Annotated in this window: 88 protein-coding genes, 1 pseudogene and 1 riboswitch; of the genes and pseudogenes, 51 read left to right on the top strand and 38 right to left on the bottom strand. The window is 45.6% G+C overall.

Going from position 1 to position 93,328, the window contains the following annotated elements; all coding sequences use genetic code 11:
• Positions 1 to 57: 57 nt before the first annotated feature.
• The 5 genes from NE536_RS13890 to NE536_RS13870 all read right to left on the bottom strand — a co-directional run bounded on the left by NE536_RS13890 (position 58) and on the right by NE536_RS13870 (position 4,048).
• On the bottom strand, positions 58 to 333 hold the full coding sequence (locus NE536_RS13890; protein ID WP_483414584.1) for an HU family DNA-binding protein: 276 nt from the start codon (positions 331 to 333) through the stop codon (positions 58 to 60).
• Positions 334 to 614: 281 nt separating this feature from the next.
• A complete protein-coding gene (locus NE536_RS13885) occupies positions 615 to 1,526 on the bottom strand; it encodes an ABC transporter ATP-binding protein (RefSeq protein WP_220592707.1) in 912 nt (303 codons plus the stop codon).
• Positions 1,523 to 2,353 (bottom strand): ABC transporter permease subunit, encoded by an 831-nt coding sequence (locus tag NE536_RS13880; RefSeq protein ID WP_106650248.1) that lies wholly within the window; start codon positions 2,351 to 2,353, stop codon positions 1,523 to 1,525. The genes NE536_RS13885 and NE536_RS13880 overlap by 4 nt, the downstream gene beginning before the upstream one ends.
• A gap of 47 nt (positions 2,354 to 2,400) precedes the next feature.
• A complete protein-coding gene (locus NE536_RS13875) occupies positions 2,401 to 3,072 on the bottom strand; it encodes a YceH family protein (protein ID WP_261273048.1) in 672 nt (223 codons plus the stop codon).
• Between the two features lie 133 nt (positions 3,073 to 3,205).
• Entirely contained in the window at positions 3,206 to 4,048 is an 843-nt protein-coding gene (locus NE536_RS13870) for a CvfB family protein (RefSeq protein ID WP_006086322.1), read from the bottom strand.
• 691 nt (positions 4,049 to 4,739) lie between these two features.
• Here NE536_RS13870 and NE536_RS13865 point away from each other — a divergent pair.
• From NE536_RS13865 to NE536_RS13830, 8 genes are all read left to right on the top strand, one after another.
• The gene (locus NE536_RS13865; protein ID WP_011846564.1) at positions 4,740 to 4,892 is read left to right on the top strand and encodes a hypothetical protein; all 153 of its coding nucleotides are present in this window, start codon (positions 4,740 to 4,742) and stop codon (positions 4,890 to 4,892) included.
• A 488-nt stretch (positions 4,893 to 5,380) separates the two neighbouring features.
• On the top strand, positions 5,381 to 7,294 hold the full coding sequence (speA, locus tag NE536_RS13860; protein ID WP_261273047.1) for a biosynthetic arginine decarboxylase: 1,914 nt from the start codon (positions 5,381 to 5,383) through the stop codon (positions 7,292 to 7,294).
• 163 nt (positions 7,295 to 7,457) lie between these two features.
• Positions 7,458 to 8,399 (top strand): S-adenosylmethionine decarboxylase proenzyme, encoded by a 942-nt coding sequence (locus tag NE536_RS13855; protein ID WP_261273046.1) that lies wholly within the window; start codon positions 7,458 to 7,460, stop codon positions 8,397 to 8,399.
• A gap of 28 nt (positions 8,400 to 8,427) precedes the next feature.
• Positions 8,428 to 9,066 carry a pyridoxamine 5'-phosphate oxidase gene (gene pdxH, locus NE536_RS13850; protein ID WP_006081276.1) on the top strand — a complete coding sequence of 213 codons (639 nt, stop codon included), beginning with the start codon at positions 8,428 to 8,430 and terminating at the stop codon, positions 9,064 to 9,066.
• A 72-nt stretch (positions 9,067 to 9,138) separates the two neighbouring features.
• Positions 9,139 to 9,591 (top strand): YaiI/YqxD family protein, encoded by a 453-nt coding sequence (locus tag NE536_RS13845; RefSeq protein ID WP_261273045.1) that lies wholly within the window; start codon positions 9,139 to 9,141, stop codon positions 9,589 to 9,591.
• 155 nt (positions 9,592 to 9,746) lie between these two features.
• On the top strand, positions 9,747 to 10,322 hold the full coding sequence (locus NE536_RS13840; protein WP_261273044.1) for a YceI family protein: 576 nt from the start codon (positions 9,747 to 9,749) through the stop codon (positions 10,320 to 10,322).
• Positions 10,323 to 10,498: 176 nt separating this feature from the next.
• Entirely contained in the window at positions 10,499 to 10,855 is a 357-nt protein-coding gene (locus tag NE536_RS13835; RefSeq protein ID WP_220776284.1) for a DUF3802 family protein, read from the top strand.
• A gap of 503 nt (positions 10,856 to 11,358) precedes the next feature.
• Positions 11,359 to 11,721, top strand: a complete 363-nt coding sequence (locus tag NE536_RS13830; protein ID WP_063883572.1) for a SpoIIAA family protein — start codon at positions 11,359 to 11,361, stop codon at positions 11,719 to 11,721.
• A 10-nt stretch (positions 11,722 to 11,731) separates the two neighbouring features.
• Here NE536_RS13830 and NE536_RS13825 read toward each other — a convergent pair whose 3' ends face one another.
• The 3 genes from NE536_RS13825 to nhaB form a co-directional block, all read right to left on the bottom strand.
• On the bottom strand, positions 11,732 to 14,362 hold the full coding sequence (locus NE536_RS13825) for a PAS domain-containing protein (protein ID WP_261273043.1): 2,631 nt from the start codon (positions 14,360 to 14,362) through the stop codon (positions 11,732 to 11,734).
• Between the two features lie 182 nt (positions 14,363 to 14,544).
• The gene (dsbB, locus tag NE536_RS13820; protein WP_261273042.1) at positions 14,545 to 15,072 is read right to left on the bottom strand and encodes a disulfide bond formation protein DsbB; all 528 of its coding nucleotides are present in this window, start codon (positions 15,070 to 15,072) and stop codon (positions 14,545 to 14,547) included.
• Between the two features lie 89 nt (positions 15,073 to 15,161).
• Positions 15,162 to 16,763 carry a sodium/proton antiporter NhaB gene (nhaB, locus tag NE536_RS13815; protein WP_261273041.1) on the bottom strand — a complete coding sequence of 534 codons (1,602 nt, stop codon included), beginning with the start codon at positions 16,761 to 16,763 and terminating at the stop codon, positions 15,162 to 15,164.
• 301 nt (positions 16,764 to 17,064) lie between these two features.
• Here nhaB and fadR point away from each other — a divergent pair, with 301 nt between their 5' ends.
• Positions 17,065 to 17,781 (top strand): fatty acid metabolism transcriptional regulator FadR, encoded by a 717-nt coding sequence (gene fadR / locus NE536_RS13810; RefSeq protein WP_106650260.1) that lies wholly within the window; start codon positions 17,065 to 17,067, stop codon positions 17,779 to 17,781.
• A gap of 81 nt (positions 17,782 to 17,862) precedes the next feature.
• Here the strand turns inward: fadR and NE536_RS13805 are convergent, their stop codons facing one another.
• The 4 genes from NE536_RS13805 to sodB form a co-directional block, all read right to left on the bottom strand.
• Positions 17,863 to 19,389 carry a SpoVR family protein gene (locus NE536_RS13805; protein ID WP_261273040.1) on the bottom strand — a complete coding sequence of 509 codons (1,527 nt, stop codon included), beginning with the start codon at positions 19,387 to 19,389 and terminating at the stop codon, positions 17,863 to 17,865.
• A gap of 9 nt (positions 19,390 to 19,398) precedes the next feature.
• The gene (locus NE536_RS13800; protein WP_226059125.1) at positions 19,399 to 20,667 is read right to left on the bottom strand and encodes a YeaH/YhbH family protein; all 1,269 of its coding nucleotides are present in this window, start codon (positions 20,665 to 20,667) and stop codon (positions 19,399 to 19,401) included.
• A 66-nt stretch (positions 20,668 to 20,733) separates the two neighbouring features.
• The gene (locus NE536_RS13795) at positions 20,734 to 22,668 is read right to left on the bottom strand and encodes a PrkA family serine protein kinase (protein WP_006086332.1); all 1,935 of its coding nucleotides are present in this window, start codon (positions 22,666 to 22,668) and stop codon (positions 20,734 to 20,736) included.
• 284 nt (positions 22,669 to 22,952) lie between these two features.
• The gene (gene sodB, locus NE536_RS13790; RefSeq protein WP_006081288.1) at positions 22,953 to 23,537 is read right to left on the bottom strand and encodes a superoxide dismutase [Fe]; all 585 of its coding nucleotides are present in this window, start codon (positions 23,535 to 23,537) and stop codon (positions 22,953 to 22,955) included.
• A 224-nt stretch (positions 23,538 to 23,761) separates the two neighbouring features.
• Here sodB and grxD point away from each other — a divergent pair, with 224 nt between their 5' ends.
• Entirely contained in the window at positions 23,762 to 24,094 is a 333-nt protein-coding gene (gene grxD / locus NE536_RS13785; protein WP_011846572.1) for a Grx4 family monothiol glutaredoxin, read from the top strand.
• A 155-nt stretch (positions 24,095 to 24,249) separates the two neighbouring features.
• Here the strand turns inward: grxD and NE536_RS13780 are convergent, their stop codons facing one another.
• A complete protein-coding gene (locus NE536_RS13780) occupies positions 24,250 to 25,500 on the bottom strand; it encodes a uracil-xanthine permease family protein (protein WP_261273039.1) in 1,251 nt (416 codons plus the stop codon).
• Between the two features lie 216 nt (positions 25,501 to 25,716).
• Here NE536_RS13780 and NE536_RS13775 point away from each other — a divergent pair, with 216 nt between their 5' ends.
• A complete protein-coding gene (locus NE536_RS13775; RefSeq protein ID WP_261273038.1) occupies positions 25,717 to 26,808 on the top strand; it encodes a DUF2066 domain-containing protein in 1,092 nt (363 codons plus the stop codon).
• 67 nt (positions 26,809 to 26,875) lie between these two features.
• Positions 26,876 to 27,586, top strand: coding sequence for a DnaA inactivator Hda (gene hda / locus NE536_RS13770; protein ID WP_006081292.1), 711 nt, complete (start codon positions 26,876 to 26,878; stop codon positions 27,584 to 27,586).
• A gap of 160 nt (positions 27,587 to 27,746) precedes the next feature.
• On the opposite strand, the gene NE536_RS13765 is transcribed toward hda, so the two are convergent.
• The 4 genes from NE536_RS13765 to bepA form a co-directional block, all read right to left on the bottom strand.
• Complete coding sequence (locus tag NE536_RS13765) at positions 27,747 to 29,702, bottom strand: PKD domain-containing protein (protein ID WP_261273037.1); 1,956 nt, start codon at positions 29,700 to 29,702, stop codon at positions 27,747 to 27,749.
• Positions 29,703 to 29,999: 297 nt separating this feature from the next.
• Positions 30,000 to 30,374, bottom strand: a complete 375-nt coding sequence (locus NE536_RS13760) for a DUF2069 domain-containing protein (RefSeq protein WP_261273036.1) — start codon at positions 30,372 to 30,374, stop codon at positions 30,000 to 30,002.
• A gap of 47 nt (positions 30,375 to 30,421) precedes the next feature.
• Complete coding sequence (gene arsC, locus NE536_RS13755) at positions 30,422 to 30,772, bottom strand: arsenate reductase (glutaredoxin) (protein WP_106650269.1); 351 nt, start codon at positions 30,770 to 30,772, stop codon at positions 30,422 to 30,424.
• Between the two features lie 128 nt (positions 30,773 to 30,900).
• On the bottom strand, positions 30,901 to 32,370 hold the full coding sequence (gene bepA, locus NE536_RS13750) for a beta-barrel assembly-enhancing protease (protein ID WP_107947137.1): 1,470 nt from the start codon (positions 32,368 to 32,370) through the stop codon (positions 30,901 to 30,903).
• Between the two features lie 112 nt (positions 32,371 to 32,482).
• On the opposite strand from bepA, the gene NE536_RS13745 reads away from it, so the two are divergent.
• The 3 genes from NE536_RS13745 to cctA all read left to right on the top strand — a co-directional run bounded on the left by NE536_RS13745 (position 32,483) and on the right by cctA (position 34,918).
• Positions 32,483 to 32,716 carry a sulfurtransferase TusA family protein gene (locus NE536_RS13745; protein WP_259521421.1) on the top strand — a complete coding sequence of 78 codons (234 nt, stop codon included), beginning with the start codon at positions 32,483 to 32,485 and terminating at the stop codon, positions 32,714 to 32,716.
• 221 nt (positions 32,717 to 32,937) lie between these two features.
• Positions 32,938 to 34,023 (top strand): AI-2E family transporter, encoded by a 1,086-nt coding sequence (locus NE536_RS13740; RefSeq protein ID WP_261273035.1) that lies wholly within the window; start codon positions 32,938 to 32,940, stop codon positions 34,021 to 34,023.
• 544 nt (positions 34,024 to 34,567) lie between these two features.
• On the top strand, positions 34,568 to 34,918 hold the full coding sequence (gene cctA / locus NE536_RS13735; RefSeq protein WP_006081299.1) for a tetraheme c-type cytochrome CctA: 351 nt from the start codon (positions 34,568 to 34,570) through the stop codon (positions 34,916 to 34,918).
• Positions 34,919 to 35,011: 93 nt separating this feature from the next.
• Here the strand turns inward: cctA and NE536_RS13730 are convergent, their stop codons facing one another.
• Positions 35,012 to 35,758, bottom strand: coding sequence for a cytochrome b/b6 domain-containing protein (locus NE536_RS13730; protein WP_011846577.1), 747 nt, complete (start codon positions 35,756 to 35,758; stop codon positions 35,012 to 35,014).
• Between the two features lie 297 nt (positions 35,759 to 36,055).
• On the opposite strand from NE536_RS13730, the gene NE536_RS13725 reads away from it, so the two are divergent.
• Positions 36,056 to 36,691, top strand: a complete 636-nt coding sequence (locus NE536_RS13725) for a LuxR C-terminal-related transcriptional regulator (protein WP_006081301.1) — start codon at positions 36,056 to 36,058, stop codon at positions 36,689 to 36,691.
• Positions 36,692 to 36,861: 170 nt separating this feature from the next.
• Here the strand turns inward: NE536_RS13725 and NE536_RS13720 are convergent, their stop codons facing one another.
• Positions 36,862 to 38,628: a M61 family metallopeptidase gene (locus NE536_RS13720; RefSeq protein ID WP_261273034.1), complete on the bottom strand. Its 1,767-nt coding sequence runs from the start codon at positions 38,626 to 38,628 to the stop codon at positions 36,862 to 36,864.
• A gap of 456 nt (positions 38,629 to 39,084) precedes the next feature.
• Here NE536_RS13720 and hinT point away from each other — a divergent pair, with 456 nt between their 5' ends.
• The 6 genes from hinT to tsgA all read left to right on the top strand — a co-directional run bounded on the left by hinT (position 39,085) and on the right by tsgA (position 43,207).
• Positions 39,085 to 39,441 carry a purine nucleoside phosphoramidase gene (gene hinT, locus NE536_RS13715; RefSeq protein ID WP_006081303.1) on the top strand — a complete coding sequence of 119 codons (357 nt, stop codon included), beginning with the start codon at positions 39,085 to 39,087 and terminating at the stop codon, positions 39,439 to 39,441.
• The gene (locus NE536_RS13710; RefSeq protein ID WP_006081304.1) at positions 39,438 to 39,965 is read left to right on the top strand and encodes a PaaI family thioesterase; all 528 of its coding nucleotides are present in this window, start codon (positions 39,438 to 39,440) and stop codon (positions 39,963 to 39,965) included. Before hinT ends, NE536_RS13710 begins: the two co-directional genes overlap by 4 nt.
• Entirely contained in the window at positions 39,952 to 40,449 is a 498-nt protein-coding gene (locus tag NE536_RS13705) for a PaaI family thioesterase (RefSeq protein WP_261273033.1), read from the top strand. The genes NE536_RS13710 and NE536_RS13705 overlap by 14 nt, the downstream gene beginning before the upstream one ends.
• A gap of 141 nt (positions 40,450 to 40,590) precedes the next feature.
• Positions 40,591 to 40,986: a YcfL family putative periplasmic lipoprotein gene (locus tag NE536_RS13700; RefSeq protein ID WP_261273032.1), complete on the top strand. Its 396-nt coding sequence runs from the start codon at positions 40,591 to 40,593 to the stop codon at positions 40,984 to 40,986.
• Positions 40,987 to 41,276: 290 nt separating this feature from the next.
• Complete coding sequence (gene deoD / locus NE536_RS13695; RefSeq protein WP_012196924.1) at positions 41,277 to 41,981, top strand: purine-nucleoside phosphorylase; 705 nt, start codon at positions 41,277 to 41,279, stop codon at positions 41,979 to 41,981.
• A gap of 50 nt (positions 41,982 to 42,031) precedes the next feature.
• Entirely contained in the window at positions 42,032 to 43,207 is a 1,176-nt protein-coding gene (gene tsgA, locus NE536_RS13690; protein ID WP_261273031.1) for an MFS transporter TsgA, read from the top strand.
• Positions 43,208 to 43,274: 67 nt separating this feature from the next.
• On the opposite strand, the gene NE536_RS13685 is transcribed toward tsgA, so the two are convergent.
• Positions 43,275 to 43,955 (bottom strand): Crp/Fnr family transcriptional regulator, encoded by a 681-nt coding sequence (locus NE536_RS13685; protein WP_261273030.1) that lies wholly within the window; start codon positions 43,953 to 43,955, stop codon positions 43,275 to 43,277.
• A gap of 197 nt (positions 43,956 to 44,152) precedes the next feature.
• Positions 44,153 to 44,278: riboswitch (TPP riboswitch) on the top strand.
• A gap of 54 nt (positions 44,279 to 44,332) precedes the next feature.
• Here NE536_RS13685 and NE536_RS13680 point away from each other — a divergent pair.
• The 13 genes from NE536_RS13680 to NE536_RS13620 all read left to right on the top strand — a co-directional run bounded on the left by NE536_RS13680 (position 44,333) and on the right by NE536_RS13620 (position 55,151).
• Positions 44,333 to 46,528 carry a TonB-dependent receptor gene (locus NE536_RS13680; RefSeq protein WP_261273029.1) on the top strand — a complete coding sequence of 732 codons (2,196 nt, stop codon included), beginning with the start codon at positions 44,333 to 44,335 and terminating at the stop codon, positions 46,526 to 46,528.
• Positions 46,529 to 46,634: 106 nt separating this feature from the next.
• Positions 46,635 to 46,895: a hypothetical protein gene (locus tag NE536_RS13675; RefSeq protein WP_028760297.1), complete on the top strand. Its 261-nt coding sequence runs from the start codon at positions 46,635 to 46,637 to the stop codon at positions 46,893 to 46,895.
• Positions 46,896 to 46,941: 46 nt separating this feature from the next.
• A complete protein-coding gene (pnuC, locus tag NE536_RS13670) occupies positions 46,942 to 47,595 on the top strand; it encodes a nicotinamide riboside transporter PnuC (RefSeq protein WP_261273028.1) in 654 nt (217 codons plus the stop codon).
• Complete coding sequence (locus NE536_RS13665) at positions 47,595 to 48,803, top strand: aminoglycoside phosphotransferase family protein (RefSeq protein WP_261273027.1); 1,209 nt, start codon at positions 47,595 to 47,597, stop codon at positions 48,801 to 48,803. Before pnuC ends, NE536_RS13665 begins: the two co-directional genes overlap by 1 nt.
• Positions 48,804 to 48,950: 147 nt before the next feature.
• Positions 48,951 to 49,823 carry a DUF6279 family lipoprotein gene (locus tag NE536_RS13660; protein ID WP_106650281.1) on the top strand — a complete coding sequence of 291 codons (873 nt, stop codon included), beginning with the start codon at positions 48,951 to 48,953 and terminating at the stop codon, positions 49,821 to 49,823.
• 70 nt (positions 49,824 to 49,893) lie between these two features.
• Positions 49,894 to 50,487, top strand: a complete 594-nt coding sequence (locus NE536_RS13655) for an HvfX family Cu-binding RiPP maturation protein (protein ID WP_261273026.1) — start codon at positions 49,894 to 49,896, stop codon at positions 50,485 to 50,487.
• Between the two features lie 136 nt (positions 50,488 to 50,623).
• Positions 50,624 to 51,172: an NAD(P)H nitroreductase gene (locus NE536_RS13650; RefSeq protein WP_011846586.1), complete on the top strand. Its 549-nt coding sequence runs from the start codon at positions 50,624 to 50,626 to the stop codon at positions 51,170 to 51,172.
• Positions 51,173 to 51,227: 55 nt separating this feature from the next.
• The gene (locus tag NE536_RS13645; RefSeq protein ID WP_261273025.1) at positions 51,228 to 51,725 is read left to right on the top strand and encodes a GNAT family N-acetyltransferase; all 498 of its coding nucleotides are present in this window, start codon (positions 51,228 to 51,230) and stop codon (positions 51,723 to 51,725) included.
• 194 nt (positions 51,726 to 51,919) lie between these two features.
• Positions 51,920 to 52,549 (top strand): 2OG-Fe(II) oxygenase, encoded by a 630-nt coding sequence (locus NE536_RS13640; RefSeq protein WP_261273024.1) that lies wholly within the window; start codon positions 51,920 to 51,922, stop codon positions 52,547 to 52,549.
• 365 nt (positions 52,550 to 52,914) lie between these two features.
• Positions 52,915 to 53,520, top strand: coding sequence for a GNAT family N-acetyltransferase (locus NE536_RS13635; RefSeq protein ID WP_220592729.1), 606 nt, complete (start codon positions 52,915 to 52,917; stop codon positions 53,518 to 53,520).
• Positions 53,521 to 53,539: 19 nt separating this feature from the next.
• On the top strand, positions 53,540 to 54,004 hold the full coding sequence (locus NE536_RS13630; RefSeq protein WP_259521409.1) for a GNAT family N-acetyltransferase: 465 nt from the start codon (positions 53,540 to 53,542) through the stop codon (positions 54,002 to 54,004).
• A gap of 31 nt (positions 54,005 to 54,035) precedes the next feature.
• Positions 54,036 to 54,440, top strand: a complete 405-nt coding sequence (locus NE536_RS13625; RefSeq protein WP_006081318.1) for a hypothetical protein — start codon at positions 54,036 to 54,038, stop codon at positions 54,438 to 54,440.
• A 315-nt stretch (positions 54,441 to 54,755) separates the two neighbouring features.
• Positions 54,756 to 55,151, top strand: a complete 396-nt coding sequence (locus tag NE536_RS13620; protein ID WP_006081319.1) for a hypothetical protein — start codon at positions 54,756 to 54,758, stop codon at positions 55,149 to 55,151.
• A 67-nt stretch (positions 55,152 to 55,218) separates the two neighbouring features.
• Here the strand turns inward: NE536_RS13620 and NE536_RS13615 are convergent, their stop codons facing one another.
• A complete protein-coding gene (locus NE536_RS13615) occupies positions 55,219 to 56,064 on the bottom strand; it encodes a substrate-binding periplasmic protein (protein ID WP_261273023.1) in 846 nt (281 codons plus the stop codon).
• A gap of 137 nt (positions 56,065 to 56,201) precedes the next feature.
• On the opposite strand from NE536_RS13615, the gene NE536_RS13610 reads away from it, so the two are divergent.
• The 4 genes from NE536_RS13610 (at position 56,202) to NE536_RS13595 (ending at position 62,211) form a co-directional block, all read left to right on the top strand.
• Entirely contained in the window at positions 56,202 to 57,365 is a 1,164-nt protein-coding gene (locus NE536_RS13610; protein ID WP_261273022.1) for a DUF2157 domain-containing protein, read from the top strand.
• Positions 57,352 to 58,551 (top strand): DUF4401 domain-containing protein, encoded by a 1,200-nt coding sequence (locus tag NE536_RS13605; protein WP_261273021.1) that lies wholly within the window; start codon positions 57,352 to 57,354, stop codon positions 58,549 to 58,551. Before NE536_RS13610 ends, NE536_RS13605 begins: the two co-directional genes overlap by 14 nt.
• Positions 58,551 to 59,066, top strand: coding sequence for a GDYXXLXY domain-containing protein (locus tag NE536_RS13600; protein ID WP_006081323.1), 516 nt, complete (start codon positions 58,551 to 58,553; stop codon positions 59,064 to 59,066). The genes NE536_RS13605 and NE536_RS13600 overlap by 1 nt, the downstream gene beginning before the upstream one ends.
• Positions 59,067 to 59,376: 310 nt before the next feature.
• Entirely contained in the window at positions 59,377 to 62,211 is a 2,835-nt protein-coding gene (locus NE536_RS13595) for an ExeM/NucH family extracellular endonuclease (protein WP_261273020.1), read from the top strand.
• A 259-nt stretch (positions 62,212 to 62,470) separates the two neighbouring features.
• Here NE536_RS13595 and NE536_RS13590 read toward each other — a convergent pair whose 3' ends face one another.
• Entirely contained in the window at positions 62,471 to 62,626 is a 156-nt protein-coding gene (locus NE536_RS13590) for a hypothetical protein (RefSeq protein WP_220592735.1), read from the bottom strand.
• A gap of 173 nt (positions 62,627 to 62,799) precedes the next feature.
• Between NE536_RS13590 and NE536_RS13585 the strand changes: the two genes are divergently transcribed.
• The 3 genes from NE536_RS13585 (at position 62,800) to NE536_RS13575 (ending at position 66,181) form a co-directional block, all read left to right on the top strand.
• On the top strand, positions 62,800 to 63,777 hold the full coding sequence (locus NE536_RS13585) for a transposase (RefSeq protein ID WP_261273019.1): 978 nt from the start codon (positions 62,800 to 62,802) through the stop codon (positions 63,775 to 63,777).
• Between the two features lie 319 nt (positions 63,778 to 64,096).
• On the top strand, positions 64,097 to 65,446 hold the full coding sequence (locus NE536_RS13580) for a serine hydrolase domain-containing protein (protein WP_107947160.1): 1,350 nt from the start codon (positions 64,097 to 64,099) through the stop codon (positions 65,444 to 65,446).
• A 342-nt stretch (positions 65,447 to 65,788) separates the two neighbouring features.
• Complete coding sequence (locus NE536_RS13575) at positions 65,789 to 66,181, top strand: DUF6678 family protein (protein ID WP_261273018.1); 393 nt, start codon at positions 65,789 to 65,791, stop codon at positions 66,179 to 66,181.
• A 197-nt stretch (positions 66,182 to 66,378) separates the two neighbouring features.
• Here NE536_RS13575 and atcC read toward each other — a convergent pair whose 3' ends face one another.
• Genes atcC through atcJ form a run of 4 tightly spaced genes read right to left on the bottom strand, consistent with a single transcriptional unit; the run spans position 66,379 to position 68,880 of the window.
• The gene (gene atcC / locus NE536_RS13570) at positions 66,379 to 67,275 is read right to left on the bottom strand and encodes a cold adaptation protein AtcC (RefSeq protein ID WP_006081327.1); all 897 of its coding nucleotides are present in this window, start codon (positions 67,273 to 67,275) and stop codon (positions 66,379 to 66,381) included.
• Positions 67,276 to 67,286: 11 nt separating this feature from the next.
• Complete coding sequence (gene atcB / locus NE536_RS13565; protein ID WP_248069720.1) at positions 67,287 to 68,045, bottom strand: cold adaptation protein AtcB; 759 nt, start codon at positions 68,043 to 68,045, stop codon at positions 67,287 to 67,289.
• The gene (atcA, locus tag NE536_RS13560) at positions 68,045 to 68,572 is read right to left on the bottom strand and encodes a cold adaptation protein AtcA (protein ID WP_006081329.1); all 528 of its coding nucleotides are present in this window, start codon (positions 68,570 to 68,572) and stop codon (positions 68,045 to 68,047) included. The genes atcB and atcA overlap by 1 nt, the downstream gene beginning before the upstream one ends.
• A 23-nt stretch (positions 68,573 to 68,595) precedes the next feature.
• Positions 68,596 to 68,880 (bottom strand): cold adaptation protein ActJcold adaptation protein ActJ, encoded by a 285-nt coding sequence (atcJ, locus tag NE536_RS13555; protein WP_006081330.1) that lies wholly within the window; start codon positions 68,878 to 68,880, stop codon positions 68,596 to 68,598.
• Positions 68,881 to 69,095: 215 nt separating this feature from the next.
• Between atcJ and NE536_RS13550 the strand changes: the two genes are divergently transcribed.
• Positions 69,096 to 69,263 (top strand): hypothetical protein, encoded by a 168-nt coding sequence (locus tag NE536_RS13550; RefSeq protein ID WP_261273017.1) that lies wholly within the window; start codon positions 69,096 to 69,098, stop codon positions 69,261 to 69,263.
• Between the two features lie 11 nt (positions 69,264 to 69,274).
• Here NE536_RS13550 and ppx read toward each other — a convergent pair whose 3' ends face one another.
• Entirely contained in the window at positions 69,275 to 70,837 is a 1,563-nt protein-coding gene (ppx, locus tag NE536_RS13545; protein ID WP_012196942.1) for an exopolyphosphatase, read from the bottom strand.
• A 41-nt stretch (positions 70,838 to 70,878) separates the two neighbouring features.
• Positions 70,879 to 73,050: a polyphosphate kinase 1 gene (ppk1, locus tag NE536_RS13540; protein ID WP_261273016.1), complete on the bottom strand. Its 2,172-nt coding sequence runs from the start codon at positions 73,048 to 73,050 to the stop codon at positions 70,879 to 70,881.
• Positions 73,051 to 73,425: 375 nt separating this feature from the next.
• Here ppk1 and yegD point away from each other — a divergent pair, with 375 nt between their 5' ends.
• Positions 73,426 to 74,898 carry a molecular chaperone gene (gene yegD / locus NE536_RS13535; RefSeq protein ID WP_261273015.1) on the top strand — a complete coding sequence of 491 codons (1,473 nt, stop codon included), beginning with the start codon at positions 73,426 to 73,428 and terminating at the stop codon, positions 74,896 to 74,898.
• A gap of 71 nt (positions 74,899 to 74,969) precedes the next feature.
• Positions 74,970 to 75,458, top strand: a complete 489-nt coding sequence (locus NE536_RS13530; RefSeq protein ID WP_259510073.1) for a CreA family protein — start codon at positions 74,970 to 74,972, stop codon at positions 75,456 to 75,458.
• A 226-nt stretch (positions 75,459 to 75,684) separates the two neighbouring features.
• On the opposite strand, the gene NE536_RS13525 is transcribed toward NE536_RS13530, so the two are convergent.
• The 3 genes from NE536_RS13525 to pdsR all read right to left on the bottom strand — a co-directional run bounded on the left by NE536_RS13525 (position 75,685) and on the right by pdsR (position 80,074).
• On the bottom strand, positions 75,685 to 76,890 hold the full coding sequence (locus NE536_RS13525; protein ID WP_261273014.1) for a cystathionine beta-lyase: 1,206 nt from the start codon (positions 76,888 to 76,890) through the stop codon (positions 75,685 to 75,687).
• A gap of 257 nt (positions 76,891 to 77,147) precedes the next feature.
• Positions 77,148 to 79,307 carry a proteobacterial dedicated sortase system histidine kinase gene (pdsS, locus tag NE536_RS13520; RefSeq protein ID WP_261273013.1) on the bottom strand — a complete coding sequence of 720 codons (2,160 nt, stop codon included), beginning with the start codon at positions 79,305 to 79,307 and terminating at the stop codon, positions 77,148 to 77,150.
• Positions 79,308 to 79,381: 74 nt separating this feature from the next.
• On the bottom strand, positions 79,382 to 80,074 hold the full coding sequence (gene pdsR / locus NE536_RS13515; RefSeq protein WP_006081337.1) for a proteobacterial dedicated sortase system response regulator: 693 nt from the start codon (positions 80,072 to 80,074) through the stop codon (positions 79,382 to 79,384).
• A gap of 258 nt (positions 80,075 to 80,332) precedes the next feature.
• Here pdsR and pdsO point away from each other — a divergent pair, with 258 nt between their 5' ends.
• From pdsO to NE536_RS13500, 3 genes are all read left to right on the top strand, one after another.
• A complete protein-coding gene (gene pdsO / locus NE536_RS13510) occupies positions 80,333 to 81,163 on the top strand; it encodes a sortase-associated OmpA-like protein PdsO (RefSeq protein ID WP_342455083.1) in 831 nt (276 codons plus the stop codon).
• Between the two features lie 105 nt (positions 81,164 to 81,268).
• Positions 81,269 to 83,578, top strand: coding sequence for a marine proteobacterial sortase target protein (locus tag NE536_RS13505; RefSeq protein WP_261273011.1), 2,310 nt, complete (start codon positions 81,269 to 81,271; stop codon positions 83,576 to 83,578).
• Between the two features lie 32 nt (positions 83,579 to 83,610).
• Positions 83,611 to 84,315: a class GN sortase gene (locus NE536_RS13500; RefSeq protein WP_261273010.1), complete on the top strand. Its 705-nt coding sequence runs from the start codon at positions 83,611 to 83,613 to the stop codon at positions 84,313 to 84,315.
• A gap of 179 nt (positions 84,316 to 84,494) precedes the next feature.
• Here NE536_RS13500 and NE536_RS13495 read toward each other — a convergent pair whose 3' ends face one another.
• On the bottom strand, positions 84,495 to 85,520 hold the full coding sequence (locus NE536_RS13495) for a GGDEF domain-containing protein (protein WP_106650309.1): 1,026 nt from the start codon (positions 85,518 to 85,520) through the stop codon (positions 84,495 to 84,497).
• Between the two features lie 209 nt (positions 85,521 to 85,729).
• Between NE536_RS13495 and NE536_RS13490 the strand changes: the two genes are divergently transcribed.
• A complete protein-coding gene (locus NE536_RS13490) occupies positions 85,730 to 87,352 on the top strand; it encodes a M28 family metallopeptidase (RefSeq protein ID WP_261273009.1) in 1,623 nt (540 codons plus the stop codon).
• A gap of 134 nt (positions 87,353 to 87,486) precedes the next feature.
• On the opposite strand, the gene NE536_RS13485 is transcribed toward NE536_RS13490, so the two are convergent.
• From NE536_RS13485 to NE536_RS13475, 3 genes are all read right to left on the bottom strand, one after another.
• A complete protein-coding gene (locus NE536_RS13485; protein ID WP_261273049.1) occupies positions 87,487 to 88,350 on the bottom strand; it encodes a DUF481 domain-containing protein in 864 nt (287 codons plus the stop codon).
• Between the two features lie 396 nt (positions 88,351 to 88,746).
• Positions 88,747 to 89,733 (bottom strand): ATP-grasp domain-containing protein, encoded by a 987-nt coding sequence (locus NE536_RS13480; protein WP_011846616.1) that lies wholly within the window; start codon positions 89,731 to 89,733, stop codon positions 88,747 to 88,749.
• Positions 89,734 to 89,753: 20 nt separating this feature from the next.
• On the bottom strand, positions 89,754 to 90,203 hold the full coding sequence (locus NE536_RS13475; protein WP_006081345.1) for a MaoP family protein: 450 nt from the start codon (positions 90,201 to 90,203) through the stop codon (positions 89,754 to 89,756).
• A 108-nt stretch (positions 90,204 to 90,311) separates the two neighbouring features.
• Here NE536_RS13475 and hdfR point away from each other — a divergent pair, with 108 nt between their 5' ends.
• Entirely contained in the window at positions 90,312 to 91,181 is an 870-nt protein-coding gene (gene hdfR, locus NE536_RS13470; RefSeq protein ID WP_261273008.1) for an HTH-type transcriptional regulator HdfR, read from the top strand.
• 10 nt (positions 91,182 to 91,191) lie between these two features.
• On the opposite strand, the gene NE536_RS13465 is transcribed toward hdfR, so the two are convergent.
• Positions 91,192 to 91,563, bottom strand: a complete 372-nt coding sequence (locus NE536_RS13465) for a diacylglycerol kinase (protein ID WP_006086380.1) — start codon at positions 91,561 to 91,563, stop codon at positions 91,192 to 91,194.
• 279 nt (positions 91,564 to 91,842) lie between these two features.
• On the opposite strand from NE536_RS13465, the gene NE536_RS13460 reads away from it, so the two are divergent.
• Positions 91,843 to 92,790 (top strand): DNA ligase, encoded by a 948-nt coding sequence (locus NE536_RS13460; protein WP_261273007.1) that lies wholly within the window; start codon positions 91,843 to 91,845, stop codon positions 92,788 to 92,790.
• 45 nt (positions 92,791 to 92,835) lie between these two features.
• Here NE536_RS13460 and NE536_RS13455 read toward each other — a convergent pair whose 3' ends face one another.
• Together NE536_RS13455 and NE536_RS13450 are read right to left on the bottom strand one after the other, a co-directional pair.
• Positions 92,836 to 93,141 carry a hypothetical protein gene (locus NE536_RS13455; RefSeq protein WP_261273006.1) on the bottom strand — a complete coding sequence of 102 codons (306 nt, stop codon included), beginning with the start codon at positions 93,139 to 93,141 and terminating at the stop codon, positions 92,836 to 92,838.
• A pseudogene (locus NE536_RS13450) lies at positions 93,107 to 93,328 on the bottom strand (restriction endonuclease); the annotation flags it as partial. The pseudogene NE536_RS13450 and the gene NE536_RS13455, both read right to left, overlap by 35 nt.

Below are 93,328 nucleotides of genomic sequence, written 5' to 3'. Positions count from 1 at the left end.
AGGCTGCCGATTAATGTTCGCAAATGAGTGACTGCACATTAACGCTAAGCGTCGCTATTAGCGATTGATCTGTTGCTTCAATGCCGTTGAGGCTTTAAAGCTGGGCTGATTGTAGCCGTCGATTTCGATGGTTTCGCCCGTTTGTGGATTACGGCCCGTTTTAGCGACATGGTATCTCAATTCAAAGGTGCCAAATTGTGGCAGGTAGATTTTTTCGCCTTCGCTTAAGGCGATGTGGATCTGTTGCAAAATCTGCTCAACCACAGGTTTAGTGCTCGCTTCCGATGCATTGAGCTCGGCGGCAATACGTTGGATAAGTTGTGCTTTGTTCATAGAAACCTCTGAAGTCAGCTTAGGTTCAATCGAAGGGGAGTTATAACAAGCTCGCCTTAAGATTGAAAGCCATAGCCAGCTTAGCGCGGTCGAGTGGTGTTTTATTGACTGGCTTGTAACTTTATTGAAAACAGAGTGTTGGTATATTGAGCAGTAATCTTGTCGGTTTTGAGTGCCTGTCAGTTTTGAGTCGAAAACTTAAGCGCAACTGGGTTGCGCTTAAGTCATGAGCTGCATTATTCAACGGCTGGCTTATGTGAAGCCAACTTTTTAAAGTTCGCCTATGAAAAGAGCGTTTCTTCCAGAGTGCGGCCTTTCAGCAGCATCTTATATTGCCACTGATGTTGGTTGAATAGTGTAAATAGGCGCATTTCAATATCACTGTTCTGTGCTTTTTCTGCATCCGTGGCAAGCTGGATAATAAACACTTTGCTCTGTTTTGAGCTGACGTTCACCACGCCCGCCAGTTTCGCCACTTCCGCTTGCAGCACCTCACTGTCACAAGTTTGCATGGTTAACGTTAGGTAATCACTGTCGGTCGATGCATGCATAGACACGGCTTGGCTCAGTTGGCCCTTGTCTAAATACAACACTTGATCGCACAGCTTTTCGAGCTCATCGAGATTATGCGAGCTGATCATAAAGGTCGTGGTGGGCGATAGGGCTTTGACCAGCTCGCGGACTTTTTTCGCATTGGCAGGATCGAGCCCCGCCGTCGGCTCATCCAATAACACTAATTCTGGCGAGCCAATGAGCGCCTGCGCAATCGATACGCGTTTACTCATACCGTGGCTAAGACTGGGTGGTTTTTGCTCGGCGACGTCAGCCAAATCGACTAAGGTCAATACGCGAATGGCCTCTTGTCTGGCTTGTTCAACGCCCATGCCCTGCAAACGCGCGAAAAAGCTTAATTGGCTAACAATGGTCAAATTGGGATCGAGCACCGCATCCTGGGGTAAAGCGGCAATTTTACCTAAAAGTTTAGGGCTATTAGGCGCTTCACCTAGCAGGGTTATTGTCCCGGCACTTGGCGACATATAGCCGCATAACAGGCTAAAAAGCGTGGTTTTACCCGCACCATTGGGACCAACAAGGGCGATGGGGGCACCCGCTTCTAGGCTGAAGTTAACATCATTCAGCGCCTTTTTGCTGCCGTAAAGCTTTGACAGTCCTTGGCATTGGATCAGACTCATAGCGAGCTCCTTTGCATATACATTCTGCCGAGTAAGAGGGCCGCAGCGGTTTGGATCAGTGGAATAGGGGCATAAACTAAACTATTGAGTCCATTGGTATTGAGCATGTCCGACAACTGAGCACCGGGTAATATCCATTGCAGCTGAGCCAATACGTTAGATTGGCTGCCTAACACCATGATGGCGATGGAAATCACAGTCCATAAAATGGTCGCAAACACCATAGCTTGGCGTGCCGTGCGCGCATACAGGGACAATAAGGTCATCACTGCCGTGTAGGGCAAGATCACTATGATGAGGTTAAGGCCAACTAAGGCGCCAGAGGTTAACGCCGGTAAAAAAAGCTGGCTGTCACGGCTGAGCGCGAGGGCGACAGTGGCGATAATCGTCAATAGGATCAGCAAGCCTTGGATCAGAATTTGGCCGAGAAAACGCCCGAACAATAAGCTGTCACGGCTAGTGCGCAGGGTTAAAAAGCGCAGTGTGCCACGGGTTTTATCGGAAGAGAATTGATCGGCGGCGATCAAAATACTGAACAGTGGGAATAAATACAGCGCAAAGCACCAAAACACCGCCATTTCGGCTACAGGCCACTCAAAGAGCACGTTGAGGGTATTGGCCCCAAATAAGCTGTCGATGACATCTTTTACATTGGGCTGCAATAACATCGCCGATGCGCTTTGAATGGGATAAAGCAGGAGTACGCCCCACACTAAACCAAAGGCGACCAAGGCGATGATCCCTCGGGTATTAAATAAAAATTTACGCAGTTCAAACATGGCGATAATAAGCATGTTGTTGAAACTGCTGGGTGGATTATTGGTCATTTGCTGTCTCTATTATTCTTGACGCTATGATTAGCTTTAAAAGACGATTAACTCAACGAGGCGATTAACTCATCGAGCTTTTGCGTCAGTTCAGCCACTTGTTGCTCAAGCTCGGTCACTCTTTTAGTCAATTCAAGCGGCTTAGCATCCAAAGACACAGCGACATGGGCGACGGTATGGCTCGCACTTTCGGGCTGCGCAGTTTCGAGTTGCGATGAGGCGGCGGAGAATAATTCCACATAACGGGATTCACGGCGACCGGCTTCTCTGGGCAACTGTTTTAAGAAAGGTTTTTCGCGGCTCATCAATTGGCGGATGCAATCTTCCACTTCGATCACGTCTTTAAACTCGTGTAGGCGATTACTGCGGGTGCGCAGTTCTCCCGGCGTTTGTGGGCCACGTAATAGCAACAAACAGACGATGGCGAGTGCGGCGGGGGACAGTTGCAGTTCGCTGAATTCGGTATTGCAGAATCTGTGCTTGTATTTAACGACGCGGCTGCCAAATCCCGACTGTTCGCTGATCAAACGTTTCCGATTAAGGGAATCAACGGCGATTTGCACTTGGGTTTCGCTAAGTTCGAGTACCGGCTCGCGGCTGGTTTTTTGATTGCAGGCTAAGGTCAAAGAGTTTAGCGAGAGTGGATATTGCTCAGGGGTGGTGATTTCTTTCTCAAGCAGGCATCCGATGACTCTGGCTTCGTGTAACGTGAGTTCCATATAAGCTCCAAAGAAAAAAGCATGGCTTTGTTTATAACAGAGCCATGCTTAATATCCTAGGAGTTGTCAGTCAAACTCTGCCTTAGTGGCGGCAAACTGTACAACTTTAACGCTAAGTCCTGAATAGAGTTGATTATTCTGCGGTTTCAGTTAAACGCAGACCATCATTATCTATGCTCAGTTGCCCATTCTTAAATAAACCACCTATGGCTTTTTTGAAGGCCTTTTTGCTCATACCAAGCTGATCGTAAATGATTTCAGCATCGGTTTTATCGGTTAGGGCTAAGAAGCCGCCAGCCTGTTTGAGTTTGATCAGGATAATGTGGGCGTGCTTATCTAACTCTTGTTTACTGCCTTGTTGCAGCACAAGATCGATTTTGCCATCGCGGCGCACTTGTTTGATGAAACCTTTGAGTCTTTGGCCGAAACGCAGTTTTTGGAACACTTCGTTTTCGTAAATCACGCCCCAATGGGCATGATTAATAATGGCTTTGTAGCCTAAATCTGTGGTGCCGCCGATATATAAATCGACCTGCTCACCCACTGTGTACTCTGGCTCTGTCTTATCGAGGAACTTATCGATTTTTGAAGAGGCCATGATGCGTTCATCGGCGCGGTTAGCGTGTACATAAACCAGATAAGAGCGACCTTCTTCGATAGGCTTATGTTGCTCACCGAAGGGCAGTAATAAGTCTTTATCTAAGCCCCAGTCTAAAAAGGCGCCATAAGGACCGGTTGCAACGGCTTTTAAATAGGCAAATTCGCCTACCTGTGCCAATGGACGGCGCGTGGTGGCAATCACGATATCTTCAGAATCTAGATACAGAAACACGTCAAGTAGATCACCGACTTGGCAGTCTTTGGGGGTGACTTTGTTTGGCAGCAGTACTTGCCCTAATTCGTGGGCGTTTAAATACACGCCAAAGCTGACTTGTTTTACAACCTCAAGTTTGCAGGTTTTACCTATCTGTACCATGGATCTCTCTGTGCATAATGGAATGTGATTCGGCTGAGATTATACACTTCGGGGCTGAAACTGCAGCATTATTGTCTTTGGGTTTTATCTTAGTGGCGAGTCAGCCATTAATCATCGCCGCTTTTACTTCGGATTATGGCTAGGATTGTGACTAGAAATGTGGGCAGTACTGAACCCATGTTGGTATATAGGATTGTATCTAGTATTGGGTCTAAGTTTAAGGCGGCATTTGCGCCTCGGTTTATGGCTTATTGATGCTGAATTTTGCACTGTGGTATTGAGCGCTCGGCTTTAGTCAATGGCAGCACATGGGCGGGGCGCAAGTGACACACAAAATTCAGGGGTATTTATAGGGATAAATGTCAAAAAAGTTACAAAGGCTATTAAAAAATATTGAACAGACGAGTATGGCGGTCATGCGCTAACTGGCTAATATTATTCAGCTTAACCCTAATACAAGGTGAGTGATTGTTAAGCGAGTGTTTATTATATTTTAATGCAAAATATTAAATGAGATTCTTGCTTGCATTCTGTGACATTGCGCGGTTTAATTGCGCCGTTCAACGACTTCGCTCGTTAGAGACATTACAAATATTACGTGAGTAGTAAAGGTTTATGGTTCACTGGTCATTAACCGTGTAACAAACAATCTATAGCTGTTACATGGGGTTAAGAGGGTTTTTATTAGCTAATGCACAAGCATCCATTTTTTGCACTTTGCCTAAAAGTGTCACAATGCCAACGCTCGATTGTCGTGCCATACGATGATACTGGCCTTAAGCATCTCACGTTGATCCGCATCAATTCTGGCCGCGAAGAAGCCAATAGTCCCCTGTTAAAATAATCTTGCCTAGAGATAAGCCGGTTTGGCGTTTTCGCTAGTTCGGTGTTATCGGTTTTCGTTTTCTACTTGTGTTATCGGTTTCTGAAGGTCTTAACTTCTTTCGAACGTCTTTAAGCTGCTTATTAGCTTGATGTTTTAAGGATGCGACTCAGGACTTCATTCGGCTTTTTGGCGGTATTAACGCCCTTTTAGCCTCAAGATAGATACAAGTGGGGCAAGTAAAGATAGCTTTACTGGGGTTAGGTAATCAGCTTTCCCGTCAATATGATAGGATGTAGTGCGCTAAGATGAGTTGCCTCTTGCGCTATTAATGAAAATCGCGGCAATGTCACTTACACTAGCGTGACGTTGCAGCATTAAGTAGAAGGTGAAATCCACCTTCGTGTATGTCAGGTAAGGTGTCCCTTTGCCTGGGTTTGTCGAACGGGCGGTTGTGCTATTAAGCCATAACCGTTTAACCCATTTTTTAATAGACGGGCTAAATAATAATGAATGATTGGTCTATTGATGATGCTCGTGCTGGGTACAATGTTACTCACTGGAGCCAAGGTTTTTATGGGATCAGCGATCACGGTGAGGTGACAGTGTCACCGGATCCAAAAAATCCTGATTACAAGATTGGCTTAAATGAGCTAGCCAAAGACATGGTTAAAGCGGGCGTCGCTTTACCTGTACTAGTTCGTTTTCCGCAGATCCTGCACCACAGAGTGAACAGTTTGTGCCAAGCATTCGACCAAGCGATACAGAAGTACGAGTATCAGGCGGACTATTTGCTGGTTTACCCCATTAAAGTAAACCAACAGCAAACTGTGGTGGAAGAGATTCTGGCGAGTCAGGCATCAAAAGAAGTACCACAACTGGGTTTAGAAGCGGGCAGTAAGCCCGAGCTGATGGCTGTGTTAGCCATGGCGCAAAAAGCCAGTTCAGTCATTGTATGTAATGGTTATAAAGATAATGAATATATCCGTTTAGCATTGATTGGTGAAAAGTTAGGCCACAAGGTTTACATCGTTTTAGAAAAACTGTCTGAACTGAAAATGGTGTTAGCGGAATCTAAGCGTCTTGGTGTGACACCGCGTTTAGGTTTGCGTGCGCGTTTAGCATTCCAAGGCAAAGGCAAATGGCAGGCTAGCGGTGGCGAGAAGTCTAAGTTCGGTCTATCAGCAGCACAAATTTTGCTGGTGGTTGAACAACTTAAGCAACACGACATGCTGGATTCGCTGCAGTTACTGCATTTCCACTTAGGTTCGCAAATCGCTAACATCCGTGATATTCGCCAAGGTGTGAGTGAAGCGGGTCGTTTCTATTGTGAATTACGTGCATTAGGCGCAAGCGTTAACTGCTTCGACGTCGGTGGTGGTTTAGCGGTGGATTACGATGGCACACGTAGCCAAAGTAATAACTCGATGAACTATGGCCTGACCGAATACGCCAACAATATCGTTAACGTATTGACCGACATCTGTAATGAATACGAGCAGCCTATGCCACGTATTATTTCAGAGTCTGGCCGTTACTTAACCGCGCATCACGCTGTGCTGATCACCGATGTTATCGGTACTGAAGCCTATCAGCCTGAAGATATTCAACCGCCAGCGGAAGAGTCACCACAGTTATTGCATAACATGTGGCATTCATGGTCTGAGATCAGCGGCCGCGCCGATCAACGTGCTTTGATAGAGATTTATCACGATAGCCAAAGTGACTTACAAGAAGCGCATTCGCTATTTGCTCTTGGTCAATTGAGCTTGGCAGAACGTGCTTGGGCTGAACAAGCTAACCTGCGTGTGTGCCATGAAGTGCAAGGGCTATTGAGTGCGAAGAACCGTTATCACAGACCGATTATTGATGAACTCAATGAAAAGTTAGCCGATAAGTTCTTTGTTAACTTCTCATTATTCCAGTCATTACCCGATGCTTGGGGTATTGATCAAGTGTTCCCAGTATTGCCGTTATCGGGTTTAGATAAAGCCCCTGAGCGCCGTGCTGTGATGCTCGATATCACCTGTGACTCCGACGGTATTGTTGATCAATACGTTGATGGTCAAGGGATTGAAACTACATTGCCAGTACCAGCCTGGAGTGCGGATAGCCCGTACCTGATTGGTTTCTTCCTTGTGGGCGCATACCAAGAAATCTTGGGTGATATGCATAACCTGTTTGGTGATACTAACTCTGCGGTTGTTCGCATCGAAGATAACGGTGTGACTAACATTGAATCGGTATTGGCGGGTGATACTGTCGCTGACGTATTGCGTTACGTTAACTTAGATGCAGTGGCCTTTATGCGCACTTACGAAGAGTTAGTGAATCTGCATATTGCCGAAGATGAACGCGCACAAATTTTAGAAGAACTGCAAGTTGGCCTGAAAGGCTACACTTACTTGGAAGATTTTTCTTAAGATATTTTTCTTAAGATTTAGTGTGTTAAAATAAATCAGCCTAAGGTCACTTAGGCTGATTTTTGCTTTCTGGACGATATTTATTTATCGTTCGTGGGAGCCAAATTGGTATAAAGGATGTCGACAGCAAGGGCGCATAGCGTTTAATGGGGTTAAGGATTTGATGTTTTTTGAAGGCTCAGAAAAGAAACTTGAGATCATCGTGGCGGCGTCTGCGCTGAATTTACGCGAACTCGATGTGAGCTTTTGGTCAGCCTTAGTCAATTGTGCCCATGCCGAGATTTTGTCGCAGTTAAGTAATGCTGATTGCGATGCCTACCTGTTGAGCGAATCCAGCTTATTCGTATGGCACGACAGATTTGTCATGCTCACCTGCGGCAATAGCACTTTAGTGGATGCCGCTTGTTATTTTATCGATGCGCTTGGCGTATCTGCGATGGCGCTGGTGAGTTATCAGCGTAAAAACGAATACCAAGCCCACCTACAAGCCAGCAGTTTTGCCGATGATGTTGGCAAGTTGCGTCAGCGTATCGCGGGTAAGGCAATGAGAGTGGGGCATTTAGACAGTCACCATCATTATTTTTTCTGCTCTGACAGCGATTATCGAGCACCAAAGGATGATCAAACCTGTGAGCTGCTGATGTACCACATTCGTGGTGAATTGGCCGTCTATCTTAATGGTGGCTCGCAAAGCAAAGATGAAATTTGCGCCGCACTCGAACTTAACGATTTACTCCCCGAATTTGAGATTGACGCCCATTTATTTGACCCCTCAGGTTTTTCGATGAATGGCCTCTGGGGCAAATATTATGTCACCTTGCATATCACGCCCCAAAGCGAGAATGCCTGCGCCAGTTCCTATGTGAGCTTTGAAACGAATCTTGATTTAGCCCAGTATCCGCAAGATCTCTTGGGGCGACTATTAGCGCTGTTTTCTCCCGTCAGTTGGGACACCATCCGCTTTAATACTGACGACTTAACGCAGGGATTTCCTGCCCATTTATGCTTAGGGCGTGGCTCATTAACGACCGAGCAAGGTTATGACATTAGTTTTAGTCACTATCAGCAGCTTGAGGCTGAAGTGCTGATCCCTGAATTCATGTAATTTTTTGGCATTTGTTTAAGGAAACCCCATGACAGATCTGAGTGATATCCGCCGCGAGTATGCTAAAGGCGGCTTAAGACGTGCCGACTTACCGCAAAACCCGATGGACTTGTTTGAATTGTGGATGACGCAGGCGAGGGATGCGGAACTTAGCGATCCAACCGCCATGTGTGTGGCGACGGTGGATGAACACGGCCAACCTTTTCAACGGATAGTGTTACTTAAGCGTTTTGATGACACTGGCTTCGTGTTTTTTACCAACTTAGGCAGCCGCAAAGCCCAGCAAATTGCCGCCAATAATAAAGTCAGTTTGCATTTCCCTTGGCATCCTTTAGAGCGCCAAGTGTCTGTGCTCGGAGAAGCGCAGGCGCTGTCTACCGCCGAAGTGCTTAAATACTTTATGACCCGTCCTAAGGACAGTCAAATTGCCGCTTGGGTGTCGCAGCAGTCGAGTAAACTCAGCGCGAGACAAGTACTTGAAGGTAAATTCTTCGAAATGAAGGCTAAGTTCGCCAAGGGTGATGTGCCTTTACCCAGTTTTTGGGGCGGTTACTTAGTCAGACCTTCGAGTATCGAATTTTGGCAGGGTGGAGAACACAGGCTGCATGATCGTTTTATTTATACTCGCCATGATGCTGAGTGGGAAATCGATCGTTTAGCGCCATAATACGCGCATAGTTCTGCATAGTATTGCTTAAAACTAAGCCTGTGAACCTAACACCAACAGAGTTAAAAGACATTGAGTGATTATAAAATTTGGGTTGATGCGGACGCATCCCCTAATCCCATTAAAGAAATCCTGTTCCGTGCGGCGGAGCGTAAAGCTTTGCCGCTGGTGCTGGTGGCTAATCAAATGATCCGCGTACCGCCATCGCCCTATATCAGCCAAATTCGCGTTGGAGCGGGTTTTGATGTGGCGGATCAATACATTGTCGACCATGTTGAGCCAACGCATTTAGTGATCACCGCGGACATTCCCTTAGCGGCTTTAGTCATCGAAAAGGGCGCCTTGGCACTCAATCCCCGCGGCGAGCTTTATACCGTCGATAACATAAAACAAAAGCTGACGATGCGTGACTTTATGGAAGACTTACGGGGCTCAGGCGTGCATACCGGCGGACCGGATTCGTTTTCCCAAGCGGATAAACAGGCGTTTGCCAATAGCTTAGATAAATGGCTAGTTAGAGTATGAAGTATAGTTTACTGGTCGCTAATGGATAAAAAGAGTATCTTTAGCTGAAGTTATGCGATGTGGATCACGGTTAACTGGGCATTATTTTCGCCTGCTGCAGATGTCGATTTGCTTTACTGCATGGCTTTTAAACTCACTTTTTGAGGACGGATACGATGAAAAAATGGATGGGAATTGTTGCCTTATCGGCGATCGCCAGTTTTAGCTGCGTCGCGCAATGGCAAGTAATGGATCAAGATTCGCGAGTCAGTTTTATTTCGGTAAAGAAAGGTGACATTGGTGAAGTCCATCACTTTAAACAGCTCAAAGGTACGCTAAAAGAGGATGGTCAATTCGAATTAACCATTCCGTTAATGGGCGTCGCCACTGGTATTGATGTCCGCGATGAGCGGATGCAGAATTTATTGTTCGAAGTGTCTTTATATCCTGAGCTTAAACTGTCGTCTCAAGTTGACACTAAAATGCTAAAAGATCTCGGCGTTGGTGAGACTAAAGTCGTTGATATTGATGGTAAAATTGCATTGCATGGTAAATCGCAAACTAAAACTTTTTCGGTAATTATCACTAAAGTTTCTGATAAAAAGCTGTTAGTGAACAGTTTTCAGCCGATAATTGTGAATGCCAATGAGTTTGATCTTGTTGCAGGCATTGATAAATTACGTGAAATTGCGGGTTTATCGAGCATTAGCCAAGCTGTTCCTGTGTCATTTGTACTAACCTTAACTCAGTAACTTCAATAAGATTGGTGTAGATCAATACGTCAGTTATCGAAGATAGGCTAGAGTTAAATAAGTGGCGTATGCTGGATCTCGATGAGAAGCCGAATTTTCGGCTTCTTTGATATTTCCGATTGTGGTATTAATAGCACCACACTAGATATTAAGTTAATGAGTTTAAAGGGTAAAAAATGGTCACAGATAAAGATGGTTACATGCATTTGGTCCAGTATTTAACTGAACATCTTGGCTTATTTGAAACACCAAGTTCTGAGGTGATTTCAGACGATACTGTGATGGAATTGTTTGAAGAGCAATTGTCGGCGCAGATCATTATGGTGTGTGGTCAAAATCCGTCATTGTCTTTCGCGCAGCGCAACATGATTATCCGCGAAGTGGATGCGATTGTTTATGATTTAGAAGAGATTTTAGCTTCAGTTGCCAATCATAAAGCTACACCTGCTCAGACGTTATTTATTACCGAATTTTCCGGTTTAATTAAGAATTTGTTCGATCAAGAAATCGCTAAACAGCAAGTCAGCGCCTAGTCTGAAGGGCGCTCTAATCTTGAGTGGCAAGCGTGCAGGCATTAAAATTAGGGCGTAATTTCAGCTCGTTGTAACAGTTAGTGTTAACGGCCTATTTTAACCGTGATGTTTTTGCCGCTTGATTGCCACGCTTGAGTGCCATGTGTTTCCTCACCTTGAATCTAGTCTTAAGTCGCTGCGCGAGTTAGCGTTTAGCTTAAAACCTTTAGTGTGAGGCTATATATATCTGCTATCCGTTTCCCTTCGAGTTATTCTACTTTTCATCACTTTTCATCACTTTTCATCACTTTTCATCACTTTTCAGTCTTGTATTGCCATTTCGCTTTGTGACTTTTTCTGCTGGCTGACACTTAGCTCGAGTGATTTTAAAACTTGAGTGGTGAGGACTAAATCGGCTGAGCGTAAAATAAACTACTCTCTTTTCCAGCATTTATGCCATTGTCTGTGTATCTTTAGTGAGTGAGCTTTAACTATTTTCTTCATGTATTGATAAGGAGTGTTCAATGCTAACGATCTCTTCGGGCCATGCCCATGACATATTGGCAGTCGTCGCATCCGGTCGTGTTAACCATGAGGATGTTGAAGGTTATCTGGTTCCCGCCATTGAAGCTAAGCTGCAAGATCACGCCAGTATTCGCCTCTGGTACGAGTTTGCCCCTGAATTTGAAGGCATATCCGTCGCTGCCCTGTGGGACGATGCAGTACTTGGTTTATTTCATTTAAGTGATTTCTCAAGAGTGGTGATGATTGCTAACCAAGCTCAAACAAGCGCTATGGTCAATGCGCTTGCCTGCATGCTGCCGTGCCCTGTAAAGGTTTTTGCTGCCGATGAACAAACCCAAGCTAAGGCATGGCTTGATCAGTAAGCCGTCTTCTTTATTGTGACGCTAAGCTTGTACTAAGCGGCCAATGACATTGTATGTGTGTGCCTTGGTTTAACTGGCTGCTGATGGTTAAGCTGCCATTGAGATCGTTTTTGAGCCACAGATTGATGCAGGTTAAGGTTCCGAGGCAGAGTTCTTGCTCCAGTTCCTGTCGCAATTGCGTGAGCTGCGCCTCCGTCATACCAATTCCATTATCGATAATACTGATCTGCAGCACGTCGTTCGATTTGTCGATGGCGATGGTGATTTCACGCTGTTCGTTGTGAGTCTTAAAAGCATGATTCAAAGTGTTAGTAATTAAGCGATAGAAGAGTTGCAGATATTGCCAAGCAGGGCCATCGATGATGATGTTTTCCTCGCAATCGAGCACTATCTCGACGTTTGCTTTCGCTAATTGCACTTTTAACAAACCTAAGAGATGGCGCATAAATTGCGCCAGATGTAATGGACGAATATCGTTTTGGTGATTGGTTAGCAGCTGGGCAATATGCCGCAATTTCTCTGCCTGAGTTACCATGATTTCGGTGATCTGAGTTCTGTAATTTGCCTCGTCCGTTTGCTGCAGTTGGCAAACTTTGGCGAGTAGCTGATCTTGCTCATGCATGATCTGCGTCATCATTTCAGCTAAGAAGTTTTGCATTAGCTGTTGGCTTTGTTCACGGCTGAGATTGAGTTGATGATGCTTCTCAAGCATTTTAGTTAATGCTTCTTGCTCTTGGTAAAGCTCATTATTATGTTGATTGATAAGGCGAACTTGCTCTTGCAGATGATTGAGCGTCTCGACTTGCCCTAAGAGTAATTTATCCTGTTCTTGCTCTTTAATCTTTTTCAACGTGATATCAAAGGCGATAGCGCCGACCGCAATCACAGTATCGTCATCATCTTTTATCTTAAATTTGGTCACGATATAAATAAGATTCCCCAGTGGCGAGGGGATGGCCTCTTCAAAATTAATGGCTTCGTTATTGTGCAGTACGCGCCGATCATTTTGTTGATACTCGTGGGCAAATTGGCTGGGGAATACCTCAAAATCCGAGGCGCCAATAATTCGTCTGCGTTCTATGCCTAAAATTTCACAATACTTGTCATTCACCAGAATATATTTGCCGTGCAGATCTTTGACATAGATAAGGTTTTGGGAAAATTTCAGCAAAGCCCTTAGTTGTTCCTTATGGCGCTTTAATTCAAGTTGGAATAGGTTCTGACTCTGCAATTGTTGCTCTAGGGCAAGATTACTGGCATCTAAACTCGCCATCGCCACTTCAAGTTGTTGAGTGCGCGACAGAAATGTTTTGGCTAATAAGCCAATTTCGTCGTGACTGTCTTTGGCTTTAAGTTCAATTGATGCGGAATCATTACGCTTTAAGGCTTGGACGATTTCAATAATCGGGGTAATAAACAGCCGGTGTTGGAGCAAGAATAACAGGATCAAGCCTAAAAGCTGGATGCACACTAAATAAATACCAACCTTTTCAACTAAGTGTTTGGCGGTATCTTGCAGTGGCGAAATCGGGGTGAAAACTAACACTTTCCAATAAGTATTGGGCATCAAAAATACCGAAACCAGGGACGCCGTTTTCAAAATGGGATCATGGGCTAAGGTCACTGAGGTCAGTAATTTTGGTGTGGTGAAATGGTTTAAGGCATTGTTATTGACGATGGCGGCTAACATGTCGCGCTCATCTTGATGACTTAGTCGGGTCAAATGCTGCATCTGTTCTTGGGTAAATACGCGCTCGGCCACGGCTTCTTCGATAAAGGCTTTATCCGCATTGTGTAATGCCGCTTCGATGGGGCTGAAGTCTGGCTGCTGGTCAACGAGATGATTAAAAGTGACAAAGGTGTGGCTGGTATTGGCTTGATGCTGAAGATTATTATTGCCATGGGGATAGGCGAGCACTTGGTTTTGATGATCTAAGGCAATGACATAACCCCTGACATCGACCATAGCATTGCGTAATAGGGCATTGAGCTTTTCTAAGCTGATGTCCACAGTGGCGGCACCAATAAACTGATGGTCCATCCACATAGCACCAGAGGCCGTGATCATGGACTCATGGGTGGTGGGATCGAAATAAGATTTAGACCAGAAAATTTTGCCCGCGGGGAAATAGCGCGTCGGGCGATACCATTCTTCGGTGTGATAGCTAGGAAACGTATCCTTGTTATAGCTATCAATCGCGACTAACTCGTCGTTTACATTATGGGCCCAGAATAGGCTATCTCGGAATTTTTGCTGATTAAACGCGCCGGGTTCCGGCCAGACGCCACCGCCAGAGATAATGCGCTGTTGGTTATCGAGCGTCAGCAAGCTGGGGATGGTTTTCACCAGTTGTTCATGATCATAGCGATAAAGTTTTGCAATACTGGAAATGGAGCCGACAACGGTTTCGACCTGTGAAGTCATTTCCTGCAGTTTGGCTATGATTAACTGGCCATAGTTCTGGTTTAACACGGCTTGTTGATCAAGCACTTGTTGACGCTGAATGCTCAGAATGACCCAAGCTGTGCTGCAAATCAAAATAGCGGCAATGACGAGTTGGATAAGGCTAAATTTGAACGGCAAACTGTTTTGCCATTGGGTTAAGGCTGTGTGTGGCTCAGATGTCGAACTTTTTCCCATAATCACCAGGTTCCAAATCACCACTTTTCATTGAGCCAGTGTAGCGCGTTCTCGCTGTTTTGCTATTGGCATATGTCTAAGTTGCGGGTATTGAATGGGATTAGCGGCGGGGATAGGTCGTAAACTGTGAATAAAATCGCTAATAAAAAGGCAGGGTTGATCCCTGCCTTATCTCAAAGTCGTTATTTATAAAGAGAAGGTTTATTTGAACCACTCAGGATAGGCACAATAAAGAGTAACCAAGCCACTAGGAAGCCACTGAAAGCTACTACCATCCATTCGGCCATCGTCACACCCATAAAGACCCAAGGCACATCAGTACACATGCCCGTAGGCATCATAATGGAAGGGAACCATTCGTGTAATGGCATCCAAGCGGGGAATTCAGGTAAGAATGAACACGTTGAGAAAGGCGATGGGTTGGTTTGCATGTCTACCAGCGATAGCGCTAGCTTTAATCCCCAAGTTGCACTGATGGCCCAAATAATAGCCGCGAGAATCCTCACTATGCGATATTTTGGCGCTGTCATGCCGATAAGGCCCGCTGCTAATATACCAAATACAGCAAGTCTTTGATAAATACACATAACACAGGGATCGAGTTTCATTATATGTTGAAAATACAGTGCGCTTAACTCTAAGCTGAGGGCTGTGCTTGCGAGAATAAACCAAGACGAACGGGAATGGGCAAAGCGAGTAATGACAGTCAAAGTGAGCTCCATATCAACAAAAAACGCCCTCAGACATGGGGCGTTTTTTTGACTCTACTTATTAAATAAAGTTCAGTCAATAGAGAAGTTTAATGTCCAGACACTGTGCCTAATACTTCTTTTGCACTGTGATGGATGATTGTATGGGAATCATAGAAATATTGAGTAGCTTGCTCTAAGAATCCCGTTTCAATCGCCATAACGCCCACAATGGATAGCACGATAGTGTAGGGCAATGCCATCCAAACCATTCTGCCATAGGACAAGCGGATAAGCGGCGCTAAGGCTGATGTTAGTAAGAACAAGAACGCGGCTTGACCATTAGGTGTCGCCACCGAAGGCAAGTTAGTCCCAGTATTAATTGCAACGGCCAGTAAGTCGAATTGATCACGGGTGATTTGGCCGTTAATCAATGCAGCCTTCACTTCGTTGATATACACAGTGCCGACGAACACGTTGTCACTCACCATAGACAGTAATCCGTTGGCGATGTAGAAAATCACTAACTGGGTATTGCCTTCATAACTCAGTGCCCATTGGATAACGGGGGCGAATAAGTGTTGATCGATAATCACGCCAACTACCGCAAAGAACACTGCTAATAACGCGGTAAAAGGCAGTGCTTCTTCGAAGGCTTTACCAAGGGCATGTTCATCGGTGACGCCGTTAAAGGCTGTGGTCAAAATAATTACAGAAAGACCAATTAAGCCCACAGAAGCTAAGTGTAAGGCAAGCCCCGCTATTAACCAGACACCCACTATCGCTTGGACGATTAACTTCATGTTGTCTTTGTTGGTTCGACGGGCATCTTCATGGGCGGCATATTCACATAAGATCCGATGCACGGCCGTTGGTAATTTAGCGCCATAACCAAAAATGCCAAATTTTTCAACTAAGTAGCAGGTTAAGACACCTGAAATCAATACCGGAACAGTAACCGGTGACATACGTACGGCGAATTCACCGAACTGCCAATTGGCCTGTGCGGCAATGATAAGGTTCTGTGGCTCACCTACCATAGTGCATACGCCGCCGAGTGCAGTACCCACACCCGCATGCATCAACAAATTACGAAGGAAACCACGGAATGCACCGAGTTCTTCTTCGTTCAATATATCTTCACCCGCAGCGTTTTTCTCTTCGGAGGTATGATCGTGATCGGCGCCGAAATCTTTTCCAGAAGCGACCTTGTGGTAAATAGAATAGAAACCCACAGCGACTGCGATAATCACGGCAATAACTGTTAATGCATCTAAGAAGGCCGATAAAAACGCTGATGCCAAACAAAACATTAACGACACTAAAATTTTAGAGCGGACTTTGGTGATAATTTTCGTGAAGCCAAATAACAGCAACTGCTTCATGAAATAAATACCAGCGACCATAAATACCAAGAGTAATAATACTTCGAGGTTGGCTTCTATTTCATGCAAGACTTGGCTTGCCGATGTCATGCCAATTGCGACTGCTTCAATCGCTAATAATCCGCCAGGCTGTAATGGATAACATTTTAATGCCATTGCTAAGGTAAAAATAAATTCAAGCACCAATACCCAGCCGGCCACAAAGGGGTCGACATAGAAAAAGAGTAGTGGATTGATAATTAAAAATGACAGTATTGCGGTTTTGTACCACTTAGGAGAATTTCCTAAGAAGTTCCCAATAAACGCCTGACTCATTGTCGCCGGCATGGCAGCCTCTCTTCTAATTATGTTAAAAATTGCACGTGTTTAATATCAATACCTGCGTTTGTTAAATCAGTCTAGCCTAAAGAGAAAGCTAATGTAATGAGATACTGATACCCACATTTCAAAAAGCGGAGCTAATCGGCAAAATTGGCGTTTGTTGCCTTGATCTTGGTCGTTTTTTTGAGCGATTGTGTGACATTTACACGGCGATAACACAGTGAATTTAAGTCAATGGTTTCCATTTTTTACCGCTCTGGTATGATCAGTGACCATTACGACGCACAACAACTGGATAAGTGGGCTGATGATTATCAATGCCAAAGGACCTGCAAGTTTTGCAGAGAAGTATATTGTGAGATCCATTTGGGATAATAAATTTCCTCCAGGGTCCATTTTACCGGCTGAACGTGAGCTTTCGGAATTGATCGGTGTGACTCGCACCACTCTGCGTGAAGTGCTACAGCGCTTAGCCCGTGACGGATGGTTGAAAATCCAACACGGTAAACCAACGCGAGTGAACAATTTCTGGGAAACCTCGGGCTTAAACATTCTTGAGACGATTGCCGATCTTAATCCTGAAGGATTTCCGGTATTGGTTGACCAACTCTTGTCGGCCCGTACTAACGTCAGTGCTATCTATTTCCGCGGTGCCCTGCGTTATAACCCAGACACGGCTGTGAATGTGCTCGCCAAAATTCATCAGCTTGAAGATACGGCTGAATCCTATGCCGAATTCGACTATTTATTGCATCATACCTTAGCTTTCTCTTCCGGCAATCCACTTTACGTATTGATATTAAATGGATTTAAGGGATTGTATAGCCGAGTCGGTCGCTATTATTTCACCAGTTCTGATGCGCGATTATTGGCTTTGAATTTTTACAAAGAGTTAGAGTTACTGGCTCAAGCGAAAAATTATCTCGACGTCCCAGCGCTGATGCGCACCTATGGCATGAACAGCGGTAAGATGTGGTTACAATTACGTGATGATATGCCCGCGTCTATCGCACAGGACAATTAATTGCGGCTATCGATGTCGCATTAAAATAGCGATAAATACACAAAAGCCGTTTCCAATGGAAACGGCTTTTTTATTAGCTTATTATTCTGCTTTAGCCACTTCAGGGCAGGATGCTAATACGGTAATACTCGCATCCGCATTCTTTTGCTCTAAGGTGACAGTAAAACCCCATAATCTATGTAAATGCTTTAATACTTCTTTATGGCTGCTGGCTAAGGGAATATCGTTATTTGGCACATAGCGTAAGGTTAAGGAACGGTCACCGTTGATCTCCACATTATGCACTTGGATATTCGGCTCAATATTCGACAAGTTATATTGCTGCGATAATAACTGGCGAATATCTTGATAACCTTGTTCATCGTGAATCGCCGATACCGACAGATAATTGCGTTTCTCATCATCATGGATACCAAACAACTTAAATTGGCGGATGACTTTAGGTGAAAGATATTGGCTAATAAAACTTTCGTCTTTAAAGTTCTGCATTGCAAAGTGTAAGGTTTCAATCCAATTGCTGCCGGCAATGTCGGGAAACCAGGCTTTATCTTCATCGGTCGGATTTTCACAAATTCGACGAATGTCAGTAAACATCGCAAAGCCTAAAGCATAGGGATTGATGCCACTGTAATAGCGGCTGTTGTAGTCGGGTTGGGCAACCACGCCCGTATGGCTTTGCAAAAACTCGATCATGAAGCGGTCAGTGACCACGCCATCATCATACAAGTGATTCAAAATAGTGTAGTGCCAGAAGGTGGCCCAGCCTTCATTCATTACTTGAGTTTGTTTTTGCGGGTAAAAATATTGCGCCATTTTACGTACAATGCGGATAATTTCCCTTTGCCATGGTTCCAGTAAAGGGGCATTTTTCTCGATGAAATATAAGATGTTTTCCTGCGGTTCTGCGGGGAAACGACGTTTCTTCGATTGTGACTGTTCATGTTGCTGGGTAGGAATCGTGCGCCATAAATCATTCACTTGGCTTTGAAGGTACGCCTCGCGATCTTTTTGTCTTGCTTGTTCTTCTCGGAATGAAATTTCTGAGGGGCGTTTATAGCGATCGACACCATAGTTCATTAGCGCATGGCAGGAGTCGATGACGCTTTCGACCTGTGCCACGCCATGTTTTTGCTCGCAATCACTGATGTAGTTTTTGGCAAAAACAAGGTAGTCAATAATCGAGCTGGCATCTGTCCATGTCTTAAATAAGTAGTTGTTTTTAAAAAAGCTATTATGTCCGAAACAGGCGTGGGCGATCACCAGAGCCTGCATTGTGATGGTGTTTTCCTCCATAAGGTAGGCAATACAGGGGTTAGAATTAATCACAATTTCGTAGGCAAGCCCCATTTGGCCGCGCTTGTAACCTTGCTCGGTTTCGATAAAACGTTTGCCAAAGGACCAATGGGTGTAACCAATGGGCATACCTATGCCCGCATAAGCATCCATCATCTGCTCAGCTGTGATGACTTCAATTTGATTTGGGTAAGTGCTGAGCTTATACAGTGCTGCTACCCGTTCAATTTCCTTGAGGTAGTCCTGCAGTAGCTCGAAGCTCCAGTCAGGACCATCGCTCAGTGGTGTCCAAGGTGTTGATTTAGTTATCCCCATAGTGCCCCCTTAAACCGCTTGTTTCTTGAATAGCTCCCTAAAGACAGGGTAAATATCTTCGGCTTGACGTATGTGCTGCACGGCGATGTTGTCGTAATGCTGTTGCAGGGATTCATATTCACGCCACAGGGTTTGATGGGCGCGATTGGTGATTTCGATGTAGCTGTAGTAGCGCACCAGTGGCAAGATTTTTTGTTCTAACAATTGCCTACAGGTTGGTGAATCGTCGGCCCAGTTATCACCATCGGATGCTTGGGCTGCGTAGATATTCCATTCATCGGCTGGGTAGCGGGCTTGTTGAATTTCATGCATTAATTTCAATGCACTGGACACTATGGTGCCGCCCGTTTCTTGGGAGTAAAAGAACTCGTGCTCATCGACTTCTTTAGCTTGGGTATGGTGGCGAATGTAGACCACTTCTAAATTTTTATAGGTACGGGTGAGGAACAGATACAGCAAGATATAGAAGCGTTTTGCCATATCTTTGGTTGCCTGATCCATAGAGCCAGACACATCCATCAAGCAGAACATCACGGCTTGGCTAGAAGGGATTTCCCTTTTGGAATAGTTATTAAAGCGTAGATCGAAGGTATCGATAAACGGCACTCTGGCAATCTTTTGTTTTAACTCCTCAATTTGGGCTTTTAAATCCAAAATCAACTCGGCCTTAGTACCTGGAATATTTTCCAGTTCGGCAAGTTCTTGTTCTAACTCTTTTAACAATTTCTTTTTACTGGCTGACATCGCAATACGACGTGCTAGTGATGAACGTAATGAACGGACAATATTGATGTTAGCGGGGACGCCATCATTGGTGAATCCCGCACGGTAGATTTGGTATTCCACCAGTTTATTAAGGCGATTTTTTTGCAGATTTGGGAGTTCTAAGTCCTCAAACAATAATTCTAGATACTCATCCTTAGAGATTTCGAACACAAAGTCATCGTCGCCTTCACCCGAATTTGAGGCTTCACCTTTGCCCGAACCGCCGCCAGCTCCACCAGGTGGGCGGTCAATTTTATCACCACGGGTAAATTGGTCATTACCGGGATGCACTCTGTCTCTGACACCGCCTTTGCCTTGGTGAAACATAGGTTCACTGATATCCCGAGTGGGGATACTGATTTTTTCGCCTTTATCTACATCCGTTACGCTGCGGCGAGTCACAGCATCGCTGACGGCTTTTTTAATTTGTTGCTTATATCTATTGATAAAGCGCTGGCGGTTGACTGTGCTTTTTCCTTTCGCATTCAACCGTCTATCGATAAAGTTCGCCATACGCACCTCCCAAAACCCAGCGAAGGCTTTGGCAACACCAAAGCCCTGTACTTAGTTAGCGCAAGTTTAAGAAGATTTACGAACCCGTAAATACCACTCAGACAAGAGTCGGACTTGTTTCTTGGTATAGCCTTTCTCCATCATGCGATTGACGAAATCATCGTGTTTGCGTTGATCGTCGTTCGATGTTTTGGCGTTAAAGGAAATAACAGGCAGTAAATCTTCTGTGTTGGAGAACATTTTCTTCTCGATCACAGTGCGAAGTTTCTCGTAGCTGGTCCAGAGCGGATTATTACCCTCATGGTTCGCGCGGGCGCGCAGTACAAAGTTGACGATTTCATTACGGAAATCTTTAGGATTGCTGATCCCCGCGGGTTTCTCAATCTTCTCAAGTTCTGCATTGAGGGCGGCGCGGTCGAATAGCTGACCTGTTTCTGGATCGCGGTATTCTTGATCTTGGATCCAAAAATCGGCGTAAGTGACATAGCGGTCGAAGATATTTTGGCCGTATTCAGAGTAAGACTCTAAGTAAGCGGTTTGAATTTCTTTACCGATAAACTCCACATATTTAGGGATCAAATAACCTTTTAGAAACTCCAGATAGCGTTCGGCAGTGTCGCCGGGGAACTGTTCTTGTTCAATTTGCCGTTCGAGCACATAGAATAAATGCACTGGGTTGGCGGCGATTTCTGAATGGTCGAAGTTAAATACCCGCGATAAAATCTTAAAGGCGAAACGGGTGGATAGCCCATTCATGCCTTCATCGACACCCGCGTAATCACGGTATTCTTGATAAGACTTAGCCTTAGGATCGGTATCTTTCAGGCTTTCACCGTCATACACCCGCATCTTAGAGTAGATGGAGGAGTTTTCAGGTGGCTTGATGCGCGACAACACACTAAATTGCGCTAGGGTTTCTAAGGTCCCTGGAGCACAGGGCGCTTTTGATAACTCAGAGTTTATCAGCAGTTTTTGATAGATTTGCAGTTCTTCCGAAACCCGTAAACAGTAGGGCACTTTGACGATGTAAACACGGTCGAGGAAGGCTTCGTTGTTTTTGTTATTTTTGAAGGTTGACCATTCGGACTCGTTTGAGTGAGCCAGAATAATTCCGCTATAGGGCAGGGCCGATAAGCCTTCAGTGCCGTTATAGTTGCCTTCTTGCGTCGCAGTCAGTAGTGGATGCAGCACTTTAATCGGTGCCTTAAACATCTCGACGAATTCCATCACCCCTTGGTTTGCGCGGCACAATGCACCCGAATAAGCGTAAGCATCGGCATCATCTTGGGAGAAATGCTCAAGCTGACGAATATCCACTTTGCCGACGAGGGATGAAATATCTTGGTTGTTTTCATCACCGGGTTCAGTTTTCGCTATCGCCACTTGGTCCAGAATCGATGGAAAAACTTTCACCACCCGAAATTTGGAGATATCGCCACCAAACTCATGCAGACGTTTTACCGCCCAAGGCGACATGATGGTTTTGAGATAGCGGTTGGGAATGTTGAATTCATCTTTTAACAGCTGACCATCTTCTTCTAAATCAAACAGACAGAAGGGATGATCGTTGACAGGGCTGCGTACCCCATTTGCGCTCAGAATGTAAATGGGCACTTTTTGCATCAGGGCTTTGAGTTTTTCGGCGAGCGATGACTTACCGCCGCCCACTGGGCCCAGTAGGTATAAAATTTGTTTGGATTCTTCTAATCCTTGAGCCGAGTGCTTTAGATAAGCCACGATTTGCTCTATGGCATCTTCCATGCCGAAGAAATCTTTAAATGCGGGATAGCGTGAAATAAGTCGATTCGAAAAAATACGGCTAAGTGTTGGATTTTTTGCGGTATCAATGACTTCTGCTTCACCGATTGCAAGCAGTAGTCGCTCTGATGCTGACATGTAAGCGCTGCGATCTCCTTTGCAGATATCCAGAAACTCTTGCAAAGAATATTCTTCATCGAGTTTTTGTTCGTAGCGCTTTTGGTAATGCTCGAAAATGCCCATATAAACCCCCTGAAACGCCAGTGATGTCATGGAACGGATAACTGGCTAGCCAGCCTCCTACTCTAATCTTAGACATAAACTCACTATCTGTGTCAAAAAAATATCAAATAAAACAATAACAAATAGTTGCAAACGCAATTATTGCACTTGTAGTTTACGGAGGGGCAATCAGCGGGATAAGGGGTGGACGGCAAACGAGGGCATAAAAAAAGAGCCACTAGGGCTCTTTTTACTGGGATTAACTCACTGCTCATGCAGCAGTCAACAACGATAGGTTAAATGAATTAACCAGCGAAGTTTTGGTTAACGAAGTCCCAGTTAACTAATTGCCAGAAGTGGGCAAGGTAGTCAGGACGCACGTTACGGTAATCGATGTAGTAAGCGTGTTCCCACACGTCAACTGTCATGATTGGCGTGACTGAGCTGTCAGTCAGTGGCGTTGCAGCATTGCTAGTGTTGACGATAGCAAGTGTGCCATCGGCTTTTTTCACTAACCATGTCCAAGCGCTACCGAAGTTGTTTACTGCAGAATCAGTAAATTGTGCTTTAAATGCGTCAAATGAACCGAAAGCAGCATTGATTGCATCAGCAACTGGGCCTGTTGGCTCGCCGCCAGCGTTTGGTGCTAGGCAGTTCCAGTAGAAAGTGTGGTTCCACACTTGAGCTGCGTTGTTAAATACGCCACCCGTAGAAGTTTTGATGATGTCTTCTAAAGATTTACCAGCGAAATCAGTTCCTTCGATTAAGCCGTTTAGCTTAACAACATAAGTGTTGTGATGCTTGCCGTAGTGGTATTCAATGGTTTCTTGAGAAATGTGTGGTTCTAGTGCGTTCTTTGCATATGGTAATGCGGGTAATTCGAAAGCCATTAGTATCTCTCCATGGTCTTAGGTTATCGTTTTTAAACGTGCTCACTTAGGACTATTGTACCGATAAAATTTGTGATGTGAATCATTGTTTAGCTAATTGACTAGATAGACGCCATCGAAAAATCAAATGTCGGCATAACCTTACAAACTGTGGGATTTTGTTCTGCCTCTAGCTGACGTACAATAGCAGCATTGAGTCAATGTCATCCTACTTAGGAATCAAAATGGAAACAGTAGAGAAAATTAAGCAACAGATCACGGAAAACCCTATCATTGTTTATATGAAAGGTTCTCCAAAGTTGCCTAGCTGTGGCTTCTCGTCACAGGTCGCTCAGATCATGATTAACTGCGGTGAGCAGTTTGCATTCGTGGATATTCTTCAGCATCCAGACATTCGCGCAGAATTACCTAAGTTTGCTAACTGGCCGACTTTCCCACAATTGTGGATTGAAGGTGAGTTGATTGGTGGCTGTGATATCGTCGTGGACATGTTCCAAAAAGGCGAATTACAACCTTTGATTAAAGCCGCTGCCGCTAAGATCAAGACTGAAGAATAAGCGTTAATGCTTATTTTATAAGTATGAATGAAAAAGCCGCCGTGATTATTATCATGGCGGCTTTTTTGTCGCTGCTTTTCAGTGTTCTATTGCTAAAAAACCACTACAACAAACACTTCAATAACACTGTGATTCCTCAAGCCCCCAAGCAAAAATTAGTGAGGGGCGACATCTGACGCATTGTGCTTATCGTGATGCTTGGTCGCAGGCAATAATAAGTTCATGGTAATTGCGACAATACCGCACAAGCTGATACCGGTCAGACTAAACGAGCCTATGCCAAATGCCATGCCGCCGATACCAAAGACTAAGGTGACTCCGACAATGCTTAAATTACGCGGCTCAGACAAATCCACATGATTGCGAATAAGGGTGTTGAGGCCAACGGCTGCAATTGAGCCGAATAACAAACACATAATACCGCCCATGACTGGGACGGGAATGGTTTGCATCAGCGCACCTAGTTTGCCGACAAAGGCCAACGTGATGGCGGTAATGGCGGTCCAAGTCATAATTTTTGGATCAAAATTGCGCGTTAGGGTTACAGCACCAGTGACTTCTGAGTAAGTCGTGTTTGGCGGGCCACCAAAGGCCGCTGCGGCAATTGTAGCGACACCGTCTCCCGTTAGTGTGCGGTGTAGGCCAGGTTTTTTCATAAAATCTTTACCTGTAACATTGGATATCGCCAGAATATCACCTATGTGTTCAACCGCCGGAGCGATTGCCACTGGGATCATAAAGGCGATGGCATGCCAGTTAAATTCGGGTGCGACAAATTTAGGAATCGCAATCCAACTGGCGGCAGTCACCATGGCAAAGTCAACAATACCAAAGGCAAGACTTAAGCCGTAGCCCACAATTATCCCCGCTAAAATCGGCATGACTTTGAGTAAGCCCTTGGCAAAAATTGCCACTGCTATTGTGGTACAGAGTGACGCGAGTGAAATAAATAGCGCAGTATTGGTGTCAACAAGGATCAAGCTACCATCGCCACTTTTCCCCAATGCCATATTCACGGCAACTGGAGCTAGGCCAAGGCCGATGATAATGATCACAGGACCCACTACCACAGGCGGTAGCAGCCTATGGATGAAGTCGGTGCCGCGCACTTTGACCAAGGCGCCGAGCATGACGTAGACCACGCCCGCGGCCATAATGCCGCCCATGGTGGAGGGAATTCCCCAAGTCTGCACGCCATAGAGTATGGGGGCAATAAAGGCGAAGGATGAGGCAAGGAAGATAGGCACTTGGCGTTTAGTGATCAATTGGAACAGTAGGGTACCGATACCAGCGGTAAACAATGCCACACTAGTGTCGAGTCCTGTCAGCAGCGGCATTAACACTAGGGCACCGAAGGCCACAAACAGCATTTGTGCGCCCTGTAGGGGGATAGCGAGTCGTCTCATTTATTATTCTCGTTAATTTTAGGGTAAACCGCCAGATGATATCAGTTTGTTGGATTTTCAGCAGAAGAAAATCGCCCGTTTTGCCGACTCGGATCACTGTTTGGGTTTTCCATGCCATGGTTGGCACTGAAATGGGGCTAAATTTTGCCAAGACTCGCTTAAGGCGCTAACTATGGTACAATTTGCCCCATCTGACGTTACTTCAACTACTCAAAGATGCTGAAATTCCTATTGAAGCCGAGCTTAATTGCATTTCTATATTGTCTGTTCACGATTAATAGCGTCAATGCTGTTGAGGTGAGTAAATTAGATGAGGCCAATGTGCCTGTGTCTTCGCGCGCGGTTGCAGAACGCGACAAAGCCTTAAAAAGTGCACTTGAGCAAGTCATTATCAAGAACACTGGCACGGCGCGATCCCTCGATAACAGTCTGATCCAATCTCAGCTCAGTAATCCTGATACCTTGCTGAGCCAGTATGGTTATATCGAGCAGAATGGCCAATTACTGTTAACGGCCAGTTTTGAACACCGTCGCATCGTGGCGTTACTGCGTCAGGCGCAATTACCGGTTTGGGGAACACAACGCCCGCTGACCTTATTTTGGGTCGCAATGCCAGGTGATGGCGACACTGTGATATTGGGTGACTCGTCTGCGTTAGCCGAACGTAAACTCTTTAGTGATTTTTCCGATGCACGTGGTATTCCGGTACTTTTGCCTATCTTAGATCTTGATGAGTTGATGGGGATTAATCCTAACGATATTAAAGGTATGTTTGCAGATATCGTGGCGAGTGTCTCTGGCCGCTATCAAGCTGACTTTTTGGCGCTGGTGGCGATTGATGCCGCTGGCAGTCAAGTTCGTTATCGTTTAAATCTCTATACTAAGGCCACCATTGACTCATTGACGCCACCGTTATTCAGCTACAACGGCACTGCTGAAAATTCGACTCAGGCGATTGAAGCCATGCTGGCGGCGTTAGGCGAATACTATTTTACTAAGTACGCGATTGCCGATACTGGTACACAACAAGGCGCGAGTGTCACTTTTGTTAATATTCAAAAAATGGCGCAATTAGTAGAAGTTGAAAAATATTTGAAGCAACTTAGCGCGATTAAAAATGCCACTTTAACGCATATTCAAGGCCATACTGCGACCTTCTCGTTAGATTTGTTTGGCTCAGAAACGGATTTACAACGTTTATTAAGCTTAGAGCCGCGGATTTCTGTGGTCGCACCTGTGAGTGCGGGGGAATTTAGCCCTGTCTCTAACCAAACAGGCAAGCCTGTATATGAATGGCGTTTACCTTAAGATGTTATCGGCCGTGCTGAGTTATGCTAAGCACGGCATTGTTTTTATTTGATATTGAGAAGACCGAGTGCCCTTAAACTCACCTCTGCAACTCTCGTTACCTGTGCATTTGCCAGACGACGAAACCTTTAATAGTTATTACCCCGCTGCGGGTAATGATGAACTTATTCAAAAACTGAGAGCCAATGCCGAAGGGCAGGGTGAAGCCGCCATTTATTTGTGGGGCCCAGTCAAATCGGGTCGAACCCATTTAATGCATGCCGCTTGCGCCCACGCCAATGAAGTTGAGCGTCGCAGCTTTTATATTCCCTTAGGCATACATGCGAGCATTTCGACCGCCTTGCTTGAAGGACTAGAACAGTTAGATTTAGTCTGTATCGATGATGTCGATGCCATCGCCGGTCACCCCGTCTGGGAAGAAGCGATTTTTGATCTCTATAATCGCGTCGCCGAACATAAAAATTGTGCCTTGGTGGTCAGTGGCAGTTCGTCTCCTGCGGATGCGGGTTTCCTCTTGCCAGATCTTGTTTCACGTATGCAGTGGGGGTTGAATTATCAACTGCAACCTATGGCTGATGATGAGAAACTTGCCGCACTGCAACGCCGCGCCGCCATGCGTGGCCTGCAATTGCCAGAAGACGTTGGGCGTTTTTTGCTGAACCGAATGGCGCGGGATTTACGTACCTTGTTCGATGTACTGGATAAGTTAGATAAAGCCTCATTAGTGCACCAGCGCAAGCTCACCATTCCCTTTGCCAAAGAGATGCTGCATCTTTAAAAGCATGATTGGATAGAGACGCGGTTTGAGTGGTTTTGAATTAGCCTTGAGCGATGAAAACGCTAAACATTGTACTATCCATTAAGCGTCAAGCCCAAAAATCTAAAGCCCGTCATGCTGAATGCAGACGGGCTTTTTGTTTATCTAAAACTTAAACACTCTATTGCTGAGGATGACGGTGACGGTCGCCACTTAAGTGAAGTTCAGGCTCAAAGCGTGGCTGTACATCGTTTGTCGGTGCATTGTTTTGGCCTTTGAGCTGAGCATTCGCAGGCGATGTGGCTAATGTTTGACGCCAGCTTTGACCTTGTGTCATGGCAATCGGCTCGGGTAGGCTTTCAATCAGACTGATGCCATCAAGCTCTGGCAGAATTTCATCAATCACCAGTGCGGCGCGATTTTCTAGACTGTCTTGTGCAATTCTACCTCTTTGTCCCCAGTCAATAATCAGCGTATCAGCGGTTAACACCGCAGGTTTATTGGTGACGGCGACATCACGCAATATTTGATAGCGATAACTCATCATGGCTTCTTCAAATAGCATAGCCGTGTCTTCACGGGTACTGGAATAGGCATAGAAGTCGCTGGCGATATCGGTAGAAAAGAATGTACTCACATCCGATGGTTGATAGGCCTTTTGCACATTATTTGCCGCTGCGCCGAGGAAACGGACATTGGCAAGTCCCATCATTTCAGTGCTCATTAGTGGATAGCTGGTGCTGACTTGATCAGATATCAGGCTCTTGTTGGCATTGCGGCGACTGTAATCATCTAGCAGTCTTGGCCCTGTGAGTGAGGCATGTACGCTGCGGGGGAAGAAGTCATTGGCATGGGCTAGCTCGTGATACAGCAATGAGGCTAGATCAGGATTGATTTGTGCTAACGTTCGGTCTGCTCTGACGGTGATAGGTACGCCAAGTGACGCATATTGATTGTCTTTCACATAACGCCAAGGCATCACAAAGTTAAGATCATCACCGAAATTACTGCGGTAATCCGGCGCTTCATTAATTGTGTCACGCTGGCTTGGCGTAAGCCATAAATCGTCGGGATCGAGATAAATCGCTCCTGTAACGACCCAATAGAAGGAAGGGCGCACGTCATAGCTAATCACCACGGCCGTGACGGATTGTAACAGGCGAGCAAAATCGCTGTTGGGGTCCATCTGAGCTAAAAAGGCGGCAAAGTTATCGCCCATCCAGTCGTGGGAAACCAGTACACGATTAAGAATGGTCTCGCGATTTAGATCGCTTGAGGTCTGGCCTATCAAGGGTAAGGTATTGATAGTGCAACTATCATTAAGCTGATTAGAGTAAACACAGCCCGCTAGTACATTAGCGTAAGGCGAGGCTGGACGATAGGCGTGGGTGCGCGCCACTGGAGTATCGAAATACTGCGAGCTGATCGCCGGCGCGGCGGTTGTTAGCACAAAAGCATCATCACTGAGTGGATTACCGTTGATGCTGGCGTTCACTTTGAGCCGAGTGATTGTATCTTGGGCGACGGTTGGCGCGGTAAATAAAGGTCTAAATGGGTCGCTCAAATCGACCATTAAATCCGGGCCAGACGCTACGCACCAAGAGATATTCGCAGCGCTTAATCCTGATTGTTGTCCGAGCCTTAAGCTGACACTGTTGCCTTCAACCACTTGGTGATCTTGGCGAACGTTCAGTATAGCCGACGATGCGGGATCGACATTAATGCCGATTTCTCCGCTGGCATCTAGATTACTTCCCGTCACATGCAAGCTAAAACGGTAGTCGCCAGCGGTGGGAGCATCGAATGCTAATACTGGACTGTTTTGACTGACTAATTGTATGTTCGGCCCATCGATTTGCTGCCAGCGAAAGGTTAAGTTTTGGCTATCGCGATTAAGGATGTTGGCAATGATGGCACTGGATTGACCTGCCACATACGTCGGCTCAGTTTGAAAACGGATTGAGGATGATGTGGTAACAAGAAGCGGCGAAATGCTTTCTGTGCAGCGTGGCAACGAGCTAGAGGGGGGCGTGACTCCGCCATTATCTGTGTTGCTGTCTCCACCGCCTCCGCACGCCATAAGTAGGCTAGAGCAGGTTATTAATCCTAAAAGTTTCAGTGGTATCGATATCCCCATTACAACATTCTCCCATGTTAACTCAGCGGTGCAATCAGGCTTTTTGTGACTCGCGGGACATCAATACTCCACGATGAAAAACTGACTATAGCACGGGGGTTAAGTTGCAAAAAGTCGCTACAAGTATGTTAATTGTTAATTTTCATGCGATTTAGTTGTTCGATTAACTGTGCATTGAACTGAGGATGAAGAGGGTATTTGAACGCAGATCTTTAGCTGAGTTTGGCGTTGCGATTTAAAAATGCCGTCAAACCTAGTAAGGCAAGACGGCGCTGAAATCACATTGTATGCAATGGCTTATTCTTTGGATTTTTTCTTCAGGCCTAATCCCAGTTCTCGACCACGGATCCGAGCGTAGAAGGGGAAGGCAATCAGCAGCACACCAATCAACAATACTTCGATTAATGCAAAGGCGAAGGCATCGGTAGTGACATAAAGCAGCGTCAGCCCATGCAGCATATAGAGGCACAGAATAAAACTCGCCCAAGCATAAGTATATGGATTACCTTGGAAAACCCCTTTTGCAGGCAGTAACAATGGCACTATCCATAAGAGGCTAAATAGCAGAGTATATTCACCGCTAATACCCTGACCAACAAACCAGCCGCCTAATAGCAGGGCGAGCGCAAAGTAACCTAAACGGCTAAGAGTAAATAAGGTGTTGGACGTCATATGTCTACCTAAGAATTAAAATTAAAGCGATTTTATAAAAATCATAATTAAAGAATAGCGAGCACATTCTCTGGAGGACGGCCGATGGCAGCGCGTTGATTGGCGAGCACAATTGGCCGTTCGATGAGTTTAGGCGTGTTCACCATGGCTTCAATCAATTGCTGCTCAGTCAATGAGGTGTCGGCAAGCCCCAAGGCTTGATATTCCGTTTCTTTGGTGCGCATTAATTCGCGAGCACTGATGCCTAATTTTGTCAGAATGTCGCCAATGACTTCAGCCGTAGGAGGCGTTTTCAAGTATTCCACTAGGGTAATGTCACAACCTTGTTGCTCAAGTAGAGCTAAGGTTTCACGGCTTTTTGAACAACGTGGGTTATGGTAAATCGTCGCTTGGGTCATAGTGCTAGAGGCTCAATACGGGCTGAAATAACAATGGAGCGGATGATAACAGAAAAAACAACGCCCCGTCAGTGTGTTCGGGGCGTATAAATGGGTAATGAAGTTAAATCAATTTGTAAAACAACTGATTACTTAAGCGCTTCCATCTCCTTATCGGCCATTTTGAACTGGCGTATGCGGGCTTCAATACGTGCAAGCTGTAAGGGATTACTTTCAGATGCACGGTAGGCAAAGTTTAGCTGATCGATAGCGCCCTTATAATTAGCTCCCAAAGCCATGAGCTCAGCGGTAGAAAAATATTCTAACGCCTGATTGCCTGTTTTTTTATAAACAGCGCTCAGTAATTGGTAGGGCAGCTGATTTTGTTTATCGAGGAATATCATGTCCTCCAATAAAGGAATAGCCTTAGGGGCTTGGTCAGCTTCGATGTAAATATTGGCTAAGTTGGCGTTAATCACTTGCGATGTTGGCTTCATTTTTCGCTGGGCTTCAAGCATAGCAATCGCCTTTGCGTAGTCCTTACGTTCGGTCAATAAGTCGGCTTTAGTATCGATATAAAACAGGTTGTTATCATCAATTTTTAACAGTTCATCGACGATTTTTTCCGACTCATCAAACTTCTTCAATCTAAATAACGCCAGCGCTTTGCCATAGAGCGCCGCCTCTTTAAAGCTGTAGGTCTGTTTGTTTAGTTGCTTGTCAAACATGCTCAAAACCGCTTCGTCGCTATAACTGGAAAAACGGACTTGAATACGAGCTTTCGCCAGCTGGAAATTGAGGTTATCGGGAATATAACGCTTAGGATATTGCTCGGCGCGGTTACGGGCTTCAGTGATCCGCGACTCTGGTAATGGGTGAGTTAGCAGCATTTGTGGCGGTGTGGTGGTAAAGCGGTAACGAGTGGCTAACTTGCCAAAGAAATCCGCTGCAGCGTTGGGATCAAAGCCTGCATCCACCAAAATTTGCATACCGATGCGGTCGGCTTCTTTCTCGTGCAAACGGGTATAGTTGATTTTTGATTGTGTTGCCATCGCTTGGGTCGTCGCCAGTGCAGCCATACCGGCTTGTGGTACGGCAATGGTTAATAAAATGGCACCGAGTAAACCCGCAATTGTCGCAGGATTGCTCTTTTGTTGTGCTTCGAGCGAACGCGCAAGGTGACGTTGGGTAACGTGGGTAATTTCGTGGCCGAGTACTGAGGCGAGTTCGCTTTCGTTATCGGCATTGAGAAATAAGCCAGTGTGCACAGCAACATGGCCGCCGAAGAAGGCGAAGGCGTTGATTTCATCATTTTGTAACAAGAAGAAATAGAAGGGCGTTTTTACCCCTGTGGCATGGGCGACCAGTTTGTTGCCAAGTTCTGTAAGGTACTGACTCAACACAGGATCATTTAACATCGGCGCTGAGGAGCGAATGATGCGCATATAGGCATCACCGTAAACCATTTCTTTTTCAAGGCTGAAGGTGTTAACTGCGGCCGTACCTAAATCCGGTAAGTCATTGTTAGCAAAGCTTTTGGCGGCTAAGGTTAGCAGCATCAAAGAGAATGCGCCTGCAACAAAAGGTTTTAATCGAGTCAAAAAAGTCAAGTTACGCAAGCGGATCCTTTATTTCTAATTATCTCAACTAAAGGCAGAGATACTGCACTTAGCTTGTAGTTTGAGGTGCAACTTAGGATAATAGCCCAAGTTCGTCTATAGCAAGTTCATTATGATTTTTATTGATTTAACGCTATTTCGCTGTCCTGTGCCTTTAGTTAAAGTGAAACTTGTATTGAAGCCAATGCGAGACGGCGAGCAATTGCATATCTTACTCTCAGACTCAGGTTCGCGGCGAGATGTTCCCCAATATTTAAAAAAACAAGGTCATATCGTGCAAGAGTTGCGTAATGATGTGAGTCTGTTAGCCTTGATGGTCACCAAAGTTGATCTATCTCAGAGATAAATTGAGGATTTTCATGTTTAAATCCTTTCCGAGTCGTGACCTAATTTAATGTGCACGCTAGATAAGTTCACCAAATGAGTTTGCTAGCTGGGCGTAAGATTTCCGTTCAGCTAACAAGTTGAAGTGAAAGTAGTTTGAGTAACGTCGTAGATAACACCATGATAAATAAATTTTCCTGAGCGTTTGGGAAGCCTAGCCAACCATCACTATTGGAATGATCCATGTTTACTGTTTTTTCTCGTTGGTATCAAGAGCGCTTTAGTGATCCACAAGCTGTGACCTTAATGGCTATTCTTGTTGGGTTCGCGTTAGTGATTTATTTTGCCGCAGGTTTACTTGCCCCCTTATTAGTCGCGCTGGTGTTGGCATTTTTATTGGAATGGCCCGTTGCGCAAATGCTGAAATTAGGCATTAATCGCACCGCTGGTGCGTCCTTAGTTATCGTGTTGTTTTTGGGCATTGTGGTCTTACTGACATTTGGCTTAATTCCGAGTGTGTGGCGTCAAGGCGTGAGCTTAATTGCCGATTTGCCGAGCATGATAGATAAAGGGCTGCTGACGCTACAAACCTTGATCAACCAATACCCGCAATTTATCAATCCTGAGCAATTAGATTTGATGGTCGCAGAGCTTAAAAAACTGCTCGATACTCAGCATGTACTGGATATTGCTAAGCAATTAATTGGCTATTCAGCGTCATTACTCGTCTTGATGGTATACGCGATTTTAGTGCCTCTGTTGGTGTTTTTCTTTTTAAAGGATAAAGACCAACTGATCAGCGGCAGTAAGCGTTTTTTCCCTGCTAATCGTCAATTAGCCCGCAAAGTGTGGTTTGAAATGCATCAGCAAATTTTCAATTACATTCGTGGCAAAGTGATTGAAATCGTGGTGGTTGGTGTCGCGAGCTATATCTTGTTTGCCTTAATGGGGCTGAGGTATTCAATGTTGCTCGGGGTGTTGACTGGCTTGTCGGTATTGATCCCCTATGTTGGCGCAACCTTAGTCACCTTGCCGATCACCTTAGTGGCATTTTTTCAGTGGGGTTTTAGTTCTGAATTCGGCTATTTGATGTTGGGTTACGGCATTATTCAGGCGCTCGACGGTAATTTACTCGTGCCGATTTTGTTCTCCGATGCGGTGGATTTGCATCCAGTGATAATCATAGCCGCGGTATTAGTCTTTGGTGGTTTATGGGGCGTGTGGGGGGTATTCTTTGCCATTCCATTGGCCTCGCTGGTCAAAGCCGTGATTAACGCTTGGCCTAAAACTGAGGTTGAAACTCTTCAGGGACTCGATGCGAGTTCATGACGACTTGCTCGATTTCCAGAGCTCGTTTTGTCTGCTGGCTTGCATGTAACAACTGAATTTAGTCTCTAAATTTAGAGACTAAATTTGACACTGAGTTCCGCTATGGAGCTCAGTGTCACAGACGAGTAGGGCGTTCAGGCACTCTTTTTAATTTCCACGTATAGTCGTCATTACACATCTTTATCAAGCACCACTTACTCCTTTCGTTAACTTTTATTGTTTTGAGTTTGTCCTTAAGTCCTTCGAGTAGAGCCCAAATTGTTTAACCTTGGCTTTTTATTATGTCCTTAGTTGCTATAGGGATTTACATTATGTAACCTCTAGGTTAGGCATATGTAAAACTCTTATATAAGCATGTGGTTACATGATGCAGCGCACATTTTACCCTTGAGTATGTTGATAAAGTTGGGGGGCTTAGCATGGGTTTGCTTATTCGTTCATCCTTAGCTAAGTTATATCGAGTCGTGCTATTTACTTTTGGTTGCGAGATGGAAGTCACCCTGACAAGAATTTCCACTGACAATCGCCATTGGAGGATACTATTGTGAGCAAAAAACTATTAAGTGCGCTTTTCGGGGCTAGTCTCGCAGCGTTAGCGCTGTCGCCAACCGCATTTGCTGCAGATCAAAAATTGTCTGATTTCCACGCTGAGTCGGGTGGATGTGAAAGCTGTCATAAAGATGGTACACCTTCTGCGGATGGTGCCTTTGAATTTGAACAGTGCCAAAGCTGTCACGGTTCTCTTGCTGAGATGGACGCTGTGCATAAACCACATGACGGCAATTTAGTCTGTGCAGATTGTCATGCGGTGCATGATATGAATGTAGGTGAAAAACCGACCTGTGAAAGCTGCCATGATGATGGCCGTACACCAGCGACTATTCTGAAAAAATAATCAAAAAATATTAGAAACGTTGGCGTGAGCCTTCAAGTCTAAACAAATAACGCCAGCAAATGCTGGCGTTTTTTTTATCATTAAACTAACCGATTACTCGTCTTTTGGCTGACCTTGGATGATCTTCTTGCCCGAGAACATGGCAGAAATAATCCCAGGTTGACGTTTAACTTCGGTATAAACCACTGCGAATACATGCAGTAAAATCAGTAGCAAAAGTAGATAAACCGCATAAACGTGAACTTCACCGGCGAGTCCCTTCAGCGGTTTAAGCGCATCCGCTTTCTCGGTATTCACCCCAGTGGCATCATAGGGTTTTAAGCTTGCTGGATCGACATTGGTATCGGCCAGATAGCTTTGTACAGCACTACCTAACGGTGGGTAGTAAATATCTGTTCCTGCGCGTAAAAGCCCAGTTACCATGATAGTGACTAAGAGCAACATAATGCCGAGGACCGCAAATTTACCTTTAGGATTATGGCCTAAATACTGCGGATTTTTACCCGCGGCCAGTTCTGACTTGTAGGTCATTAACTCATTTTTGCTATTGGCATTGGGAAACATATGGCTGAAACGCGCATATTTGTTACCGACAAAACCCCACACAAGGCGAATGATAAGGTTGATTGCAAACGCATATCCTATCCAAACGTGTAAAGTTTTTAAGCCAATTTTGCCAGTTAACTCAGTGATGCCCAACTCAGTGCGATACATCATGATGCCACCCACTAAGATGAGTGCGAGCACGAGAATGACATTAATCCAATGGAATAACCGAGTCGGTTTGTCCCACACTGGGTAGGATTTGACTTCAAGCGCGGTGGGTTTACTGCTGGACATGGAATTTCCTTATTTTTTTTGTTGATATAATCTTACGCTTTTATCTAAAAGTTTCAGTAATTTTTTTCAGTTTCAATTAAGACTTCTGATTGATAGTGGATTCAACGAAAGTGTTAGAAGTTTTTGATTTGCGTACGGTAAATATTTTTCACGTAAGTCTTTTTAATCTGTTTTATCTAATGCTAATATCGTCACCACGATAGACTTGGAAGTCTATTGAACGGATGTTGAAGTTGTATTGAGAGGATCTTAGGTTCTCAAAGTGAATAATCGTTAATCAGACAGGGAGTGAGCAGGATGTTCAAAATATTACATTGGATTGTAGTGTCACGATCGCAAGTATTAATGGAACTGCTAGCAGGACGTTGGCCACAGGAGTTTCTCGTTAAGTTGACGCAAGTCAGCCCAGATGAGATGTGTGAACAAATCAAGGATAATCATGCCTCCATGGTAGTGATTGATTTAGCGACTGTTGATCTTCAAAAAGCCCATCAATTTCAGCGTTTACTTGCCCGTGAACAACCAAGTGTACGAGTCGTCTATTTACAATTCCCTAAACAAGTGGATGCGCGCTTTTTAATGCAAGCTGCCACGACCGCAGGGGTGTTTTATCTCGATGCGGGTTTAACTGAGATTAGCCTAGGATTCTCGAATATTTTACGAGGCCATAGGGTGATCCCAATTCAACTCGTCAATGGGGTGAACGATGACTTTGGTTTGTTCGAAGATACTGAACCGCTGACGATTCGTGAGCGAGAAGTATTACAAGCTCTCTTAACGGGTAGTACTAACTTAGATATTGCCAATCAGTTGTTTGTCAGTGAAAGCACGATAAAAACCCATTTGTACCGAGTATTCCGTAAGATAGGTGTGTCGAGCCGTGGTCAAGCGATCGCGTGGGCGCAGACCTATTTGCACGATGTGGTGGTTTAAGTCTGCATTAGCACTGATAGAAGACACTGATTTGGCAAGGGAATACTGATCTAGACATAGATGTGTGCGTTTAGAGATTAGTACCTAAGTTAAGTGTTATCATCAGAAATGATAAAAGGGGCTTTTGCCCCTTTTGTTTTTCTTAAAACCTGTCTAATCAAAACGTTAAATTAACGTCCTAACCAAGCCGCGAGTTTAGTCTTGTCACTAATTGCTAGGGCGACAGTGTCCTTAGGCGCGGCAGTTATCATCAATTCACCCGTCATCAATTCATCCCGTCTAAACCAATGTAGATTCAAGGATTCACCCAGCGGATATTGCTGTAGCTGCGACTCAAATTGCGCGCTGACTTGCAAGTTATCGGCGGCGATTAAGATATCCCCCGCACTTAATCCCGCAAGGTGGGCAGGGCTGCCTTGGGTAACGGTCACCACTTTCAATCCCATCGGCGCCGCTTGAGTTTTCGCGCCGAATGCAATCTCATAACCTTTCGCTTGCCCGCCGCCCACATCCTGCGGGCCTTGGCTGGCTCGAAGGTTAAACTCGACACCAAATTCGGCGAGTAGCGGAGCCAGTGGAATATCGTCGGTGTTGTCTAAGTAGGCAAACAAATCGTGGCAATCACGGCCAAGGAGTCGCTCGACAATCGCTTGGTGACAGCCGTTAGTCGTGCCTTTGTCTTGCAGAGCATATTCCTGCCATAAAATCTGCATAACATGGTCGAGATTGTATTTTCCTTGGGTTTCACTGCGCAGGGTTAAATCTAAGTACAGCGCAAACAGCGCGCCTTTGGTGTAATAGCTGATGATGGCGTTTTGCGCGTTTTCATCCTGCTTATAGAACTTAGTCCAGGCATTAAAGCTGGAGTCCTTAACACTTTGTTTAAAGCGTCCTTGGCTGCGATAGACGCGGGTGAAGGTTTCACTCAGCATGTCTAAATAGCTGTGTTCATCTACCAGTCCGGCGCGATAGGTAAGGAAGTCATCATAATAGGAGGTGATGCCTTCATAGGCCCACAGTTGCGGCGTATAGGTTTCAGCCTCAAGTTTATAGGGTAAAAAGCACTCCGGCTTAATCCGCTTCACGTTCCAGCTGTGGAAATACTCGTGGCTGCACAGGGATAAATAAGTGCGATAGTCGTTATTAATTGGTGCATTGAGCGATAGCGGTAAGTCCTTGCGTGAACACATCAATGCGGTAGAAGCTCTGTGCTCTAATCCGCCAAAGCCATTGTCTAATACTGTGGTCATAAACAAATAACGTTTAAACGGCGCAGGCGTGCCGAAGAGATTGATTTGATACTCACAAATGGCTTTTAAGTCTTGGCAGAGCCTTGGCATGCAAGCGCGGTGGCGGCCATTGAGTACGATATCGTGTTGGACGCCGCAGGCATCGAAACTGGCTAAGGTAAATAAGCCCATTTCCACTGGATGATCGATAAGCTCGTCATAGCTTGTGGCACTAAATTGGCCGAAGGCAAAGTCGTCACCACTGATGCGGGTCATGCTGGTAGCGACGTGCCAATCACTTAATGTGGGCTCAGAGGGCGGTAACATAGTGACAGTGTGGGTTTGTTGTTCAAAACCGTGGGCGGATAAAAACACGCTACTGCCGTTAAAGAAGCCGTGGGTTGTGTCCAAATGCGCAGTGCGCACCGACAGATCCCAAGCATACACTTGATAAGTTAGAATAATTTCGCTGCTATTATTGTCAACCGACCAAGTTTGCTTATCTAGTTGGCTGAGCTTGAGCATTTGGCCATTAGCATCTTGTGCCTTGAGTTCAATAATATTTTTAGCAAAGTCGCGCACCATATAACTGCCGGGCAGCCAAGCGGGTAGGCTAAAGATTTGCACTGGCTTTGGTTGGGATAATGTCATAGTGACAGCGAATAAATGGGCTTTCGGATCGACGGGGATTATCTGGTAATGGATCATATTTATCCTGCAAAACCTGAGTATTTTAATGGTGGCCATGCTGCCAAAAATGACTGCAACTGGCAAATGAAAAGCAAAAATATCTACAGACACAAAGCGTTGAATTGTCAATATACCCAAGCAACCTGAAGATACGAGTTCAGAGCGCCTAGGGTGCTTCAATTCAAGGCGCATCAATGACAGAATGTCGGCCACCTTTTGAATTGATGCAACACGGGAGTGGAGTGCCCTAGACGCTCCGTCCCGGCGGGTTTTAACGCACTTTATGCTTTGTTGGTTATTTTTAACTTAGCCCACTAGGTCCGCAAATAACCGCAATCGCCATGGATGGCGTGAATGCCACTAATGCAGGAGCAATTAATGGCCTTGCCTAAAGTGCGTTAAACTCCAGCTGAATCATGCATCTTCAAGTTGTTTGGGTATATACTATGCCAACTAACCCAAGGAGGACGCCCCATGGCCGAAGAAACGATTTTCAGCAAAATTATTCGTCGCGAAATTCCCGCGGATATTCTGTATCAAGATGAACTTGTGACTGCCTTTAGAGACATTTCCCCTAAGGCACCAACCCATATTTTGATTGTGCCGAATCATTTGATCCCAACGGCGAACGACATGAAAGCCTCTGATGAGCCGGTGCTTGGCCGTATGATGACAGTTGCCGCTAAATTGGCGGCGGAAGCGGGTATCGCTAAAGATGGCTACCGACTGATCATGAACTGCAATCAACACGGTGGACAAGAAGTCTATCACATTCATTTCCACCTTGTGGGCGGGGAGCCTCTGGGGCCCATGTTGAGCCAAGGCAAATGAAGGTAAATTCGGATTTTTTCCCGCTGACCCAAATGGCGCAGCGGTTTGTGGATCAACTCGCTCAGTGTCGCCGTCTCGGTTTAACCGTACTGGAGGCGAGTGAGCACCATGTGTTGATTGAGTTGCCCTACAGCACTGAATTAATTGGTTATCCCGATACGGGCGTTATCCACGGCGGAGTCATTACCACTTTAATGGATACCGCCTGTGGCAGTGCAGTGGTCAGTGCAATTTTCCATAAATTCAAATTGTTAGAAATCTCACCTACGCTTGATTTGCGGGTGGATTATATGAAGCCCGCTCAGCCCCATAAGCCTGTGTTTGGGTTTGCGGAATGCTACAAGTTGTCTTCCAACATTGCCTTTACCCGCGCGATTGCTTATCAAGACAGCATAGATGATCCTATTGCCCATGCTGTTGGTTCCTTTATGCGGATCAGTCCAGAAATGGTGGGTGATGCCTTTAGACAAGCGCTGATGGGTGAAGCTGTGCCTGAAATAGGAGACACTGATGAGCGCAAATAATTCGGAACTTGGCGCAGCCAGTCCCACTCAACATGCCCAAGTAAAAGCGCCTATCGATGTGCAAGGTATTGTTAAGCGCGCCACTGAGCTTAACGATTTTGGTCATTTACTTGAGCACGTTCCCTATGCCAAATTTATTGGGATGAAGGTTGAGCGTTTTGGTGATGAACTGATTTTTAAATTGCCTGCTAAGGACGATAATATCGGTAATCCTGTGTTACCCGCCATTCATGGCGGCGTCATTGCAGGTTTTATGGAGATGTCAGCGATAGTGCAGTTAATGGTTTTTATGCAAACAGCCAAAGTGCCTAAAGTGGTCGATTTTTCCATCGACTATTTACGTGCAGGACTGCATAAAGATAGCTTTGCAGAATGTCGCATTACCCGCCAGGGGCGACGAGTGGCCAACGTGAATATCGATTGTTGGCAAACCAATCGTAAGCAGCTCATCGCTACGGCACGGGCGCACTTTCTGATTGATTAACTCGTTTTAGTGAGCAGATAGTTGAGTGATGATTAAGTCTGTCTTGTTAAGCATAAGTTCAGCACAGTTCACTTAGCTTGTCGTTTAATAGGGAATAATACGCGCTAGCCGCGCATTTAGTCGCGTGACTGGGAGAAATATATGAAACAAATTTATACCGGACTATTATTGGTCGCGGCGCTGACCTTAGGTGCTTGTGCCTCACATACCGCCGGGATTTCAGTGAGTTCACTGGGTGAAACTCGCGTCGATAATACCAGCTTTGCCCGAGATATTGCGGTACAGAGTGTGGATGCTCGCCGAGTCGGTGATTTAGTGCAGGGCTCTGCGCTGATTGTTAGCAAATCATCAACTGACATGCGTGTGCAGTATAAATTCACTTGGTACGACGCCAGCGGTTACACCATAGAAGATGAGGCAACCAGCTGGAAATCGGTCAAATTACACGGCAAGCAACAATTGCAAGTCTCCGCCGTGGCACCTAATGCTCAAGTGGTTAAATTTGATGTGTACGTGCGCGAAACCTTTTCGAACTAAGCCTGAGTTTACCTTTGTTTAGTTTATAAATTATTTTTTGATATAAAGTGATTGTTATAATGGCTTACTTCTCTCTGGGGTAAGCCATTTTTATCCGTATTGATTAATTTTTCAACAACCTTTTCTCATTTTTTATCTTTATTAATTCAGCCTTATCATGTTGAAATATGCGATTAATTACTCATTGTTGAGTAAAAAAACTTACTGCAGGGCTAGAACCGGACTTTAGTCCTAAATACATTTAGTGATTGAGCACTACTATCAGCATATTACCACATGAGGATAGAAAGATGACTGCTCATATTAATGCTCAACCTACTGATTTTGCTGAAACTGTTATTATGCCGGGTGATCCACTACGTGCTAAATATATCGCTGAAACCTATCTCACCGATGCCGTAGAAGTCACGAATGTTCGCAATATGCTTGGTTACACGGGCTTTTACCAAGGACAACGCATTTCCGTTATGGGGCATGGTATGGGTATTTCATCTATGGTGCTCTATGGCCATGAGCTGATTAATTATTTTGGCGTGAAACGCATTATTCGTATTGGCAGTTTAGGTGCAACACAAAAACATGTACAAATGCGAGATGTTATTTTAGCCCAAGCCGCAGGTACGGATTCACCTACTAACGCTAAGCGTAGTAGCGGCTACCAAATGGCAACTTCTGCGACCTTTTCTTTATTGCATAAAGCCTATACAACAGCGAATGAGAAAGGTATTAGTGTAAAAGTTGGCAATATCTTTAGTGGTGATCTTTATTACGATCCCGATGAAGATATGATCCCCGCACTTGAGCGTTTTGGGGTATTAGGTATTGATATGGAAGTGGCGGGGCTTTATGGATTGTCACACCAACAAGGTATCGAATCATTAGCCATTTTAACGGTATCGGATCATTGTTTAACCGGTGAAGAAACAACGGCCGAAGAACGCCAACTCTCTTTTAATAATATGATCGAGCTCGCGTTAGAAACCGCCCTCAATTAGGTTTAAAGCCATCCTTTGAACCCTTAGCATTTCACTTATGGAATGACATAATGAATAATAAAATTACTTTAACAGCCATCAGTTTTCTCGCCAATTTTATTATGGCGGGCTTTGCGACCCAATTTGGGATGTTGATTGAACCCATAGCTGAGAAATTTGCTGCTAATGTTAACGAAGTTGCATCAATCTTTTCATTGCTCAATGGTGGTGCACTCGCGGGGACGATTGCAGCATTTTTCTTTATTGAAAAAATGGGTATCAAAAGAATGACCTTGATAAGTTACAGTCTGGTTGCTCTTTCTGCTCTGGCTTTACATCTAACTAATTCCCTACAAGTTGTGATGGTGGCAATGACCTTGATTGGTTTTTGTGGCGGTATCGGTCTATGTATTGCTGGTACGATTGTGGTGTCTGTGTGGCAAGAGAAATTACAAAGCACAATGTTAGTAGTGCAGGATGCGACTTTTAATATTGCAGGTGTTATTTTTCCATTGATAACAACTTATGCATTAACAAGCTCACTATCATGGAGTTATAGCTATTTAGCTGTAGGTTTGGTCGCGTTAGGTACCGTCATTATTACATTATTCACTAATTTTTCTATATGTGAGCAGTCTTCTTCAACAGAAGATAAGCAACAATCTGAGTGGAATTTTGGAATTATTAGCGGGGGTATTGGATTATTTTTAGGGATGCTCGCATTATATACATTTTTAACTTGGGCACCTTTATTTGTAAAACAAAAATTTGATATTCCGTTAGAAGAGGCGGGTAATATTATTACCCAGTATTGGTCCGCTGCGCTAATTGGTGCCCTAATTTCGACTGTGATTGTGACTCGTATAAAAATTCACCATTTCTTAGTTGGTATTATTGCTTTAGCTATGGTGCTCACCTCTGCCATTGTCAGTACCAATAATCTTAATTGGATAGCTTATTTAACCTATGGTTACGGTTTTGTGTGTGCCGCGCTTTATAATGCATTTATTGCTTATGGCGTGTCTTTTGTAAAAAAAGCCAGCAGCAAAAATGTGTCATATATTCTTATTAGCGGAAGTGCAGGGGCGATGTTTAGCCCAGCCATCAGTTCTTTCTTTGAACGTATTATCGGATTACAAACAGTGATGTATGTGATTCCTTTGCTTTACGCAGCGATATTTATGTTATTGATCGTTTCAAGTCGGATGAAATCGGCTATGGAACAACACTCGCCATCGGTAAGTTAATTTACCTGTGCATCCATCCCACACTCGGTTGTTAAATTAAGTCGAGTGTGGGTTATGCTGAAAGCGATTATATGCCTGCTTCAACAAATTTCTTGAGTGCGTTGAGATCACAAATCCGAATGCCATCTTTTTTCCGCTCAATTAAGCCTCGTTCCTCAAGATTTTGTAGTGCCCGACGGTAGACTCGGTCGGTAGTACCAAATCGTTCAGCCTCTAAATAGCGTTTACTAAAGCCATCTACGGGCAAGTCATTTAAGTATTCATGGTAAATATCAAATGCCACGTTATAACTGATGGGATAGAGCAGTCGCCGAGTAAAAATATCCACTGTGTCTTGGTAGTCAATCGCAATTGCACTAGCGAAAAATAGCGCGAGTTGAGGGTGTTGACCGAGGTAATGTTGCAGTTTTTCAGCGCTAATCAACGTGATTTCTAAGGGTTCACTGGCAATAATGTCTAGTTGACAGTGGTACTGGGTGAAGAACTCCATTTCGCCAAACAGCTGTGAATCACAATCAATAGTACCTAATTGAAAACACCGACCATTTCTCGCGGTATGGCCGAGTGATACGCGACCTTGCTTCACCAATACAAGTGATGCCATCGCTTCCCCCTGCGTCATGAGGTGAGCGCCTTTTTTGAGCATTTTTATTTCGCTGATACAGCTAAGTACAACCGCTTCAATAAGTGGATAGTCTTGCTCCCATCGCTGGCTATAACGTCCTTTCGATAAAGGTTTTAGCTGCATCGACTATGATCCTCTTACTGTTTTCGAAATTGCGACCTTCTATAGCATTATCATGATAGGCGGTCAAATGGACGAAAGGATTTAGGCGGCTACTAAAGATATTTTCATCATACGAACTGAAGGGCCGTGGTTTTCGCGACATTTAATTGAATCGCAGAGATAAGAGTGCCCACTTTTTATTTCCGTCATGTATACTAGGCGCCGCCAAGGGGTGTTTGCAGCGAATGAATTTACGTTGATTACTGCAAACTGAGATGTCAGCTGACGAACCCTTAGAACCTGATCCGGCTAATACCGGCGTAGGAATGGGCCAATTAACAGCACACTTCTGAATCGCTTATTCGTTGCCGGATCTCAAACATTATATTTGAGGTCCTATGTCAAACCGTAAAACGTCAAACCGTCATTCCCCGTTTTTAACCCGAGCGCCGCTGGCATTAGCCATTGCTGCCGCGCTGAGCTCTGCTGCATTTGCACAAACCGACGCTATCGATAAACCCGACCCCAGCACTGAGATGGAAGTCATGGTAGTGACGGCGGATTTTCGCAGTTCAAGCTTAGAAAAAATGCCTTCAAGTATTACCGTTATCGACAGTCAAAAAATTCAAGATGAAAGCGCGCAGCATTTCGAGGATGTGCTTAATTCTATTGCTAACTTTAACTGGTCAGGTGGAAGTTCGCGGCCAAAATATTTTCAAATTCGCGGTGTAGGTGAACAAGAGCAATACCAAGGTGCGCCTAATTCTTCTGTGGGTTACATCATTGATGATATCGATTTATCCGGTATTGGCATGGTGTCGAGCATGTACGATCTACAGCAAGTCGAAGTGCTGCGTGGACCACAGGGCACACGTTATGGCGCCAATGCTTTAGCGGGACTGATTTATCTGAAAAGTAACGATCCCACCGATGTGTTTGAACATGGCGGCGAAGTCTCGTTAGGCGATGATGATTTACGCACGTTTAGCGGTTTCAGTTCTGGCCCATTAACGGATTCTGGCAAGCTGCTTTATCGCGTGTCACTGCAGCAACATCAACAAAATGGCTACCACGACAACCTCTATTTAGGCCGTGACGATACCAATGGCCGCGATGAGTTCAGCGGTCGCGCTAAGCTGCGCTGGTATGCGACTGACGATTTGCAGTTTGATTTAACTGTGCTGCACGCCGATTTTGATAATGGCTACGATGTGTGGAGTTTAACCAATTCACCGACCCAGACGACATCGGATCAACCGGGTGTCGATAGCCAGCGCACCACAGGCGCAGGCTTTAAAGCGACCTATTCTGGTGCCGAAACCTTTGAGTTGACCTCGTTAACCTCTTTTGCGAATACCGATCACCATTACAGTTACGATGGCGATTGGTCGAACCCAGAGTATTGGGCTTCTAAGCAATGCAGTGATGACGATGGCAATCTGGCGCCGTGCCAATATGATTATTTTTGGGATAAAACTGGCCAGCGTAAAACCGCGTCGCAAGAGTTTCGCTTAAGTTCTACTGAGCAGGGCCGAATTTTTGCGGACAGCACAGATTGGTTGCTTGGTGTGTACGCCATGAATCTGAAAGAAGATAACCAATTGTATTCTGAATACAATACTTGGCCGGATGAAGTCTTAGACTCTGAGTATGAAGCGACGAACTATGCCTTGTTTGGTCAGCTCGATACGGATCTGGGCTCAGATTATGCCTTATCTGTAGGTTTACGTTTAGAGCGCCGCAATAGCCATTACTCAGATACGAATAACGATAATTTCGACCCGAGCGAAACCATGTGGGGTGGGCATATTGCAGTGAGTAAAGTGCTGAATGACTCACACAACGCATATGTCCGTGTCGCGCGCGGTTACAAGGCGGGCGGTTTTAATATGACTTTGCCTGTCGAACTGAACGATAAAAAAGAGTTCAGTACTGAGACGCTTTATAACTATGAAATCGGCCTTAAATCCCATTGGCTAGCAGGGCTTATCGATACTAATCTGGCGCTGTTCTATATGGACAGACAAGATCAACAGGTGGCGGCATCCCAGCAAGACCCTGATAAACCACAGCGTTTTATTTTGTTCACCGAAAACGCTGGTAGTTCTAATAACTATGGTGCTGAGTTAGATGCGACCTGGTATGCCACGGATAATCTACAAATTTACTCAAGCTTAGGTTGGTTAGAAACCGCCTACGGCGATTATCAGTATCAGGACAAATATGGCACTGAGGTGGATTTAACTGGCCGCGATCTGGCCCATTCACCACACTTTACCTACAGCCTTGGTGGGACTTATCGTGCCAATTCGGGTTGGTTTGCTAACCTAAACTTAAGCGGTAAGAGCGAGTTTTACTATTCAGACAGCAATGAATCCCGTTCTGAACCCTACACTATCGTCAATGCCCGCGTGGGTTATGAGGCGAGTGCATGGTCGGCTTATTTATGGGGCCGTAATTTGTTCAATGAAGAATACGGTGTGCGCGGTTTCTACTTCGGTAACGAGCCTGATAATGGCTGGGCAGAAAAGCAATATATTCGTTACGGTGATCCGCGTCAGATTGGCGTCACCTTTAACGTTAAGTTTATGTAAAAGCTTATGTAATGGCTCAGGTCACTATGAGCCATTTGAGTTAACTTATGACTAAGCTGTAGTCCGGTGTAAGGGCTATAGCTTCTCTCAAATTTAAGGAATTAAGATGAAACTGACCGCAGAAATTAGCATGTATCCCTTCAATGAGAACTACCTCGATCCGATTAAGTGGTTCATTGGTCGCGTGGATAGCTATCCTAATATCGAGCGCGTGACCAATGCGATGGCAACCCAAGTGTGCGGTGATTATTTAGATGTGATGACTATGCTGGCGACCGAGATGCAAGCCGCCCATGAGAAGTGGGGCAAGGCAGTATTTGTGTGTAAGTTTATCGGTGGTGAGTTGAATTTAGCCCACAGCGAATAATGTTTTAGCGTCACATACGCGATAAATCGGCAGTGAGAACAACACAATGACAGATTTATGGTTAACCTTGGTCGAGAGTATGAATGCGGCCTTTGGTGAAGTCCATGTGATGACCGCATGGGAAGCCTTGGCGGTACTGCTAGCCATGGCATATCTACTGCTGGCGATGAAGGCGAGCGTCTGGTGCTGGGCGGCGGCCTTTGCCAGTACCGCCATTTACACTGTGTTGTTTTGGAAGGTGTCGTTACTGATGGAGTCAGTGCTGAATATCTATTATATGGCGATGGCGCTCTATGGATATTGGCTCTGGACCCAGGGCGGCGATAAACATCAAGGGGTCAAAGTGACCACTTGGCCGTTGAAAACCCACTTGAAGTTGATCGCGGTGACAGGCGTTATTTCGCTTTGTGTCGGGCACGGCATGGCGATGTATACCCAAGCCGCGTTCCCCTATTTAGATGCGGCCACGACCTGTTTTGCTGTGATGACGACCTATTTAGTGGCGAAGAAAGTACTTGAGAATTGGCTCTATTGGGTCGTTATCGACATAGTGTCTATTTACCTTTATCTCAGTAAAGGCTTGATGTTGACCTCGTTATTATTCGTACTCTATGTAGGGCTTGCAGTTGTAGGGTATTTCCTGTGGCGCACTGCGTTAGCCGATGCCCGTGAGGCCAATGCCTTGAAGTTACTCAGTTAATGCTCGATGTCAATGCTGCTAAGCCATACTCAGCGGGCGAATCATTCAATACACTCTTGCCCATACTCAAACGAGCTGGGCTTGAGCAAGTGCAGAGTATTTGCGAGCTTTCGGGCGGCTTGAGTAATCATAATTATAAGATCACTACGCCAACAGGGTGTTATGTGCTGCGGGGCAATGCCAATGCGGCGGACAGTTTTTGCACCCGCGAGCAGGAGCGTTTTTACTGGCAACAACTCGCCCAAGCTAAACTTGCCCCTGAACTGCTGTGGGTGAGTGAAGATGAGCGCTATTATCTCAGCGATTTTATTGAAAGTGACCTTATTGAGAGTGACTTTATCGAGGGTGACTTTATTAAGAGTGACCTTATTGAGAATGACTTTATCGAAAGTGCAGTAGCGAGCGCAGCAGAGTGTGCGGCAATTGAACACAATGTGATTGATAGCGAACGCTTTCAATGTAAACGCTTCATCCATTGGCCAGCATTAGAGCGCCAAACCAGTGCCGCTGATTTTATGTTGGGACAGTCGTCTTTGGGCATTTTACATCACGGCGATTCACAACAAGCTTGTTTAAGTCCTGAGCCTAGGTTGATGCCAATACAGCAAGATAAGCATCCCAACTCAACTGCGCGCTTACTGCTGGAATTATTGCTGCAATTGCGGGAACTGCCCACAGGTCCTTATGCCATTAGTATCACTGAACAATGGCAGGAATATCACCAGCAGATGCTTGCTTATCAGGCATCTCTTACCACAATGCACAATTGGAATGAGCGTGTGGCTAAACTGCTTAACATCCAAATCGCCATCAAAGATTGGTGCGATAACTTAGCGGCTTGTTTAATTAAACCGCAGTTTTGTCATCGCGATCTTAATCCCCACAACTTGCTACTCAAAAATAATCGTTTGTATTGTATCGATTTTGAGTATGCGACGGCGTCGCATCCCCTGTGTGAGTTAGCCGTAGTGTTAGCGACCCATGCGTTAACGCCTGCCCAGCAAAACGAGTTAGTGACGCAGTATCTGAGTGAACACCCTTATGTTTCAATAAACGCCGCAGAGGCCGTGCCCGCCGCCATTGACATGTACTGGGTATTTGCCTGTTACTGGGCATTATTGATGGCGGCGCAAACGGAGCCCAGTCGTAGCGCCGACTATCTGGCATGGTTTGATTGTTTTTGGCCGCTCATCACCCAAGCATCATGAGGATGGCTGCTCGATTTTTTAATCATAAAACAGGCAAAGTATTAACATATTGAAAACCTTTATTAGACAAACTTGTTTGATATAAGAGGCAACTTTATATAGGCTCAAGCGTCATATTAGCAACAGTTCTAGGATGGATGATTCAGAATGAAAAAAGGCGTGATGCTACTTGTGTGTCTCTTAGGCTTAAGCGCCTGTTCGACTAAATTCAGTTACCATTTCCTCGATTGGGCCATCGGTTGGGAGCAAGAGGATTACGTTACTTTAGATAAATCGCAGCAAAAGGCATTCGATGCCCTCATTGAAAAATTTGTCCTGTGGCACCAATCCAAAGAATTGTCCCACTATGTGGTGCAACTAACCGAAGTCGAAAGCCTCATCAAAACCAATACCTTAACGCCAGTGTTATGGGCCGAGCATGTGGAGATTGCTAAGCGGCATTGGTTTCGTTTGTTTGAGTTTGCCTTGCCAGAATTACTGCCCATCATAATGTCCTTGTCCGATGCACAGGTGAAGCAAATCCTCGCCAAATTACGGGAAGATGAGCAGGAGCTTGTCAAAGAGTTTGCCGGTAAAACCCCAACGCAGTTACAAAAAGAGGCCGATGAAAACCTTCAAGAACAATTTGATGACTGGCTTGGCAGTGTGAGTGCTGAACAAAAAGAGCTTATTCATCAGTATAATCAACAGCGTTTATCCACCTTAGATATGTGGCTCGAGTATCGCCACGAATGGTTACGTCAGTTTGAGGTCGCCCTTGGCCAGCGCGCCGATAAAGCGCTATTAACCGAGCGTTTGACCTTGCTAATGACGCAGCCCGATGAGCTTAAGTCTGAACAACATAAAGTGTTTTTGCGTAAAAATACTGAGGCATTTGGAACCTTACTGCTAGCGATGAACGCGAGCCTCTCGGAGAAGCAGTCGAAGCACTTTTATAAAAAGTTGGGCGGACTCATTCAAGATCTCACCGAGCTTAATCAAGAAGCCATTGAAAAAGAGGCAAGTGCAAAAAAAGCCTAGGCCATGAAAGATTTATGGGCTTGCTAGGGTCTATTCCTGCAAGCCAATTCATCAGTCAAAGAGAGACACTATGCCACTTGCATCCCGTTACCAAAAATTGCTCAATATGAGTCGCTATTTCGATGGTTTAGCACCATTAGCCCTCAGGACTTACCTTGCGCCCGTGTTGATGCAAGCCGGTTATAACAAGCTCGCCCACTTTGACGATACGGTGGCTTGGTTTGCCAATCCCGATTGGGGTTTAGGCCTGCCAATGCCGGCGGTAATGGCAGGGTTGGCGGCGGGAACCGAGTTCTTTGGCGCTATCTTATTACTGCTTGGGCTTGCGACTCGGCTGATATCTATCCCTTTGATGGTCACTATGTTGGTCGCCGCATTGACAGTGCATTGGCCAAATGGCTGGTTAGCGATTGCCGATGGCAGTTCTTGGCTTGCCAACGACAGAGTGCTTGAAGCAGGGGATAAACTGGCGAAAGCTAAAGAAATATTGCAGGAGCATGGTAATTACGACTGGCTGACCAGCTCAGGTAACTTAGCTGTGCTTAATAATGGTATTGAGTTTGCGGCCACTTATTTCATTATGTTGTTGGCACTCTTTACCTTAGGCGGCGGCCGTTACACTAGCCTAGATTATTTCATCGCTAAGCGTTGCGGGGTTAAGTAAGCATTTTATAAAGAGCTCTGGATTTTCAAGCGCAATCAAAGCGTTAAATCCCATCCATGCGGTGGGATTTTTTTATGCCTCTTTGCCTGCAATTTGCTATGCTTGAACGCAATTTATATCGAACTAGGATAAGAACTTGGACGCTATTGAACTTTTGCTCACCCGTCAATCGACCCCGCGATTAATCGCTCCCGCTCCCGATGCGAGTCAATTAAAAATCATCTTAGATGCTGCCATTCGTGTGCCAGATCATGGTGCATTAGCCCCATGGGAATTTATTATTGCCACAGATCAAGGGTTAAACACCTTAGCCGATATCTTTGTTGAGGCGGCTAAAGCCAGCGGCGCCGACGAGGATTTCGTTAATAAAGCCAAGGGTATGCCAATGCGTGCGCCTATGGTGATCACTGTCGTTGCAAAAACGCAGCAACACCCTAAAGTGCCTGTACTTGAACAACAAATTGCAGCGGGCTGCGCAACGATGGCGATGCAACAAGCGGCTTTTGCCTTAGGCATAGGCGCTGTATGGCGCACGGGCGATTTTGCCTTCGATGCTAATGTGAATGCCGCATTAGGCCTTGAACCACACGATCAAATTGTCGGCTTTTTGTATGTCGGTACGCCAGCGGTTGTGGCACCCCAAAAACCGCAAAAGGACGGCAGCCAATACGTCCGTTATTTATGAAAAAGCTTATGACTATATTTTTATAAACATTGTCTATTTCTAGTGGAGAAATCCTATGCAAGTTGCGCTTACTCCTAGATTAATCCTGCGGCAGTTAACCCCAGCCGATGCTTCATTTATGTTAGTGTTGCTCAATAGCCAAGGCTTTATTGATAATATAGGGGACAGGGGAGTACGCACGCTTGTGCAGGCCAAGGATTATATCCTCAATGGACCAATGAAAAGTTATGCCGAATGTGGTTTTGGCTTTTATGCAGTGGTGCTCGCGGAGAACGGATTCACCATAGGAATTTGCGGTTTAATCAAACGGCCGACGCTTGATAATGTCGACATAGGCTATGCATTTTTGCCGCAATATTGGGGTAAGGGTTACGCATTCGAAGCCGCTAAAGCCGCTTTTGATTTAGGCAAAAGTTTAGGTATCGAGCGTATTGTGGCGATTGTGAGCGCCCATAATGGCGCGTCAAAGGCATTGCTGAACAAACTGGGATTACAGTTTGAGCAGTGTGTGCAGCTTAGCCCAGATGATGAGCCAGTCGAACTGTTTGGTTGAATTTAAGATGTTGTTTATATTGATTTTTATTTTATTGTAATTCGGCGTTCTTTACTCTAGAATTCTGCAAAATTTACTGTTGAGATATGGCAATCATATCTCGTATCGACGCCCCTCGAAAATCAGGCTCATTTAATCCCTCCTTGAGCCCTTGAGTACAGCAAAAGCGTAGCCCTTTTATTGGATGTAGCATAATGGTTTCGCAACTAAGTGAAGCAATGCTGGACGTGATCGCTGATGCCTTGGTAGACAAAGGCTATATCTTTTTACCTGACTTAGTTCCAAGCAATATAAGCCAAGTGCTATTGGAAAAAATTCAATCAACGCAAGCACATGAGCTAAAAGCTGCGTCCATTGGTCGTGGCGCAGAGCAGCAATTAAACCCCGACATTCGCCGCGACAGAATACAATGGCTAGAAGAGCACAACGAGCCTGATGCCCAATATCTTGAACTGATGACGCAACTCAAAAATGGCTTAAATCGTCGTTTGTTTATGGGGTTATTCGACTATGAAAGTCACTATGCGGTATATCAGCCTGGGGCATTTTATAAAAAGCATGTCGATGCGCTGAAAGGCAGTCAAAACCGTATCTTAACCACAGTGTTTTTCTTAAATCCTGACTGGAAAGCGGCAGATTGTGGCGAGTTGATTATCTATGATGAAGCTGATATTGATATTGAGATTGAACGCATCGCACCTAAAATGGGTCATTTTGTGATTTTTCTCAGTGAGCGCTTTCCCCATGAAGTGACTAAAACCTTAGCCCAGCGCAATAGTATTGCGGGTTGGTTTAGGGTCAGTAACAGTGTGCATGGCTTTTAACTTTAGCCTCTAACTTTAGATTTTAACTTTAGCCTCTAAATATGGTGGCTAGCTTCAACGGATAGCAAACACTTAAATACTGAACGCAGATTTAGGTGTTTGCTGTTATTGGCCCCGATTGCTTATCTCATTTCGCGACGTATTCTGTGATAGCAGTATTGACTCCAAGCGGATTTAACTGCCATTCACTCATTTCTTCAAATTTTTTTACACTCTTAAGCTTTATGTAATCTAAGCCGCCGACAATAGGACAAATTTGTCCAATCATGCTGAAAATAGGGTATTTTTTTATTCTCGTTTAATGTTAGGCTAGATAAAAATGTGCGCAACAACACACTTTTCTATCATCTAACGGGGGCGAGACTGTGGGCTGTGAAGATAACTTAGGTTGTTTAACGGGTGAGCATATTGTGCTTGAGCCTTTATCTTTGTCCCATGTGGCGGCATTGAGTTTAGCTGTAACAGATGGTCAGCTTTGGCGTTTGTGGTTTACTAGCGTGCCAGAACCTGCCGAGGTGAAGTCCTATGTGACAAAAGCCCTCGAAGAAAAAGCGCGGGGTCAGAGTTTTCCCTTTGCAGTGCGGGATAGAGTGAGCGGTGAAATTGTCGGCTGCACGCGCATTTGCAACTGGGAGCCTGAAAATCGTCGTCTTGAAATTGGCTATACTTGGTATGCAAAACGTGCTCAGCGTACGGGGATCAATACCGAAGCTAAGTTATTACTATTGACCTTTGCCTTTGAAACCTTAGATGCCATTGCCGTTGAGTTTCGGACTCACTGGCATAACCAAGCCTCCAGACAAGCAATTGCGAGACTGGGTGCTAAGCAAGATGGTGTGTTGCGTAATCACAAAATTCTTAAAGACGGCACAATTCGCGATACTGTGGTGTATTCCATTATTGATGCTGAGTGGCCTACGGTGAAAAACAGTCTGCAATTTAGATTGCGACAACACCCGCCAACACTCTAACGATACCAAGGAAAGGCCCATGGCAAGCATTATAACTCGAGCAGATGTGACTCAAGCCCATGAGATTGCAGTGTTATTCAATGAGTACCGACAGTTTTATGGGCGCAGGGATGATGTCGCGGCCGCGGAGCAGTTTATTCATTCAAGATTGCTAGATGAGTCATCGGTGATATTTATTGCCAAAGATAATCAAGGGCTTGGATTAGGCTTTGTGCAAATGTATCCCAGTTTTTCATCGTTACGTCTGGCCCCTATGTTGATCCTCAATGATGTGTTTGTGACTCAACATGCTCGATGTGTCGGAATTGGGCGAGCGCTAGTGCAGCAGGCCGCCAGTTATGCCAAAGCGCATAATATGAGTTATTTGATGTTAGAAACTCAGCAAAAAAACCAGCGTGCGCAGGGCTTATATGAAGGCTTAGGCTTTGTGCGAAACCAGGATTTTTATATCTACGAGCTTGAGATCCACCCAGGGCTTGAGTAGGTTTATTTATGACGATTAAAAGGAAAGTAACATGTTAACTCAGGTAAAAACATTGGTATTAGGTGGTTTAGTATTGAGTGCCAGTACCGCAGTTTGGGCTGATGAAGCAGAAAAAGCGTTTAGTAAAGAAGCCATTGAATGTGCCGCTTACTATCAAATTAGCTCAGAAGCCATTGGGGCGATGAATGCACCGCAAATGCAGGCCGTGGGTGAGCGTTTAAAAAGCTCTAAAATTGAGTCTGAGAATTTAGCTAAGAAATACAGCTCTGAAGCTGAGGTGACTCAAGCGGTTGTCGCTGCTAAAGCGCGTCAAATCGAAAGCTTAGGTGGCTCAAGTAACTTAGGTGCGTTAATGGGTAAATATAAAGAAGAATGTAAAAACCTATTAGCCGATCCGCAAAAGCGTTTAGATTATTGGACTATGGCGACTATGTAGTCGCAGGTTTTAGTCCGCACAGGTTTTTAAGCATGTGATTTTAAGCATTGTGATTTTAAACATGTGAAGTAAGGGAGCCTAAGGGCTCCTTTTTGCGCTAAGAACTTAGCACTGGGCTGCGCGAGTTCATTTTATCAGGCTTGTGTGTTGGTTGCGGTCCGGTTGACTCAATGATTTTTAGCCAGCTAGGTTATTTTTGTTAAGCTGAAACTCAACTGGGGTTATCAGGGTCTTATCGCCGAGGGTTGCGATTCTCGTTTTGTTTACGCATTGATTTTCAAACACCATCAAATATGAGCACTAACTAGGAGCAGTATGGTTTTAACATTAATGGCAGCGACTGTCTTGAGTGCTGGAGTCTGTGGATACCATTTAATCTATGGTAAACGTGTTCTATTGGCGCCGTTGTTAAAGGCAAATGTGTCCCAGCAGAGCAAGCAAATGTTGCGCTGTTTATTTCACTGCCAGTCAGTGTTTTTTGTGGCCTCAACTGCAGTACTTTTAGCCTGCGCACTTAAGGTGATCCCAGGCATGTATGCCTTTAGCTTATTGTTATTTCTTGGGATGAATTACGGGATCTTCGCGATTTGGCAGTTTTATATTGCCACTTTGAGCCCGCCAAATAGTGGCCAGATGATCATAGTGCAAGCCTTAATTTTCTTGCTGATTGGCACTTTGGCTATGCTGGGACCACTCTTGTCAGTCGCCTAAATCGCTGATCGCTTTTGGATAATCGTCGTGCTTAAAGCGTTAACGGCTTGAAGAAATAAAAAGCGAATTATTGGCTCGACTTAATCCCGTATTGGGCGGCGAGTTCGGCCAGTTTGCCATTGTCGATGAGCAGCTGAACCCAGTGTGAAAGCTTTTTAGCATCAAGTGATGATCTGAGGCTAAGTAAGATGCCGTTATCGTACTCTTGGTCCCATTTGTCTGAGATTAATAGTAAATGCCTGTCTTGTGGATTCACCTTTAAATAATACTGCAAATAGGAATGAGTGACGGGCGCTATGTCTGCCCGTTCGCGCAGAATGCTTTCGATAGAGGCCCTGTTGTTACTGACGAACAAGGGGCGAAATTGCTTTGCCAACTTGTCAGCATCGGTTTCAAAGTGGGCAAACTGATAGTGATAGCCCTTAACGAATGCGACTGACTTATTGGTTAAGTTTTTGAAATAATTTTGATTATGGGCTTTGGCCTTAAGCGCAATAAACACTTCCCCATCTATCATGTGTAGTGGAATAAACTGATCCGCTATTTTCTGCCATCCCCAAGTGGGATTCTCAAATATCATCATGTCGAAGCGACCTAAGGCATAGGCTTTATATCTGTGCTCAACACTGGTGACGGTAAATTCAAAAAACACTTCTTGTTGTATTTGATTCAATGCATTAATGATATCGAGGGTGAGGCCTGTGTAGCGGCCGTCCTGTTGTAGATTCACATAGGGAGAAAATTGATAACCACCGACATGAATGGTCGGTATTGTGTTGGGCGCTGTTGTATTGGGTACTATTGTATTAGTTGCTGTGGGCGACTGATTGTTATCTTGGGCGATTGCGGCCGAAAATACGCTAATCCCTAAAATGAAACTAAAGAGTAGACGATACAACTGTCTTATTACCATGGTCACCCCTAATCATGCCAAAGGTTAATGATTTTTTACAAGTATACACAATTTAATTTACTCAACGCTGTCGATATTGTGCGAATTTTGAATAGGTCATAGTAAGCTAGCGCAAACAGGATGAGGGAGAACTCACATTGAGCCAGATCAAATCTCAAGTGTGTGGCTGGGTTGAACAGGGACATATTACGCAAGAGCAAGCGAATACGCTTTATCGGCAGGTCACAGTGTTGCCTGATGCGTCGAGCTGGCGCAGTTTAATCGCTAACCTATTACTCTGGTTTGGCGCGTTAAGCTTTGCCTCTGGAGTGATTTTTTTCTTTGCCTACAATTGGCAATCCCTCGGGCGTTTTGCCAAATTCGGGCTGATTGAAGTGGCGATAGTGCTCGCCACCGGCGCATTTGCTTGGCTATATTATCGTGCTAATTCCCTTTCAGCTGCTTCCCATTCCCATAGTCATAGTAACCAAAGCAACGACAGCAGATTTGGTGCGACGACAGCCAATGGTGTGTTATTGGCCGCGAGCGTATTGGTGGGCGGCCTATTAGCACTGGTTGGACAAACCTATCAAACGGGCGCTGATCCTTGGCAGTTATTCGCCCTGTGGGCGTTAGTGATTTTGCCTTTTGCTTGGGTGGCGGGATTCGATGGTTTATGGCTGCTGCTGGTGGGACTTATTAACCTAAGCATAGGGATATTTTTAGATTCCTTTTCCCATTTATGGGGAGCCTTCTTGGATGAACAAGGCCAACTGCTGATCTTTATCTGTTTGAATTTAGCTATCTATTACGCTTTTGTATTGTTAGACCGCAACGTCGTGGGGCGCTGGCATGCGCCAATCCTCGAATATGTGTGTTCACTGTTTGCTATGGGCTGTTTTACTTGGTTAATCACTTGGCTGATTTTCGATGATTTCTTTAAAGGTGATGGCTTTAGTACTTGGATAGTTTGTGGTTATCTTGCCCATCTGGTGTTGGGATTCGTTATTTTTCGCTATCGCTTACCGCGCATTTATCCCTTGGCCTTGGGCGGTTTTAGCTTGATTGCCGTGGGCGCTGCGTTACTGATACGGCTGATGTTTGAGGACAATGATCCCATAGGTGGTTTTTTGTTTATTGGGCTTTACATCATTTTGGCGAGCACAGGCTTGAGTATTTGGTTAAAGGAACTCAGTCGCAAGCTAAAACCACTGTCACAGTCTATGTCAGAATTAGAGCCTGAACCTATGTCTGAATTAGAGCCTGAGCCCGCAGCGAGAGCGACCCAAGGGAAAGTGGGAGACATTCATGAGCAACAATAATGGCTTACCGGATGGCGACATGGTGACCAATTCTTTAACGAGTTCAGTAGCGACTCCTTTAAAGTCTCCTTCAAAAGATAATGCCGCTTCAATTGATGCATCGGGTGAATCCAGTCTGATAACACTGTGGCAATCCTTGTATGCCGAGGGCAAAGTCAGTACGCCCCAAATGCCAGAAAACCAGGATATTCCTTGGTATATTGCCGCTATGCAGGCCTTCGCCGCTTGGATCGCTGCTTTGTTTCTATTGGGTTTTATGATGGCGGCATTTGGCGCCATTTTTGAGCGGGTAGGCGAGGGCGTCGCTTTATTTATCGGCTTAACCTATTTAGCCGTGGGCATTGGGTTGTATTTTTTACCGCGGCAACAGATCTTCATTGAGCAATTTGCTTTTGCCGCCTGTTTGAGTGGTTTAATCAGTGTGGCTTGGGGATTCTATGATTTAATAGACAATGATTTTAGCCTCAACTGGTATCTGTGTATGGCGGGTATTCTCTTGTTGTTGTGGGGTTTAATTGCCCATGGATTAGCCCAGTTTGTGTTCGCGTTTTGCTTAAGTTGGTGCGTGATTGGCCTCATGGCTAAATTCGAATGGCTCAATGTCAGCCCAAGTCTGTTTGCCTTAATCATTAGCTTAGTGTTGTTCAATATCAATCGGTTCGGGCGTCATTACCGCCGCGCGCGTATGCTTATCTACGGCTTTGCACTGGCATTACTGACATTGCAACTGATGCATGCTTTTAGCATGGACAGTATTTTTGAAGCCTTATTCAGTCCTTGGCAGCAAAGCTTGTGGCTCACGCTTAGCCATCTGTCGATTATTTTTGTCATTTGCGGATTATTGTTGGTCAGCGTATTTCGCAAACGCCAACAATCACTCAGCTCAATGGCGGCGATAGGCTGTTTTCTCGGTTTAATGGTTATTAGCGGTTTATCTTTACCCATGCAGGGATTATCGACGGCTATCCTATTGATCTTGCTTGGCCATTATTGCAATGAGCCTTGGCTAAAAGGCATGGGAATTATGTCGGCGCTGCTGTTTGTCAGTGGATATTATTATTCATTAGAAACAACACTACTGCTGAAATCTGCTTATTTGATGGGTTTAGGCGCGCTGTTGCTGGTGGCAAGGATGCTGATGTGGCGGTTATTTCCTGCCAATGAAAATGCCAAGGAGACTATGTGATGGGCAATGTGATGGGAAAACTGGCGGCTTCACATAAATGGGCGCTGGGCATAGTACTTTTTACGACAGTTGCGATTCTTGCTGGCGTGAATTGGCGCATTTTCAAATTCGAACAACTGCTTAATCACGGCCAAGTCGTGCGCTTTGCATTAGCGCCAGTCGATCCGCGCTCGTTAATGCAGGGGGATTACATGGCGCTGGAATATGCCATTGCCCGCGATGTGCGTAGCGCCTTAGCGCCGCAACAAATGCAGGGTCAGTTGTTGCTGGCACTAGATGGGCAAAAAGTTGCACGTTTTATGGATTTTTATACTGACCAAGCGCTGGGTAAAGATCAGCTGCGGGTGCAATTTCGTGTTCGTGGTAATCAAATCAAGCTTGCATCGAACAGCTTTTTCTTTGAAGAAGGGCAGGCCGATCATTTCAGTGCGGCTAAATACGGCGAGTTTAGGGTGAACGCCCAAGGTGAGTTACTGCTGGTCAGTTTACTTGATGAAAAACTTGAGCCCTTATAGCCCTGCGTCAGGGCTCTCATCCATTGGCTCTGCTTATTTTTAAGAGCCATTTATCCCATCACATTGATTATTTCTGGTCGCATTGTTAATGGGCGGCCAGCATTCCCCGTACTGCTTTCTTCCTAGCTCTGATCGCTAAATCGCACCAATAATATCAATCTTAAGTTGCAACTTTGGCGCAACCAATTTGTAACCTTGATCCTCTATAGTATTGTCAGTGTTCGAGGTGACATCACCTTGAAGCATCTAAGCACATCAATTAAATCGCAATTCAATACAAAATATTAAAACAATACATTTAGGGGTCTCAATGTTTAACACTAAAACTGTGCTGGCGTTAGCCATCAGCAGCGTTTGTGGGCTTGCCCATGGCGCTGATAATTTGATCATTTCAGAATACGTCGAAGGCAGCAGCAACAATAAAGCTATCGAACTGTATAACCCAACCGCGGGCGTTATTGATTTAAGCCAATACCAATTGCGTTTCTATTTTAATGGCAGCACCAACGTCGGTACGACCATTGCGCTCACTGGCTCATTAGCCGCGGGGGCGACTTATGTGGTTGCCGATAACGATGCGTCTGCTGATATTCTTGCACTGACCAATCAACAAAGTACCGCCAGCTTCTTCAACGGCGACGATGCGATTGAACTGACTTATCAAAATCAAGTGATTGATAGTTTAGGTCAAGTTGGTGTCGATCCCGGTGCCGAGTGGGGCAGTGGTGACTTATCCACTCAAGACAACACCCTGCGCCGTAATCCTGAAAAGCTTATTGCCGATCCCATCAGTGACGATGCTGTCAGCTTTAGCACTTGGTTAGGTTTTGCGAAGGATGATATTTCTGATCTCGGTAAATTCAGCGCCGGCACACCAACCGATCCAGTCGACCCTCCACCGAGTTCTTTAGTGTGCGGCGAAGAAGCCACAGCAATTCATGCGCTGCAAGGCGCGGGCGCTGCCAGTCCTCTTAATGGTCAAACCTTAGTGGTTGAAGCGGTTGTCGTCAGTAATCAAGAAGCCGGTCTTAAGGGCATTTTTGTACAAATGGCTGATAACGAAGCCGATAGCGATCCACAAACCTCGGAAGGGGTGTTTGTGTATACCGGCACTGCGCCTACCGCGTACGTGGCGGGTGATCGTATTCGTTTAAAAGCCAAAGTCACTGAATATCAAGGCTTAACTGAACTAACGACTGTATCAGATCATAAGTTGTGTGCCACTGCACAAGCATTACCAACAGCGGCTGTGGTGACCTTACCGGTTAACAGCAGTGATGATTTTGAGCCATTTGAGGGCATGCATGTTCGTTTTAGCCAAGATTTAGTGGTGAACGAAGTCTACAACCTAGGTCGTTACGGCGAGATTTCATTAGGTAGTCAGCGCCACTTTATCGGTACGCAAGTGGCGGCACCGGGCACGGATGCGCTGGCGGTGAGCGCGGCTAACCAACGCGACAGTATTTTATTGGATGACGGTTTAACAGCGCAGAATCCAGATCCTGTGCAATTCCCCGCTCCTGGTCTTAGCGCATCAAACACAGTGCGTGTAGGTGATAAAGCCACATCGCTTACGGGTGTAATGCACTATGGCTTTAATTTGTATCGCATTATGCCAATCGAGACGGTGAACTTTATAGCGGAAAACCCACGTCCAATCGCACCAACATTGGTTGAGGGCGGTAATCTAAAAGTCGCTAGCTTTAACGTGCTTAACTACTTCAACGGTGATGGTCAAGGTGCAGGATTCCCAACTGCGCGTGGTGCCAATACGTTGAGCGAATTTGAGCGTCAAAAGGCGAAGATTGTCAGCGCCATGGTGGGCATTAGTGCCGACGTATTTGGTTTGATGGAAATCGAGAACGATGGCTTTGGCGCTAATTCGGCCATTGCTGATTTAGTCGCAGGTTTGAATGCCGCTGTGGGTGAAGCGCGTTACGCTTATATCGCGCCAACAGGCATGAATGCGATTGGCACCGATGCCATCACAGTCGGCTTGATTTATCGTAGCGATAAAGTCACGCCGCAGGGCGCTGCACGCATTCTATCCAGTGCAAATTCGCCATTGGATGATGACCAAAAGCCTTTGTTTGACGATAGCAAAAACCGTCCAATGCTGACCCAAGCCTTTAGCGTGAACGGCAGTGAAGAAGGCGTGGTCGTTGCGGTTAATCACCTTAAATCTAAGGGCAGTGAATGTGCGGGCGATCCTGATCTGAATGATGGTCAAGGCAACTGTAATATCACTCGTACCCGTGCGGCGACGGCTGCAGGTCAATGGATTAGCGAGCAATATCCAGATCAAGGCGTATTGCTGATTGGTGATTTGAACGCCTATGCGAAGGAAGATCCATTAACGGCGTTAGGTAACGCGGGCTTTAGTGAGCTGTTTGCCAAACTTGAAAAGCCGAACCCTTATTCCTATGTGTTCTCGGCAGAATCGGGTCAGTTGGATCATGCTTTAGCGAATGCTGCCCTGCTGGATAAAGTGGTGGATGTGACTGAGTGGCATATCAATACCGACGAACCGCGCGTATTGGATTACAACGAAGAGTTTAAGACGCCTACTCAAATCCAAGACTTATTCGCAACTGATGCGTATCGCTCATCGGATCACGATCCTGTGGTGATTTCACTCTTGCTCGAAGCGGAAAAAGTCGCGCCAGTGGCCAGTTTCACTCAAGTGGTGAATGGCGCTGCGGTGCAACTGACATCCACTTCAACCGACAGCGACGGACAAATCGTGTCTGCCGAGTGGAGCTTTGGTGATAATACAGTCGCAGTGGGTGAGGTAGTGACTCACAGTTACAGCCAAAGCGGCGAGTATCTGGTCACGCTAACTGTGACTGATAACGACGGCTTAACCCATAGCACGTCACAAACTGTGTCTGTGGTGGTTGGTGAGGTAAAACAACCGCCTGTTGCGCAAATTCAGCGTATCAATTTATTGTTCGTCGATATGTTTATCTCGACTAGCTACGATACCGATGGCGTAATCAAGCAACATAAGTGGACGTTCGACAATGGCACCCGCGCTAACGGTCAAGTGGTATTGCGCCTTGCCCGCCGTGGACAACACACAGTTGAACTGACCGTTAAAGATAACGATAAGTTAACGGATACCACGACGCTGACGTATCGTTAAGTCAGTCTTTATATTCCGTTGACTTTAAGTGACGCCAAGCCCGCAGCCGCGGGCTTTTCTTTTTGCCCAAAAGCAAGATAACGTTATCGTCAGTTGTTGCTACACATCAATTCTCATTGTTTCCCCAGTGACTCACCGCCTCTTTATTTAACTAGAAGTATCCCAGAGGGCTCTACTAAAATATCCCTATTTTTAGAAGGTTACAGGTGCAACAATGCCAATCTTAACTAACCCTTCTGCTGTTCGTTTAGCTAAAAAGCTATTGCACAAAGCAAGATAACTTTGTCGTCAGTTGTGCTGTATTCATTGTCATTGTTTCCCCTGTGACTCGCCATAAACTCGTCCCTGAGGGCTCGACGACGGCATCCATGCCGCCAACGGTCACAGTTGCAACAATGCCAATCTTAACTAACACTTCTGCTGTTCGTTTAGCTAAAAAGATATTGCCCCATTTCGTATTTCGGCTCGTTAGCTCAATCGAAAATTCCTACTCTTGTTGCCATAAAAGAAAAATGGACATCCAGTCTTAATGGCATGGTAATTAACCTCCGACTATGCTTGGGTTAAGCATTAAACAAGGAGATTTGTATGCCGCGCCCACGTAGAACTCAGATAAGTGTTGAAGACACATCCTATTACCATTGCTGTAGCCGCGTTGTGCGGCGTGCGTTTTTGTGTGGTGATGATGCCTATTCGGGAAAAAATTATGACCATCGCCGCGCTTGGGTAGAATTGCTACTGTTTGAACTCGAAGCGTTTTTTGCCATTGATGTGGCGGCCTTTGCAGTGATGTCCAATCATCTGCATGTGGTGCTGCGGGTCGATATCGACAGCGCCAATCGTTGGACTTACCGCGAAGTACTTGAGCAGTGGCATAAGCTGTTTAAAGGCGATGAATTAACGCAAAAATTCGCCAAAGGTGAGTTAGTTGAGGCGCATGAAGTTCACAGATTAAAGCATTCAATCGCAATTTACCGCAGCCGATTATGCGATATTTCATGGTTTATGCGCTGCCTTAATGAACCGATAGCAAGACAAGCAAATCAAGAAGATAACTGTACAGGTCGTTTCTGGGAAGGTCGCTTTAAATCGCAAGCCCTGCTCGATGAAGCCGCTGTGTTAACTTGTATGGCCTATGTTGATTTGAATCCTATTAGAGCGCAACTGGCTGATACACCAGAACAATCCGACCATGCCAGTATCCAGTTGCGTATTCGTGCCGCATTAAAAGGTGAGCAACCTAAAAATCTACTGCCTTTTATCGGTAATGAGCGCGACAACCAGCCCAATGGCATTGCGTTTTTATTATCGGATTACCTTGAATTGGTCGATGAAACAGGCCGAATTATTCGAAGTGATAAACGTGGGGCAATCAGTGTAAATAGCGCTAAGTTACTGACAAGATTAAATATCCCACATGACAATTGGCTCAAGCTCACCACTGAGTTTGGCAAGCTATTTCATGGTCCGGTGGGTACGCTGCAAGCACTCACTGATTACTGCGAACATCTAGAAAAGCGACGACGGCACTTTGCGGCAAGCTGTCAGCACTTTCACAGCAACTAAATGTAATACTGCTTAACCAAACCAATCACTGCCCATTTGTTTTATTGGGTGGGTTAGCATGTCTTAAATACACCATTTTTTAATGAGTTAGCTCATTTTTATGCTTTAGCTTTAGCCCTTCAACTGTTGATGACTCTCATTTAAGCAATTTTAGCTCGTACAAGTTGTAGACAAACCAAAAGTGCATTATGTTGTTGATCTAAAATGGATGGCCAGATTTTGAATTTAGCCAGAGGGCCGAAAAAACTGCCGCTTCGCTCTGTTTTTTCGGCCTCTGCTGGCGGCGTTATATTTTCTTTGCAAAGGCGTGTTTATTACCATGGTAAAAAAGTTACTGTTTAGCTCTCTATTTTTTGTTACCTGTGTGAATGCAAAACAACACGATTTTTCCGTCATGTTAGCTTGCCATGCATCATCGGATAAGCCGGGACTTGCAATCAGTATCGAGCAATCTGGAAAGCATATTTTCAAAGGCGCACTTGGGGTTGCAGATATAAGCACTCGTGACCCCTTAAAAGTTGATAGTATTTTTCAGATCGGCTCAATCTCAAAGCAGTTTACGGCCGCTGCGATACTTCAACTCGTTGAGAATAATAATTTATCCTTAAAAAATACTCTGGATGATTTTATTACAGATCTTCCAGTTGAGTACGCAAAGCTAACGATTGAAAGTGTTCTAAGTCATACTTCTGGGCTGCCAAATTACAACTCGGATGTAGGGATCAGGCAGCGATGGGACAAATACGCCACCATTGATGAAGTGATCAATGTAGTGAGTAAAATGCCAGTGCTGACAAAGCCTGGTGTTGATTATGCGTATTCAAATACCGGATATATTTTGTTAGGAAAGGTGATTGAAGCCGCTTCTGGTCTGACATATAGCGAGTATTTGCAGCGGAATATTTTTTCTCCTTTAGGCATGAAGAATTCGTTTGTTGTGACTAAAGGGGTAAGTTCAAAGCAAATTGTGAGAGGTTATACCGCAAATAGCGATGAACCTAATGCGTATTTTACTCCCGAAATCGTTGACCGTAGTTGGATTTATGCGGCGGGTGCAATTGCATCGACTCTTGACGACATGAGCTTGTGGCATCGTGGTTTAAGTTCTGGGAAGGTAATTTCGGCTGCAAATTATCAGCTGATGGTAACTAGAGCAAAACTAAACAACGGGGAATCAGTCAATTATGGGTTTGGCACTGATGTATACCCGATAAGCGGTCAACCGTCTTACAGTCATCAAGGGCAAGTGCCTGGTTTTGTGGCATGGTCAGTCTATTTTCCCTCGCATGATTTACTTGGCACAGTATTCGGCAACAATGACGCTGTTCACCCAGGCCCAGCTTTGTTAAATATGATTGCAAGGCAACTTAACCTTTCACCAGCGCCAATTGCTCATCAAAATATCACAGAACAAGCTAAGACTCTGATTGGTAAATACAAAGGTACAGACGATACGATGATGACTGTTACATTTGATGATGGGCAACTCAGTGCGAAAACCAGCAATGGCGTCATTCGAAAATTAGTGCTTCGGGAAAATAACTCATTTTCATTTGCATGCACCGAGGATTATTATCAACTTCGAGAGCAGGATGATAAGCGTTTGCTTGTTCCTGTCAGTATTTACATGGGTGAGCGAGCACCTTTAGTTCGAATGGAAATACAATAATCACCATTAAAAATGACTCGTAACAAGTTGCTCGCGTTTGTGGCGGGCGAGCATCCAAAGGAAGGACTTGAACAACATTCTTGTTTAACTGCCAGTTCGCTGTCCATGGCTCTCGTTCATAAACTTAGAATCCCTAGGCTTCTATTCACCCTGTCGACGAGCAAATACGATGGCAAGCCAATATGAGTAGGTCAAACCAATAAGCGCTCCACGGTTTAAAATGGATGGCCTAATTTATTGCCCATCATTTTATCTGTCATTTTAATTAGTTTTTATTGGCAATATATATCTATTAAAGCTATATCATTTAGTTTTTCACTTAGTCGCTTGAGACACTAAAAAATGAATTCTGAAGTTTTGAAGTATGTAAACGAGCATCAGCTTTCGTCTGTAATGAATAAAACAAAGTGGTGCGAGCTTGAAAAGGCATTAAATGGATCTGAAGACTTTATTCCCTATGTGCGATACAAATTGATTTATGATGAAAACCCTAATGCAGGTTTTACTACCGTGTGGTGGCACGAGTTACTTGAAATAGCAGAAACCATTGAGTGGTTAGAAGTTGATCCATTCAAAAGAGAATGGCTAGGCAGATTAGTGGCGGATCGAGTGACGGACTTTTCTGATGTTGTAAGCGCACAATTAGCCCAATATTCAATTCCTTATTCGATAGAAAATGGTATGTTTCGGATTTGGGGTTATCTGAGGAGGGATGAATCTCCAGAATTTATCTAACTGAAGAGTTTTATCTCTGTAAGTTACTTATTTTCAAGCTAAAACCACTCAAAACTGAGACGTCAATACTGATTGTTGGGATTGAGCATAGAGACAAAAGACATTAAAAAAGTGCTTTATTTTTCAATAAAGCACTCATTTTTAAGCGACTCAAGCACTCGTTAACCTACTGAACACACTACTGATTAAAGTACCGATCAAAGTACTATGTAGAGTGGCCAGCCGAGGAGGCCGACGAGACCTTCCTTGTGTTCGAATCTTTCTAAGCGCTCGGGGGAAGCGTCGCTGAGTAAGAGTTCGCGGTAGCTTTTCGCAAAGTGCAGGGTACGCAGTAGGGCGGGGACAAAGTTTTTACCGAGATCTTTACTGATGGTTTCAGCGAGTTCTGCGGGTAATTCTGCTAACGCTTTCTGGGTTTCCAATTCGATATGCTCACGGGTAAACCATTCCTCTTTTAAGGTGATTTTGCCGATACGCTTTTTCAAATCCTGTCTGACTTTGGCGCCATCAAACAACAATCGATACAGTACCGCTTCGGCTAATACACTCTCTAGATTGAGAAAATCTAGCGGATCATAGCTCGATTGCGCGTAAAACTGTGCCAATAAGGCCGCAATTGACTGTTGGCGTTGATGCTCAAGCAGGGCATCTTGATAGGCTTCATAGCCTAACCATTCTTCTGCATCTGGCGGGCTAGACACTTGTTCAAGCAAGAACTTGTCGACATCGCCGTACAGTGACTTGCCGTTGACGAGTTTATGCTTGCTGACAGTGCTGAGCATGCTCCAGCCTTTTTGAAAGCATTTGACTACGCCATCGGCGGTGATCAACAGGCGTATCGCTTGCTGCGGATTTTGGTTTGATAATTCCATCAAACCAAGGCTCACCACACCAATGACATCGTGCGCTGCTTGTTCAAGCAGGTGCATTTTGTACTTGTTGTAAAACTTATCGGCCAGTTTGAGGCTCATCAAAATGGCTTTGGATTTGATTTGTGACAGCTGTTCACCGCTCAGCGTTTCGTCTGCTTGGCCTTGGATCAATACCTTGCTTAGGTAGGGTCCTTGATCTACATCACGCAGTACCAGTTGCATCAAATAATTCCTTAATCCAAAAAGCTAAACATATCATCGACTTCAGCGTATTCATCCGTCACTTGGTTTTTCTCTTTGGCTTGAATAACCAGCTCGTTGACAAACTTGCTGATGATCATTTCCCAACCTGAGCTTTCGTTACGCAGCAGACTCTTAATGGCTTTTTCAACATCGGGCGCAAGCTCGTGGATTAAGGCCATTAGGCTGCGTGGGTCGTCTATGCTGAGGCTGTGTGCATCTTCACTGGCGACGCGGCTGTCGTAGCCGATGGTTTCGGTGTCTTCTTCGTCATCATAGAGATCTGTGTAGCCGTCTTCATCTTCATGTTTTTCGCCTAACATCATTTCGATGAAAGGGATCGACAGGTAGAAGAGGCCCGCAGGATCTTCGGCGATACATTCTAGAATCGCAGTTTGCTTTTCTTCGCTATCTTGAATGCGAATTAAATAGGTCAAAAAATCAAAGGTATGCTGAATAAGTTCTTCGGCATTGTTTTTGATTTTTTCTTCCCAGTACAAAGGTTGCTGACAGACGATGTCGCGAATTTGTTCTGGGGTCATGAGTTCAGACATGATCGAAGGGCAAGAGATATCATGGTGACTGTTGATTTGCGTCAGCGTGACGATATCCATGTGTTCGATGACTTCGACTAATTGCGCGTCGCTCATGGTATTTGCAATGATTTCAAAGCGTTTGCTCGCTTGTTTTGGCTCTACGTCCGCCAACTCTTTAATTTCGGCGACGGTAATCTCAATGAGACTAGTGTTCATTAGCGGTCCTCATCATCGTAGTGATCGTAGTAGCCATCTTCCTCTTCGCCTTCATCATCGTCGTCGTTATCTGAGGTGCCAACATAATCGTTGTCATCATCTTCATCGTCGTGATGTTTTGCTGCTGGCGTTGCTTTACCTTGATTTTCAAGTAAATACAGTACGGCGCAGCTTTCAATCAGTAAGGTTTCCGAGTAACCACGCACGGCTAACACTAAGGGTAAATCGGCATTGTTAAAGCCAATCGTGACTTTAAACTCATCCCACTCGGGTTGAGTTGCCGTGTTTATCCAATGTGCCCACTTGAGTTTGGCTTCGGCGGGAAACTTAATTCGACCGTAAAGCGCGACAGGCAGGTACTCAGGCACAGTATCAAGCATCTTAGGATCGGCTTCTAACACCTTTTTGATTTGGCTAGTAAATTGCTCTAGCGCTTTAGGTGTATCGGGATCGTCGTAGGACTCGATATTGTCGTAGGCATTATTTTTTAGCTCATTAATGCGTGAGATATTCAGTTTTTTGACCATTTGGCACTTACTCTAGAAAACGCTCAAGGATAAAATTGATCCCACAGCTCGCGCATGGCGCTAGCAGGATCGGTCACTATGACGTTATTGAAATCTTTGATAAACGCATTACGTCGCTTAGGATCTGACAACACATCATAAGCATTTTTAACGCGTTCAAGTTGTACGGCGGCTTGCTGCTTTTCCTCTTCCGAGGCGCCTAACAACTTGTCGGGATGATATTTGTTTGACAGCCGTCGATAGGCTTTTTTAATGTCGTCTTCTTTGGCACTGGGTTTTATACCGAGCACACTAAAGTGGTTAATCATACTTGTACCTGCAGGCGATGGGGCTGATATCGCGAGATAAAAAGGGTTTGACTCTGATTATCTTTAAATTCGTGGAATTATGATTAGTCAGCCGTGGATGATAGCAGAAATCCCCACTCAGCGGCAAACGCGCGAGCAGGAATTTGTGCTTTAGTGAAGGGTTAAAAATCCTTTAAACTTTAATCTGTTGTGGCGCATGGATTAAGTCTACCGCTATGCTGTTGAAATCCCGTTACCAAGCCAGATTGACAGCTAACTTAACCTTGTTTTTAGGTGAGATAATTGCCCTCGATTCAGGGCAATATTTTAGCACCGAATCCTTCGCTAAACGCATTCACACAGAGCTAACCCACACTCGCCTCTGCCACGTTCAGCTGAGTTAACGCCGTAACAGCTAAGTCAAACTAGACACTAATCGCAGGTTCATCCCAAGGGTGAGCATTTGTTTCTGTTCCCGCTGTAAATCCTTCATAAACAGGCTGATTTTTCGCTTATGGCTCGGTAGCACTAGCATGAGCCCATCGGGGATCACTTTAATATGATCTAAGGTCAGCGTCTTAGCGATACGGCCAAGGTTGAGCAAGACCGCGAGCCTCAGCAGGCAGAGCAGGCGATTCAGCGTGAGCTTATGGTTAGGTTCAAGTTCAGCCAGCATTAATTCGTTGGGCTTTTTTCTGTGGTTGGTGATAAGCCGCGCTAAATCCAGCTGCAAGGCTTCGCTAAACCCGGGTAAGTCACTGTTGCTGATGATATAGCCACCGTGTTTGTGCAGGGACTTTGAATTAATGTGTAGCCCAATCTCATGTAAGGTTGCGCCATAGGCGAGCAAGCGTGCATGGGGCCTTAATTGCCATTCATCGGCGACCTGTTCAAACAAGGCCATGGCGGTGTCGCGTACCTTAGCGGCGTGGGCCATATCGATATGATAAAGCTGGGCAATACTGTCGACGGTGCGGTGGCGAATATCCTGATACTGACCAATCTTTGCTAGTTCATAGAGTACGCCTTCACGCAATGCGCCTGGGCTAAACTCGAGCTTTTGTATCGGTAAGCGCCTAAAAAAGCTGATTAAAATCGCAAGTCCGGCGGGCACTAAAGGAATGCGTTTATCATCGACATTGGCAAATTGAATTTGGCTAATATGGCCACATTTGATCAACTTGATTTTGAGCTGTTTGAGTCGTGGCAGCGTGATGGTTTCATCACCGTGTTCTTCTTGAATCGCTTCGCAGATGGCTTTGACTGTGCCTGAGCTGCCTAACGTCAGCTCCCAGCCGCCCGCGAAATATTCCTTTGAGAGTGAAGCGAACTGCTTATCGGCTGCGCTTTGGGCATCGCGAAATGAGGCAGGGGTGATGAGTCCATCGATAAAGAAACGCTCGTTAAAACTCACGCAACCGCAGCGCAGGCTAGATAACTGGGTTGGGGTATTCTTTTTACCGATTACGACTTCGGTCGAGCCACCACCTATGTCGATGACTAAATTACTTTTTCCAAGCACTTGGCTTTGGGCAATGCCGTTATAAATCAAACGCGCTTCTTCATGGCCTGAAATCACTTCCACCGGATAGGGCATGATGGCGAGCGCGGCCTCGATAAATTGATCGCGGTTTTTGGCGATTCTGAGGGTGTGGGTGGCCACTAATCGCACTTGCGCTTGGTCTAGATTGGAAAATCTTTGATTAAAATCCCGCAGACAATTGAGGCCACGTTCTATGGCGTCATTGTCGAGAATATTCTGCGCATTGAGGCCAGTGGCGAGCTGAACCTGTTGTTTTTCTTTATGTAAAATCTGCAAGCTGCCATCTTGCTCACGGGCGATGACCAGATGAAAACTGTTCGATCCCATATCGATGGCAACAAAGTGGCGCGATTTAGCATTTGCGGGCGCATTGGTTTGTGGTGCCTGCGACTTTAGTAATGTGTGTTGCTGTGTGTGCGAATGTGTGGCTACCAATCGGATTATCCTTAGGCAATCAAAGCGATATAAAGCCAGCGCTAGCTGGCTTTGGCCTGTAACTCGGGCGTTATGTCTGGCTCAGCGTTGCTCTCTCGCTCAGCATCACCCTCATGGGCGGACATACGTAAGGCATTAAAATCTTGCAGTTGGCGCTTCTCATAATTAATCAGATATTGATAAATGGCAATTTGAGAACGCACTTTTCGTTTGTTACCCCGATTTCGATAGGGGTTACTTTGTTCTTTGTTGATGACCCGCGCTTTAGTATTGTCATTGAATTGTAAGGATAAAATATCCATTATCATTTGTTTTAGGCACAGATCATAAATCGGCACACTCACTTCAACGCGATTATCTATGTTGCGGCTCATCCAGTCGGCGGAGCAGATAAAGAGCTTGTTCTCGCCGCCAGCGTGAAACAGCATTACCCGTGAGTGTTCGAGAAACCGATCGACTATACTATAGACTTCAATGTTGTCGCTGATCCCGGGTATTTGCGGAATAAGCGAGCACATACCGCGTATGAGTAACTTAATTTTGACCCCAGCCGCCGAGGCCTCATAGAGTTTTTGGACCAAGGATTCATCGAGTAAGTTATTTAGTTTTAAGGTAATCGCCGCCTTCATATGGCTTTGGGCATTAACGATTTCATTATCAATCAAGTGACTCAGTTTTTGTCTGGCATCGTAGGGCGACACGATTAAATGCTGGAAGTTATCGCGGCGATACGGATGTTCAATCAGGTCAAACACTTGCTCCACTTCACGGGCAATCTCTTGATTGGCGGTGAACAGTGACAAGTCGGTGTAGACCCGCGCCGTGCCTTCGTTAAAGTTGCCTGAGCCGACGTGACAATAAAGTTTGATTTCCCCTTGTTCTTCGCGGCCAATTAAACACAACTTGGAATGCACTTTTAAGCTGGTGATACCGTGGTGAACTTTGACGCCCGCTTCGGCCAAGATGCGGGTCCATTCGATGTTGGATTGCTCATCGAATCTTGCCCGCAGTTCAATTACAGCGGTGACTTGTTTGCCATTTTTCACTGCATCGATAAGCGATTGCATCACATGGGATTTTTTCGCCACTCGATATAAATTAATTCGAATAAAGCGCACCGCCGGATCGTAGGCCGCTTGGCGCACCATTTCGGTAAAGTGGGAAAACTTATGGTACGGATAATTGAGCATGATATCGCCCATCCGAATGGCATCGAAACTGTTGGCACTGCGGCCAAAACCTGCGCTATTGAGCGCCGGTAGTTTTTCGTTTTCGAGGTAGTCGCGGCTCGGATTGGGAAAGGCGATAAAGTCTTTAAAGCTGTGGTAGCGCCCGCCTGGGATCAAACATTCGGTCGAGCTGATGTTCAGGTTTTCTTTGAGCATGACCAACATGTGTTCGGGCATTTCTTTGTCATACACTAAGCGCACCGGTTCTGCGGTCAGACGTTTTTTGAGGCCCTTAGTCATTTTCTCGAGCTGGGTTTGCTCTAGCTCGTCGGTGATATCAAAATCGGCATCGCGGGTTAGTTTCATCGAATACACTTCGATGGCGTCGTACTCGAAGAAAGGGCCAAAGAGTTCATCCACGCAGTGGCGAATAATGTTATCTAATAAAATCAGATACTTTTTCGCTTTACTCTTTTCAGCGGGGAGTTCGATAAACCGCGGCACGTTTTTGGTTGGCACTTCGACTAAGGCGTATTGGCGGCGAGCCTTAGTGAACAAACACACGCATAAATAGGTGGCGTCGTCGTTGATTTGTTTGATCAAATCGCGATTGTTATTGACGATAAGCGGGGCGATATGGCGTTTAAATTGATCACGAAAATGCTTTTTCAGCCAGTCGCTGTGGAACTCGCTTAATTGTTTCTCATTGATTAACAAAATATTACGACGTACCAGCTCGCGCATTAAATCCGTGTATATGCCGTCGAACCTTTCTTGCAATGCCATCACTTTCGATTGGATTTTGGCCATTAAATGGCGACTGTTGCTGCGACCTTCCTGCAGGGATGACAGCAGAATCGAGCGCCTGACCGCAGCCACACGTACTCTAAAAAACTCATCCATGTTATTGGAAAATATCCCTAAAAAGCGCACTCGCTCCACTAAAGGAACATTGGGATCGCAGGCTTCTTGCAATACCCGCTCATTAAAAGACAACCAAGAGAGTTCTTTATCAATCGAAAGTTTATCGGTATTCGGGGACACTGCACAGCTCCTTTAAGCAAGCGTCATGGCGCAATATACAATAGCATTCATCCGCCTTTGTGCAATCAGATTTACTGCCGACAAGTGAAGGAATTTCAATGATAAATACTGCGTACACGCCAAAATCAGTCTGAGATTTATCTGGGATAAAGATACGAGGGAAATATGTCAACTTGATGACGAGTGTGACAGAAATATGACCTTAAGATGATCATCTTGGATTTGACTGAAACACTGCCCGTGCAACTGCGCTTTACGCAATGAGCTCGCTATACTCGCTGCCAGTTTGCGAGTAAATCCGGCAGTGTTAACTCCTTGGGCATTATCGCAAACTATGTTATCTTGCTCGGCTTTTTTATCGCGGGAGTAAAAGGTATGTTTGTTGGATTTGATTATGGTAGTGCTAACTGCGCCGTAGGGATCATGCAGGGCGATGATGTGCAGTTATTGGCGTTATCAGAGCAATCAGCTTATTTACCTTCGACCTTATATGCGATGGACAGGGAGCTGATCGCCGAGGCGGTTTATCGTGGTCTTCCCACTGAGTTAAAAGCCGATTACGCCAAAAAGCGCGCCGCACAATTGAGCCGTGCCCGTATGGTGCGCCATGAGTTAGATCTCGATGCTGACGTTCAGGCCGTGTTTGTCGGTGAGCAGGCGGTAAGCGCGTATTTAGAGATGCCGGAGGAGGGATTCTATGTCCGTTCGCCAAAATCCTTTTTAGGTGCGACAGGGCTTAGACCCGAACAAGTGGCCCTGTTTGAAGACATAGTTACCCTGATGATGCAGCACATTAAAGTGCGCGCCGAATCTGTATTAGTGGAAAAGCAGCTTGCTAAACAAGGCGCAGTGGCAACGATTACCCATGCGATTATTGGTCGCCCTGTGAACTTTCAAGGCATAGGCGGTGAAGAGAGTAACCGTCAGGCCGAATCCATTTTGACCTTAGCGGCAAAACGTGCGGGTTTCGTCGACGTTGATTTTCTGTTTGAGCCGTTAGCGGCGGGGATGGATTATGAAGCGAGCTTGACCGACAACAAAACTGTGCTGGTTGTCGACGTGGGCGGCGGTACAACGGACTGCTCAGTGGTAAAAATGGGACCCGCCCATAAACAAAAAGCGGATCGCAGTGAAGATTTCCTCGGCCATAGTGGTCAGCGAATCGGTGGTAATGATCTTGATATCGCCCTTGCAATGAATGCCTTTATGCCGCACTTTGGTTTAGGCTCTTTAATGACCAATGGCAAACCTATGCCCAGTAAAGCTTTTTGGAATGCGGTAGCGGTAAATGATATTAGCGCCCAGCGAGAATTCAGTACCTTAAGCAGCCGTAAACTGATTGATGAATTAGTGAAAGAAGCCGAGCAGCCACAGTTACTCAACCGACTGTTAAAAGTGCAACAACAGCAGCTAAGCTATCAGTTGGTCCGCCTAGCCGAACGCGCCAAAATTGCCCTGTCGGATGCCGAGAATACTGATATTAATCTCGATTTTATCGAAGCGGCGCTGCACGCGGGTGTGAGCCGTAATGTGTTTGAGAATGCTATCGAGCCTTCACTGACAAAAGTAGAGGCCTTGATGCATCAAGCGCTTGCGCAAGCGGCAAAAACCTTAGCGGCTGATGGTTTAGCTCAAGACTCTGTGAATAACGAGAATGTATCTGCCGACAATGCTGCAGAATGCAAACCCGATGTGATTTATGTGACAGGTGGTACGGCGCGAAGCCCTGCGATCTACGCGAAAATTGCCGGTATTTATCCCGATATTCCGGTTGTGGTCGGCGATCACTTTGGCTCTGTGACAGCAGGGTTAACCCGCTGGGCACAAAAGCTATTTGCTAAGCACTAACATATAAGCATTAACATAAAATCACTAACATATAAGCACTTATAAAAGCACTAATGTAAAAGGATGTAGGAATGAAAACTCTGTTGAAGTGTGCGTTTGCCGCCACTGTGGGCTTTTTGCTCGCGGGTTGTGGTGACGATGTAGGTAAGGTGAGCTTAGGGCTTTTTACCACTAAAGATGTGATCATCGATGCTAAGCACGATCCTAAAATTCCTGGGGTGACTTGCCATATTAGTCGTATCGAAGCCAATTTAGATTTTGCCGATCCATCGGATATGGGCATAAGTTGCCGTCAAACAGGGCCAATTAACGCGGCCGATTTGGCTAATATCGATATGGGTAAACACGGCGAAGTGATTTTCACCGAATCCCTGAGCATTTTGTTTAAGTCATTAAAAGTGCGCCGAATTTATGATGCACAGAATCAAACTCTGCTGTATTTGTCCTATTCGACTAAAGAGACCAATGGCAGCCATAAACATGCCTTGTCGACAGTGCCACTATATGGCTCTGCCGCTTGGGTTGACCCTGCGTTGAGTGCTGTAGCGAAAGCGAATTAATCGCCGAACAGTTTATAGCTTTGCAGTGCTTTGCTGTAAGCATGAATATTTGAAATAAGTTGAATTTGCAGTCAGTTAAATATGCAGTAAGTGTTGATAACAAAAGTGGCGGAATGTTTATTCCGCCACTTTTTGTTTTTATAGGCTGCGCGCATTTTAGTCGCTAATGACATAACGCAATAAATATTAGCCCTCTAACGACCTAGCTTAAATCCTATCACGATCATTATCGCGACTTAGCTTTGGCCGCCAGTACTGCGTTAAAGCGTTCAAACCCTGCGCTGAGATCGGCAATTAAATCCGCGGGATCTTCTAAACCAATATGCAAACGAATTAACGGTTTGCTCGCATCCCACTTAGTCGCCGAGCGGATTTTATCAATGCCAAAAATACCGAGGATTAAACTCTCGTAGCCGCCCCAAGAAAAGCCCATCTTAAAGTGACTCATATTCTCAACCAGTGCGGTGACCGCATCGGCATCGCCTTGTTTCAATACAAAGGAGAACAAGCCGTTGGAGGCGCTAAAGTCGCGTTTAAAGAACTCATGGCCAGGGCAGGTATCAAACGCCGGATGACGCAGATGATCGACTTCTGGTCGGGTTTTCAACCAGTTGGCAACCTGCAGGGCATTTTTTTCATGCTGCGCCATACGCACGCCTAAGGTGCGCAGGCCACGGGCGGCAAGGTACACATCATCAGGGGAGGTGGTTTGTCCCATCAAATAGCTGTGTTCACGCAATTGTGGCCAGTATTTTTCGTTGGCAGTGGCCGTGCCTATCATCACATCTGAGTGACCGACGATGTATTTGGTCGCCGCTTGAATCGAAATATCTATCCCCATTTCAAAGGGCTTACTATTGATTGGGGATGCCCAAGTGTTGTCCAGCATAGTAATCAGCCCATGTTCGTGGGCGATGCGGCATAAGGTCGGCACATCTTGCACTTCCATGGTGATGGAGCCTGGAGACTCTAAAAACAACACTTTAGTATTGGGGCGAATAAGGTCGCGAATACCTGCGCCAATCAGCGGATCGTAGTAAGTGGTTTCGATACCAAAACCGCCGAGAATATGGGTACACAGATCCCGCGTTGGCTCATACACGCTATCGACCATCAATAGGTGATCGCCCGCTTTTAAAAATGACAATAACGCCGCACTGATCGCCGCCGCGCCAGAGGGATACAGCGCTGTACCTACGCCGCCTTCTAATTCCGCAATCGCCGCTTGAAACGAAAAATGGGTCGGGGTACCACGGCGGCCATAAAACATCTCGCCGTTGGTTTTATTTTTCGCGGCGTGGCGCATTTCATCCATCGTTTCGAAGACGATAGTCGAAGCACGAAAAACGGGCGGATTGATCACGCCTTTGGTCCATTTTTTGTCTCGACCTAAGCTGACGATTTGGGTGGCTTGATGATGTTTATCTGTCATTGGATCATTACCTTGGCATTTAGGTTGAACGAATAGGTTGAACAATGTTGGAGAAGAACCATTGGAGATATCTAGTCTATTGTTATGGCGGCCATCTTAGCATCTGCGCGCAGAAATGACAGGAGGCGCGATGATGAGTTTGACTCATGTTATTGGCGCCTGTCCCTTCGGTCTTTAGATTATGATGCCGAGCCTCAAAGGCAACGTGACTCATAATTTAAAGGCAGTGTGACTTTAGCTCAAAGGCTGCGTGATTCTTAGCTTAATGGCAAGGTTACTAGGATATCGACGCCATTATGCTCGCTGCGATTGCGGGCGAGAATTTGTCCTTGGTGGAACTCGGCGACCAATCGTGCGATATACAGACCTAAACCGAGATGAGGTTTGTCTTGGGCTTGATTTATCCGCACCGACACCATGGAGTCGAAAATCTGCTCCGACATATCAACGGGCAGTTCTGGTCCTAAGTTACTGATAAGCAATGTGGCTTGCTTACCCACTTGGTTGAGCGTGACTTCGATGGCGCTGCCTTTATCACAAAACTCAATCGCGTTAGCGATAAGTTTGTCCATCAATTGGGCGATATATTCCGGCACACCTTGCATCATCAAAGGCTGCTCGGGCACTTTTACGCTAAAGCCTTGTTCTGGATAGGTCATTTGATAACCTTGCATACAACCACTGACCACTTGGGAGAGTGGGAATTTAGTGATATCGGCCTGCGTTAAACTCTGCTCTAAGCGCGTTGCTTCGCTCATGTTATTTAAAATCATGCTTAAGCGGCTGACGCCTTCTTGGGCGCGATCGACATATTTTTGCGTGTCTTTATCTAAGGTTTGCAGGTTTAAATGCTCAAGGGATGATCGCACAACCGCCACGGGCGTGCGCAGCTCATGGGACAGGCGCGACGACATGTTTTCCAGATAGTGAGTGTATTGTCCAAGCCGTCCGACAATGTTGGAGAAACTGCGGGACAGATCGCCAATTTCATCCCGAGCTTTAGACGGTTTGAGGTGATTACGAACGCGGCCTTGGCTATCAATGGCATTTTCGGCCTCATCGCGCAGTTTACGGATACGGTTAGAAATGCTCGAAGCGAAAAAGAATAGCGCCAAGGTGCCCATGCTCATAATGGTCAAAATCACGTTAAAGAGTTTTTCCAGCGCGCGGTTACGCAGGGTGCGAATTCCGTGGGTGGTTTCTTCGGCGACAACGGCGCCCATGACATTGTTATCAATCCAAATAGGGCTGGCGGCAGCGAGCACCACAGCTTTATTGTCTGGGGTTAAGCGCCAAGTTGAACTTTGCTGACCAGCTAGTGCTTTTTGGATATGACTGCCATCAAGCTCGGTGGAGTCTTGCAAGGAGTCGATAAAGTCTTTGGGCGGCTTAGTGAGGATTTTATAGTACAGCGGATGCAAGTAATCGCGCTTGAAGGTTTCCCATAGCGTGGTGCTCTTTTCATCTTCTAAGGTGCGGGTCCACACGCTGTCATTGGCTCGAATATCGCCCGATTTTGCCAGTACGCGGCCGTGCTTATCGACCACCCAAATGCGTGAGCTATAGTGGCTCATACCTTTGATAATGTTTTCAATTTCTGGCGATGGCACCAACACAGTGCCGAGATTATCGACCGTATCTAAGGCCGAGGTGCCGACTACGGCTGCCACATCGCGGTTTTTGCTGTCGTTAACATCGGAAATGGCAAAACCGAGTTTGCTGCCGACCATGTATAAGGGAATACGCAGCTCGACATTGTAGCCCACATCTGTGGTCGCCCATTGTCCTTGTATGCGCACTTCTGGTTTGACGGGCACGGTTTGCTTAGGATTGGCGGGTAACTCGAAGGCGCTGATCCAACCGGGTTGCGTAGTGGCAACGATATAGCGCTTGAATTTATTGTCGGGCGCGAGTGTCGCAATCGAGAGATGATCGTTTCTATCGACACTTAAGGCATTTTTGCCACGCAGTACCACAGTTGGGTCGGTCACTTGAAAGAAGGCATACAGATAACCATCATACTGGCCGACCATGTGGGTAAAGCTTAAGGTCAGCGGCGCGTTGGGATCGGCGCGCATGATCTGATGCGCCTCACCGTACTGGATAAATCTGTGCTGATATTCTTCCCATTCGTTGAGTTTACCGTCGAGCAGAATCGCCCCATTGAGTTGATAGGCGTACAGATCGCGACTCTTTTCCACTTGCTTTAAAAAGCTCGCTTGTCCATCGAACAATTTCGGCCGTTCGTGCAGCGCGGTGGCCAGTGCCTGAGTGGTGCCTTCTAAGGTGCGTTCTTGACCGTGGCGAAGATACTTTTCCATCTCCCACACATATTGATACCCCAGCCAAGGTAGGCAGAGCAAAAACAGGCTAAGGCCGATGACTTTAGTGCGTAGACCAAAGGGGAAACGTGTCATAAGTTAGGGATCAGCATCAATGGGATCAAAAGTGTATTGGCTCAAGGTTACGTGCATCAAGGCAGCGCGAGAGTTCAGGCTAAGCTGTCCCAGCGATAACCCATGCCATAAACCGTATCGATACAATCAAACTCAGGCGCGGTGGCGATGAACTTCTTGCGAATGCGTTTCACATGGGAAGTGATCGTGCTGTCATCGACAAAAATCTTCGCCTCTTGCATCAACTCATGGCGGCTGCGCACATGGCCCGGGTGTTTGGCTAACGCGTGCACCATCCAAAATTCAGTGACGGTAAGCTCAATGGGTAATTGGTTCCAATAGACTTGCATGCGGTTGGCATCAATCGTCAGTGGACCTCGTTCAAGCAGGTTTTCCTGCGCCGTTTGGCTGGCCGCAAGCTCGGAGCGGCGAAATAAGGCCGCTAAGCGCGCAGTTAAATGGGGGAAGCTCACTTCTTTACTCAAGTAGTCATCGGCGCCTAAACGCAGGCCACAAACAGTATCAAAGTCACTGTCACGGGCGGTCAAAAAGATGATCGGCAGCGTGCTCGACATAGCACGCAGTGACTGACACAGCATAAAGCCGCCGTCAATTTCATTACCTAAGCCGATGTCGATAATGGCTAAATCCGGTAAACGAGTATTAAAGGCTAACATGGCCGATGGTCTGTCGGCATAGGTTTGCACGCTGTAACCGTGTTGTTGCAGCACGTCCTTGTAATTCTCGCGAATGGCGGCTTCATCTTCCACTATGGCGATACGCTTCATAGAGTCATATTCCTATTGACTTGGGGGAGTAAGTTTTCGTGACTATACAGGATTTTACCCGAGATAAAAGGCCACAAATGCAATTGCCATTTTGTTGCCACAATTGATAGTTGCATTGCCATTTTCCATCCCTGCTCATGCCATTCCACTTGTGTTTAATAGCCTCATTCAGTTTTGCACCCGTTTTGACCTGATGGGGTTTTGAACTTGTTGTTCAGGTTCGAGTGCAAGCTCAGCTAATAATCAAAAAGGAATGAGATGATGAAAAAGACACTAATTAATTTGTTGGTTTTGAGTTTATTAAGCGCGCCAGTCGCCAGTGTGTCGGCGCAGGTTTCACTGCAAAACCAAGCTCAAGGACAGGAGCGCAGCTTAGATAATGACGTCGATGCCAGCGGTATGGCGATGGATGGCGAATACGCCAATGAGGACGAACAGCCAGAAGCCTTAATTGGCCTCGGTGGTGGTGCATTAGTGGGCGCGTTAGTCGGTGGCCCAGTGGGGGCCATTATTGGTGCATTCACTGGCACCTTGATTGGTAAGTCGGTTAGCGACACAGATACGCTGCACGTTCAGCAAAGACAGATCAGCCTGCAAGAGTCGCAATTATCCGAGTTGAGTGTAAAGCAACAAGCCGCCGAAAAACGCGCGAGCGAATATGCCAAGGCGCAGCAAGAGCTTAATAAGTTGCTATCTGCGCAACGTCAATTGCTCAGTGAACTCGCCCTAGGGCTAAACGTGCAGTTTCGCACTGGTTCCTCTGAGGTCGAATCGCATTTTTTGCCTCAATTAGATGATGTGGCCGAGGTGATGAATCTGTCGCCTGAGCTTAATTTGGAATTGAAAGGCTATGCCGATCGTCGGGGTGATGTGAGCTACAACCAAGCCCTTTCTGAGCAACGTTTACTGGAAGTCCGTGGCTACCTGATTAAGCAGGGCGTTGCCGCTGAACGCATGACAACACAAGCCTTTGGCGCTTTATCGCCACTGCAAGCGGAGCAGGACAGGGAATCGGATGTGTTCGATCGCCGTGTGACCTTGACCTTACAGCCTCATTCAACCTTGATGGCAACGCACACGACACAATAGCTGTCGATGTTAGTCGTCCATTCTAAGTCGTCAATTTAGAACATTCATTTTAACGACTGCGAACGTCAGTCCATATTAGTTAATAGCAAGAAGGAAGCCTTTGTGATGATCACAGGGAAAAGGGTAAAAGAAATCAGCGAAAGCTTAGCGATATTAATGATCAGTGCCGCCGTATGTTGGGGCTTGCCCTTTGTGGCATTAGCCTCACCTAATAGCACGGGCACATTGTCTGAGCCGCAGAATATTGCCTCGGCGCTGGTCGGCGAAAATACTGCTCAAAGTACGGCAGAATCACTGGTCATTAATTACGATGACATTACCCAGGGATTATTACTTTATCGCCAGCCGAGTGGCGCTTGGGTGCCATCTTTGCCACTCGATACACAAGTGTCGATGCAAGTCTCTGGCTTAAGTAATCGCGTTAGCGTGAAGCAGGTTTTTCGCAATAACACTGAGTTTGTGTTGAATGGGCAATATCTGTTCCCGCTGCCCAATGAGGCCGCGGTGGATTCGCTGCGATTACATATCGGCCAAAGGGTCATCGAAGGGCAAATTCATCTTAAGGCCGAGGCTAAGCAGATTTTTGAGCAAGCCAAAGCGGAGGGTAAACGCGCCAGCTTAGTGAGCCAAGAGCGGCCAAATATGTTCACGACCGAAGTGGCCAACCTAGCACCGCAGGAAGAGTTGATTGTCGAAATCAGCTATCAGGAGAGTATCAAATATGAAGATGGCTTGTTTAGCCTACGCTTTCCGCTGGTGGTCGCGCCTCGGTATATCCCGGGCTTAACCTCTGACGCCAGTGCTAGCGACTCAAATGAGCCTATGGCACGCCAATCGAGCCGAGTGACCAGCTCGCAGGTGTTTGATGCCGACCGGATTGTGGCGCCGGTGCGTAATGCGACCAGTGAACGCGATCCTGTGCTTAAGGCTGACATTCAAGTCTTACTCGCAAAGGGGGTTGATAAGGCGTCCATTGAGAGCCCTTACCATGATATCCAACTTAAGCAAACCAATAGCGGCGTCGATGTTTCACTGGCGCAACGTGTGCCTGCTAATCGTGACTTTGTATTGCAATGGCGTGTACAGCAGGGCACGAGTCCTATGGCTTGGGTGTTTAATCAACAGGGTAAGACCCATAAACCCGATGGCGATAATGTGTCTCAGGACACGCTTGAAACCAGCACAGCCAACGGCGTAAATGAAGATAATTACAGTCTTGTCATGGTGTTGCCTCCTAAGCTCGAAAAGAGCAACCAGCCGAGTTTGCCCCGCGAATTAATTCTGGTGATAGATACTTCGGGTTCTATGGCGGGGGATTCTATCGTTCAAGCCAAAAATGCACTGCTTTACGCATTAAAAGGACTCAAGCCCGAGGACAGTTTTAACATTATCGAATTTAACTCCAGTCTGTCTCAGTTTTCAGCGACATCATTACCGGCGACTTCGTCTAATTTGTCCCGCGCCCGTCAATTTGTGAGCCGTTTAAAAGCCGATGGTGGCACTGAAATGGCACTGGCACTGGACGCTGCATTGCCCAAATCCTTGGGCAGTGTCTCGCCCGATGCAGTGCAGCCTTTGCGCCAAGTGATCTTTATGACCGACGGCTCTGTGGGCAATGAGCAAGCCTTGTTTGATTTGATCCGCTACCAAATCGGTGAGAGCCGCTTGTTTACTGTTGGCATAGGCTCGGCGCCTAATTCTCACTTTATGCAAAGGGCGGCAGAACTGGGGCGCGGCACTTTTACTTATATTGGCAAAGTGGATGAAGTCGACGAGAAGATCAGCGCCTTACTGAGCAAAATTCAATATCCCGTATTAACCGATATTCAAGTGCGTTTTGATGATGGCAGTGTGCCCGATTACTGGCCGTCACCGATTGCTGATTTGTACCGCGGCGAGCCTGTGCTTGTGAGTCTAAAACGCAGCGCCCGTGAGCCGCAGGAATTAGTGATTTCAGGTCGCCAAGGGCATAAAAACTGGCAACAGTCGTTATCGCTGCAGGACAACTCAGCAGGACTTATTACCAATCAAGGTGCGGGTTTAGACTTGTTGTGGGCCCGTAAACAGATTGGCGCACTGGAGCTGAGTAAAAATGGTGCGAATGATGACAAGGTTAAGCAGCAAGTGACGGCTTTATCGATGAATTATCACTTAGTCAGCGCCTATACCAGCTTAGTGGCGGTGGACTTAACTCCAATCGATTCAACCGCAATGAGCCGCGATGCCGTGGTGCGTCAGCACTTGCCCTTAGGTTGGCAACCCTTTGGTGCCTTGCCGCAAACTGCGACATCGAGCCGTTTGGATATGTTATTGGGTGCATTGACCTTGCTACTGGCCTTGGTGCTTATGGGCTCGATTTTACGACAAAAACGCGAAGAGAAGGCGGCCATGATGGCGCTTACCTGTCATCGATGAACCAATGAATCATGAACGACGAGTAAAGCGCGATGAGCAAAGGCCGAACACAGCGATTTTTAGTGGTGGGATTATTTTTAATTGGTGCAACATTGTTAGGAAAGGGACTCTATATGCAAGCTAAAGCACACTTTGCCCAGTATTTGATTGAACAGGCGTGGACTAAAACCTTAGCCGATGGACAATCCCATAAGCCTTGGTCATGGGCAGATACTTACCCCGTCGCAAAGCTGTCGATTTATCGTGAACAAGCGGCTAACAACGATATTGAAGCCGAGCTTAATGACAGTTTATATGTATTGGCGGGGGCTTCTGGGCGAAATTTAGCCTTTGGCCCGAGTCTAGTGTTGTCCAGTGCGCCAGCGGGGCAAAAGGGCAATACTGTGATTGCCGGACACAGGGATACGCATTTTGCCATCCTTAATGGCATGACGGTAGGGCGTCGATTATTGCTGCAAACGCTTAAGGGAAATCACATTATTTATGAAGTAGTTGCGACTCAGGTAGTGCATGAAACTGAAACGCAGTTTATGGCGCCATCCGCTGATAATCGCTTAACCTTAATCACTTGCTATCCCTTCGATACGCTTCAAGGCGGCGCCGAACTGCGCTTTGTTGTGCAGGCGATACCCGTTGAAGATGAGCCAATGGAGACAGTTAGTGCTGATGTATCAACTTCAACTGGGGATGGGATGCCAGGGAAGGTCGCTTCTTTATCGCGCAGTTTCACCCATTAGATTACACGTTAAGTTGACCAAATAGTGCTTATCAGTAACCGTCAAATGACCTTCGCTTCACCGTCTTAGCCTGAAGCTGAATCATCGGCTCCAGGCTCATTCATTGCGTTGCGGTTATCACAACTAGGTTAATACACTCATGCCATTAAACTTATGTCATTACAATCAGGTCATTACAATCAGTTGCTGATCGGTAACACACGGTTTCGACCTAAGCGTTTAGCGTCATAAAGCAATTTATCTGCCGCTTCAATCAATTGCATGCCCGTTTGTTTTTCTTGCCATTGGGCAACCCCAAATGAGGCACTGATATTATTGATACGCTCGTCTTTACGTCTGTCTTTTAAGCTGAGCTTTTCGAGTCCACGGCGCATGGCTTCAGCCAGTTGCCTTGCGATACGTAACTGACTTTTAGGCACAATAATCGCAAACTCTTCACCGCCAAAACGATACAGTTTCGCACCATCGCGGCAGGATTCCTGTAGCCGTTTGGCCACGGCGCGTAACACTTGGTCGCCGAGCTGGTGGCCATAGGTGTCGTTAAATACTTTAAAATGGTCGATATCGGCCAAGATCACGCAGGTGCCTAAGGGCGCTTGGGCCAGCATGCCGGCAAAATCGCTGTCGAAGGCGCGGCGATTAAAGCAGCCAGTTAGTGCATCGTAGAGCACATCTTTTTCAGTTTGTTCGAGCTTTTTCTTTAGCGCATCGATTTCGGTTTGCGCTTTCTGCAATTGTCCGGTGAAGAACTCAGTGCTCGAGCGAATATTGTCTGACTCCTTGACTAAACTGCGCACCAGATCGAGCACTTGCTCAACACTAAATCCCTCATCTTCGATGCGATTGAGTTTTTCAAAATTACTCACGATGCGCGACTGGAATTCATTGGCATCCAGATTGGTATCTTTGAGCGATTGGGACAGTTCAGTCACCATAGCATCCAGATTCTGGCGCATTTCGCGGACATCGAGTTCAACGGGATCGGCAACATACTGGCGATATAAGAGTTCGCTACTTACAGGAGGACAGGTATTGTACTGGGCGATAACGGTATCGAGTCGTTGATTTAATTCAGGATTCTGTTCACCAACATAAGTGTACCAAAGTGCATAATTAACCGGGGTGGTCGGGATTTTATGTTTGAGCATCAGAGGCACAGCTTTTTTGAGATTGAGTGCAGCGGCTTGTAATAACTCTATCGACATATTGTTACCTTACTCAATGAAAATGCACGGATATTTTAAAGTTTTCGCTATTTATATTGTTGTTATTGGTTCAGGGTTAGCCACATATAACGTTGGGTTGATACCTACACGAACACAGTTTGTACTTGGGCTGCAGCGATTCCGTTTGCGTTAAGACTTACATCATAAACTAAAAATGATATGGTAAAGTCTATCCTTAAAATCAAATAATGATAATAACTTGGGAGAAAGTTGTGAAAAATATCCTCTTAGCCACAAGTCTGATGGTCACTGTCTCATTACCCGCTTTAGCTGAAACCGCATTTGTACAAAGCCTTGATCTCGCGCAATATCGAACCGATGTAAAAACCTTAGCAAGCGATGCCTTTGGTGGACGTGCGCCCTTGTCTGAAGGTGAAACCTTAACTTTAGACTATTTAGTAAAAGCATTTAAAGATATGGGTCTCAAACCCGGATTTGGTGACAGTTATCTGCAGGCCGTGCCTTTGGCGCAAATTAGTGCAGATCAAAATATGCAGCTTGATATCGGCGGGCTTAAATTTGCCAATGGCAGTGAATTTACCGCGAGAACCCAAAGAATAGCCGAAACCGTGAGTCTGAATAAAAGCGATGTGGTGTTTGTCGGCTACGGGATCAATGCGCCCGAATATGGCTGGAATGATTACCAAGGGTTAGATGTAAAAGGCAAAACCGTTATTGTGCTTGTGAATGATCCAGGCTTTGCGACTCAAGACCCTGCGGTATTTAAAGGCAATGCCATGACCTATTACGGTCGCTGGACTTATAAGTATGAGGAAGCCGCGCGTCAAGGTGCTGAGGCTGTGTTTATTGTCCATGAAACCGCGCCTGCCGCCTATGGTTGGGGTGTGGTGCAAAACTCCAACACAGGCACTAAGTTCACTCTGGTCGATGCCAATAATAATCAAGGTCAAGTTGGCGTGATGGGCTGGGTTCAGCACGAAACCGCGCAAAAAATATTCGCCAAAGCGGGACTGGATTTCGATACCTTAAAACAGCAAGCAGCCAAGCCAAACTTTAAGGCGATCCCACTTAAACTAAGCGCCCAGCTCACGTTAAACAATAAAATTGAACGCGCTGAGTCCCATAACGTCGCGGCTTTACTACCGGGTAAAACGCGCCCCGACGAAGTGGTGATGATGCATGCCCATTGGGATCACCTCGGTACTGTGATTGAAGACGGTAAGTCAGAGATTTTAAACGGAGCGGTCGATAATGCCAGCGGTGTGGCGGGGGTTTTAGTCTTGGCGCGTTACTTCAAACAGCAAGCCAAGATGGCAGCACTGGATCGCTCGGTGCTCTTCAGTGCCTTTACGGCGGAAGAAACCGGTCTGATCGGTGCACAGCATTTTGCTCAGCATCCGAGTGTGCCAACGAAAAACATCGTCGCCTTTTTAAATATCGATGGCATGAATGTGAATAAGGGCGTGGATTACATTTTGCGTTATGGTGAAGGCGTATCTGAGTTGGAGCAATACTTAGATAACGCCGCGAAGGCCCAAGAGCGTTCAGTTAAAGCCGATCCAAGACCGCAGAATGGGTTGATGTTTAGATCGGACCACTTTGCGCTGGCACAACAAGGTGTACCTGGATTGCTATTTATGAGCCTTGGAGATACCGATCCTGATTATATCGCCCATAAATATCATAAGCCTGCTGACGATTATGATCCAAGCTGGAATTTAGGCGGTGTCAGCCAAGATTTAGACCTTATCGCCAGTATGATTACCAGCTTAGCCAATAGTACCGATTGGCCCCATTGGCTTGAGTCATCTGACTTTAAAGCCAAGCGCGAGCAAGATGGGCGTAAATAGTGTTAATGAGTTGAATCATGAGGGCGCCAGTAGGTGCCCTTATTTTTTAACGCTGATTTTAGCTGGGGATTGAGCGATAGTTTAGCTAGGCGTAGCGATTTAAGACAATAAAGTCTTAATAGAATGTGTTTGAATTAAAAAGAATAACTGATGGAAAGCATAGGGCCGATAAAGCTGTAATAAATATTGTAATCGGCAATTTGAGTGTCTTTATTCGGCGAGTTTTGGGCGATATCCACATCAACTTTGTAGTAGTTATAGGCCACGCTCATGCGCCAGTTTTGGGTGATTTGTGCATCAACACCGACTTTAATATCAACGAGCTCGCCTTTTACATCATTGAGTGTGATGTAGAAATACTGTGCATGGCTGGTGATTTGCCAACCGGGAACAAATTCATACTGACCATAAATGCCAAAGTCCGGCAGTGGCGCAGTGACATTTTCATCAACAATGCGCGGGATCGCTTGGCTACCACAGACATTATTGAGTAATTCCGACGAAGCGCAAACCCCAATCACACCTTCAAAACCTGTCTTGATAAACATAGTGTGCAAACCAAATGACAGACCCACATCATAGTTACTGCCTTGAAAGACATCATAACCATAGCCTAAGCGCAGCACGTCGATGTTTAAGGTTGAACTGAGCTTACCGCCCGCTTTGATATCGTAAATGGTGTCGTTGATTTCGAGCTGGAAGGGCTTGGCTAAGGCTTGGGTGTCGGCGCTGCGGTGGAGTTGTTTCCAGTCGAGGTAGATATTGTGCCGCTCGTTGAAGTGATAATTTAACTCGATAAAAGGCAGGAATTCGTTTTCAGCGAGTTTGAGATCAGATTCATAATCTAAGGTGAAGTTATTACCCGAAACTGGGTTAGTGACTTCCATATTGGTGTCTGATTGTGAGTAGAAGCCGCCTAATTGAATAGTAAAGTCATCGGCTTGCACTTGAGTGCTGACGAGTGACGCTATGATGAGGGGTAACAGGCGAATCGACATGTTAAGGAGTAACTCCAGCATTATTCTTATTATGTTTAGCGATAAGGTCAGACTTTAGTGCCATAAAAAATCGACATTTGGAGTTTAACAGCAAATTTCGCGATGTGAATAAAATGTTTTAAAAAATTAGAAAATTTGTGATTTAAAACAAAAGTAGGACTTATTTTAGCGGCATTGAATGAAATTTGAGCGAAACATCACATCAATTGTGGATTGAAGGCTAACGCAAACGGTAATGGAGGGGCTAGAGTGCTACCTAGAAATGACTTCAGTATTGCAGCTTTGCTTGTGGCGCGATATGCCAATGAATGTGAAACATGATAAATGGGGGATAGTAATCAATTTAAGAATATCTAGCGGCGTGATACCGCTAGATATTAAGTTGTCCCTCATCCGCTATTTAGGCTCGATAACGGGCGTCACAGACGTTTCTACATTGTCAGTAATGACCACTTTGGGGCTACTTGGCTCATCTTTATTAAACATGCCTAAACGGATGCGAATAAAGTGTAAAATTTGCGCGGCAATATCCACATTCAAACAGGATTCTAAGCCTTCAAATCCTGGGGATGAGTTTGCTTCGCAAATTTTGTAATGGCCGTTGTCAAACAATAAATCGATACCCGCAACATCGAGATCGAGAATATTGGCTGTTTGCGTGGCAAGCCATTCAATTTCAGGAGTGATCTGAAATGGACGCGCTGAGCCGCCGGCACTGACATTGGCTTTAAAGCTGTCTTCTTGACCACGCCTTTCGTAGCAACCTGCAACACGACCACCGATGGTAAATACCCGTAGATCGCGCCCGTGACTGTTAGCGATAAACTCTTGCAGAATAATGTTAGCGTTTTTGTTGGTCGCTTCAATCAACTGCATTAGATCGTCAAATTCACGTGCCTTATGGGATAAAAACACACCGCTGCCCTGTGAGCCAGAAAGCGTTTTAATCACCACAGGAAAGCCGAGATGGCGCTCTACAAGGGCGATATCAACGGGGAATTTAACCAACATAGTTTTAGGCGTAGGCAAATTTTTCTCTGCCAACAATTGTTGGGAGAATAATTTGTCTTTAACGATTTCAATGGCTTTAGAAGGATTGAGGCAATACACCCCTAATCTTTCTAAGTGGCGAATAATGGCTAAGGCAAAGTAAGTTGTGCCAGATCCCATTCGCGGAATAATAAAATCGGGCAGCTCGACGGCTTGCCCATTCAATAAAATACTCTTGTTATCTTCTCTGGTGACAGTCAGATCAAATTCATCAGGTGCGTAAACTTCCAACTGTATGTTGTCGGCTTTTGCTGCCGCCAGTAGACGCTCAATTTCATACCATTCAGGTTTTAGCTGAGTCGCGGTTTCTTTATATAAAATCCAACCACGCATTTAGTAGCAAACCTTAATCTTCATTCTTTATCCTCGGGTTCAGGTTCATCCTGAACATCATCTTCAATATCAAATACAGCCTCAGCCTCAACTTCTATTTCGGGCTTGGTTGCAGGCAAATGCACTGTACCAACCACGGCATAAAAGGGTTTCCCCATGGCGAGCCTGCGATACTTTACCCAGATCTGCTCTAACAAGCTACTGGGCGCGATATTTCCTTTGGCGACTTCCACAAATTGGGCTTCATCGGAGGTGCAGGGCAAGGTTTTACCTTCGGCTAAATTCTTCATTGCATGACCATGCAATTCAAGCAGTTCAGCTTCCTTATTAGTAAAATCGCCGCTTCGTTTGAAGCCTTTGGGGAAATTCGTGTCGTCGTAGAAACGTTTTTGCGAGACAAAACTGGCAGCAGCTGAGCCGTTAAACGTCTCAGAACCCTTGTTAGCGTTTGAAAAAGACTGTTCAGACATGGCAGATACCCTCTAGTTTTTGATATACAAAGATTTGCAACTGGAGTATTGGCTAGTATTATTGATTTATAAATCAAAAAAATTTGCCTATGTTGGTCAAGAATTTTTATGGATACCGATTTACTGAAAACCTTTCTTGAAGTCTCCCGTACTCGCCATTTCGGTAAAGCGGCCGAGAATCTGTATCTCACGCGCAGTGCTGTTAGTTTTCGAGTCAAGCAGCTTGAGAGCATTTTAGGCGTCGCGCTGTTTGAGCGTCAGCGTAATAACATTCAGCCCACACCCGCAGGCGAGCGCATGCTTGGCCATGCCGAGGCGGTATTGACTGCGTGGGAGCGGGCTAAACAAGATGTTTCCCTTAGTCAGTTACAGTCGACTCAGCTTGCCATTGGTGCAGGGCCGAATATTTGGGATGCCTATTTGCAAGGTTATTTACAGGGGCTGCACGTGGGGCTGCCCGGCGTTGCGCTGCGCACCGAAGTGCTGCCTGCCAATGCGATGACGCGCCAATTAATGGATCGCACCCTCGATATCGCGATTTCATTCGATCCGCCAAAGCTTGATCAATTTGAATTAGTGCAGCTGGGGCAAATTAATTTGTTGTTGGTTTCGAGCCTAAAAGGTCAAACGGTGAATGCCGTGGTGCCGGGGCAATATGTAAAAGTGGATTGGGGGACGGCGTTTAATATTGTACATGCGCAGGAATATGCGTCGCTGCCTGTGCCGACACTGCACACGAGCTCTGCGCGTATCGCCTTGGATTTCATCTTAAATAATGGTGGTTGTGCTTTCTTACCCGAGCATTTGGTGCAGCATGCTTTGCGCAGCGGCGAATTGCATTACGTCAGTGGCGCCAGCGCTATTTCACGAAATGTGTATGTTGCCTATTGGGCGGAAAATGATCGTTTAGCCCAGATCAAACAAGCCATCGACTTTTTAAGGGACGATGGCTCAGTGTTTGCTCATGCGACTATCTAAAACGTCGGTGTTAAAACACCAGTGGCGCCAATACGACCAGCCAAGTTAATCCACACAGCGCAAGACTCATAAACACGGCAGCCGAGGCAATGTCCTTGGCTTGGCCGCTTAGTGGGTGAATTTCACTGCCGACACGATCGACCACAGCTTCAATCGCCGAGTTTAAAAGCTCAACAATCAACACGATAAACAGTGTAAAAATCAGCAACAAACGTTCAATCGTGCTGATATCAACCCACAAAGCCACGGGTAACATGACGATGGCCAACATTAATTCCTGTCTAAAAGCGGCTTCGTGGACCCAAGCGGCCTTTAAGCCCTTCATCGAAAATCCCGTCGCTCTGAAAATGCGTTTAATACCGTGATTGTTGGCTGGTTTCATAGTGTTTCCAATAGACATTAGCGACAATGCGCTGAGGTGTTGCTCACTCAAACAGGTTTGATAAAACCAACTGTTGTGGATTTTAACATTTGACTGAGTTAATAAATTTGGCCGCAGTATAGCCCGAGATGAAAAGCGCATAAACAATTAACTGAGTAAAATCGTCATCAACATTCGTTGTTAACTTAGGCGCTTAGTGAATTTCGGCATTTTTTTAGTGCAACTTGAGCTATGCGTTCTAAGCTTGTTGAAGGATATATTGCCAGAGTGAGCAAGGGAATGACTCATACCAGTCCGTTACAAGATTTAACATTTCATTGGTTTATCCGCTTTCGGTTTTTCAAACAACGTCTGTTCTTACTCAGTCTGCTCATTTTCTGTTGTTTCGATCCAGTGACCTATGCAAAAACATCACCACCTTCAATACAGTTGGCAACTGAGTTTGATGCCCAGCAAGAGATTAATATTCACGACTTTTTGATTAGCGAAAAACTTGATGGAGTTCGAGGTTACTGGAACGGAGAGGCATTATTGACTCGGCAAGGTAATCTTATTGCTGCTCCAACTTGGTTTATCGCGAATTTTCCGAATTATCCCCTCGATGGTGAATTATGGCTTGGGCGAGGTCAGTTTGAAGCGATGTCGAGCATAGTTCGACAAACCTTAGCTAAGGATGATGATTGGCGCAAAGTGCGATTTATGGTGTTCGATGTGCCTAAGGCGGGTGGCGACTTTCAACATCGCTATCAATTTGCGTTGACCGAATTAAGCGATAAATCGCATTATCTTGAAGTTATAGCGCAGTTCCAAGTGGACAGTCTGGAAGCTCTGTATCAAAAACTTGATAGCTTAGTTGCTAAAGGCGCTGAAGGATTAATGCTGCATCGCAGCTCCGCGATGTATGTCAGTGGCCGCAATCCTAATTTGATGAAATTAAAACCCTATTATGATGCTGAAGCGACAGTGATCGGCCATATTCCAGGTAAAGGTCAATTTGCAGGGCAAATGGGTGCAATAAGAGTGCAAACCCCAGACGGCCGGGTTTTCAACATAGGCACAGGTTTTAATCTCGCAGAGCGTCAACATCCCCCCGCCGTGGGCGCAATCATCACCTATAAATATTTAGGTCTTACCGTAAATGGCTTACCCAGATTTGCCAGCTTTCTGCGGGTACGAGTCGATGTGGATGAGGGTAATAAAGTCATTTCATCGCAAGAAGGAAACTAGCGGGGCAGTTCTGCCCGCAATACTGCTCCGCTAGTATTTAAATCATTACTCGTAAAAAGTGACTGTAGTAAGTAGTTGTTCACTATAATTAAAAATATCGTCTACTGAACTAATGGGATGACGAGTTTCATTTTTATTAGCATCCATTAATCCTAGGTATTTTTGTTTGGCATTAAAGTGCAATCGACATAAAGGTTTACGATTGTTGTCATCTAGTAACACACCAAAGTAGCTTTGTGTATCTCTCGCAATAATTCTATTTACTTCTAATTTTTGCCTCAAGATGGCTTTAATAATATTGAAACCTTCTATTTCTTCATCTGTTGTAATGACTATAATTTTTTTCGTCATCGGAAATTATTAAAGACTCGCTTGAGTTTTTATCTTCAACAACTGGCTTATCTCCACCAATAGCAAATTTTAATCGTTCATTGATACTGTCGCTTAGAAATTGTCTTAGTGCTTTATGCGTAATCTCTGCGAATTGGTGTTTCACTTTGGGTGTGAGAACACCATCGTAGGCTCTTGAAGCAAAAAA

Source organism: Shewanella septentrionalis, assembly GCF_025370265.1.
GTDB lineage: Bacteria > Pseudomonadota > Gammaproteobacteria > Enterobacterales > Shewanellaceae > Shewanella > Shewanella hafniensis.
Note: the sequence above shows the minus strand (reverse complement) of the source record. Positions and strands in the feature narration are given on the sequence as shown.

Bases quoted from the DNA above. Each gene is read 5' to 3' on its own strand.
- NE536_RS13890 (WP_483414584.1), bottom strand. From the start codon at position 333: ATGAACAAAGCACAACTTATCCAACGTATTGCCGCCGAGCTCAATGCA.
- NE536_RS13885 (WP_220592707.1), bottom strand. From the start codon at position 1,526: ATGAGTCTGATCCAATGCCAAGGACTGTCAAAGCTTTACGGCAGCAAA.
- NE536_RS13880 (WP_106650248.1), bottom strand. From the start codon at position 2,353: ATGACCAATAATCCACCCAGCAGTTTCAACAACATGCTTATTATCGCC.
- NE536_RS13875 (WP_261273048.1), bottom strand. From the start codon at position 3,072: ATGGAACTCACGTTACACGAAGCCAGAGTCATCGGATGCCTGCTTGAG.
- NE536_RS13870 (WP_006086322.1), bottom strand. From the start codon at position 4,048: ATGGTACAGATAGGTAAAACCTGCAAACTTGAGGTTGTAAAACAAGTC.
- NE536_RS13865 (WP_011846564.1), top strand. From the start codon at position 4,740: ATGCACAAGCATCCATTTTTTGCACTTTGCCTAAAAGTGTCACAATGC.
- speA (WP_261273047.1), top strand. From the start codon at position 5,381: ATGAATGATTGGTCTATTGATGATGCTCGTGCTGGGTACAATGTTACT.
- NE536_RS13855 (WP_261273046.1), top strand. From the start codon at position 7,458: ATGTTTTTTGAAGGCTCAGAAAAGAAACTTGAGATCATCGTGGCGGCG.
- pdxH (WP_006081276.1), top strand. From the start codon at position 8,428: ATGACAGATCTGAGTGATATCCGCCGCGAGTATGCTAAAGGCGGCTTA.
- NE536_RS13840 (WP_261273044.1), top strand. From the start codon at position 9,747: ATGAAAAAATGGATGGGAATTGTTGCCTTATCGGCGATCGCCAGTTTT.
- NE536_RS13835 (WP_220776284.1), top strand. From the start codon at position 10,499: ATGGTCACAGATAAAGATGGTTACATGCATTTGGTCCAGTATTTAACT.
- NE536_RS13830 (WP_063883572.1), top strand. From the start codon at position 11,359: ATGCTAACGATCTCTTCGGGCCATGCCCATGACATATTGGCAGTCGTC.
- NE536_RS13825 (WP_261273043.1), bottom strand. From the start codon at position 14,362: ATGGGAAAAAGTTCGACATCTGAGCCACACACAGCCTTAACCCAATGG.
- nhaB (WP_261273041.1), bottom strand. From the start codon at position 16,763: ATGCCGGCGACAATGAGTCAGGCGTTTATTGGGAACTTCTTAGGAAAT.
- fadR (WP_106650260.1), top strand. From the start codon at position 17,065: ATGATTATCAATGCCAAAGGACCTGCAAGTTTTGCAGAGAAGTATATT.
- NE536_RS13805 (WP_261273040.1), bottom strand. From the start codon at position 19,389: ATGGGGATAACTAAATCAACACCTTGGACACCACTGAGCGATGGTCCT.
- NE536_RS13800 (WP_226059125.1), bottom strand. From the start codon at position 20,667: ATGGCGAACTTTATCGATAGACGGTTGAATGCGAAAGGAAAAAGCACA.
- NE536_RS13795 (WP_006086332.1), bottom strand. From the start codon at position 22,668: ATGGGCATTTTCGAGCATTACCAAAAGCGCTACGAACAAAAACTCGAT.
- sodB (WP_006081288.1), bottom strand. From the start codon at position 23,537: ATGGCTTTCGAATTACCCGCATTACCATATGCAAAGAACGCACTAGAA.
- grxD (WP_011846572.1), top strand. From the start codon at position 23,762: ATGGAAACAGTAGAGAAAATTAAGCAACAGATCACGGAAAACCCTATC.
- NE536_RS13780 (WP_261273039.1), bottom strand. From the start codon at position 25,500: ATGAGACGACTCGCTATCCCCCTACAGGGCGCACAAATGCTGTTTGTG.
- NE536_RS13775 (WP_261273038.1), top strand. From the start codon at position 25,717: ATGCTGAAATTCCTATTGAAGCCGAGCTTAATTGCATTTCTATATTGT.
- NE536_RS13765 (WP_261273037.1), bottom strand. From the start codon at position 29,702: ATGGGGATATCGATACCACTGAAACTTTTAGGATTAATAACCTGCTCT.
- NE536_RS13760 (WP_261273036.1), bottom strand. From the start codon at position 30,374: ATGACGTCCAACACCTTATTTACTCTTAGCCGTTTAGGTTACTTTGCG.
- arsC (WP_106650269.1), bottom strand. From the start codon at position 30,772: ATGACCCAAGCGACGATTTACCATAACCCACGTTGTTCAAAAAGCCGT.
- NE536_RS13745 (WP_259521421.1), top strand. From the start codon at position 32,483: ATGATTTTTATTGATTTAACGCTATTTCGCTGTCCTGTGCCTTTAGTT.
- NE536_RS13740 (WP_261273035.1), top strand. From the start codon at position 32,938: ATGTTTACTGTTTTTTCTCGTTGGTATCAAGAGCGCTTTAGTGATCCA.
- NE536_RS13730 (WP_011846577.1), bottom strand. From the start codon at position 35,758: ATGTCCAGCAGTAAACCCACCGCGCTTGAAGTCAAATCCTACCCAGTG.
- NE536_RS13725 (WP_006081301.1), top strand. From the start codon at position 36,056: ATGTTCAAAATATTACATTGGATTGTAGTGTCACGATCGCAAGTATTA.
- NE536_RS13720 (WP_261273034.1), bottom strand. From the start codon at position 38,628: ATGATCCATTACCAGATAATCCCCGTCGATCCGAAAGCCCATTTATTC.
- hinT (WP_006081303.1), top strand. From the start codon at position 39,085: ATGGCCGAAGAAACGATTTTCAGCAAAATTATTCGTCGCGAAATTCCC.
- NE536_RS13710 (WP_006081304.1), top strand. From the start codon at position 39,438: ATGAAGGTAAATTCGGATTTTTTCCCGCTGACCCAAATGGCGCAGCGG.
- NE536_RS13705 (WP_261273033.1), top strand. From the start codon at position 39,952: ATGAGCGCAAATAATTCGGAACTTGGCGCAGCCAGTCCCACTCAACAT.
- NE536_RS13700 (WP_261273032.1), top strand. From the start codon at position 40,591: ATGAAACAAATTTATACCGGACTATTATTGGTCGCGGCGCTGACCTTA.
- deoD (WP_012196924.1), top strand. From the start codon at position 41,277: ATGACTGCTCATATTAATGCTCAACCTACTGATTTTGCTGAAACTGTT.
- tsgA (WP_261273031.1), top strand. From the start codon at position 42,032: ATGAATAATAAAATTACTTTAACAGCCATCAGTTTTCTCGCCAATTTT.
- NE536_RS13685 (WP_261273030.1), bottom strand. From the start codon at position 43,955: ATGCAGCTAAAACCTTTATCGAAAGGACGTTATAGCCAGCGATGGGAG.
- NE536_RS13680 (WP_261273029.1), top strand. From the start codon at position 44,333: ATGTCAAACCGTAAAACGTCAAACCGTCATTCCCCGTTTTTAACCCGA.
- NE536_RS13675 (WP_028760297.1), top strand. From the start codon at position 46,635: ATGAAACTGACCGCAGAAATTAGCATGTATCCCTTCAATGAGAACTAC.
- pnuC (WP_261273028.1), top strand. From the start codon at position 46,942: ATGACAGATTTATGGTTAACCTTGGTCGAGAGTATGAATGCGGCCTTT.
- NE536_RS13665 (WP_261273027.1), top strand. From the start codon at position 47,595: ATGCTCGATGTCAATGCTGCTAAGCCATACTCAGCGGGCGAATCATTC.
- NE536_RS13660 (WP_106650281.1), top strand. From the start codon at position 48,951: ATGAAAAAAGGCGTGATGCTACTTGTGTGTCTCTTAGGCTTAAGCGCC.
- NE536_RS13655 (WP_261273026.1), top strand. From the start codon at position 49,894: ATGCCACTTGCATCCCGTTACCAAAAATTGCTCAATATGAGTCGCTAT.
- NE536_RS13645 (WP_261273025.1), top strand. From the start codon at position 51,228: ATGCAAGTTGCGCTTACTCCTAGATTAATCCTGCGGCAGTTAACCCCA.
- NE536_RS13640 (WP_261273024.1), top strand. From the start codon at position 51,920: ATGGTTTCGCAACTAAGTGAAGCAATGCTGGACGTGATCGCTGATGCC.
- NE536_RS13630 (WP_259521409.1), top strand. From the start codon at position 53,540: ATGGCAAGCATTATAACTCGAGCAGATGTGACTCAAGCCCATGAGATT.
- NE536_RS13625 (WP_006081318.1), top strand. From the start codon at position 54,036: ATGTTAACTCAGGTAAAAACATTGGTATTAGGTGGTTTAGTATTGAGT.
- NE536_RS13620 (WP_006081319.1), top strand. From the start codon at position 54,756: ATGGTTTTAACATTAATGGCAGCGACTGTCTTGAGTGCTGGAGTCTGT.
- NE536_RS13615 (WP_261273023.1), bottom strand. From the start codon at position 56,064: ATGGTAATAAGACAGTTGTATCGTCTACTCTTTAGTTTCATTTTAGGG.
- NE536_RS13605 (WP_261273021.1), top strand. From the start codon at position 57,352: ATGAGCAACAATAATGGCTTACCGGATGGCGACATGGTGACCAATTCT.
- NE536_RS13600 (WP_006081323.1), top strand. From the start codon at position 58,551: ATGGGCAATGTGATGGGAAAACTGGCGGCTTCACATAAATGGGCGCTG.
- NE536_RS13595 (WP_261273020.1), top strand. From the start codon at position 59,377: ATGTTTAACACTAAAACTGTGCTGGCGTTAGCCATCAGCAGCGTTTGT.
- NE536_RS13585 (WP_261273019.1), top strand. From the start codon at position 62,800: ATGCCGCGCCCACGTAGAACTCAGATAAGTGTTGAAGACACATCCTAT.
- NE536_RS13580 (WP_107947160.1), top strand. From the start codon at position 64,097: ATGGTAAAAAAGTTACTGTTTAGCTCTCTATTTTTTGTTACCTGTGTG.
- NE536_RS13575 (WP_261273018.1), top strand. From the start codon at position 65,789: ATGAATTCTGAAGTTTTGAAGTATGTAAACGAGCATCAGCTTTCGTCT.
- atcC (WP_006081327.1), bottom strand. From the start codon at position 67,275: ATGCAACTGGTACTGCGTGATGTAGATCAAGGACCCTACCTAAGCAAG.
- atcB (WP_248069720.1), bottom strand. From the start codon at position 68,045: ATGAACACTAGTCTCATTGAGATTACCGTCGCCGAAATTAAAGAGTTG.
- atcA (WP_006081329.1), bottom strand. From the start codon at position 68,572: ATGGTCAAAAAACTGAATATCTCACGCATTAATGAGCTAAAAAATAAT.
- atcJ (WP_006081330.1), bottom strand. From the start codon at position 68,880: ATGATTAACCACTTTAGTGTGCTCGGTATAAAACCCAGTGCCAAAGAA.
- NE536_RS13550 (WP_261273017.1), top strand. From the start codon at position 69,096: ATGCTGTTGAAATCCCGTTACCAAGCCAGATTGACAGCTAACTTAACC.
- yegD (WP_261273015.1), top strand. From the start codon at position 73,426: ATGTTTGTTGGATTTGATTATGGTAGTGCTAACTGCGCCGTAGGGATC.
- NE536_RS13530 (WP_259510073.1), top strand. From the start codon at position 74,970: ATGAAAACTCTGTTGAAGTGTGCGTTTGCCGCCACTGTGGGCTTTTTG.
- NE536_RS13525 (WP_261273014.1), bottom strand. From the start codon at position 76,890: ATGACAGATAAACATCATCAAGCCACCCAAATCGTCAGCTTAGGTCGA.
- pdsS (WP_261273013.1), bottom strand. From the start codon at position 79,307: ATGACACGTTTCCCCTTTGGTCTACGCACTAAAGTCATCGGCCTTAGC.
- pdsR (WP_006081337.1), bottom strand. From the start codon at position 80,074: ATGAAGCGTATCGCCATAGTGGAAGATGAAGCCGCCATTCGCGAGAAT.
- pdsO (WP_342455083.1), top strand. From the start codon at position 80,333: ATGATGAAAAAGACACTAATTAATTTGTTGGTTTTGAGTTTATTAAGC.
- NE536_RS13505 (WP_261273011.1), top strand. From the start codon at position 81,269: ATGATCACAGGGAAAAGGGTAAAAGAAATCAGCGAAAGCTTAGCGATA.
- NE536_RS13500 (WP_261273010.1), top strand. From the start codon at position 83,611: ATGAGCAAAGGCCGAACACAGCGATTTTTAGTGGTGGGATTATTTTTA.
- NE536_RS13495 (WP_106650309.1), bottom strand. From the start codon at position 85,520: ATGTCGATAGAGTTATTACAAGCCGCTGCACTCAATCTCAAAAAAGCT.
- NE536_RS13490 (WP_261273009.1), top strand. From the start codon at position 85,730: ATGATAATAACTTGGGAGAAAGTTGTGAAAAATATCCTCTTAGCCACA.
- NE536_RS13485 (WP_261273049.1), bottom strand. From the start codon at position 88,350: ATGTCGATTCGCCTGTTACCCCTCATCATAGCGTCACTCGTCAGCACT.
- NE536_RS13480 (WP_011846616.1), bottom strand. From the start codon at position 89,733: ATGCGTGGTTGGATTTTATATAAAGAAACCGCGACTCAGCTAAAACCT.
- NE536_RS13475 (WP_006081345.1), bottom strand. From the start codon at position 90,203: ATGTCTGAACAGTCTTTTTCAAACGCTAACAAGGGTTCTGAGACGTTT.
- hdfR (WP_261273008.1), top strand. From the start codon at position 90,312: ATGGATACCGATTTACTGAAAACCTTTCTTGAAGTCTCCCGTACTCGC.
- NE536_RS13465 (WP_006086380.1), bottom strand. From the start codon at position 91,563: ATGAAACCAGCCAACAATCACGGTATTAAACGCATTTTCAGAGCGACG.
- NE536_RS13460 (WP_261273007.1), top strand. From the start codon at position 91,843: ATGACTCATACCAGTCCGTTACAAGATTTAACATTTCATTGGTTTATC.
- NE536_RS13455 (WP_261273006.1), bottom strand. From the start codon at position 93,141: ATGACGAAAAAAATTATAGTCATTACAACAGATGAAGAAATAGAAGGT.